This is a genomic window from Ancylobacter sp. TW_SC_1 (assembly GCF_056836805.1).
The window spans coordinates 3265007-3373648 of record NZ_CM166365.1; the positions used below are offsets into that span (position 1 = coordinate 3265007).

General features: G+C 66.0%; 124 protein-coding genes and 2 tRNA genes (2 of these 126 only partly in view). 51 read left to right on the forward strand and 75 right to left on the reverse strand.

What is annotated here, in order from left to right; genetic code table 11:
• Together AC1PZ7_RS15250 and AC1PZ7_RS15255 are read left to right on the forward strand one after the other, a co-directional pair.
• Positions 1 to 1449, forward strand: partial view of an ABC transporter ATP-binding protein gene (locus AC1PZ7_RS15250; RefSeq protein WP_482356064.1) — the 3' portion only. 285 nt of this gene lie to the left of the window's left edge; only the last 1449 of its 1734 coding nucleotides appear in the window; its start codon lies beyond the left edge, outside the window; its stop codon occupies positions 1447 to 1449.
• Positions 1450 to 1634: 185 nt separating this feature from the next.
• Positions 1635 to 1892: a hypothetical protein gene (locus AC1PZ7_RS15255; protein WP_482356065.1), complete on the forward strand. Its 258-nt coding sequence runs from the start codon at positions 1635 to 1637 to the stop codon at positions 1890 to 1892.
• 290 nt (positions 1893 to 2182) lie between these two features.
• Here AC1PZ7_RS15255 and AC1PZ7_RS15260 read toward each other — a convergent pair whose 3' ends face one another.
• Positions 2183 to 3001 carry a metallophosphoesterase family protein gene (locus AC1PZ7_RS15260; protein ID WP_482356066.1) on the reverse strand — a complete coding sequence of 273 codons (819 nt, stop codon included), beginning with the start codon at positions 2999 to 3001 and terminating at the stop codon, positions 2183 to 2185.
• Positions 3002 to 3199: 198 nt separating this feature from the next.
• On the opposite strand from AC1PZ7_RS15260, the gene AC1PZ7_RS15265 reads away from it, so the two are divergent.
• The 3 genes from AC1PZ7_RS15265 (at position 3200) to AC1PZ7_RS15275 (ending at position 7843) form a co-directional block, all read left to right on the forward strand.
• Positions 3200 to 4795, forward strand: coding sequence for a CYTH and CHAD domain-containing protein (locus AC1PZ7_RS15265; RefSeq protein WP_482356067.1), 1596 nt, complete (start codon positions 3200 to 3202; stop codon positions 4793 to 4795).
• A gap of 109 nt (positions 4796 to 4904) precedes the next feature.
• Complete coding sequence (locus AC1PZ7_RS15270) at positions 4905 to 7262, forward strand: Orn/Lys/Arg family decarboxylase (RefSeq protein WP_482356068.1); 2358 nt, start codon at positions 4905 to 4907, stop codon at positions 7260 to 7262.
• Between the two features lie 20 nt (positions 7263 to 7282).
• A complete protein-coding gene (locus tag AC1PZ7_RS15275) occupies positions 7283 to 7843 on the forward strand; it encodes a GNAT family N-acetyltransferase (protein WP_482356069.1) in 561 nt (186 codons plus the stop codon).
• A gap of 155 nt (positions 7844 to 7998) precedes the next feature.
• On the opposite strand, the gene AC1PZ7_RS15280 is transcribed toward AC1PZ7_RS15275, so the two are convergent.
• Positions 7999 to 9168: an MFS transporter gene (locus tag AC1PZ7_RS15280; RefSeq protein ID WP_482356070.1), complete on the reverse strand. Its 1170-nt coding sequence runs from the start codon at positions 9166 to 9168 to the stop codon at positions 7999 to 8001.
• On the reverse strand, positions 9165 to 9503 hold the full coding sequence (locus AC1PZ7_RS15285; protein WP_482356071.1) for an antibiotic biosynthesis monooxygenase: 339 nt from the start codon (positions 9501 to 9503) through the stop codon (positions 9165 to 9167). Before AC1PZ7_RS15285 ends, AC1PZ7_RS15280 begins: the two co-directional genes overlap by 4 nt.
• Before the next feature lie 107 nt (positions 9504 to 9610).
• Here AC1PZ7_RS15285 and AC1PZ7_RS15290 point away from each other — a divergent pair, with 107 nt between their 5' ends.
• Positions 9611 to 10498: a LysR family transcriptional regulator gene (locus tag AC1PZ7_RS15290; protein ID WP_482359653.1), complete on the forward strand. Its 888-nt coding sequence runs from the start codon at positions 9611 to 9613 to the stop codon at positions 10496 to 10498.
• 684 nt (positions 10499 to 11182) lie between these two features.
• Here AC1PZ7_RS15290 and AC1PZ7_RS15295 read toward each other — a convergent pair.
• From AC1PZ7_RS15295 to AC1PZ7_RS15305, 3 genes are all read right to left on the reverse strand, one after another.
• A protein-coding gene (locus AC1PZ7_RS15295) for an IS3 family transposase (protein ID WP_482359592.1) occupies positions 11183 to 12546 on the reverse strand; the annotation gives its coding sequence in 2 pieces (ribosomal slippage) (positions 11183 to 12196 and positions 12199 to 12546; 1362 coding nt in all).
• A 52-nt stretch (positions 12547 to 12598) separates the two neighbouring features.
• Entirely contained in the window at positions 12599 to 12856 is a 258-nt protein-coding gene (locus tag AC1PZ7_RS15300) for a P-loop nucleotide/nucleoside kinase family protein (protein WP_482356072.1), read from the reverse strand.
• 313 nt (positions 12857 to 13169) lie between these two features.
• Positions 13170 to 14408, reverse strand: a complete 1239-nt coding sequence (locus AC1PZ7_RS15305; RefSeq protein ID WP_482356073.1) for an MFS transporter — start codon at positions 14406 to 14408, stop codon at positions 13170 to 13172.
• A 69-nt stretch (positions 14409 to 14477) separates the two neighbouring features.
• Between AC1PZ7_RS15305 and AC1PZ7_RS15310 the strand changes: the two genes are divergently transcribed.
• The 5 genes from AC1PZ7_RS15310 to AC1PZ7_RS15330 all read left to right on the forward strand — a co-directional run bounded on the left by AC1PZ7_RS15310 (position 14478) and on the right by AC1PZ7_RS15330 (position 19281).
• The gene (locus tag AC1PZ7_RS15310) at positions 14478 to 14903 is read left to right on the forward strand and encodes a helix-turn-helix domain-containing protein (RefSeq protein ID WP_482356074.1); all 426 of its coding nucleotides are present in this window, start codon (positions 14478 to 14480) and stop codon (positions 14901 to 14903) included.
• Between the two features lie 319 nt (positions 14904 to 15222).
• The gene (locus AC1PZ7_RS15315) at positions 15223 to 16407 is read left to right on the forward strand and encodes a tyrosine-type recombinase/integrase (protein WP_482356075.1); all 1185 of its coding nucleotides are present in this window, start codon (positions 15223 to 15225) and stop codon (positions 16405 to 16407) included.
• Positions 16408 to 16478: 71 nt separating this feature from the next.
• On the forward strand, positions 16479 to 16697 hold the full coding sequence (locus AC1PZ7_RS15320) for a helix-turn-helix transcriptional regulator (RefSeq protein ID WP_482356076.1): 219 nt from the start codon (positions 16479 to 16481) through the stop codon (positions 16695 to 16697).
• A gap of 198 nt (positions 16698 to 16895) precedes the next feature.
• Positions 16896 to 17153, forward strand: coding sequence for a hypothetical protein (locus AC1PZ7_RS15325; RefSeq protein WP_482356077.1), 258 nt, complete (start codon positions 16896 to 16898; stop codon positions 17151 to 17153).
• Positions 17134 to 19281 carry an AAA family ATPase gene (locus AC1PZ7_RS15330; protein ID WP_482356078.1) on the forward strand — a complete coding sequence of 716 codons (2148 nt, stop codon included), beginning with the start codon at positions 17134 to 17136 and terminating at the stop codon, positions 19279 to 19281. Before AC1PZ7_RS15325 ends, AC1PZ7_RS15330 begins: the two co-directional genes overlap by 20 nt.
• A 213-nt stretch (positions 19282 to 19494) precedes the next feature.
• On the opposite strand, the gene AC1PZ7_RS15335 is transcribed toward AC1PZ7_RS15330, so the two are convergent.
• Positions 19495 to 20037 (reverse strand): hypothetical protein, encoded by a 543-nt coding sequence (locus tag AC1PZ7_RS15335; RefSeq protein WP_482356079.1) that lies wholly within the window; start codon positions 20035 to 20037, stop codon positions 19495 to 19497.
• A gap of 442 nt (positions 20038 to 20479) precedes the next feature.
• On the opposite strand from AC1PZ7_RS15335, the gene AC1PZ7_RS15340 reads away from it, so the two are divergent.
• The 10 genes from AC1PZ7_RS15340 to AC1PZ7_RS15385 all read left to right on the forward strand — a co-directional run bounded on the left by AC1PZ7_RS15340 (position 20480) and on the right by AC1PZ7_RS15385 (position 27580).
• Positions 20480 to 21379, forward strand: coding sequence for a hypothetical protein (locus tag AC1PZ7_RS15340; protein ID WP_482356080.1), 900 nt, complete (start codon positions 20480 to 20482; stop codon positions 21377 to 21379).
• 125 nt (positions 21380 to 21504) lie between these two features.
• Complete coding sequence (locus AC1PZ7_RS15345) at positions 21505 to 21981, forward strand: hypothetical protein (RefSeq protein ID WP_482356081.1); 477 nt, start codon at positions 21505 to 21507, stop codon at positions 21979 to 21981.
• A gap of 25 nt (positions 21982 to 22006) precedes the next feature.
• Positions 22007 to 22420 (forward strand): hypothetical protein, encoded by a 414-nt coding sequence (locus AC1PZ7_RS15350; protein WP_482356082.1) that lies wholly within the window; start codon positions 22007 to 22009, stop codon positions 22418 to 22420.
• Positions 22413 to 23147, forward strand: a complete 735-nt coding sequence (locus AC1PZ7_RS15355) for an ATP-dependent Clp protease proteolytic subunit (RefSeq protein ID WP_482356083.1) — start codon at positions 22413 to 22415, stop codon at positions 23145 to 23147. The genes AC1PZ7_RS15350 and AC1PZ7_RS15355 overlap by 8 nt, the downstream gene beginning before the upstream one ends.
• On the forward strand, positions 23144 to 23335 hold the full coding sequence (locus tag AC1PZ7_RS15360) for a hypothetical protein (protein WP_482356084.1): 192 nt from the start codon (positions 23144 to 23146) through the stop codon (positions 23333 to 23335). The genes AC1PZ7_RS15355 and AC1PZ7_RS15360 overlap by 4 nt, the downstream gene beginning before the upstream one ends.
• A gap of 107 nt (positions 23336 to 23442) precedes the next feature.
• Positions 23443 to 23625, forward strand: coding sequence for a hypothetical protein (locus AC1PZ7_RS15365; RefSeq protein ID WP_482356085.1), 183 nt, complete (start codon positions 23443 to 23445; stop codon positions 23623 to 23625).
• A 95-nt stretch (positions 23626 to 23720) separates the two neighbouring features.
• Complete coding sequence (locus AC1PZ7_RS15370; protein WP_482356086.1) at positions 23721 to 24098, forward strand: hypothetical protein; 378 nt, start codon at positions 23721 to 23723, stop codon at positions 24096 to 24098.
• A 7-nt stretch (positions 24099 to 24105) separates the two neighbouring features.
• Positions 24106 to 24324, forward strand: a complete 219-nt coding sequence (locus AC1PZ7_RS15375; protein ID WP_482356087.1) for a hypothetical protein — start codon at positions 24106 to 24108, stop codon at positions 24322 to 24324.
• Positions 24314 to 26419 carry a tape measure protein gene (locus tag AC1PZ7_RS15380; RefSeq protein WP_482356088.1) on the forward strand — a complete coding sequence of 702 codons (2106 nt, stop codon included), beginning with the start codon at positions 24314 to 24316 and terminating at the stop codon, positions 26417 to 26419. The genes AC1PZ7_RS15375 and AC1PZ7_RS15380 overlap by 11 nt, the downstream gene beginning before the upstream one ends.
• A gap of 72 nt (positions 26420 to 26491) precedes the next feature.
• The gene (locus tag AC1PZ7_RS15385; RefSeq protein ID WP_482356089.1) at positions 26492 to 27580 is read left to right on the forward strand and encodes a DUF2793 domain-containing protein; all 1089 of its coding nucleotides are present in this window, start codon (positions 26492 to 26494) and stop codon (positions 27578 to 27580) included.
• A 53-nt stretch (positions 27581 to 27633) separates the two neighbouring features.
• Here the strand turns inward: AC1PZ7_RS15385 and AC1PZ7_RS15390 are convergent, their stop codons facing one another.
• Complete coding sequence (locus AC1PZ7_RS15390; RefSeq protein ID WP_482356090.1) at positions 27634 to 28161, reverse strand: Spy/CpxP family protein refolding chaperone; 528 nt, start codon at positions 28159 to 28161, stop codon at positions 27634 to 27636.
• Between the two features lie 713 nt (positions 28162 to 28874).
• Between AC1PZ7_RS15390 and AC1PZ7_RS15395 the strand changes: the two genes are divergently transcribed.
• Entirely contained in the window at positions 28875 to 30158 is a 1284-nt protein-coding gene (locus tag AC1PZ7_RS15395; protein ID WP_482356091.1) for a hypothetical protein, read from the forward strand.
• Positions 30159 to 30341: 183 nt separating this feature from the next.
• On the opposite strand, the gene AC1PZ7_RS15400 is transcribed toward AC1PZ7_RS15395, so the two are convergent.
• Positions 30342 to 30506 (reverse strand): hypothetical protein, encoded by a 165-nt coding sequence (locus tag AC1PZ7_RS15400; RefSeq protein WP_482356092.1) that lies wholly within the window; start codon positions 30504 to 30506, stop codon positions 30342 to 30344.
• Between the two features lie 643 nt (positions 30507 to 31149).
• Between AC1PZ7_RS15400 and AC1PZ7_RS15405 the strand changes: the two genes are divergently transcribed.
• Positions 31150 to 31722 (forward strand): hypothetical protein, encoded by a 573-nt coding sequence (locus tag AC1PZ7_RS15405; RefSeq protein WP_482356093.1) that lies wholly within the window; start codon positions 31150 to 31152, stop codon positions 31720 to 31722.
• 176 nt (positions 31723 to 31898) lie between these two features.
• Here AC1PZ7_RS15405 and AC1PZ7_RS15410 read toward each other — a convergent pair.
• Together AC1PZ7_RS15410 and AC1PZ7_RS15415 are read right to left on the reverse strand one after the other, a co-directional pair.
• Positions 31899 to 31990 (reverse strand) — tRNA-Ser (locus AC1PZ7_RS15410).
• 112 nt (positions 31991 to 32102) lie between these two features.
• Complete coding sequence (locus AC1PZ7_RS15415; protein WP_482356094.1) at positions 32103 to 32816, reverse strand: glutathione S-transferase family protein; 714 nt, start codon at positions 32814 to 32816, stop codon at positions 32103 to 32105.
• A 167-nt stretch (positions 32817 to 32983) separates the two neighbouring features.
• Here AC1PZ7_RS15415 and AC1PZ7_RS15420 point away from each other — a divergent pair, with 167 nt between their 5' ends.
• Positions 32984 to 33628, forward strand: a complete 645-nt coding sequence (locus AC1PZ7_RS15420) for a hypothetical protein (RefSeq protein WP_482356095.1) — start codon at positions 32984 to 32986, stop codon at positions 33626 to 33628.
• Between the two features lie 10 nt (positions 33629 to 33638).
• On the opposite strand, the gene AC1PZ7_RS15425 is transcribed toward AC1PZ7_RS15420, so the two are convergent.
• Both AC1PZ7_RS15425 and gatB read right to left on the reverse strand, forming a co-directional pair.
• A complete protein-coding gene (locus AC1PZ7_RS15425) occupies positions 33639 to 34133 on the reverse strand; it encodes a GNAT family N-acetyltransferase (RefSeq protein ID WP_482356096.1) in 495 nt (164 codons plus the stop codon).
• Positions 34130 to 35605 (reverse strand): Asp-tRNA(Asn)/Glu-tRNA(Gln) amidotransferase subunit GatB, encoded by a 1476-nt coding sequence (gene gatB, locus AC1PZ7_RS15430; protein ID WP_482356097.1) that lies wholly within the window; start codon positions 35603 to 35605, stop codon positions 34130 to 34132. The genes AC1PZ7_RS15425 and gatB overlap by 4 nt, the downstream gene beginning before the upstream one ends.
• Positions 35606 to 35748: 143 nt before the next feature.
• Between gatB and AC1PZ7_RS15435 the strand changes: the two genes are divergently transcribed.
• Positions 35749 to 36063, forward strand: coding sequence for a DUF6455 family protein (locus AC1PZ7_RS15435; protein ID WP_482356098.1), 315 nt, complete (start codon positions 35749 to 35751; stop codon positions 36061 to 36063).
• Positions 36064 to 36069: 6 nt separating this feature from the next.
• Here AC1PZ7_RS15435 and AC1PZ7_RS15440 read toward each other — a convergent pair whose 3' ends face one another.
• From AC1PZ7_RS15440 to AC1PZ7_RS15460, 5 genes are all read right to left on the reverse strand, one after another.
• Positions 36070 to 36363 carry a chorismate mutase gene (locus AC1PZ7_RS15440; RefSeq protein ID WP_482356099.1) on the reverse strand — a complete coding sequence of 98 codons (294 nt, stop codon included), beginning with the start codon at positions 36361 to 36363 and terminating at the stop codon, positions 36070 to 36072.
• Between the two features lie 4 nt (positions 36364 to 36367).
• The gene (gene gatA, locus AC1PZ7_RS15445; protein WP_482356100.1) at positions 36368 to 37849 is read right to left on the reverse strand and encodes an Asp-tRNA(Asn)/Glu-tRNA(Gln) amidotransferase subunit GatA; all 1482 of its coding nucleotides are present in this window, start codon (positions 37847 to 37849) and stop codon (positions 36368 to 36370) included.
• Positions 37850 to 37854: 5 nt separating this feature from the next.
• Positions 37855 to 38142, reverse strand: a complete 288-nt coding sequence (gatC, locus tag AC1PZ7_RS15450) for an Asp-tRNA(Asn)/Glu-tRNA(Gln) amidotransferase subunit GatC (RefSeq protein ID WP_482356101.1) — start codon at positions 38140 to 38142, stop codon at positions 37855 to 37857.
• 111 nt (positions 38143 to 38253) lie between these two features.
• The gene (locus tag AC1PZ7_RS15455) at positions 38254 to 38553 is read right to left on the reverse strand and encodes a hypothetical protein (protein WP_482356102.1); all 300 of its coding nucleotides are present in this window, start codon (positions 38551 to 38553) and stop codon (positions 38254 to 38256) included.
• 25 nt (positions 38554 to 38578) lie between these two features.
• Positions 38579 to 38923: a hypothetical protein gene (locus AC1PZ7_RS15460; protein WP_482356103.1), complete on the reverse strand. Its 345-nt coding sequence runs from the start codon at positions 38921 to 38923 to the stop codon at positions 38579 to 38581.
• A gap of 105 nt (positions 38924 to 39028) precedes the next feature.
• On the opposite strand from AC1PZ7_RS15460, the gene AC1PZ7_RS15465 reads away from it, so the two are divergent.
• A complete protein-coding gene (locus AC1PZ7_RS15465; RefSeq protein ID WP_482356104.1) occupies positions 39029 to 39946 on the forward strand; it encodes a hypothetical protein in 918 nt (305 codons plus the stop codon).
• A gap of 6 nt (positions 39947 to 39952) precedes the next feature.
• Here AC1PZ7_RS15465 and AC1PZ7_RS15470 read toward each other — a convergent pair whose 3' ends face one another.
• The gene (locus AC1PZ7_RS15470) at positions 39953 to 40657 is read right to left on the reverse strand and encodes a metal-dependent hydrolase (RefSeq protein ID WP_482356105.1); all 705 of its coding nucleotides are present in this window, start codon (positions 40655 to 40657) and stop codon (positions 39953 to 39955) included.
• Between the two features lie 122 nt (positions 40658 to 40779).
• Here AC1PZ7_RS15470 and ruvX point away from each other — a divergent pair, with 122 nt between their 5' ends.
• The 6 genes from ruvX to dprA all read left to right on the forward strand — a co-directional run bounded on the left by ruvX (position 40780) and on the right by dprA (position 46328).
• A complete protein-coding gene (gene ruvX / locus AC1PZ7_RS15475) occupies positions 40780 to 41262 on the forward strand; it encodes a Holliday junction resolvase RuvX (protein WP_482356106.1) in 483 nt (160 codons plus the stop codon).
• Positions 41263 to 41280: 18 nt separating this feature from the next.
• Entirely contained in the window at positions 41281 to 42213 is a 933-nt protein-coding gene (locus AC1PZ7_RS15480; protein ID WP_482356107.1) for an AEC family transporter, read from the forward strand.
• Positions 42214 to 42283: 70 nt separating this feature from the next.
• On the forward strand, positions 42284 to 43249 hold the full coding sequence (locus AC1PZ7_RS15485; RefSeq protein WP_482356108.1) for an aspartate carbamoyltransferase catalytic subunit: 966 nt from the start codon (positions 42284 to 42286) through the stop codon (positions 43247 to 43249).
• Complete coding sequence (locus AC1PZ7_RS15490; protein WP_482356109.1) at positions 43242 to 44540, forward strand: dihydroorotase; 1299 nt, start codon at positions 43242 to 43244, stop codon at positions 44538 to 44540. Before AC1PZ7_RS15485 ends, AC1PZ7_RS15490 begins: the two co-directional genes overlap by 8 nt.
• Before the next feature lie 63 nt (positions 44541 to 44603).
• On the forward strand, positions 44604 to 45209 hold the full coding sequence (gene plsY, locus AC1PZ7_RS15495) for a glycerol-3-phosphate 1-O-acyltransferase PlsY (RefSeq protein WP_482356110.1): 606 nt from the start codon (positions 44604 to 44606) through the stop codon (positions 45207 to 45209).
• Positions 45210 to 45212: 3 nt separating this feature from the next.
• On the forward strand, positions 45213 to 46328 hold the full coding sequence (gene dprA / locus AC1PZ7_RS15500; RefSeq protein ID WP_482356111.1) for a DNA-processing protein DprA: 1116 nt from the start codon (positions 45213 to 45215) through the stop codon (positions 46326 to 46328).
• Here the strand turns inward: dprA and AC1PZ7_RS15505 are convergent.
• Positions 46325 to 46513 (reverse strand): hypothetical protein, encoded by a 189-nt coding sequence (locus AC1PZ7_RS15505; RefSeq protein ID WP_482356112.1) that lies wholly within the window; start codon positions 46511 to 46513, stop codon positions 46325 to 46327. The genes dprA and AC1PZ7_RS15505 overlap by 4 nt on opposite strands.
• Before the next feature lie 291 nt (positions 46514 to 46804).
• Between AC1PZ7_RS15505 and topA the strand changes: the two genes are divergently transcribed.
• Entirely contained in the window at positions 46805 to 49492 is a 2688-nt protein-coding gene (topA, locus tag AC1PZ7_RS15510; RefSeq protein WP_482356113.1) for a type I DNA topoisomerase, read from the forward strand.
• Positions 49493 to 49518: 26 nt separating this feature from the next.
• Here the strand turns inward: topA and AC1PZ7_RS15515 are convergent, their stop codons facing one another.
• Positions 49519 to 50997, reverse strand: coding sequence for an MDR family MFS transporter (locus AC1PZ7_RS15515; RefSeq protein WP_482356114.1), 1479 nt, complete (start codon positions 50995 to 50997; stop codon positions 49519 to 49521).
• A 224-nt stretch (positions 50998 to 51221) separates the two neighbouring features.
• Between AC1PZ7_RS15515 and rnr the strand changes: the two genes are divergently transcribed.
• The 5 genes from rnr (at position 51222) to rpmG (ending at position 56334) form a co-directional block, all read left to right on the forward strand.
• Positions 51222 to 53507 (forward strand): ribonuclease R, encoded by a 2286-nt coding sequence (rnr, locus tag AC1PZ7_RS15520; protein ID WP_482359654.1) that lies wholly within the window; start codon positions 51222 to 51224, stop codon positions 53505 to 53507.
• Complete coding sequence (locus AC1PZ7_RS15525) at positions 53504 to 53983, forward strand: DUF983 domain-containing protein (protein WP_482359655.1); 480 nt, start codon at positions 53504 to 53506, stop codon at positions 53981 to 53983. The genes rnr and AC1PZ7_RS15525 overlap by 4 nt, the downstream gene beginning before the upstream one ends.
• A 4-nt stretch (positions 53984 to 53987) precedes the next feature.
• Complete coding sequence (locus AC1PZ7_RS15530; protein WP_482356115.1) at positions 53988 to 54731, forward strand: NUDIX hydrolase; 744 nt, start codon at positions 53988 to 53990, stop codon at positions 54729 to 54731.
• A gap of 145 nt (positions 54732 to 54876) precedes the next feature.
• Positions 54877 to 56034, forward strand: coding sequence for an MFS transporter (locus AC1PZ7_RS15535; protein ID WP_482356116.1), 1158 nt, complete (start codon positions 54877 to 54879; stop codon positions 56032 to 56034).
• A gap of 132 nt (positions 56035 to 56166) precedes the next feature.
• Positions 56167 to 56334: a 50S ribosomal protein L33 gene (gene rpmG, locus AC1PZ7_RS15540; RefSeq protein ID WP_013166321.1), complete on the forward strand. Its 168-nt coding sequence runs from the start codon at positions 56167 to 56169 to the stop codon at positions 56332 to 56334.
• Between the two features lie 328 nt (positions 56335 to 56662).
• Here the strand turns inward: rpmG and AC1PZ7_RS15545 are convergent, their stop codons facing one another.
• Positions 56663 to 57034 carry a response regulator gene (locus tag AC1PZ7_RS15545; protein WP_482356117.1) on the reverse strand — a complete coding sequence of 124 codons (372 nt, stop codon included), beginning with the start codon at positions 57032 to 57034 and terminating at the stop codon, positions 56663 to 56665.
• A 109-nt stretch (positions 57035 to 57143) separates the two neighbouring features.
• Between AC1PZ7_RS15545 and AC1PZ7_RS15550 the strand changes: the two genes are divergently transcribed.
• Both AC1PZ7_RS15550 and AC1PZ7_RS15555 read left to right on the forward strand, forming a co-directional pair.
• Positions 57144 to 57452: a DUF3572 domain-containing protein gene (locus AC1PZ7_RS15550; RefSeq protein ID WP_482356118.1), complete on the forward strand. Its 309-nt coding sequence runs from the start codon at positions 57144 to 57146 to the stop codon at positions 57450 to 57452.
• 44 nt (positions 57453 to 57496) lie between these two features.
• The gene (locus AC1PZ7_RS15555; protein WP_482356119.1) at positions 57497 to 58864 is read left to right on the forward strand and encodes a DNA polymerase IV; all 1368 of its coding nucleotides are present in this window, start codon (positions 57497 to 57499) and stop codon (positions 58862 to 58864) included.
• Here AC1PZ7_RS15555 and AC1PZ7_RS15560 read toward each other — a convergent pair.
• Positions 58821 to 59639, reverse strand: coding sequence for a cell envelope integrity EipB family protein (locus AC1PZ7_RS15560; RefSeq protein WP_482356120.1), 819 nt, complete (start codon positions 59637 to 59639; stop codon positions 58821 to 58823). The two genes, AC1PZ7_RS15555 and AC1PZ7_RS15560, sit on opposite strands and share 44 nt — an antisense overlap.
• 150 nt (positions 59640 to 59789) lie before the next feature.
• On the opposite strand from AC1PZ7_RS15560, the gene AC1PZ7_RS15565 reads away from it, so the two are divergent.
• From AC1PZ7_RS15565 to AC1PZ7_RS15580, 4 genes are all read left to right on the forward strand, one after another.
• Complete coding sequence (locus AC1PZ7_RS15565; RefSeq protein WP_482356121.1) at positions 59790 to 60251, forward strand: RidA family protein; 462 nt, start codon at positions 59790 to 59792, stop codon at positions 60249 to 60251.
• A 7-nt stretch (positions 60252 to 60258) separates the two neighbouring features.
• A complete protein-coding gene (locus AC1PZ7_RS15570; RefSeq protein ID WP_482356122.1) occupies positions 60259 to 61017 on the forward strand; it encodes a glycerophosphodiester phosphodiesterase family protein in 759 nt (252 codons plus the stop codon).
• Positions 61018 to 61171: 154 nt separating this feature from the next.
• Positions 61172 to 62467: a GNAT family N-acetyltransferase gene (locus AC1PZ7_RS15575; protein WP_482356123.1), complete on the forward strand. Its 1296-nt coding sequence runs from the start codon at positions 61172 to 61174 to the stop codon at positions 62465 to 62467.
• Positions 62468 to 62517: 50 nt separating this feature from the next.
• Positions 62518 to 62940: an HIT domain-containing protein gene (locus AC1PZ7_RS15580; RefSeq protein WP_482356124.1), complete on the forward strand. Its 423-nt coding sequence runs from the start codon at positions 62518 to 62520 to the stop codon at positions 62938 to 62940.
• A 5-nt stretch (positions 62941 to 62945) separates the two neighbouring features.
• On the opposite strand, the gene AC1PZ7_RS15585 is transcribed toward AC1PZ7_RS15580, so the two are convergent.
• The 5 genes from AC1PZ7_RS15585 to AC1PZ7_RS15605 form a co-directional block, all read right to left on the reverse strand.
• Positions 62946 to 63296 (reverse strand): AzlD domain-containing protein, encoded by a 351-nt coding sequence (locus AC1PZ7_RS15585; protein ID WP_482356125.1) that lies wholly within the window; start codon positions 63294 to 63296, stop codon positions 62946 to 62948.
• Positions 63293 to 64039, reverse strand: coding sequence for an AzlC family ABC transporter permease (locus tag AC1PZ7_RS15590; RefSeq protein WP_482356126.1), 747 nt, complete (start codon positions 64037 to 64039; stop codon positions 63293 to 63295). The genes AC1PZ7_RS15585 and AC1PZ7_RS15590 overlap by 4 nt, the downstream gene beginning before the upstream one ends.
• A 198-nt stretch (positions 64040 to 64237) precedes the next feature.
• Positions 64238 to 66676 (reverse strand): ATP-dependent Clp protease ATP-binding subunit ClpA, encoded by a 2439-nt coding sequence (gene clpA / locus AC1PZ7_RS15595; protein WP_482356127.1) that lies wholly within the window; start codon positions 66674 to 66676, stop codon positions 64238 to 64240.
• A gap of 31 nt (positions 66677 to 66707) precedes the next feature.
• Entirely contained in the window at positions 66708 to 67079 is a 372-nt protein-coding gene (clpS, locus tag AC1PZ7_RS15600) for an ATP-dependent Clp protease adapter ClpS (RefSeq protein WP_482356128.1), read from the reverse strand.
• A gap of 337 nt (positions 67080 to 67416) precedes the next feature.
• Positions 67417 to 67755, reverse strand: a complete 339-nt coding sequence (locus AC1PZ7_RS15605; RefSeq protein ID WP_482356129.1) for a phasin family protein — start codon at positions 67753 to 67755, stop codon at positions 67417 to 67419.
• A gap of 378 nt (positions 67756 to 68133) precedes the next feature.
• On the opposite strand from AC1PZ7_RS15605, the gene AC1PZ7_RS15610 reads away from it, so the two are divergent.
• Positions 68134 to 69822, forward strand: coding sequence for a serine hydrolase (locus AC1PZ7_RS15610; protein WP_482356130.1), 1689 nt, complete (start codon positions 68134 to 68136; stop codon positions 69820 to 69822).
• A 10-nt stretch (positions 69823 to 69832) separates the two neighbouring features.
• On the opposite strand, the gene AC1PZ7_RS15615 is transcribed toward AC1PZ7_RS15610, so the two are convergent.
• Together AC1PZ7_RS15615 and AC1PZ7_RS15620 are read right to left on the reverse strand one after the other, a co-directional pair.
• Positions 69833 to 70531 (reverse strand): DnaJ domain-containing protein, encoded by a 699-nt coding sequence (locus tag AC1PZ7_RS15615; RefSeq protein ID WP_482356131.1) that lies wholly within the window; start codon positions 70529 to 70531, stop codon positions 69833 to 69835.
• Positions 70528 to 71259, reverse strand: a complete 732-nt coding sequence (locus AC1PZ7_RS15620; protein WP_482356132.1) for a vWA domain-containing protein — start codon at positions 71257 to 71259, stop codon at positions 70528 to 70530. Before AC1PZ7_RS15620 ends, AC1PZ7_RS15615 begins: the two co-directional genes overlap by 4 nt.
• Before the next feature lie 130 nt (positions 71260 to 71389).
• On the opposite strand from AC1PZ7_RS15620, the gene panC reads away from it, so the two are divergent.
• Entirely contained in the window at positions 71390 to 72250 is an 861-nt protein-coding gene (gene panC, locus AC1PZ7_RS15625; RefSeq protein ID WP_482356133.1) for a pantoate--beta-alanine ligase, read from the forward strand.
• A gap of 18 nt (positions 72251 to 72268) precedes the next feature.
• Here the strand turns inward: panC and AC1PZ7_RS15630 are convergent, their stop codons facing one another.
• The 3 genes from AC1PZ7_RS15630 to AC1PZ7_RS15640 all read right to left on the reverse strand — a co-directional run bounded on the left by AC1PZ7_RS15630 (position 72269) and on the right by AC1PZ7_RS15640 (position 73647).
• Complete coding sequence (locus AC1PZ7_RS15630; protein ID WP_482356134.1) at positions 72269 to 72439, reverse strand: hypothetical protein; 171 nt, start codon at positions 72437 to 72439, stop codon at positions 72269 to 72271.
• Between the two features lie 69 nt (positions 72440 to 72508).
• Positions 72509 to 72943, reverse strand: coding sequence for a DUF1489 family protein (locus AC1PZ7_RS15635; protein ID WP_482356135.1), 435 nt, complete (start codon positions 72941 to 72943; stop codon positions 72509 to 72511).
• Positions 72944 to 72972: 29 nt separating this feature from the next.
• Entirely contained in the window at positions 72973 to 73647 is a 675-nt protein-coding gene (locus AC1PZ7_RS15640) for a glutathione S-transferase family protein (RefSeq protein ID WP_482356136.1), read from the reverse strand.
• A gap of 601 nt (positions 73648 to 74248) precedes the next feature.
• Here AC1PZ7_RS15640 and AC1PZ7_RS15645 point away from each other — a divergent pair.
• Positions 74249 to 74932 (forward strand): DUF599 domain-containing protein, encoded by a 684-nt coding sequence (locus tag AC1PZ7_RS15645; protein ID WP_482356137.1) that lies wholly within the window; start codon positions 74249 to 74251, stop codon positions 74930 to 74932.
• Entirely contained in the window at positions 74922 to 75200 is a 279-nt protein-coding gene (locus tag AC1PZ7_RS15650; RefSeq protein ID WP_482356138.1) for a DUF3253 domain-containing protein, read from the forward strand. The genes AC1PZ7_RS15645 and AC1PZ7_RS15650 overlap by 11 nt, the downstream gene beginning before the upstream one ends.
• Positions 75201 to 75246: 46 nt before the next feature.
• Here the strand turns inward: AC1PZ7_RS15650 and AC1PZ7_RS15655 are convergent, their stop codons facing one another.
• The 3 genes from AC1PZ7_RS15655 to mgtE form a co-directional block, all read right to left on the reverse strand.
• Positions 75247 to 76047: a YdcF family protein gene (locus AC1PZ7_RS15655; protein ID WP_482356139.1), complete on the reverse strand. Its 801-nt coding sequence runs from the start codon at positions 76045 to 76047 to the stop codon at positions 75247 to 75249.
• A 13-nt stretch (positions 76048 to 76060) separates the two neighbouring features.
• A complete protein-coding gene (locus tag AC1PZ7_RS15660) occupies positions 76061 to 78310 on the reverse strand; it encodes a putative bifunctional diguanylate cyclase/phosphodiesterase (protein WP_482356140.1) in 2250 nt (749 codons plus the stop codon).
• A gap of 162 nt (positions 78311 to 78472) precedes the next feature.
• Positions 78473 to 79867 carry a magnesium transporter gene (mgtE, locus tag AC1PZ7_RS15665; RefSeq protein ID WP_482356141.1) on the reverse strand — a complete coding sequence of 465 codons (1395 nt, stop codon included), beginning with the start codon at positions 79865 to 79867 and terminating at the stop codon, positions 78473 to 78475.
• 172 nt (positions 79868 to 80039) lie between these two features.
• Here mgtE and AC1PZ7_RS15670 point away from each other — a divergent pair, with 172 nt between their 5' ends.
• On the forward strand, positions 80040 to 80333 hold the full coding sequence (locus AC1PZ7_RS15670) for an acylphosphatase (protein WP_482356142.1): 294 nt from the start codon (positions 80040 to 80042) through the stop codon (positions 80331 to 80333).
• On the opposite strand, the gene lipB is transcribed toward AC1PZ7_RS15670, so the two are convergent.
• Positions 80330 to 81079, reverse strand: coding sequence for a lipoyl(octanoyl) transferase LipB (lipB, locus tag AC1PZ7_RS15675; RefSeq protein WP_482356143.1), 750 nt, complete (start codon positions 81077 to 81079; stop codon positions 80330 to 80332). The two genes, AC1PZ7_RS15670 and lipB, sit on opposite strands and share 4 nt — an antisense overlap.
• 184 nt (positions 81080 to 81263) lie before the next feature.
• Here lipB and AC1PZ7_RS15680 point away from each other — a divergent pair.
• Positions 81264 to 81348 (forward strand) — tRNA-Leu (locus tag AC1PZ7_RS15680).
• A gap of 179 nt (positions 81349 to 81527) precedes the next feature.
• Here the strand turns inward: AC1PZ7_RS15680 and AC1PZ7_RS15685 are convergent.
• From AC1PZ7_RS15685 to AC1PZ7_RS15865, 37 genes are all read right to left on the reverse strand, one after another.
• The gene (locus AC1PZ7_RS15685) at positions 81528 to 82310 is read right to left on the reverse strand and encodes a polysaccharide deacetylase family protein (protein ID WP_482356144.1); all 783 of its coding nucleotides are present in this window, start codon (positions 82308 to 82310) and stop codon (positions 81528 to 81530) included.
• Between the two features lie 126 nt (positions 82311 to 82436).
• Complete coding sequence (locus AC1PZ7_RS15690; RefSeq protein ID WP_482356145.1) at positions 82437 to 83534, reverse strand: RluA family pseudouridine synthase; 1098 nt, start codon at positions 83532 to 83534, stop codon at positions 82437 to 82439.
• Between the two features lie 158 nt (positions 83535 to 83692).
• Positions 83693 to 84076 carry a fluoride efflux transporter CrcB gene (gene crcB / locus AC1PZ7_RS15695; RefSeq protein WP_482356146.1) on the reverse strand — a complete coding sequence of 128 codons (384 nt, stop codon included), beginning with the start codon at positions 84074 to 84076 and terminating at the stop codon, positions 83693 to 83695.
• Between the two features lie 47 nt (positions 84077 to 84123).
• Positions 84124 to 85440 carry a replication-associated recombination protein A gene (locus AC1PZ7_RS15700; protein ID WP_482356147.1) on the reverse strand — a complete coding sequence of 439 codons (1317 nt, stop codon included), beginning with the start codon at positions 85438 to 85440 and terminating at the stop codon, positions 84124 to 84126.
• 7 nt (positions 85441 to 85447) lie between these two features.
• Positions 85448 to 86875, reverse strand: a complete 1428-nt coding sequence (locus AC1PZ7_RS15705) for a DegQ family serine endoprotease (RefSeq protein WP_482356148.1) — start codon at positions 86873 to 86875, stop codon at positions 85448 to 85450.
• Positions 86876 to 87013: 138 nt separating this feature from the next.
• Complete coding sequence (gene rplQ, locus AC1PZ7_RS15710; RefSeq protein ID WP_482356149.1) at positions 87014 to 87442, reverse strand: 50S ribosomal protein L17; 429 nt, start codon at positions 87440 to 87442, stop codon at positions 87014 to 87016.
• A 73-nt stretch (positions 87443 to 87515) separates the two neighbouring features.
• The gene (locus AC1PZ7_RS15715) at positions 87516 to 88580 is read right to left on the reverse strand and encodes a DNA-directed RNA polymerase subunit alpha (RefSeq protein ID WP_482359656.1); all 1065 of its coding nucleotides are present in this window, start codon (positions 88578 to 88580) and stop codon (positions 87516 to 87518) included.
• 82 nt (positions 88581 to 88662) lie between these two features.
• Positions 88663 to 89052 carry a 30S ribosomal protein S11 gene (gene rpsK / locus AC1PZ7_RS15720; protein WP_018390623.1) on the reverse strand — a complete coding sequence of 130 codons (390 nt, stop codon included), beginning with the start codon at positions 89050 to 89052 and terminating at the stop codon, positions 88663 to 88665.
• Positions 89053 to 89168: 116 nt separating this feature from the next.
• Positions 89169 to 89537 (reverse strand): 30S ribosomal protein S13, encoded by a 369-nt coding sequence (gene rpsM, locus AC1PZ7_RS15725; protein ID WP_482356150.1) that lies wholly within the window; start codon positions 89535 to 89537, stop codon positions 89169 to 89171.
• A gap of 191 nt (positions 89538 to 89728) precedes the next feature.
• On the reverse strand, positions 89729 to 90313 hold the full coding sequence (locus AC1PZ7_RS15730) for an adenylate kinase (protein ID WP_482356151.1): 585 nt from the start codon (positions 90311 to 90313) through the stop codon (positions 89729 to 89731).
• Positions 90310 to 91641, reverse strand: coding sequence for a preprotein translocase subunit SecY (gene secY / locus AC1PZ7_RS15735; protein ID WP_482356152.1), 1332 nt, complete (start codon positions 91639 to 91641; stop codon positions 90310 to 90312). Before secY ends, AC1PZ7_RS15730 begins: the two co-directional genes overlap by 4 nt.
• A 55-nt stretch (positions 91642 to 91696) precedes the next feature.
• Positions 91697 to 92188 carry a 50S ribosomal protein L15 gene (gene rplO, locus AC1PZ7_RS15740; RefSeq protein WP_482356153.1) on the reverse strand — a complete coding sequence of 164 codons (492 nt, stop codon included), beginning with the start codon at positions 92186 to 92188 and terminating at the stop codon, positions 91697 to 91699.
• Positions 92189 to 92209: 21 nt separating this feature from the next.
• Positions 92210 to 92401: a 50S ribosomal protein L30 gene (gene rpmD / locus AC1PZ7_RS15745; protein WP_482356154.1), complete on the reverse strand. Its 192-nt coding sequence runs from the start codon at positions 92399 to 92401 to the stop codon at positions 92210 to 92212.
• 28 nt (positions 92402 to 92429) lie between these two features.
• Complete coding sequence (gene rpsE / locus AC1PZ7_RS15750; protein ID WP_152301896.1) at positions 92430 to 92981, reverse strand: 30S ribosomal protein S5; 552 nt, start codon at positions 92979 to 92981, stop codon at positions 92430 to 92432.
• Positions 92982 to 93024: 43 nt separating this feature from the next.
• Positions 93025 to 93387 (reverse strand): 50S ribosomal protein L18, encoded by a 363-nt coding sequence (gene rplR, locus AC1PZ7_RS15755; protein ID WP_482356155.1) that lies wholly within the window; start codon positions 93385 to 93387, stop codon positions 93025 to 93027.
• A gap of 12 nt (positions 93388 to 93399) precedes the next feature.
• A complete protein-coding gene (rplF, locus tag AC1PZ7_RS15760) occupies positions 93400 to 93933 on the reverse strand; it encodes a 50S ribosomal protein L6 (RefSeq protein ID WP_482356156.1) in 534 nt (177 codons plus the stop codon).
• A 20-nt stretch (positions 93934 to 93953) separates the two neighbouring features.
• Entirely contained in the window at positions 93954 to 94352 is a 399-nt protein-coding gene (rpsH, locus tag AC1PZ7_RS15765) for a 30S ribosomal protein S8 (RefSeq protein ID WP_482356157.1), read from the reverse strand.
• Positions 94353 to 94365: 13 nt separating this feature from the next.
• Positions 94366 to 94671 carry a 30S ribosomal protein S14 gene (gene rpsN / locus AC1PZ7_RS15770; protein ID WP_482356158.1) on the reverse strand — a complete coding sequence of 102 codons (306 nt, stop codon included), beginning with the start codon at positions 94669 to 94671 and terminating at the stop codon, positions 94366 to 94368.
• Positions 94672 to 94730: 59 nt separating this feature from the next.
• Complete coding sequence (rplE, locus tag AC1PZ7_RS15775) at positions 94731 to 95288, reverse strand: 50S ribosomal protein L5 (RefSeq protein WP_482356159.1); 558 nt, start codon at positions 95286 to 95288, stop codon at positions 94731 to 94733.
• Positions 95281 to 95598: a 50S ribosomal protein L24 gene (rplX, locus tag AC1PZ7_RS15780; protein ID WP_482356160.1), complete on the reverse strand. Its 318-nt coding sequence runs from the start codon at positions 95596 to 95598 to the stop codon at positions 95281 to 95283. Before rplX ends, rplE begins: the two co-directional genes overlap by 8 nt.
• Positions 95598 to 95966, reverse strand: a complete 369-nt coding sequence (gene rplN / locus AC1PZ7_RS15785; protein ID WP_018390610.1) for a 50S ribosomal protein L14 — start codon at positions 95964 to 95966, stop codon at positions 95598 to 95600. Before rplN ends, rplX begins: the two co-directional genes overlap by 1 nt.
• Before the next feature lie 75 nt (positions 95967 to 96041).
• On the reverse strand, positions 96042 to 96290 hold the full coding sequence (rpsQ, locus tag AC1PZ7_RS15790; RefSeq protein ID WP_482356161.1) for a 30S ribosomal protein S17: 249 nt from the start codon (positions 96288 to 96290) through the stop codon (positions 96042 to 96044).
• A 10-nt stretch (positions 96291 to 96300) separates the two neighbouring features.
• Positions 96301 to 96510, reverse strand: coding sequence for a 50S ribosomal protein L29 (gene rpmC, locus AC1PZ7_RS15795; RefSeq protein ID WP_482356162.1), 210 nt, complete (start codon positions 96508 to 96510; stop codon positions 96301 to 96303).
• Positions 96511 to 96521: 11 nt separating this feature from the next.
• Positions 96522 to 96935 (reverse strand): 50S ribosomal protein L16, encoded by a 414-nt coding sequence (gene rplP / locus AC1PZ7_RS15800; RefSeq protein WP_482356163.1) that lies wholly within the window; start codon positions 96933 to 96935, stop codon positions 96522 to 96524.
• Between the two features lie 30 nt (positions 96936 to 96965).
• The gene (gene rpsC / locus AC1PZ7_RS15805; protein WP_482356164.1) at positions 96966 to 97673 is read right to left on the reverse strand and encodes a 30S ribosomal protein S3; all 708 of its coding nucleotides are present in this window, start codon (positions 97671 to 97673) and stop codon (positions 96966 to 96968) included.
• On the reverse strand, positions 97673 to 98053 hold the full coding sequence (gene rplV / locus AC1PZ7_RS15810; protein WP_018390605.1) for a 50S ribosomal protein L22: 381 nt from the start codon (positions 98051 to 98053) through the stop codon (positions 97673 to 97675). The genes rpsC and rplV overlap by 1 nt, the downstream gene beginning before the upstream one ends.
• Before the next feature lie 10 nt (positions 98054 to 98063).
• Entirely contained in the window at positions 98064 to 98342 is a 279-nt protein-coding gene (gene rpsS / locus AC1PZ7_RS15815) for a 30S ribosomal protein S19 (protein WP_247202491.1), read from the reverse strand.
• Between the two features lie 17 nt (positions 98343 to 98359).
• On the reverse strand, positions 98360 to 99193 hold the full coding sequence (gene rplB / locus AC1PZ7_RS15820; protein ID WP_482356165.1) for a 50S ribosomal protein L2: 834 nt from the start codon (positions 99191 to 99193) through the stop codon (positions 98360 to 98362).
• A 23-nt stretch (positions 99194 to 99216) separates the two neighbouring features.
• A complete protein-coding gene (locus tag AC1PZ7_RS15825) occupies positions 99217 to 99513 on the reverse strand; it encodes a 50S ribosomal protein L23 (protein ID WP_482356166.1) in 297 nt (98 codons plus the stop codon).
• Entirely contained in the window at positions 99510 to 100130 is a 621-nt protein-coding gene (gene rplD / locus AC1PZ7_RS15830; protein ID WP_482356167.1) for a 50S ribosomal protein L4, read from the reverse strand. The genes AC1PZ7_RS15825 and rplD overlap by 4 nt, the downstream gene beginning before the upstream one ends.
• Positions 100130 to 100882: a 50S ribosomal protein L3 gene (gene rplC / locus AC1PZ7_RS15835; protein ID WP_482356168.1), complete on the reverse strand. Its 753-nt coding sequence runs from the start codon at positions 100880 to 100882 to the stop codon at positions 100130 to 100132. The genes rplD and rplC overlap by 1 nt, the downstream gene beginning before the upstream one ends.
• Before the next feature lie 22 nt (positions 100883 to 100904).
• Positions 100905 to 101213, reverse strand: a complete 309-nt coding sequence (gene rpsJ / locus AC1PZ7_RS15840) for a 30S ribosomal protein S10 (RefSeq protein WP_013166261.1) — start codon at positions 101211 to 101213, stop codon at positions 100905 to 100907.
• 97 nt (positions 101214 to 101310) lie between these two features.
• Positions 101311 to 102501, reverse strand: coding sequence for an elongation factor Tu (gene tuf / locus AC1PZ7_RS15845; RefSeq protein ID WP_482356169.1), 1191 nt, complete (start codon positions 102499 to 102501; stop codon positions 101311 to 101313).
• A gap of 64 nt (positions 102502 to 102565) precedes the next feature.
• Positions 102566 to 104641, reverse strand: coding sequence for an elongation factor G (fusA, locus tag AC1PZ7_RS15850; RefSeq protein ID WP_482356170.1), 2076 nt, complete (start codon positions 104639 to 104641; stop codon positions 102566 to 102568).
• A 27-nt stretch (positions 104642 to 104668) separates the two neighbouring features.
• Positions 104669 to 105139 (reverse strand): 30S ribosomal protein S7, encoded by a 471-nt coding sequence (rpsG, locus tag AC1PZ7_RS15855; RefSeq protein ID WP_482356171.1) that lies wholly within the window; start codon positions 105137 to 105139, stop codon positions 104669 to 104671.
• Positions 105140 to 105149: 10 nt separating this feature from the next.
• On the reverse strand, positions 105150 to 105521 hold the full coding sequence (gene rpsL, locus AC1PZ7_RS15860; protein WP_018390597.1) for a 30S ribosomal protein S12: 372 nt from the start codon (positions 105519 to 105521) through the stop codon (positions 105150 to 105152).
• Between the two features lie 463 nt (positions 105522 to 105984).
• Positions 105985 to 106494 carry a MarR family winged helix-turn-helix transcriptional regulator gene (locus AC1PZ7_RS15865; RefSeq protein ID WP_482356172.1) on the reverse strand — a complete coding sequence of 170 codons (510 nt, stop codon included), beginning with the start codon at positions 106492 to 106494 and terminating at the stop codon, positions 105985 to 105987.
• Between the two features lie 201 nt (positions 106495 to 106695).
• Between AC1PZ7_RS15865 and AC1PZ7_RS15870 the strand changes: the two genes are divergently transcribed.
• Complete coding sequence (locus tag AC1PZ7_RS15870; RefSeq protein ID WP_482356173.1) at positions 106696 to 107118, forward strand: organic hydroperoxide resistance protein; 423 nt, start codon at positions 106696 to 106698, stop codon at positions 107116 to 107118.
• Between the two features lie 95 nt (positions 107119 to 107213).
• Here AC1PZ7_RS15870 and rpoC read toward each other — a convergent pair whose 3' ends face one another.
• A protein-coding gene (gene rpoC, locus AC1PZ7_RS15875) for a DNA-directed RNA polymerase subunit beta' (RefSeq protein WP_482356174.1) crosses the window boundary here: on the reverse strand, positions 107214 to 108642 show its end. The gene runs 2762 nt beyond the window's last position; 1429 of the gene's 4191 nt are visible here — the last part of the coding sequence; its start codon lies off the right edge, out of view; its stop codon occupies positions 107214 to 107216.

Below are 108642 nucleotides of genomic sequence, written 5' to 3' on the forward strand. Positions count from 1 at the left end.
CACCTGCAGAAGCTCTCCTTCCGCTTCTACGACAGCTACAAGACCGGCCATCTCGTCGCCCGCGTCACCAAGGATCTGGAGGAGATCGGCGAGATCGCCCATCACGGGCCGGAAGATGTGTTCATCGCGGTGATGACCTTCGTCGGCGCCTTCGTGCTGATGATGTGGGTGCACCCGCCGCTGGCACTGCTCACCGCGCTGATCGTGCCGCTGACCGCCCTCGTGGTTACCCGCTATGGCGGCGGCATGACGCGCAACTGGCAGGCCCAGTTCGGCCGCATCGGCGCCTTCAACGTCCGGCTGGAGGAGAATATCGGCGGCATTCGCGTCGTGCAGGCCTTCGGCAACGAGGCGCATGAGCGCGAGCTGTTCGCCGGCGACAACCGGCTCTATCGCGCCACCAAGCTCGACGCCTACCGCATCATGGCGGCGAGCCAGGCGCTCAACTACCTCGCCATGCGCCTGGTCCAGCTCTCCGTCATGCTGGCGGGAAGCTGGTTCGTCGTGCAGGGCACGCTGTCGATCGGCGGCTTCGTCGGCTTCCTGCTGCTGGTGTCGGTGTTCTACCGCCCGCTCGACAAGATCGCCGCGGTGATCGAGACCTATCCCAAGGGTATTGCCGGCTTCCGCCGCTATCAGGAACTGCTGGACACCGCGCCCGACATCGCCGACCGCCCCGGCGCGCGCGCCGTCGCGCATCTGCGCGGCGACATACGCTTCGAGGGCGTGCGCTTCGGCTATGCGCCGGACCGGCCGATCCTCGCCGACATCGACCTTGCCATCCGCGCCGGCGAGACCGTCGCCTTCGTCGGCCCCTCGGGCGCCGGCAAGACCACGCTGCTGTCGCTGCTGCCGCGCTTCTACGAGGCCGATGCCGGCCGCATCACGATCGACGGCATAGACATACGCGACATGACGCTCGCCTCGCTGCGCCGGCAAATCGGCATCGTGCAGCAGGACGTGTTCCTGTTCGGCGGCACCATCCGCGAGAACATCGCCTATGGCCGGCTCGATGCCTCGGAGGACGAAATCCGCGCCGCCGCCCGCCGCGCCCGGCTCGATGCGCTGATCGCCGAACTGCCCGACGGGCTCGACACCCTCGTCGGCGAGCGCGGCGTCAAGCTCTCCGGCGGCCAGAAGCAGCGCCTCGCCATCTCGCGCATCTTCCTCAAGGACCCGCCCATCCTCGTCCTCGACGAGGCGACCTCGGCGCTCGACACCCATACCGAGCGTGAGATCCAGCGCTCGCTCGACGAACTGGCGCGCGGGCGCACCACGCTGGTCATCGCCCACCGCCTCGCCACCATCCGCGACGCCGACCGCATCGTCGTGGTCACCGCCGACGGCATCGCCGAAGAAGGCACGCACGAGGCTCTCCTCGCCCGCCGCGGCCTCTACCACCGCCTCCACAACGCCCAGTTCCGGCACGACGCAGACACCGTAGAGTAGTGCTGAGCGCGCAATGCGCCGCTCCACGCGCCGAAGGCAACCGCCGGACCGAAGCGGCGGCGGGCGGAGCGGAACGGAGGGCCACATCGGCCGGAACAAACGCCCCCCCGCCGACGTTTTGCCCAATGCCGTTCCGGCCCGCCGTGCCACAGGCCGGCTCCCCGGACGAGCGGGAGGAAACCAATATGCAAACGGTTCGTGAGCTGCTCCTCGAAGTCGACATGGAGCTCGAGGATTATACCGGCGTGATCTCGCGGGCGCGCGATCCCGCGCTGACGCCGGAGGATCGCCTGACGCTGGTCGAGGCGAGCGAGGTGGTCTGGAAGCGGCTCGAGGCGGCGCACAAGCAATTGGAGCGATGCACCTGCGTCGCCGCCAACGACGCCGTCGGGACGCGCACCGAGCCTGCCCTGTCCGCGCCGTCCATGCGCGTGAACGGCTGACGCCGCCCGACGACCGGCACGGCCCCCGCAAGGCGCCGCTTCTCCATCCGCATAGCGAGCCGCGTGCCCCGAGGCGCGCGCAGAGCGGCCATCACCGAACGGCGCGGGTCGAACGTCACATCATGTGATGAAATCAGGCGCTTATGGCGGGCGCGAGCCACCAAGAAGAGAACTATGTGTTCGCTGTAGCGCTATGATGCATGCTGACCGCGTCTAAGCTCGCATAATTGTTCTTCGTTACCTCCGACATCTTCGCCTCATGCCCGACGCCAGATGGCCGGTTGCCGCTACTACGGCTTGCTCGACAGAAAAGCCTTATGGTCGCCGTCGATGACGAGCGCGGTGAGGCGACCCGTCCGATAGGCGCCGGTATCGATGCCGATGCGGTTGATCCGCTCCTCAGGCTTCGCGCTGATGGTGTGTCCGTGGACCACCACTTTTTCCAGGGGCATCAGAGAGTCCAGGAAGGGGGCGCGCATCCACAGGAGATCATCGGGGTCCTGGCGCTCCAGGGACGTTCCCGGCCGGACGCCGGCGTGGCAGAAGAAGTAGTCGCCAAACGAAACCGCGTGCTGCAGCCCTTTCAGGAACTGAACGTGCGAGGAAGGTACCGTCTCCACCAGCTTCCGATGCACCTGTTCGAGATCGGCCTCTGTCTTCAGCTTCGAGCGATTGAGCTTCACGCCATAGGAGCGCGACGTGGCGTTGCCGCCGCCATTGACGAAAACGCCATCGATGCTGGGTTGATCGAGAAAGGCGAGGAATTCCACGTCGTGGTTACCCGCGAGCATGATGTAGCGGGGATCATCTGCCTGAAGCGTGATCAGACGGTCGATAACGCCCTTGGAGTCCGAGCCTCGATCCACATAGTCGCCAAGAAAAATGATCCGCCAGTCACCCGGCTTTGACCGTGCGTTATCCTCCTCGATCTTCTGAAGAAGCTTGTCGAGAAGAGACCGGCACCCGTGGATGTCGCCAATGGCGTAAATCCGGATTCCCTCAGGGCCGCGAGCCTCAGAAAGGGTGACGGGTGGTGTTTTCCAAAGTCCAAAAATTCTCTGCCGACTCCAAACCGGAGCGTCAGAATGATCCAACGTGCCGTGGAACACAATATCCCGGCAGTGGACCGGAGCGGCGATTCGCCCAGAGATCCGCGAGCCGAGCGGGCATCGTCCCGAGGACCCGGGTCGGCGAATGCTACTTTTATGTGACAGTGCGAGCCGCTATCGGTGGCCCTTCAAGCTGACGGGAGGTGGCCTCTTCGTGGCGGCAAAACCGGCTTATGCCCGGACGAGCGGAGAGACGACATGTCGGAGCAAACGCCAGAGGTTCAGCCGCAGTGCCACGTGGAAGCGCCGGAGTCGGCCGGTGCCGGACGCGAGGTCGAGCTCAAGCTGTTCACGGATCCGGCCACCCTCCAGCACCTCCTCACCGCCGCCGTGATTACCCGCAACACCGCATCAAAGGGCGTCGTCCGGCGCCTGGAGGCGACCTATTACGACACGCCCGACGCGGTCCTCGCCCGGCAGGGCGCGTCGTTGCGCGTCCGGCGCAGCGGCAAGCAGTTTGTCCAGACGCTGAAGCTGGCGTCAGAGGGGAGCCCACTCCAGCGGCGCGAGATGGAAGCGCGGGTCCCGGACAGCGCCCTTCAGCTCGATGCGCTGCCCCTGGCCGATCTGGGCGCGCCCTTCGCAACGCTGCCGGGCATGGAACTCGCGCCGGTGTTCACCACCAAGATCCGCCGCCATATAAAGGTCGTGGAGTTTGGCGGCGCCGTCATCGAGGTCGCGTTCGACGAGGGAACGCTGAGCGCCGGCGAAAAGGCGGAAGCCGTCTGCGAGATCGAGCTGGAACTGAAAGCAGGCGGGGCGGGTGCGCTCCACGAGCTGGCCCTGTCCCTGCTTGAGCAGGGGCCGGTTCGCGTCGGGTTCCAGAGCAAGGCCGAGCGCGGCTATGCGCTCGCCTTTGGCACCTCGCCCACGGCCGAAAAGGCGTTTGCGACAGGCATCGGGCCGGCTGATACCACGGACGATGTGATCGCCAAGGTTTTGAATGCCTGCCAGTGCCATGTGATGGCGAATCTGATGGCGGCGCATCATGGCCAGGACCCGGAGGGCGTTCATCAGCTGCGGGTCGCACTGCGGCGTCTGCGCACCGCTATATCCCTGTTCAAGAAAGAAGTCCCCGCCTCGGCGCTCGAGGCCCTCGGCCTTGATGCGAAGCGGTTGGCGGGCGCCCTCGGGCCCGCCCGAAATTGGGACGTGTTCGCCACGACGACCATCGCCGAGATCGAGCGCGCCAATCTGCCCGGCGTCGACTTCACCGAGCTCAAATCCGCCTCCGTCTCGCCTCGGGCTCTCAGCTATCAGGCCGTGCGCGTCGATCTGATCGATCTTGAATGCACCCGCTTCCTGCTGTCGCTCGGCCGGGTGATCGAGCGCCGAAGCTGGCGGAACGATATCGGTGTCGACGCTCTCGCCGTGCTCACCCAGCCGGCGCGCGAATTCGCCGGGCGCGGGCTGACGCGCCTGCACCGCAAGGCGCTGAAACAGGGCCACAATTTCCGCAAGCTGCGGCCGGCGGCCCGTCATGAGCTGCGCCTGACACTGAAGAAGCTGCGTTATGGGGCGGAGTTCCTGCTGCCGCTTTACGACCGCGACGGCGCCGCCAGGAAATACCTGAAGCGGATGTCGCGGCTCCAGGACATTCTCGGCATCGACAACGATATCACCACCACGCAGTCGCTGCTGCGCGAGGTGGAGGAGAGCACGTCGCTCCCGCAGGTCCATAAGGCCATCGGCGCGATCACCGGCTGGCAGGGACGCGACCGCATCGAGACCGCCGAGGCGCTGCGGCGCAGCTGGCGGAAATTCATCGACGCCGAGCCATTCTGGCTCGGCTAGCCAGGCTGCGTGCTTCGCTCTCCCTCTAGGCTCGTCACCGCATTGTCGTGCGCTCGTCATGAGGCACGTCGAAACGTCGCGTCGAAGCCGAACAGGAGCGGATGCCCGGATGGACTATTTCAAACGCTTCAATTTCCTTTTCGCGACCCCCGCCTTCGATGCGGACGATCTGGAAGGCGCCCGCTATCACCAGATCGTCGCGGAGATAGAGAGTTCCGGCTTCGAGGTGGTGCGCGCGCGCACCATCGAGGACGCCGAGATCGCGGTTCAGACCGACGCCGCCATCGGCTGCATGATGGTGGACTGGGGCAAGAAGGGCATGGAGGGCAAGACCGCCTCCCTCATCAACCTGATGCGCCGGCGCGGCCTCGACTTCCCCATCATCCTGCTGATCCGCCGGAAGCGGTTCGAAGACGTGCCGGTGGAGGTGCTGGACTTCATCGACGGCTATGTCTTCCTCTCCGAGGAAACCCCCGCCTTCATCGCCAAGAACCTCATCAGCCGGCTCAAGCAATATGCCGAAACCCTGAAGACGCCGTTCTTCGGCGCGCTGGTGGATTATGCCGAAGAGGGCAACCAGCTCTGGACCTGTCCCGGGCACAATGGCGGCGTGTTCTACTCGCGCAGCCCGATCGGCCGGGTGTTCATGGAGCATCTGGGCGAGGCGGTGTTCCGCGACGACCTTGACAACTCCGTGCTCGATCTCGGCGACCTTCTGACCCATGAGGGCCCGGCCCTTGCGGCGCAAAAGGAAGCGGCCAGGATTTTCGGCGCCGAGAAGACCTATTTCGTGCTCAACGGAACGTCGACCTCCAACAAGGTCGCGCTCTCTGCCCTCGTTACCGATGGCGATTTGGTACTGTTCGACCGCAACAACCACAAGGCCGCCCATCATGGCGCCCTTATGATCTCCGGCGGCATTCCGGTCTATGTGCCGACCGTGCGCAATGCCTGGGGGCTGATCGGCCCGATGGATTTCGCGGCGCTGGACGAAGAAGCGCTGCGCGAGCGCATCCGCACCCATCCGTTGGTGACGGATCCCCTCGCATGGCAGAAGCCGCGCCCGTTCCGCGTCGCCGTGGTCGAGCAATGCACCTATGACGGCACGATCCATAATGCCGAGATGATCCTCAAGAAGATCGGTCATCTGTGCGACTACATCATGTTCGACGAGGCCTGGGCAGGTTTCATGAAGTTCCATCCGCTCTATGCCGGGCGCTTCGCCATGGGGCTGAAGGATCTGGGACCGGACGCGCCGGGCATCATCGCCACCCAGTCGACCCACAAGCAGCTCGCGAGCTTCTCGCAGGCGTCGCAGATCCACATGAAGGATCGGCATATCAAAGGGCAGAAGCGGCGAGTGGAGCACCGGCGCTTCAATGAGAGCTTCATGCAGCACGCCTCGACCTCGCCCTTCTATCCGCTGTTCGCCTCGCTGGATGTGGGCGCGCAGATGATGAAGGGACGTTCCGGGGAAGTGCTATGGGACGATACGATCCGCCTCGGCATTGAGCTGCGCAAGAAGATCCGCGCGGTGCGCCGGGAGTTCGAGGAGAAGGAACAGCGCCCCGAGCGCCGCTGGTTCTTCGAGCCCTTCGTGCCGGACCGAGTGGCGATTCCCGATGCATCAAGCCCCGGCGCGGTCCATGACGTGCCGTGGGAGAGCGTCTCCACCGACCAACTCGCCACCAACCCGGCCTTCTGGCATCTCACGCCGGGCGCGGCGTGGCATGGCTATGCCGACATGACGGCGGGTTTCGCCATGACCGATCCCAACAAGCTGACGCTGCTGACGCCCGGCTTCGATCGCTCCACGGGCGCCTATGTCGAGCACGGAATCCCGGCCCCTGTGGTCGCGCAGTATCTGCGCGAGAATCGGATCGTCGCGGAGAAGAACGACCTCAATTCGCTGCTGTTCCTGCTGACGCCGGGTGTTGAATCGAGCAAGGCCGGGACGCTGATCAGCGGTCTGGTCGCCTTCAAGAAGCTGCACGACGACAACGCTTTGCTGGAAGACGCCATCCCCGAGTTCTACAAGCGCCGACCCGCGCGCTATGCCGGAGTGCGCCTGCGCGACCTGTGCGGCGAGATGCACCGCTTTTTCCGCAATGCCAATGTCAGCGCACTGCAGGCAATGCAGTTCTCGGCCGAGCACTTGCCCGATATCGCCCTGTCTCCCCACGATGCGGCGCGCTGCCTCGTGCGCAACGATGTGGATTACCTGCCCATCGACGCCATTGCCGGGCGTATCGCCACCACGCCGTTCGTGGTCTACCCGCCGGGCATTGCAACGATCGTCCCCGGCGAAAGGCTCACGGAGCGCGCGCAGCCGATGATCGATTATCTCAGGATGTTTGAAGCCTGCTTCGACGCATTTCCGGGCTTTGACGTCGAGATCCAGGGCGTCTATCGCGAAGCCGATGCTGCCGGTCGCATCCGGCTGTATACGTATGTGGTTGCGGAATAATCAGGAATCCGAGTTCGTTCATGGAGCAGGAGAAGGCGGTCATTGTCCGCCCGACGCGGGATTCCGACGTTGATGCCATGCTGGCGATCTACCGCCATCACATCCGCCGGGGCGTCGAGGAGGGGGTGGACGACAACGACACGCCGCAGCCCGACGATCTGCGGGAGCGACGCAAGAACCTGAAAAACCGCCGGTTTCCCCATATCGTCGCGGTCCGGGGCGGTGAGGTGGTGGGATATGCCTATGTCGTGCTGTTCCGCAAGCGCCCGGCCTACCGCTACACCGTCAAACATTCCATCTACGTCCACCCCCAGCACATCGGCCACGGCATCGGCAGCCGGCTCATGCGCAGCCTGATCGATGCCTGCGCGGCGGCCGGCTTCCGTCAGATGATCGGTTATATCGATGGCGACAACACCGCGTCGCTCGCCATCCATGAGCGGTTCGGCTTTGTCAGGGTGGGATTCCTCCCGTCGGTCGCCTACCGTTACGGCCGCTGGGCCGACAGCGTGATGGTGCAGCGCTCTCTGGGGCCCGGTGCGACCGCTCCGCCCACGCCCCTGCCCCTCTCCACCTATTGAGGAACAGACAGTTCTCCATCGTGGCGAGCCGCCGCCCCAGCCCCCTCGATGCGGGTTCGGCCATCATCAACTCAGGGCCGATGTTCTGGCCATACACCAACGGGATCGGCCAGCGGGAGGGGCGGGCTCGGCGAACCAAATCGCATCGCGCTTTGTCACATCATGCGGCCTGCGCCAGCGGGGCGCCCCATGCGCAGCGCTGATCCGGCGGCCCCGACAAGCAGGGCGATACCAGCCCAGGACAGCCCGCCTGCTCCTGCGGTTTCGAGAATGACACCGCCCACGACGGCTCCGCCGAAAATGGCGATGTTCCATGCCGTCACGATCATCGCCTGGGCGACATCGGCCGCCGGGCCTGCGGCACGCGCCGACGCGGTCTGAAAGAGCGTCGCCGCCCCGCCAAATCCGAGCCCCCAGATCAGCACGGCGCCATAGACCGCAAGCGGCGCGCCGTCTGACACCGCCAGTATGAACGCCGCAGCAAGGAACAGGCCGATGCCGGCAAAGGTCAATGGTCGCAGCCATTTATCGATCAACACGCCCGTCAGGCCGATACTGACAAGAGCCGAACACCCAAAAACCAACAGGATACTGTCGACCTGGTCGGCCATTCGGTGACCGGTCAGCAGTGGCGCGATGTAGGTGTAGAGGAGGTTGTGGGCCAGCACGAAGCAGAGCGTCACCGCCAGCACCGGCCGCACGCCCGGCACCGCGAAGATCTGGGTCAATGACGGGCGTTCCGTTTCAGCCTCCCCGGCGAAGTCAGGCACCTTGGCGACGATCCAGCCGACCAGCAGCAGCGCAATGACGCTGAGCAAGCCGAAGGTCAGCCGCCAACCGGCGAGTACGCCCAGAAACGTGCCGGCCGGGATGCCGATGGAAAGTGCCAACGGCGTCCCCGCCATCGCGATGGCCATGGCCCGGCCAGAGAGACCGGGCGGCGCCATGCGAACCGCATAACCGGCCAGAAGCGCCCATAGCAGGCCGGCCGATACGCCGCCGACGAAACGCGCCGCCATCGCGACGATGAAACTCGTCGTCAGAGCCGTCACCAGATTGGCGATGGCAAAGCCGGTGATGGCGCCAAGCAGGAGCGATCGCCTGCGCCAGCTTCGCGTCGCCGCCGTCAGCGGGATCGCCGCGAGCAGCGACCCCAGCGCATAGATGCTGATCCATTGTCCGGCCAAGGCCTCGCTCACATCAAGTGATGCCCCGATCTGAGGAAGCAGGCCGGCGGGCAAGGCTTCCGTCAGGATCGTGACGAAGCCGGCAACCGCCAGTGCGCAGAGCCCCGCCACCGGCAGCCGATCGACTTGCGCCGTCACGCCGAGGCCTTCGGCAGCACCAAGTCGCCAACGGTATAGGTGTGAAACTCGCTCGAGGAGACGGTGTCGAGCTTGTGGAATTTCTCGAGGAAGACCGGATCGGAAAAGAAGATCTCGACATCGCCGGGATCGGAGATCGCCTCGATATTCACGACCGTCAGCCCATCGGTGCTCTTGGCGAGGTTGCTCCACAAAAAGCCCGGCTTCCGCTCGGCGACATAATGGACGACATCCTGGATCAGCCGGAAAGCCTCGTCCTGCTTGCCGGGGTGAACGTGAATCACGTTGACGATGAAGGTCGTTGGGGCGGGCTGGATGGTGAAGGCGGGGGGCATGCGTGTCTCCCTGGATTGCGGAGACCCGGAGATAGCGACCCGCTTTGATCGGAAAAATGAGCCTCTATGCCGATGACTACGGAATAAAATTCCGCTATTTGCCAAGAATGGACAAACTCGCGGCACTTGATGCCTTCGTGCAATCGGCTGAAACCGGCAGCTTCGTCGCCGCCGGGCGCAAGCTTGGCCTTTCCGCCTCGGCCGTTGGCAAGGCGGTGGTTCGGCTCGAACAACGGCTGGACGCCCGCCTGTTCCATCGCAACACGCGCAATATGACGCTTACCGAAGAAGGGCGGCTGTTCCTCGAACGCTGCCGCCGCATCTTCGAGGAGATCGAGGCGGCCGAAGCCGAGCTTGCTCGGTCCAACCGAACGCCGAGAGGCCGGCTGCGGGTCAGCCTGCCGCTGGTCGGCATGTTGCTGACACCGGTGATGGCGGACTTCATGCGCGCCTGGCCCGAGGTGCAACTCGACCTGGATTTCAGCGATCGGCTGGTGGACGTGGTGGAGGAAGGGTTCGATGCGGTCATTCGCACCGGGCAGCCATCGGACAGCTGGCTGATGAGCCGCAATGTCGGGCGGTTCCATCTGAAAATCGTCGCCTCGCCCGACTATCTGGCGCGATGCGGAGTGCCACTGACCCCCGAGGATCTGAGCCGGCACCAGTGTCTTCACCAACGGTCGCCGAGCACGGGCAAGCTGCGACCCTGGCCGTTTGCTCGCGGGGATCGGCAGGGACAGATCGTCCTGCCCGAGCGGATGAGCGCGACGGCGGTCGATCCTCTGATCGCGTTGGCGATCGAGGGAATGGGCATTGCCTGCCTGCCTCCCTTTGCGATCCGTGGCGAGATCGCTGACGGCCGTCTCGTGTCCATCCTGGACGAGTGGGTCACCGAGACCGATCAGTTCAATGTCCTCTGGCCGGCCAGCCGCCAGATCACGCCCAAACTGAGGGCGTTCGTCGATTTCATGGCCGAGCATCTGCAGCCGCAATAGAGAACAGGTGTCGCGCCATTTCGGCCCGTTTCCGCTGTCATGGGCGGGCGCAGCCGCGGCGGCTTGACGCGCGGTGCTGAAATCAGCGGCGTTTGCGTAGCTCTGGCGCAGAGTATCGCGCCATGACGTGGAATCGTCGGGTCTGGCGGGCCGTACCCGACGATAATGAGCACCACATCTACGCTAGTGCTCTCCAACACCGTACGGTATAGATTCCGGACCTAATTGACTCAATATATCAATGTTCTTTGGCGTTATTCGAACGGGCAGGCTTGGTGATTTGCGGCCCGTCCGCTCATGGCGAGCGAGGACAATTCTCGGACATTGCCTCAAGCTGCTTTTCAATCGTGGAAACGGCATCATGAGCGCTGAGAAGAGCGGTATCCACTATGAGGCGAGGCTCGGTCCACGGGACGTAATCGTGTGATGCCACCGACGACCACGTGGGAAGCGTGAAGCCATCTATGTCTGGCACACGCCCCTCCACCCGACGCCTATGTTCGTTTTCGTCGCTGCAGATCACCTCGACCTCAAGGAGACGTGCCCCGTCAACGGCTCGCACGACATCGCGCCAGCCTTGCCGACTTTCGGGGACGGGATTGACGCTGTCTGTCCGTCGTCAGAACATTTGGCGCAACTCGCGGGGTAAATTAGCGGAGTGCGGGCCTCGTCTGGGGGTTGATGTTAGGCGGCGAGCTTGCGGTGCTGCAAGCGCCGATGTTCGATGGTCTGTCGCTTGATCCTTTCACGCTGTTGGATGACCGCCGGAGCCCTTCCGAAGTAGGTGTCGGCGGGCGTCACATTGTTCAGGCTCTCGTGGTAACGCTGGTGATTGTAGTGTTCGACGAAGGCCTCGATCTGGGCCTCGAGATCGCCGGGCAGGAAGTAGTTTTCCAATAGGATGCGGTTCTTCAGGGTCTGATGCCAGCGTTCGATCTTGCCCTGGGTCTGGGGATGCATCGGGGCGCCGCGCACATGGCTCATTTTCCGGGCCTCAATGTATTCCGCAAGTTCGCCGGCGATGTAGCTGGGACCATTATCGCTGAGCAGCCTGGGCTTGTGCAGCACCGTGGCGCTGTCGCAGCCGGAAGCCGCCAGAGCCAGGTCCAGCGTGTCGGTCACGTCCTCGGCCCGCATGTTGGTGCACAGCTTCCAGGCGATGATGTAGCGCGAGAAGTCATCGAGGACGGTCGACAGGTACATCCAGCCCCACCCAATGATCTTGAAGTAGGTAAAATCAGTCTGCCACATCTCGTTCGGCCGGGTGGTCTTGGTGTGGAACTGATCGGCGGCCTTGATCACGACATAGGCCGGGCTGGTGATCAGATCCTGGGCCTTCAACAGGCGGTAAACCGCGGATTCTGACACGAAGTAGCGTTTCTCGTCGGTGAAGCGCACCGCCAGTTCGCGGGGGCTGAGGTCGGTCGCCTCCAGCGCCATCTCCACGATCTGATCCTGGATGTCGCGGCCGATCCGGTTCCACACCCGGCTCGGCGCCGATGGCCGATCCTCCAGCGCCTCCGGCCCGCCCTCAAGATAACGGTCATACCAGCGGTAGAACGTCCGACGGGCGACGCCCAACTGGTCGAGCGTGCGTTTGGCGGGCAGGTGCGACTGTTCCACGATCCGGATGATCTCGAGCTTTTCGGATGCGGGATACCTCATTCGTCGTCGCCCCCATCCGCAATCATGCTTTTTTTGAGCAACCGGTTTTCCAGCGTCAGGTCCGCCACGCATTCCTTCAAAGCACGGGTTTCGCGGCGCAGATCCTGGACCTCACCGGTGGTCGCCGCGCGGGCAGTATCGCCGGCCAGGCGGCGCTTCCCCGCTTCCATGAACTCCTTCGACCAAGTGTAGTACAGGCTCTGGGCGATGCCTTCCTTGCGGCACAGCTCCGCAATGCTGTCCTCGCCGCGCAGCCCATCGAGCACGATGCGGATTTTGTCCTCGGCCGAGAAATGGCGACGCGTCTGCCGCCGAATATCCTTCACAACACGCTCAGCAGGGGCCTTTGTCGGCGATTTTTTCAAGGAGGGTTGGGCCTTCATCTTCGTTCCTTCGTCACTACGACGAAGCCCCAACCCTCCTTAAATCACAACCTCAAATCTGTGCCATTGGTGCTGACGGCGGACAGACGCTGTCGGCGACAACTACGCTGCCGAGCTTGAGGTTCGAGGACGCTATGGCAAAGGCCACGACGTAGCCGGCGGGGCCGATCTCTTGGTCAAATCCAAAATGTTGCTTGAGCGCGTGCTCGATCTCGTCAACACGAACATAGGCAGCCGATCGTTTGGCGGCCAACGCCTTCCCGATCGTTGTCTTGCCGGTGCCGGGTAATCCGCTGAGGGCGATGAGCATAGGACCTCCGATTTCCTCGCTACGATCGCTAACGGGAATCCTCAGCGAGGTCGAGAACGTCCAACTTGGGTCGATTGCCGCCCCGCACTGGCAGGCCGGCGTCGCATTCGATACCCACGCTGGACGCCATCCGGCAACCGACGGCAATCGAGTAGCGATCTCGCAGAATTTCGCGCCGTGGCGTGCAATTGGCGGGCAGCGCCCGACGAAGATGAGCACTACGAGATCGTCATAACTCTTTGATTCCGAATAACATTATCGAACGTATGCGGGAAACGGCGGGTTTCGATGACAATTCTGCAGGCAATGGCGGTCAAAGCGGGCGTTTGGCGGGAGTGCGATAGCCAAAGCCAGCCCAGATTGCGACGAGCATCATTCCGCCAGCCAGCAGGAAGGTCAGTTGCATCCCTGTGGCGATAGCCGAGACGGTTGCAGTGGTGAACTCATCGGTCCCGACACCGAAGGCGAAGACGGTGCCCATGAGCGATGCGCCTGCGATCAGGCCGAGATTGCGCGACAGGTTGAGCAGTCCCGAAACCGTACCCTGGCGATCCCTGGGGATGTCTGACAATGCGGCCGTGTTGTTGGCAGCCTGGAAGAGTTGGTAGCCGGGCGTCAGGACGATGATGGATAGCACATAGCCGACGGCCCCCAACATATTCGGCACGAGCGCGAGAAGGAAGGCTCCTGCCGTCAGCAGGATAAGCCCGATGGCGAGCATGCGCCTAGTTCCCAAGGAATCGACGAGCCGACCGGAAGGAGCGCCGCTGAAGATGGAAATTACAGGACCGATCGCCATGATGAAGCCGACATGGCTTGCCTCGAGGCCGAGACCAAGGCTGAGATAGAAGGGCCCAACCACCAGCGTCGTCATCATGACGGCGGCGACCAATATGTTGACGAGAAGATTGGGCGCCAGGCTCCGATTCATCACCGACCAGAGGCTTACAGACGGCGCCATTCCCTTTCCCGGCTCGCTCGGCAGTGTTGTGACAGCGAGGATCAGTGCAAGAACCGTCAGTGGGGTTTGCACCCAGAAGATTCCGCGCCACCCTATCAGCGGGATCAGCAGGCCGCCGAGTGACGGACCGAGCGCAGTTCCCAGCGCCGATATTGTGCCGAGCAGACCCATGGCCCGCCCGATGCGCGCCTCATTCGCCGTCTGACGCATCAGCGCCATGGCGAGTGTCATGAGAAAAGCAGCGCCGATGCCCTGTAGCGTTCGCGCGCCGATCAGAAACCACAGGTTCGGTGCAACCGCGCACAGCAGCGACGCAGTGGCGAACGCGCACAGACCCGCGATGAGTGTTGGTTTCAACCCGTAATCATCGCCGAGCCTGCCGGCGACGACGACCGAGATCGTGAGAGCCGCAAGATAGGCGACGACGACCGCCTGCACCTGCGCGAACGGTGCTGAGAATGCCTCGGCCAGCGTTGGCAGCGCGATATTCGCAATGCTGGTGCCGAGCGAGGCCAGCAGCATCGCCAAGGCCAGTGTGATCGTGATTCCCGCTTGTGCCTTCGTCGATGCCCTCGATTCCGCCTGCTCCATCGTCTTACCCTCTTGCCTGAACTTTGGTTCGAGAGCAGGCTGCCACTTCAAGACGACTTGAGGTCAAACATGAAATTTCTGGATATTGGAGAGGTCGCGACACAAAGCGGGTTCAAACCCTCAGCGCTGCGCCATTACGAGGAGGTCGGGTTGATTTCCTCGGTTTCCCGGCATGGTTTGCGCAGGCAGTTCCCGCCCGAGGTGCTTTTGCAGCTCAAGTTGGTTTCCATGGGCAAACTGGCGGGGTTTTCGTTGGAAGAGATCGCCAGCATGTTTGGCCAAAACGGAATGCCGGACCTGCCACGTGACGTGCTCCATCAGAAAGCCGACGAGATCGACCGGCAAATCCGCGAGTTGACTGCATTGCGCGACACGCTCCGCCACGTCGCCAATTGCCCCGCGCCGTCGCATATGGAATGCCCGACGTTTCGGCGCCTGGTGGATGCGGCGGGTAACCGCGGCGGGAGGCGCAAGAACGCGGCAAAGCTAAAATGAGGGCCCGTGCCGGTCGCAGGGCTCATCCGGTCTCGGGGGCTCCGCATCGAGCAGCCGACATCGTAGCCCTTGAGCTACTTTAGAAATCGGGGGCCCGGGGGGCAGTGATAGCATTCGGCGGCATGCCGTTCGTAATACGGGCCATTTTAGCCAAGGTGGCGGAGACGGAGTCCTACACTCCGCCGTTTTTACTGACATTTATGCCCGTTAGTCACTGAAAACGCTGAAAAAAGCATTATCGTCAAAATCGTCGTTATGATAAGCGTCGAAGAAATTCGGTGCCCGCCGATGCTCCGCCACACCTCTGGGACGCTTTGATATGGCCCGCCACAAGCTCGCAGAAGCCAAGATCAAGACCCTTATCCAGCCCGGCATCTACGGCGACGGCGACGGCCTCTGGCTGCGCGTCCACAAAGGCGGCAGCCGCAATTGGGTGTTCATCTGGCGCCGAGGATCGGAGCGCCGGGAAATTGGCCTTGGAGGTCATGGCGCTGGCACTGCGCCCGTCGGTCTGAAACTTGCCCGCGAGAAGGCCGGCGCCATCCGCGAAGCGTTAGCCCGCGGCGAAGACCCTCGCCCTCGCCAGCCGAAGAGGGAACTCACGTTCGCTGAAGCCATGGAGGCGGTGCTGGAACTGAAGGCGCTCGAGTCCAAGAACGCGAAACATCGCCAGCAGTGGGCGATGACCCTCCGAGAGTACGCGAAGCCGCTGCATGACCTGCCGGTGGGCAAGATCAGCGTTGACGATGTGGTCTCATGCCTGACCCTTCATTGGACCGAGCGTCCCGAGACAGCCGACCGCCTTCGCAGTCGGATCGGGATAGTTCTCGACTATGCGAAGGCACGCGGCCTGCGCACCGGCGACAATCCCGCAGCCTGGAAGGGCAACCTCGACAAACTACTGCCGCGGCAGAAGAAGCTCGCCCGCGGACATCATGCGGCTCTCGATTATCACGACGTGCCTGCTGTCCTTGCCGAGTTGCGCAAGAGCGGCAGCACGTCGGCACGGGCGATCGAGTTTATGGTCCTCACGGCCGGGCGCTCCGGTGAGGTCCGTAGCGCGGCATGGGATGAGATCGATATTGATAAAGCCCTGTGGGTGATCCCCGCCAGCCGGATGAAGGCAGGCGTCGAGCACCGAGTGCCCCTCCCCGCCCGCACCGTCGAAATCCTGCGAGAGCGTGCCGCCGTCCGGTCCAGCGACCTCGTGTTCGAAGGCGAGCGCGAAGGCCGGCCGATCAGCGACACCGCCATGGTCAAGGTGCTGGCCAAGGCCGCACCGGAGAAGACGGTGACCCTCCACGGCTTCCGTAGCAGCTTCAGAGATTGGGCGGGAGACACGACGACGTTCCCGCGCGAAGTGTGCGAGGCGGCTCTGGCGCACACCATTCAAGGCGTTGAAGCGGCATACAGACGGAAGGACGCGATCGATAAGCGCCGGGCGCTGATGGCGGATTGGGCAGCGTACTGCGGCGGGTCGAAAATAAATCCTGACGCACGGTAGCGCCACGGCACTTACAAAGCCAATTGTCAATGCTGTCGCCAATGACAGCGTGGCCAACTAGGAGACGCTGCATGCCCGCCTCGAACGACAACATCCCGCCCATCATCAGCATCAAGACCGCCGCCATGATGACCAGCCTGTCACGCCCGGCCATCAACGCGTTGCGCGCAGCAGAGCAGTTCCCGCGCGCCGTGCAACTCGGCGAGCGCCGCATTGGCTTCGTCCGCGCTGAAGTCACGGCGTGGATTGACCAGCGCATTGCCGCCCGTGATCTGAAGAGGGCGGCTTAGTCCATATCTGATAAAGATTATCAGATGGAGCGCCCTCGTCTCGTCGAGCGTATCCGTGCCGAGATATCACCTATGCAAAGCATAAGTGAGCCGCGAACCTACACCAACAAGCACGCCCCCCCCACCCCGGCCACCACATAGGCCGGCGCTAGCAACCAGCCCGCATAGGGCATCCGCAACCTCCTGATGGAGGCGCTCATGCGCATCCTTTCCATCCGCCCGACGTCGTCGGGTGGCACGGGTCTGCTCGCCGTTTTCGACGTCGAGCTCACCCCGGACGTGCGCGTGCTCGACGTTGTGCTGCACAGGAATCGCGCTGGGCAGCGGCGCGTCTGGCCGCCGAAAAACGGCGACCGGCGAGTAATTTCTTTCTCGCCCGAACTATCCGACTCCATCGCCGCCGCCGCCGAAGCTGAACTGAAGAGGGCCGATGCCAATGCTCGCCACGCAGCCTGAGCTAAAGTCGAGCGCGATCAGTGACCACGTCGAAATGCTGCACCGCCTTGCGCAGGGCGTCGACGGGGTTCTTGTCGTGTCGGTATTCAACGCGAGCCTGTCGCACGACAAGGGCACCATAACCCACCACCGCGTCGGCGATGTGGCGGGCATGGTAGCGGCAATAGAGGCCCACCAGGGCACCGTCGGCGCTAATGTCTATGTCGGATTGCAGGTAATGCGCAGCGGCCTCAAGCGTGGCCTTCGCGGCACAGAGGCCGACATTGTCGCCGTCCTCGGACTTGTCGCAGACATGGATGGCGATACCGGCAAGGCCAGTGGCGACTACCCAATCCCCCCGAATCTGGCGATCGAAACATCGCCAGGAAATCTGCAACCGTTTTGGTTGTTCGATCGACCTGCGAAGCCTGATATTGCGAAGGCTATCGGGCGCGGGCTGAAGACGGCTACAGGCTCCGATCACGGAACGGCCGATATCACTCATGTCTGGCGAGTGCCGGGCACGCTGAACTGGCCGACCGCGACCAAGTTGGCGCGGGGCCGCAACCCCGAGCCCGTGCCTGTGACCGTAGCGGAGCCGTGGGACGGCACCCTGACCGACCCGGCGGCTCTGGCGATTGCAGTCGGGGGGCATGACACCCGCGGCGATGCGGCTCCCATAACACTGGGCGACCTGCCGGAAGTGGATGGGGTTGAGGTGTCGAGCGAGGCCGCGCGGCTGCTTGCGGCTTGTGACGTGGGAGATAGATCGGCCCATGCCGCGCGGGTCGTGGAGAAGTTGGCCTTTGACGGCCATCCTGCGGACGTTGCCGCAGCGCTATTCCTATCTGCGTCCGGAGACTGGATCCACCGCTATGCAACTGAGGAGCGCGCGAGGACGGACTTTTCGAGGATGTGGGGCAGGTTTGGACAGCCGCATGTCGACGCCCCTGCGCTGTCGAGGGCGTTTCTTGGCAAGGCGGCCAACGACAACACCTCCCAGCCTACGAAGACGCCGCTTCTGATCGCCTCAGGTGACTTCGTGCGGGGCTTCGTCCCGCCGGACTATTTGATCGACGGCATCATGCAGTCCGGCTTTTTGTACTCCCTCACGGGCCAGACCGGCGCCGGCAAGACGGCGGTTGCACTGCTGCTCGCCGCGAACACGGCACAGGGCTCCCCGTTCGCCGGACGCGAGGTGAAACAGGGGCGGGTGTTCTATTTCGCCGGTGAGAATCCGGACGACGTCACGATGCGCTGGATCGGTCTTTGCCACACACTTGGCCTCGACGCCGAATGCCTCGATGTGCACTTCATCAAGGGCGTCTTCAGCATCGATGCCTTCCTTGGCCATATCCGCGACGAGGCCGACCGTCTTGGCGGCGTCGGGCTGATCGTGGTCGACACGACGGCAGCGTATTTTCTCGGCACAGACGAAAACAGCAACGTCGAAATGGGCGCTTATGCCCGGCTGCTGCGCGAACTCGCCCAATTGCCTTGGCGCCCCGCCGTCCTCGCCGCATCGCATCCTGTGAAGAACGCCGCTGCGGACAATCTGCTGCCTCGAGGCGGCGGAGCCTTTCTCAATGAACTGGACGGCAACCTGACGCTGTCGAAGCGCGGCGAGAGCAGCGCCCTTCACTGGCAGGGCAAGCATCGCGGACCCGACTTCGCGCCGCTGCTATTCGATATGCGACAAGTTACGGCGCCCGGACTGGTGGACAGCCGCGGCCGGGATATCCCCACCGTTCTCGCGGTGCCGGTAGGCGAGGAGGAAGTCGCTCAGCGCGCCGCGTCAACGAACCAAGATGACGGGCGTATGTTGCTCGCCATCCGCGCGGACGGGAACCGCAGCTTGCGCGATTTGGCCGAATTTCTTGGCTGGATGAAAGACGATGAACCCGACAGGCGGCGGGCACAGGCGAGCACCGACCGGCTGAAGAGGGTGCAGGCCGTCACATACGAACTCGGGACATGGCGCCTGACCAGCAAGGGCGACAAGGCGGCGGCAGAAGCTGCACAACGCCATCACCAGCGCGAAACCGAGGCCGGGCAGCTGATCGGATTCGTGCAGCACAATCGCGGAAAGCGCGGTCGCAGCCGCACCAGCTCGCGTACACCTGCCGCGGAGTCGGTACAGAAAGGCTAAAATATATTATTTTACAATGTCTTATATCTGTACCGGGCTTTGAACGAACCAAATAAATGCCCATTTCAACGCGGCGGAAGGGGGGACCTTGTCCCTCCCCCGCCGTGAGGGTGAAAATCAAACTGTACTGTACGGCTCTTTTTCTAGGGGGGCACGTTTTCGGTACAGCAACCATTATCACTTACGAATCAATGGTTTGTGCCTGTACCGCCTTTACGGGCGCCGTTCCTTCGACCACTTAGCCGCATCGGCCTCCATCTTGTTGGCCCAGGTATTGACGCTCTTCAGGACATGCTTGGGCTTCCAGCCGCGATACCGGATAGCGAATTCGGCTTGTCGGCAGAAGGCCTTTGTACACCTGAGAGGCTTGCCATGGTCGTCGCGGAAGTCGATTCCGAGCCGGAGAAGAATAGCAACCCTATCCTCATCGTACTTGGCCTTAGATAGTTCAAACTTCCGTTCATGGTCTTGGCGACCTTGCTCGAACGAGGCATGCAAGTCAGCTGGGCAGTCCTCTCGGAGCTCTGCACCTTCGTAGTACAGTGTGTCCTCGTAAGTAACGCCGAACGTGTTGATGGAAAGCGGGTCACTCACCTCATGCCACGGCCACCGAGGATCGCGAGCAAGAATGCGGTCTTCGAACTCTCGAAATCCTGGCAGATCCAGCAGTCGCACTGAAGTGGGTTGCGCAGGCCCGCCGCCTCCGCCGAAAGCACTGGCCCAGGCCATGGTATTTCTGGCACGCGCATTGGTCATTCACGTCCTCCGTGATCCGATGAGCTACCTTCCCCACAGAAGTCACTACCATGTCGGCGGGTCGGAACAAACAAGAAACATCGTGAATAGACTAATGTCCACAAGTCCTTGGCGACTACCTCCCCCGCGCCCGCACAACCGGGGCGGCTTATGCCCTTCCGGCCTCGCCCCATCCAACGTTCACAACGGTTCTGTGCGGGAACCAGAATTGAATATTCGCGGGCTCACGCGTGACAGGAGGGCGCCGTTCCCCACGTGGAACGGTGGCGAGGAAGTGGAAGACCCCGTCACGGCCGGGGGGGGCTATTTGTTGCCCGGCCACCGCACCGCGCAAGCGCGCGAGGGCAGCAAATAAATCCCAGACCCAGTAGCGCCGAGCCACTTACAAAGCCAATTCCATTGCGAGCCCGCGAAGACGGGCGCCTTCACCCTGGAGATCTTCATGCATTTCGACGGGCGGACGTGCCGCAGCACCGTGCTTCATCGCGCGATCATCGATCATTGGCGCCTTCGCGCGCCAGCGAATGATTCTGAAATCCTCCCCCGAGATCGGCCCGGCAAGGGCCGTCACCCCGACCTCGCCGACGTCGTTCCGGCGCTCCGGACGTGGCGGGACCTCGGCTCGCCAGCGGAACCCTTAACGACGAACTGGCTTGCGTCTGCCGCCAATGACAATGCCGCGGACGAGCCCTTCGATTGCTATGAGCACGAGTGGCGGGAAGCCCCGCCTCCGCCTTCGATCGACAGCGAGATCGAGACCCGCCCGCGGCCCGACGAGATCATGCGCGCCATTGGCGACGTCGAGATCGCCCATAGCGAATATGGCGGCCCAGCGGTGCCTGTCGGCGGCGACATGGAGATGCATCCACATCCGGAGCCCAACACGCCGAAGGGCGTTCCGGTGGCCCCGCTGGCGCGCTTGGGTGTGCTGCGGTTCGGCAGTGGCGAGACCGTCGAGCGTGTGCTCGTCCGTCGCGAGGATGGCGCAATCAAGAAGGGCGAGCGGCGCGTCCCCCGCGGTGCGCTGACACATTGCGGTTCGTTCCCAGTGCGGGATCGGCATACGGCTTGGCATGGATCGGTTGACGGCAAGATAGACCCGCATTCCGCGTCACCGTCCGTCAGCATCGAGGACCGGATTGACGCGGAGCGGCTGGCAGGCCGGATACGGCAGCGATTAAGCGCTGATGATGTCGCGGTGCTCGACGCCGCGCTGGAGGCGAAGAATTTCGCTGACATCGGCAAGTTGGCCGGGCTCACCGGTAAGCACGCCCAGCGCAAGGGGAAGGCGATGCTGCGCGGTGCGGCAGAGCGTCTGCAGGAATTGCTGCAGGCGGCTTAGTCCCTTTCTGCCGTCTCGCCCGGAATAATAATGGAAGGTGCTTGTCAAACCTTCCATCTCCATGGACTTGGCCCCGGCTTCGGCCGGGGTTTTCTTTTGCTTTAAACTTCTCGACGGATAAAAAGATGGCAACGAAATCGCAGGTCGTGGCGATGATGTCACGTGCGCTGCGCGTGCCGTTCTATCGCCTACTTGTTGCAACTGATCGCCTTCGGCTGGCCGGCCAGCTGCCCAGCGCGCAGGGTGCGGTCGTCGATCTTGAGCCGAACCAGATCACCCTCATCATCATTGCTGCATTGCTCGGCGAGGCGGCGTCGGACCCGCGCAATGTCGTCACGTTCGCCGAGTTGCGCGACGCGGTCGGCACGTTCCGCGAGGCCCTGGCCGGGCTGCTGACCAATCCGGACACCCTCGTGCGGCTCCACATCGACGGCGCCGGCAGCGCGATGATCGTCACCGACGAAGGTGCGCATCATTTCGGCCAGCCTGACGCCGACGCCGTGTCGCGGGTCGCTGTGGTCGACGGCGCCGTGTGGCGCCAGCTCTCCACCGACATCATGAACGCCCCCCGGTTAAAAGCCGGCCGGCCCCCAAAGGACTAAAATGGAACTTAGAATTTCCGCCGCCATGACCGCGGCTAAGATCGACATCACTCGAGCCCGCGTCGCACGCGATGAAGCCCGCGACATCGAGCTCCGCGTCGTTGCCTCATATCAGGCCGGCCATGTTGCCATCGACTCGGTGCACGCCGCCGAGGCCGACGTAGCGACTGCAGAAGCTCGCCTTGACGATGCCCGCTGGCGATACGCCGAGGCCCGTGAAAAGTATGAGCCACGATTCCTGTCCGCTCTCGCGCCGGCCGCCGATGCCCTGCGGGGCGACCTTACGGCCATCGCGGCAGGGCTCGACGACATCAGCAAGCCGGCTCGTGAGGCGGATGGTTTCGCCGTCGCGCACGGGCTGCCAATGCCTCGCATCGTGGCCAGCGCGAAGCGCGTTGCGGCGCTGGCAGCCGAACTGCGGACGCTCGCCCGTGGCTAGCAGCACCCCGAAATTGGACCGCGCGAAACGACTCCTTCGCGCTGCCGCCAAGCCTGCAGCCAAGGCCAAGCCCTCCGCTTCGAACGTCGCATTTATCGCCGTCCGAATTGAGGGCGACGTAGACGACGCGATGGCGGACCGCGTCGAGCGGCAGCTCGCCGCCAGTCCGAAAGCCTCGACGGTCTTCGTGCATGTGAACTCGCGTGGCGGTCTGGTCCATGCTGGTCGCCGGATCTATGACGCCATCAGCAAGCACGCCGCGCGCCGGAAGATTGCCCATGGCCGCGGTACGGTCGCCTCGGCTGCTGCGTTGATCTACGCCGCGGGCGATGTCCGACGGCTGGAACCGGGAACCAATGTCCTTTTGCACGCCGCCGAAGCTGGAACGCCAGTAGAATCGCAGCGGCTGACCGCAAGGCGCTGCGCATCGATCGCCAAGTCGCTTGCGAGCGTTGACGCTGAGATCGCCGAGATTTTGGCCGAGCGGTGCGATGCGCCTCTCGCCGTCATCAAGGCAGAGATGCGAACCGAAAAAATGATGCCGTTGCCGAAGGCGCTGTCGATCGGGTTCGCGCATGAAGTGGTTGGGGAGACGTCGCCCCTATCGGCCGCATGGCCAGCCCAGGCGCGGGCTGTAATGTCCAGAGTGAAGCGGTTCACGGTCGGTGCGGATGCACACCGCTTCTCCGAAGGGTACCTCCGCGCGTGCCGGGTGGCCGGACGATGATAGAGATCGAGAAGCGCATAGCCGCGCTTGAGCGCGCCGTGGTCGAAATGCAGCAGCGCGCCAAGCAAGATGATAGGGCTGCCCTCCGCGCTCGCGAACAGATGCACGCCATCGCAACAGACGCCGCCGTCGATGAGTCGTGCCGCCTGGCTGGCCTCGATCCGGTCGGTCGGTTGCCCGCCGCATGACCTCCCGGCCCTATAGATCGTGGCTTCACTTGTACAAAACGGCACGGTGGCGCCGCCTGCGTGAGGTCAAGCTCAGTGCTGAGCCCCTTTGCGAGCGATGCCTGCTCATGGACCGCGTCGAGATCGCGACTGTCGTTCACCATCGCAAGGCCCACAAAGGCGACGAGGCGCTGTTCTGGGATCCGAACAATCTGGAGTCGCTGTGCAAGCCGCATCACGATCGCGAGGGCCAGCGCGAAGACTTGGGCCAGACGCTCGTGACGTATGGGCCAGATGGCTGGCCCCTGTGAGCGGGGCCCCCGAAATTCCCCCTCGCCCTTCCGCCTGCGGGAACGGCGCTCACCCTTCGCGCATAGCCCTGCAATTCCAAGCATGGGGGTAACCATTGGCTCGGCCTCGCAAAAGCCTTGAAGCCGCTAGGATTTCAGGCGCGCTTGCAGTCAATCCTGGCCGCTACCGAAACCGGACCGAGCCAACAGTCACCGAGCCGATCGGCGACCCGCCGCATTGGCTGAAACCCGGTGCCGCCGAAGCATGGCGGGAATTGGTGCCGACCTTGCCGTGGCTCAACGCGAGCCACCGCGGGATACTCGCCATCACTGCCGTGCTGGCCGCACAACTCGCCTCCGGCACGGCTGGCATCCCCGCGCTTCATCTCCTCCGCCAATGCCTCAATTCGCTCGGCGCGAACCCAGTTTCGGCAAGCAAGATCACCATACCCACCGAGCCGACTGATGAGCCGGGCGCTGAGTTCTTTCGATAGGAAACCAATGGAAACGACCGACGCCGCGCACGCCGCGGCACAAGACGCAGTGGCCGCATTCGCGTTCGCGGCAGAAGCGGCAGGCCATGACCTGGCCGCGCTGGGCGAGGCGATGCTGCATGGTGGAATGATCGTGCTTCGCGCCGCGGTCGGCGCCGAGCAGGCCGTCGCCACCGCGCTGATTGTCGCCAATGCCGCCGTGGAGCGAGAACTCCATGGCAGCTGACCTAGAGAAGCTGGTCGTTCAGCTATCGGCCGACGTGAAGCAGTATGAGCGCGCGATGCAGCGCGCCGTCGGCATCACGAACCGGCAGGCGCGCGTGGTTGAAAGTCGCCTTTCGAAGATGGGCAAGTCGACCGCTACGCAGTTCGCGTTGCTCGGTCGCACCGCTGCGGCGGGACTTGCCGGCGCCCTCGGCGCGCGCGAGATCGCACAAGCTGCCTCGCAGTACACTAATATGACGAATGTGTTGCGCGTCAGCGGCCTCGAAGGCAAGGCTCTGACTGACACGTTCCAGCAGCTTTTCGAGATCGCACAGCGCAACGGGACGGCGATCGACCCGCTGGTGACGTTGTATAGCCGCTTGTCGCAGTCGCAGAAGGAGCTCGGCGCGTCGAGCGAGGATCTGCTGAAGTTTACGGACGGCATCAGCGTCGCGCTGCGTGTCGGTGGCACGACCGCGGAACAGGCATCCGGCGCGCTGCTTCAGCTCTCGCAGAGTCTTGGCGGCGCCGTAGTACGCGCCGAAGAATTTAACTCGATCAATGAGGGTGCCCGGCCGATCTTGCAGGCCGTGGCCAATGGCCTTGAAGAGGCCGGCGGCAGCGTGTCGAAGCTGCGTAGCCTGGTAATCGACGGAAAGCTGTCTAGCGAGGCATTTTTCCGGGCCTTTCTCGCGGGCATGGGCGGGCTGCAGGCTCAGGCCGCGAAGGCGGCGGGCACTACCGACCAGGCGATCACCCGGCTAGGCAACAGTTTTGTCGCCCTCGTCGGCCACCTAGACCAGACGACTGGCGCGTCGGCGAACGCAGCGAGCAGCATTAACTCTGTAGCAGCGTCTATCGAAGGCCTGCCACGATTCATCGACAGCGCGCTCGCCGGGCTCGGAAAGCTGCGCTCGTATCTCGCCGACTTCGGCAACCTGCCGATATGGCGCCGGCTCGGCGAGGCCATGGGAGTGGATTACTCCCCGGAGGAGTTGGCGAAGCTGACAGGCTACGACCCGAACGCGGGCGGCAAACAGGCCGGCTCTAGCCGCAGGGGCGGCGCCACCATGGCCCGCACCGGAATAGAGACGGTGTCGATCAACGACGCACCCGTTGTCGGAACCGGCGACAAGGCCGCGCGGGTTCGGCTCGACTCCTACGAGCGCCTTACGCAGGCCATCGCGGAGCGCACCGGCGCCCTCGGGGCGGAAACCGCTGCCCAGGCCGGCCTCAACCCGCTGGTGAATGATTACGGGTTCGCGGTTGAGAAAGCGCGCGCCGAGTACGACCTGCTGCAGGCCGCGCACGAGGCTGGACTGACCATCACGCCGGAGCTGGAGGCGCAGATTTCCGGCCTAGCCTCGTCCTATGCGGATGCGTCGGTGAGTGCCGCTCGCCTGGCTGAAGCGCAAGGCCGCATCGCCGACGCGGCAGCCGACATGAACGACCTTGGCCGTGACGTGCTCGGCGGGTTCATCAGCGATATGCGCGAGGGCGTGTCGGCTGCGCAATCGCTCGAAAACGCACTCGGCAAGGTCGCCGATAAGCTGCTCGATGTCGCACTCAATTCTGTCTTCTCGCCAGCTGGCAGTGGTGCCGGGGGGCTCGCCGGTGTCGTTTCTCAAGCCCTTGGCATGTCCACCGGTGGCGCGGTATCCGGCAGTGGCGGCATAGGCCACGCAGCCACCGGTGGTCGCATTCGCGGTCCTGGCACCGGCACTAGCGACAGCGTGCCGATGATGCTGTCAGACGGCGAGTACGTCGTGCGCGCCAAGCAGGCACAGCGCTACGGATCGCTGCTCGAGGCCATCAACAACGGCACGGTCGGCAAGATGGCGGCGGGCGGCTTTGTCGCTCCAACGCTGCCGCGCATTTCGTCCGCCCGTAGTGGTGCGGCTGGTGGCGTGGCTGTGAGTGGCCCGGCTACGCCGATGAATGTCGTGATCAACAACAATGCCGGCGCGAGTGTATCGACGCAGCAGACGCCCAGCGGCGGCCTGCAGATCGACATTGACCGCATGGTCGAGGGCGCGATGATCAAGCAGTTCCAGAACCGTGGGCGTGGCGCTCAGGCCCTTGAGCGTTCGTACGGCGTAAGGCGGAAAACGGCCTAGCGGCCCCGCCCTAAACCTCCTTCCAAAATTCTCAATCCAACCAGAGCGCGCTTGCCGCGCCACGGGGAGCCTATGGCTGAATTTTACACTACCGGCACCGTTTCGGTGACGTCCGGCGGCACGGCCGTGACCGGCGTCGGAACGTTCTGGTCACCCTACATCCTCGCGGCGGACACGCTGGAACTTGCCGGTCAGCGCGTCACCATTGCCTCGGTGGGCGGCAATACCGCGCTGACCTTGTCGGCGCCGTGGACAGGCGCGGATCAAAGCGGCGCGTCCTACACTATCCGCTTCGACGCGCCGTCTCGCTTCACCTCTGCCTATCTGGCGACGCAGGTCCGGGCCTTGCGCGACAAGGCCGCCATCATCGAAGCGGCGCGCCCGAACTACGGGGTGCAATCGCTGGGAAGCGACACCCCTCCCGGCTCGCCCGTGACCGGCGACACGTACGTCGTCGGCACGACGCCGACCGGGGCGTGGACGGGGCAGGCGAACAACCTGGCGCAATGGACGGGGTCGGAATGGCTGTTCACCGCGCCGGAGGCTGGCGCGTCGGTCGTAAGCGACGCCACTGGTGTCCTCTCGATCTGGAACGGCACGACCTGGCTGCCTTATGTGGCGCCGTCCGCTTTCATGCACACGCTGCTCGACGACACCGACGCCGCTGCGGCCAGGGCAACGCTCGGCGGGACGGCATTCCGCGCCCTTGGCACGCTCACGGCGGCGGCCGGCTCATTCGCGCGCTACAGCGGAACCGGCGCGTCTGACGCTGCAATGCAGGCCATGGTCGGCCCTGTCTCGCAGGCGGCGGGCGTGCCGACGGGCGCGATCGTCGAGCGCGGCAGCAACGGCAATGGCGACTGGGTCAAATATGCCGATGGCACGCAAATGTGCTGGCGGACCACCGCCGCGACGTTGCTGGCGACTACCAGCGCTGCCAGCGGGCTCTATAGAACTGACCTATATCCGGTGTCTTTTCCGGCTGCTTTTGCCGCCGTGCCTGTCGGGTTCATGAACGTTGGCGCGGGCAACGGCTGGATGGGCAGCATCGGCGGCATGTCTACGACGGCGTGGTCGTACCAGCTTCTGTCACTGGTCGATCATCCCACCCCGGTCGCGACAACCGGCATGTATTTTTTCGCGGTGGGTAGATGGTTCTGATCCGTAGGGCGGCGGCGCGCGACGCCCGCCTCCGCCGTCTCCCGCTCAGACCGTCAGAAGCCGCCGCAGTCTCCGCCGATCAGTTGGTCGGCGAGGCCCTTCTGTTCGTCGGTCAGCACTGCATAGAGCCCTTCCGTTGCCGGCCGCATCGCCTTCAGGGATTCCAGCATGGCTTCCATGCCCGAAATCCGCGCATCCATGCGCTCGATCGCGGTACCCTTCCGCATCGTTTCGGCCATGCTCTCATGCAGACCCTGCATGAGCTTGATCCGGCCGGAAACAGCAGACGCATATGCGTCCCATGCCGGCATCTGCGCGGTGGTGATGTTCAGCTCGCCCTTCAGATAGGCGAGACGACCCTCGGCCATGGCGCCCATCTTCGGTTGGCGGCCCATCATCATGCCGCCAAACCAGCCACCCGAGCCGCCCTGGCCCATGCGACCGTGCCCCATCATGCCGAAGGTCGGACACCCGCCGCCCATCATTCCCATCATCCCTTGCTGGGGTTGGGCAAGGGACGGTGAAACGAATGCTGCTCCAAGCGCAATCACGGCGGCGGTATAAATCGAGAGCTTTGACATGTTACGTCCTCTCACGCCTCACTCGCAGGTGCTCCAAGCACGCAGGAGTTCGAAGCCAGATTGAACGCTTTGCAGAGTCAGGTCGCTGATCTGCGTCAAGGGTTGGAAGCACCGCGGCTCGGCGTCCTAGCCGTTCCGCTCTTCGTTTATCATCGCCTCAATGGCCGCGAGCGTGACCTCCATGTCGGCAATCTTGCGCAGGGCATTGTCCGGCGGAGGGGCGCCGCATTGGCGGTGACTACAAATCCACCAGCTACGCTGTTTGCCTCTGCCGCGGAGTTGGCATAATACCAGCACGTGTTGCGGGGGCAGTCAGTGAAGCGGACGAAGAAGCGAGAGCCGGGGAAGGGCTTTAAGGCCAAATACTTGGCTTCCGCGATATCGCAAGAAAGGTTAAACGCGACAGCGAACTTGGCCTCATATCAGCACAGCAACTACCACTGTCGCATTAACGGCGTGTACTCCTCACGGGTTAAGCCCGCCAGTCGGTGCCCTGACGGCTGGACCGTTAAGCATGCAAGCGACGTCGTCCGCGCCGCAATTCGTGAGGGGCACGTTTCCAAGAGGTGGGTCGACGAGGAGCGGTTCCCGCTCCACATATGGTACAATGCCAATGGCGTGTGGTATGAGGGAAAGACCGATGAGCGCTCTCAACCGGGAGTTTATCATGGATACCCGGTCGAGGAGTTAGAATTGCCGATCGGATTGATGCCATGACGGTTTTTCAGATTGATCATGAATGGCTATCTGGCAAGCGTGGGGCGGATGAAGCCACCCTTGCGCGACTTGCAATCACGGTCGCCGACCTATTGATCACCAAGTTTGATAGCGTTCACGGCGAACGTGGTGATGCAGTTGAAATTCCTATTTATCACCTCGCCGAATGGCTGGCAGGCAATTGGTGGAGCCTGCTTTGGGAGCCGAGGAAGAGCGAGGAAGAAGCGGATTCTCGGCCGTATTCATCTCGTCACAGCCTTCTGGCGGCCCAGCATGGATTTGCGCTTCCGGCGCTCCAGTTTGTTCCCGCAGGAAACGCATTCTATCTTGAGGCGAGGGCGCGGCGATCGGAGTTGGCGGACGTTTCATTTTCGACGTCCGTGAGGGCCTGCGTTCCGAGGGGTACAGTTGAGCAGCAGCTCCAAGCCTTTGTGGAGGCGGTGGTGGGCCGACTTGCCGAGCGCGGCCTAGAAACTGACCTTCAAGAAGAATGGGCGCTGATATCTGCTACCTGCCCCGAAGAGTATCTGTATAGCAGGTGCGTTGGTTCGCTAGGGTTGTCCCCGTACGACGAGCACCCCGAGATAGATAACATCTTAGATGACGCGGCTAATTTTTTGGACAGCGACATCATATTCGATCTGTGCCAGACGTCGTCGCCGCTCAGTCTGAGCGAGGCCTTGAAGAAGGCAAAGCTCGCTCGTGCCATCATGGATAAAGTCGATCCATCTGATCTTTCTGCCTTGGATTTTGATCCGCCTACGGATGATCTATCTCGACAAGCTTGGCAGATGGGATTAAACGCAGCCCGTCTGGTCCGTGACCGACTTGGCCTAGATGATCTAGATCCCGCTAGCAGCCAAGAGTTTCTGGCGAAGTTGGATGTAGATACGAAACGCACCCATCTTGCCTCCAATATCGAAGTAGAGACGGCGCCAGTGCTTGGCTCTATTGCGAAGGACGATGCCTCCGCGAAAATCGCTCTTCTTCAACGCTTTGAACCTCAAAGGCGCTTCTCTGCTGCACGCGCAGTTTATCTAGGTTGGTCGGACGGCAGGAGGAAATCTCAGCATCTCCTAACCTCGGCCGTTACCCGCCAGCAACAGGCTAGCCGCGCGTTCGCCGCTGAAATTACAGCGCCTGTCGCGTTCTTGAAGAAAGAGCTTCGCTTTAACCGGCGCCCCTCGAATAGCGAAATTATGGACATCGCAGCTAAGCTTGGGGCAAGCGAAGGCGTTGTTTGGAAACAAGCAACAAACAACGGGCTCATAGCAGCCTAACGCATGCGCACATACGATCAAACCAGGCGCCAGGAGCCACACCGCAGCCCCTGGCGCCTGACGTCGTAGGCTGCTAGGCAGCGTGCCAGATTGTGTTGATTTCATTGATGGGCGGGCGGTCCCATGTGCTCACCACGCCGGCAGAAGCGTCGATAACAGCAAGGCGAGTATCGCAGAAAAGTGTCACTTCTTCTTCGGTGCGGGCTTCGCCGGCTTCCCGTCGGCGTGAGCCAGCACCGCCCCGGCAAGCCTCTTCATATCCTTGCCAGCCTTCGGATCCTGGAGCTTCTTCGCAGCCAGTTTTTCAATGCTATCGGCGTGATCCTTGCCGCCCTTGACGTTCGCCATGGCTACCCCCTACGCATTCAATATGCCGAAGATACCACGAGATCGACTGATGCCGAGCGATCTCTACAGGCACCTTCTTGTATTCTCGCCGTCCCCCCTGTTGCCTTGGTGAACCGGTCTGGCAGGTCTGAGCCTTCGCCATTATGGCGAACCCTCGTGTGCTGGTTCGCCCCATTAATCGTCTCCGGATGAAGCAACACGTACAGTTCCTTCCGGCGAGCGGTGGCGTAGGTGCGATACGAGGGCGACCGTGTGGTGTCCGGCCGCCCTCGCGGTGATCAGGCCGCTTCCCTCACCATTACGCCTACCCATTCGCCGTCTGATACGAAACGAACGCCGGCTTCCTCGTAGGCACGGCGGATGTCATCCACGGTGCGATCACGCAGCTCGTCGCCGCTCTCCAATCGAAAAATTGTGCTGGTGGAAACCTTCGCTTTGGCGGCGACGTCTCTGACGCCGATGCCTAGGGCCGCTCGGGCTAGTCGACTTTGAATTGGGTGCATGTGTGGCGTGTCCGCATGGTGTGTGGTGGCGCGGTGATCTTATAACGAGTCTATGACTCGTTATAATATTGACGACTCGTTTTAGACTCGCTATCGATCCCTTGTATCGAATTTGTGCCGTTCATCCAAGGGGAACGCCCATGAACATCCGCACCGCCACCGACATAAATGCGGCCGTCCGTGCCGCGGAAGACCTGCACGACCTTCGCACTGGCCAGACCGGCACAGCGCCTGCACGGCGCGCCATCAATCCCGACCGGCCGGCGGACCAACCGCCCGTGGAATTCGAGGCCCCGGAAGACGACAGACACATCGGCAGCCGCATGGCCGCGTTCCGGGCAATGGTGGCGGGCGAGGACTTCGCCGCAGCCGATGCGGCGGGTCTCGCCATTCTCGCCCTGCCGGCCGGCTCCCGGATGGATCTGGAAGCCAAGCTCGAGGTCATGTTGTACGCCTTCATCGATGAGTTGCCGTACGAGTATCAGCCCCTGTTCCGGCAGTTCGGCGCGGAACTGCGGAACGTGCGCACTGCAGCCCCTGACCTTACCGTTCCGGCGGGCCGCGTTCGGTCGGCTATCCGCCTGACCAAGCTGGCGCTGGACGACGAGTGGGGCGGCGGGCGCGTGCAGGGTGAGGCCTGGAACCTACTCGATGACGCGCTCGCCATTGCGCTTGGCGAGGCTGAGGCGCTGGAGGAGGCAGCGGAAGGGTAGTGCCTGTTTCCGGCTAGGCCTTGATGGACGCGCAACCCGGAGCGGCTCCGCCCGGCCGGCACCCCGTCGCCCTAACCGGCGGCGGGGTTTTGATTCTGTGTGGCTAATTTTCGGGTTATGATAATCGTGTGGCTAAGGCCCAAAAACACGAAAAAGATCAATGAAATCAATGATAATGGCGGAGACGGAGGGATTCGAACCCTCGAGACCCTTGTAGGGGTCTGCTCATTTAGCAAACGAGTGCCTTCAGCCTCTCGGCCACGTCTCCGACTGGCTTCGCTCCACCTCGCGGCGGCGCGGTATCAAGCCGGGGACCTGTCTAGGTTTCCGCCGCTCGCCGGTCAAGGCCGAATGCGCAGATGGTCCACCGCGCTCGATGCTCAGGAGTGCGAGCGCTGGCCGAACAGCACGCCTTGCGCCTGCCTGTCGGTGGCGAAGTCGATCTTCGTACGGTCCTCGGCGTTCACCGCCAGGCCGCGCTTGACCGCCGGACGCGCGAGCATGCGCTCGAGCCAGGCGGCGAAATGCGGGAATTCCTTTATGTCCTGCCCCTGCCGCTCCCACAGCTTCGCCCAGCCGATGCAGGCGATGTCGGCGATCGAATAGTCGCCGGCGAGGAAGGGTCGGTCGGCGAGCCGCCGGTCCATCACGCCGTAGAGGCGGTGCACCTCGTTGGTGTAGCGGTCGATGGCGTAGGCGATCTTCTCCGGCGCGTAGATGCGGAAATGATGCGCCTGCCCTGCCATCGGACCGAGGCCCGACATCTGCCAGAACAGCCACTGGTCGACCTCGACGCGGCCGCGCTCGTCGGCGGGGTAGAACAAGCCGGTCTTGCGGCCGAGATATTGCAGGATCGCGCCCGATTCGAAGATCGAGATCGGCTGGCCGTCCGGCCCCTCGGGATCGAGGATGGCCGGCATCTTGTTGTTGGGCGACAGGGCGAGGAAGTCCGGCTTGAACTGGTCGCCTCGACCGATGTTTACCGGAATCACCTCATAGGGAAGGCCGCACTCCTCCAGCATGATGGAGATCTTCCAGCCATTCGGCGTGGGCCAGTAATAAAGCTGGATCGGGCGGGTCTGAAGCTGGGCCATGGAGCGCGTGCCTTCGCATTGCCCATCGGGGCGGTTCGCCACCAGAACTAGAGCCGCTCCGGTGTGCTGGCAAGATCGACGCGGCCGGCTCGCCTCACCCGACCGAACGGGTTAGATTCCCCTGTCCGGCGCTCCGGCGCGAGAATCAACAGAACGAGACCGCGACCTTGAAACGGATCGACGCCCTTCTCCTCCTGTGCGCGGCCATGCTCCTCGCGGCCGGCACCGCTTCAGCACAGACGGGCGCGTCGCCCTCCCCGGCGAAAATCTGCGCCGACCGCTGGAACGAGATGAAGACGAAGAACCAGACCGGCGACCTGACCTATCGCGACTTCGCCCAGAAATGCCTCGCCGGGACGGATACGAAAGCCTCAGACGCCGGAGCGCCGGCCGCTCCCTCCAGCGAGACGCCTGCCAGGCGATCCACCACGCCGACAGGCCCTTCCGCCGCCGCCGCGCAGCCCTCCATCAAGCAGTGCGCCGACCAGTGGAACGAGATGAAGGCGAAGAACCAGACCGGCAAGCAGACCTATCGCGAATTCGCCCAGCAGTGCCTGGCCGGCACGGGCTTCAGCAGCGAGGACAAGGCGCCGGCCGCGGGGAAGCCGCCGGGCAAGGACGCGACGCAGAAGCCGCGCACCTCCGTGCCCTCGATCCCGCCGCGGCCGGCGCCGGTGCCCGCGAAGGACAATGCGGAGAGCGACCGGGACGCGCTGAACCGCTGCAATACCGAATGGCAGGACTACAAGGCCCGGCACAATCTCACCGGCGCCAAGGCGTGGCACGTCTTCATGGCGCGCTGCCTGCCGTGAGGTCGCGGGGCTAGACGGCCAGATCGATCTTGAAGCCGTCGAGCCGCTTCTCGAAACCGGCGCGCTCGTAGAAACGGTGCGCGTCGAGGCGCTGCTTGTTGGAGGCGAGCTGCAGCGATCCGGCGCCCCGGCGCCGCGCCTCGGCGATGGCGAAGGCCATCATGGCGCTGCCGACGCCCCTGCCGCGCGCCTCCGGGTGAACCTGCACCGCCTCGGCGATGGCCAGCAGCGCGCCGTGGCGGGTCATCGCCCGCATCGTGAGGAGCTGGAAGGTGCCGAGCACGCGGCCCTCGACACGGGCGACATAGAGCGTCGTGCGCGGGTCGGCGGCGATGTCGTCGAAGGCGCGCTCATAGTCGGGAAAATCGGCGGGATCGGCGCTGTCGCGAATGCCGAACTTGGTTTCGAGCGCGAGGATGCCGACGATGGCCGGCAGGTCCTCCTGCCGCGCCTCCTCGACAATCACCGCGCCCGCTTGCGGCGCGACGGCCGGCCGGTCGCTCATATGCCGAGCTTGCCCTTCAGCAGGTCGTTCACCGCCTGCGGGTTGGCCTTGCCGCCGGTCTGCTTCATCACCTGGCCGACGAACCAGCCGAGCATGGTCGGCTTGGCCTTCACCTGCTCCACCTTGTCCGGGTTGGCGGCGATGATGGCGTCGACCGCCGCCTCGATGGCGCCGGTGTCCGTCACCTGGCGCAGGCCGCGCGTCTCGACGATCGCGCGCGGATCGCCACCCTCGGTGAAGACGATCTCGAACAGGTCCTTGGCGATCTTGCCGGAGATGGTGCCGTCGGCGATCAGGTCGACGATGGCACCGATCTGGCCGGCGGAGACCGGCGAGGAGGCGATGTCCTTGCCTTCCTTGTTCAGCCGGCCGAACAGCTCGTTGATGATGAAGTTCGCCGCCGCCTTGGCGTCGCGCCCCTTCGCGCATTCCTCGTAATAGGCGGCCGTCTCCTTCTCGGCGACGAGCACGTCGGCGTCATAGGCGGAGAGGCCATAGGCGGCGACGAAGCGGGCCTTCTTCTCGTCCGGCAGCTCGGGAAGATGCGCCTTCATCTCGGCGACGAAGGCGTCGTCGAATTCAAGCGGCAGCAGGTCCGGGTCGGGGAAGTAGCGGTAGTCATGCGCCTCTTCCTTCGAGCGCATGGAGCGCGTCTCGCCCCTGTTGGGATCGAACAGGCGGGTCTCCTGGTCGATCGTGCCGCCATCCTCGATGATGCCGATCTGCCGGCGCGCCTCGACCTCGATGGCCTGGCCGATGAAGCGGATGGAGTTGACGTTCTTGATCTCGCAGCGCGTGCCGAAATCGGCGCCCGGCTTGCGCACCGAGACGTTCACGTCGGCGCGCAGGCTGCCCTTCTCCATGTCGCCGTCGCAGGTGCCGAGATAGCGCAATATGGTGCGCAGCTTGGTCACATAGGCCTTGGCTTCCTCGGAGGAACGCAGGTCCGGCTTGGAGACGATCTCCATCAGCGCCACGCCCGAGCGGTTGAGGTCGACCAGCGACAGCGTCGGATGCTGGTCGTGGATCGACTTGCCGGCGTCCTGCTCCAGATGCAGGCGCTCGATACCGATCTCGATCTGCCCGTCCGGCGTGTCGACCAGCACCACGCCCTCGCCGACGATCGGGTCCTTGAACTGGCTGATCTGATAGCCCTGCGGCAGATCGGGATAGAAGTAGTTCTTGCGGTCGAAAACCGAGCGGTTGTTGATCCGCGCCTTCAGGCCGAGGCCGGTACGCACCGCCTGCTTGACGCATTCGGCGTTGATCACCGGCAGCATGCCCGGCATCGCCGCGTCGACCAGCGAAACATGGTCGTTGGGCTCGCCGCCGAATTCGGTCGAGGCGCCGGAAAACAGCTTCGAATTGGAGGTGACCTGCGCATGGATCTCCATGCCGATCACGACCTCCCAGTCGCCGGTGGCACCCTTGATGAGCTTCTTCGGGTCGGCGGGGCGGGCGTGCATGTTCATCGTGGAGCCTGCTCGTTCGGTCTGTGTTGGCCTGTTCCCTACTCCGCGCGGAAGGCTTCGACAACCGCGCGGCGCGGCTTGATTCATATCAACGCTGCGCCGGCTCCCCCTCGCCATCATCGCCGCGACAGGGAGATGGCGCGATGCGCGTGGACACTATCGACGAACGGCTGCAGCTCTTCCGCACCATGATGGAGCATGCCGGCCTCACGCCCGACAGCGCCGTGGTGACGGAAGACGGCCTACGGGCCGCCGCCCAGCGCTGCCTCGGCTGCCGGGTCGCCGAGGAGTGCCGCTCCTGGCTGCACGATGTGCCCGAGGATAATCCCCCGCCCGGCTTCTGCCGCAACGTCCAGCAGTTCGGACAGTGGGTCGAGCAGGAAATCGCGCACGATCTCGGAGCCCTCGGCGAACGCATCGAGATGGCCGCCCTCCAGGCGAAGGGCGCCCAAGGCTGAGCCCGGCTAGCCGAGCCGCTCGTTCTCGTAGGCGACCACCCATTCGATGAGCTGACGCCAGAGCTTTTCCACCAGTTCCGGCGGCAGCCCCTTGGTTTCGGCCCGCGCGCTGACCTTCTCGACCACGTCCTCGACGCGCTCCGGCAGGAAGGCGGCGAGCCCCTCCACCTTCTTCACCGCGATGACGTGCTTCACCACCTCGAAGCGGCGGGCCAGGAGCTCGACGATCTGGGCGTCGATGGCGTCGATCTCCGCCCGGAAGGGCGCGAGGGAGCGCTCATTCGCGGGCAGTTCGGGCATCGCCTCACTCCCACCAGCGGTCGGTGACCTCGAAGCGGCCTGCGGCCTCCTCGATCACCTGGGCCAGCGAGAACAGTCCCTCCTCGCCGAAGGGGCGACCGATCAGCTGCAGGCCGAGCGGCAGCCCTTCCGAGGACAGCCCCGCCGGCACGGCGATACCCGGCAGGCCCGCCATGTTCAGCGTCACGGTGAACACGTCCTGCAGGTACATCTCGACCGGATCGCCGCTCGACTTCTCGCCGATGCCGAAGGCGGGCGACGGCGTGGCCGGGGCCAGCACCGCGTCGATGCCCTCCGCGAAGACGTTCTCGAAGTCACGCTTGATCAGCGTGCGCACCTTCTGCGCCTTCAGGTAATAGGCGTCGTAATAACCCGCCGAGAGCACATAGGTGCCGATCATGATGCGCCGGCGCACCTCGTCGCCGAAGCCGGCGGCGCGGGTCTTCTCGTACATCTCCACGATGTCGCGACCCGGTACGCGCTCGCCGTAGCGCACGCCATCATAGCGGGCGAGGTTCGACGAAGCCTCCGCCAGCGCCACGATGTAGTAGGCCGGAAGCGCATATTTCGTGTGCGGCAGGCTGATCTCGACGATCTCCGCCCCCGCGTCGCGCAGCATCTGCGCGCCCTTCTCCCAGAGCGCCGCGATCTCCGGCGACATCCCGTCGACGCGGTATTCGCGGGGGATGCCGATACGCTTGCCCTTCACCGAGGCGCCGACGGCCTGCTGATAGTCGGGCACCGGCAGGTCGACACTGGTGGAATCCTTCGGGTCGTGGCCGGCCATCGCGCGCAGCAGCAGCGCCGCGTCGTTCACCGAACGGGCGATCGGCCCCGCCTGGTCGAGCGAGGAGGCATAGGCGATGATGCCCCAGCGCGAGCAGCGGCCATAGGTAGGCTTGATGCCGACCGTGCCGGTGAAGGCCGCCGGCTGGCGGATCGAGCCGCCCGTGTCGGTACCCGCCGCACCCGCGCAGATATGCGCCGCCACCGCCGCCGCCGAACCGCCGGACGAGCCGCCCGGCACCAGGGGCTGGGCCGAACCATTGCGCCGCCAGGGGTTCACCGCCGCACCGAAGGCGCTCGATTCGGTGGACGAGCCCATGGCGAACTCGTCCTGATTCAGCTTGCCGAGCAGGACCGCGCCGGCGCGCCAGAGCTTCGACGTGACGGTCGACTCATAGGGCGGCACGAAGTTCTTGATGATGTTTGAGCAGGCCGTGGTGCGCACGCCCTCGGTGGCAAACATGTCCTTGATGCCGAGCGGAATGCCTTCAAGGTTGCCAGCCTCGCCCTTTGCAAGACGCTCGTCGCTGGCCCGCGCCATCTCCAGCGCCTTCTCCGGCGTGGACAGCACATAGACATTGAGGTCGCCGGCCGCCTCGATTGCGTCGAGATAGGCCTGCGTCAGCTCGGTGGCGGTGAAATGGCCCTGCGACAGCCCTTCGTGGGCGGCGGTGATGGTGAGGTTGGTGAGTTCGCTCATGTCGCTCACTCCACCACCTTGGGGACGGCAAAGAAACCGTCCTCGGTCGCCGGCGCATTGGCGAGCACGCGGGAGGCATAACCGCCGTCGCTCACCACGTCGTCGCGCAGGGGCAGCTTCATCGGGATGACGCTGGTCATCGGCTCGATGCCGTTGGTATCCACCTCGCCGAGCTGCTCCACAAAGGCGAGGATGGCGTTGAGCTCGCCCTGGAGATGGACCACTTCGTCCTCGGTCACGGCGATGCGCGAGAGATGCGCGACTCGCCGGACCGTCGCCTGATCGACCGACATCCGAAATCCCACTCAACTGAAACCGATGCGCGCCCTATAGCAGGCGGGCACCGCGCCCCGCAACGCGCGGCGCCCTGCATCGGTGGTTTCGGATGCCGGTCTCCAGGGTTCTCAGGAGCGCGCCTGCTCCAGGCACTGGCCAGCCGCCTGCGCGTTGGAGCGCGCATTGCCGCGGTCGATCTGGCCGGACATGGCCAGCGACTTGGTGGTTTCGGTAACGATGGTGCGCAGGTCGCCGCTGTCGCCGGCGGCCATGACTGCCGAATAGATCGCCTTGCCGTCCGCGCTAAGGGAAGCGGCGCAGGCGCTGCCCGCCGCCTGATCGGCATGGGCGGGAACGAAGCTCATGGCGGCAGCCACGCAGGCGGCCGCGAGCGCGCCGCCGAACGGGGCAACGTGACGATGGATCATGTTAGTCTCCATGGTGATGATTGATTCAGCGCAGTCCCGGCCGGTTGACCGGCCCACCGGCGTTCACACCCGGACCGGGCCGGGCGACAGCCCGCGCCGCCGGCGCGGCGCCGACGCCGCCGACACCTCCGACGCAGCCGACCGGATAACCCGGCCGCGTGCAGTACACCGCCGCCCGCGCGGCGGGAGCGGCATAGGGAGTGGGACGGACGACGCAGCCCACCGGCACGCCGGGGCCCGTGCAGTAGATGACCGCCGCGTCGGCCCGTTCGGCTGCGAAGGCACCGAGCCCCGCGAGCAGAAGCGCACCAACCGCCGCCGGCATGAAGCGGCCGGCGCGGGAGCGAAGATGAGAACGGGTGCCCGTCATGTTCTTTCCCTGTATTGACTTCCCCAAAGGGAAACGTTGCCCATGATGATCCTTCTGCCGGGGCTGGCAATGTCGATTATTGATCGCAACCACGAGGCGTGAGGCGTGCCCCCGTTTGCAAGAAGCGCCGCGCCGGCAACGTCGGCCACCCTGGAGACGAGCCGGTTCGAGGCGCTGATGCCCGGCGAGGCGCAGGCACGTGCGCGCCTGCGCGCGCGTCCCGATTTTCCCTGGATTGCCCGGCAGGCGGCGATCAAGCTCGGCACCGCCTATCGCGGCAACGTGCTGCTGACTCGAATCCTGAATGACCGGGGGCGAATCATCCTCGCCCTGCTGATGCTCGACATGCATTTCGAATCGGCCGCCGCACCAGGCCTCACGGCGGGACGGCTGAAGGCCGAGGCCGCCGCGCTGAACCTGTGCAGCACGGGACGCGTCACGGCGATACTCGCCGCCTTCCGCCTGCTCGGGCTGGTGGCTCCGGTGCCCGACACCGACCGCCGCCGGCGGCGTCTGGTCGTGACGGAACGGCTGCTCGCGGTGCACAAGAGCCGCTGGGAGATCATACTGAGCACGGTGAAGCTGGTCCTGCCGGAAGGCGAGCTGGGCCTGCGGCATCTCGACGACGAGGCGTTCCTCGCCGCCTATATCCATGCGCTGCTCGAACCGCTGCGCGGCGGCTGGCGCCCGGTCTTCGACATTCCCGAGCTGGGGCTCTTCGCCGACCGCGACGGCGGGCTGATGATCGCCTTCGCCCTGTTCGGGATAGGGCCGTCCGGCCTGCCGCTGTCGGTCTCCCAGCTCGCCCGTACCTACCGGGTCTCACGCTCCCATGTCGTCGATATCGTGCAGAAGGCGGCCGAAGCGGGGCTGGTGCGGCGGATCGAGGCCCGCGAGCAGGGCGGTCCCGGCATTCTGCCCGAACCGCCACTGATGGACGCGATGGAAGCTTTCATCGCCACCGCGCTGGTGCGGCAGGCGAGCGCCGTGCGCCAGGCTCTCGCGGCCATCGGCGACGGCTGAGGAGCCTCAGGCCCGGCCGAGCTCGACCGGCACGCCCTTCTCGGGAACGACCACCGTCGCCTCTTCGCCGACCAGCGCGACGAAGCGGTCGGCATTCGGCTCGAGCAGGCCGAAGGATGCGTAGTGCGCGGGAATGACGGTGAGGCCGCCGAGATAGCGCGACACGGCGAGCGCCGCCACTTCCGGCCCCATGGTGAAACGATCGCCGATCGGCACGATCACGATGTCCGGCTTGTGGATCTCCGCGATCAGCGCCATGTCCGAGAAGATGTCGGTGTCGCCCATGTGCCAGACCGTCGGCTCGCCCGGCGCCTTCACCACGAGGCCGTTCGGATTGCCGAGATAGACCGAGCCGCCGTCGGTGATCATGCCCGAGGAATGGTCGGCCCGGACCATGCTCACGGAGAAACCGTCGAGATGGATGGTGCCGCCGGTATTCATCGGCTCGATCCTGGCCACGCCCAGCGTGCCGAGCCAGTCGGCGAGATCGGCGTTGGCCACCACCGTCGCCCCGTTGGCCTCGGCAATCGCCACGGTGTCGCCGACATGGTCGCCATGGCCATGGGTGAGCAGTACATGGCCGGCGCCGTCCGTCACGGCGGCGGCATCGCCGTCAAAGGCGGGATTCCCGTTCAGGAAGGGGTCAATCAGCAGCGACCTGTCCGCGAAGTCGAGCCGAAATGCCGCGTGGCCGAACCAGGTGATCTTCATCGCCGTTCCTCATTCAGTGCAGGGGAGCGCCGGGGAACATAGGGCGCCCGGCCAGCGACACAAGCGCGCCGAACCGGCGGCCATGGCGTCGGCCCGGCGGTCATGCTAGGCGAGCGTGCATCATGGCCGCCGCGATCCTCACCGTCACCGACGCCGCCCCGCTCCTGCCGTCCCGCGGCGGGCTGATCGGGCTCGACCTCGGCACCAAGACCATCGGCGTGGCGAGTTCCGACCCCGACCGCCGGATCGCCGCCGGCGTGGAGACCATCGCCCGCAAGCAGTTCACGCCGGATGCCGGGCGCATCCTCGCCCTTGCCGGCGCGCGCGGCGCAGTCGGCTTCGTGCTGGGCCTGCCGGTGAACATGGACGCCAGCGAAGGGCCACGCGCCCAGGCCACGCGGGCCTTCGCCCGCAATCTCGCCCGGCTGACCGAACTGCCGATCATCCTGTGGGACGAGCGCCTCTCCACCGCCGCCGTCGAGCGCGAGATGATCGCCACCGACATGAGCCGGGCGCGGCGCGCCGAGGTGGTGGACCAGCAGGCCGCCGCCTTCATCCTGCAGGGCGCGCTCGACCGGCTGCGCTTCATCGCCGAGCGCGGCTGAGATGGAGCGCGGCTGACCATGGCGGCGGTGCTCGGCTCCCTGGTGCCGGTCTTCCTCATCATTGCCCTCGGCGCTGTGCTCAAGCGCGGCCTGCTGCCGGAGGCCTCGCACTGGATCGCCTTGGAGCGGCTGACCTATTTCGTGCTGTTTCCCGCTCTGCTGGTGGTCAGCATCGCGCGTGCCGAGCTCGGCGAGGTCGCGGTGGTCGAGGTGTCGTCCGCCCTCCTCGGCTCGATCGCCATTGTCGGCATCCTGCTGAGCCTCGCCCGCCGGCCGATCTGCCGTCTCTTCAGCCTTCCCGGCCCCAGCTACACCTCGGTCTTCCAGGGTGCGCTGCGCTGGAACACCTATATCGCCCTCGCCGTCTCCGGCTCGCTGGCCGGGCCGCGCGGGCTCGCCGTGGCGGCGGTCGGGCTGGCGGTGATGATTCCCGTGCTCAATACGCTCAGCGTGATCGTGCTGGCGCGGCACGGCGAGAACGGCGCGGCGGACAACCGCCTGCTGCTGCTCCAGCTCGTGCGCAACCCGTTCATCTGGTCCTGCGCCGCCGGCGCCGCGATCAATGCCGTCGACCTGCCGATACCGCCGGTGCTCATGACCTTCGGCGACGTGCTCGGCCGCGCCTCGCTGGCACTCGGCCTATTGGTGGTCGGTGCCGGGCTTCGGCTCGGCGACCTGCGCCGGCCGCGCGCGGCGACCTGGTTCACCTGCCTCGTCAAGCTGGCGCTCCTGCCGGCCTTCGCGGTCGGCCTCGGCCTGCTGCTCGGGCTGCGCGAGGTCGATTTGCTGATCGTCGCCGTCGGCGCTTCCGTGCCCTCCGCGCCGAACGGTTACGTGCTGGCCCGGCAGATGGGCGGCGACGCGCCGCTGCTGGCCGAGATCCTCACCGTGCAGACCATCCTTGCCGCGCTGACCATGCCGCTCATCATCGCCGCCGTCGCCCATCTGTGAGCGAATGTCGGGACAGCGCGCTTAAGTGCTTGCGGTGAGCCCTCGCTGCGTCTATCCAGCCGACTTCGATATGACATCGAACCCGACTGCCAGCTTCACCCTCCAGCGTCGGCACCTGCTTGGCATCGAGGGCCTGTCGCCCGACGAGATCGTCGGCCTGCTCGACCTCGCCGAAGAGTTCGTCGTTCTCAACCGGCAGGTCGAGAAGAAACGGGCGACGCTGCGCGGCCGCACCCAGATCAACCTGTTCTTCGAGGCCTCGACGCGGACCCAGTCCTCGTTCGAGATCGCCGGCAAGCGGCTCGGCGCCGACGTGATGAACATGTCGGTCAGCACCTCCTCGGTGAAGAAGGGCGAGACGCTCATCGACACCGCGGCGACGCTCAACGCGATGCATCCGGACGTGCTGATCGTGCGCCACAGCGCCTCGGGCGCCGCCGAACTGCTCGCCCGCAAGGTCGACTGCTCGGTGGTCAATGCCGGCGACGGCGCGCATGAGCACCCCACGCAGGCGCTGCTGGACGCACTCACCATCCGCCGCAACAAGGGTCGCATCCAGGGGCTGACCGTCGCCATCTGCGGCGACATCACCCATTCGCGCGTCGCCCGCTCCAACATCCTGCTGCTGCAGGCGCTCGGCGCGCAGGTGCGCGTCATCGCCCCGCCGACGCTGCTGCCGAAGGGCATAGAACGCTTCGGCGTCAAGGTGTTCGGCGACATGCGGCGCGGGCTGGAGGACGTCGACATCGTCATGATGCTGCGCCTGCAGCGCGAGCGCATGAACGGCTCCTACGTCCCCTCGGTGAAGGAATATTTCCATTTCTGGGGCCTCGACGAGGCCAAGCTGCGCTACGCCAAGCCGGATGCGCTGGTGATGCACCCGGGCCCGATGAATCGCGGCGTCGAGATCGACTCGGCGGTCGCCGACGGCGCCCAGTCGCTCATCCGCGAGCAGGTCGAGATGGGTGTCGCCGTCCGCATGGCCGTGCTGGACGCGCTGTCGCGGACCCTGCCGGGGAACCTGTCCAATGCATGAGCCCCGCCCAACCCTGCTCGCCAAGGCGCGCATCATCGACCCCTCGCGCGACCTCGACACGCAGGGCGACATCCTCGTCGCCGACGGCGTGATCAAGGACATCGCGCCTGACCTCACCCATGCCGGCCTGCCGCCGGACACCGAGATCGTCGACTGCCGCGGTCTCATCGCCGTGCCCGGCCTCGTCGACATGCGCGCCTTCATCGGCGAGCCGGGCGCCGAGCACCGCGAGACGCTGGCCTCGGCGAGCCAGGCGGCGGCGGCGGGCGGCGTCACCACCATCATCTGCCAGCCCGACACCGACCCGGTGATCGACGATCCGGCCATCGTCGACTTCATCCTGCGCCGCGCCCGCGACACCGCCATCGTCCATGTCCATCCCATGGCCGCCCTGACCAAGGGGATGGAGGGACGGGAGATGACCGAGATCGGCCTGCTGGGCGCGGCCGGCGCGGTCGCCTTCACCGACGGCACGCGCTCGATCGATTCGGCGCAGGTGCTGCGCCGCGCGCTGACCTATGGCCGCGATTTCGGCGCGCTGATCGTCCACCACACGCAAGATGCCAGCCTCGCCGGCGAGGGCGTGATGAACGAGGGCGAGCTCGCCTCGCGGCTCGGCCTCGCCGGCCTGTCCAAGGCGGCCGAGACCATCATCTTCGAGCGCGACGTGCGCCTCGCCTCGATCACCGGCGGACGCTACCACGCGGCCTCGCTCACCTGCGCGGAATCGCTCGAGGTGCTGCGCCGCGCCAAGGATGCCGGCATCAATGTCACCGCCTCCGCCTCCATCAACCACCTCACGCTCAACGAGCGCGACGTGGTCGGCTACCGCACCTTCTTCAAGCTGACCCCACCGCTGCGGGCCGAGGAGGACCGGGTGGCGCTGGTCGAGGCCGTGGCGGAGGGGCTGATCGACGTCATCGTCTCCGATCACAATCCGCAGGACGTCGACGTGAAGCGCCTGCCCTTCTCGGAGGCCGCGTTCGGCGCGGTCGGGCTGGAGACCATGCTCGCGGCCGGATTGCGGCTGGTGAAGGACGGCCATCTCGACCTCATGACGCTGATCCGCGCCATGTCGACCCGCCCGGCCGAGCTGCTCGGCCTTTCCGGCGGCACGCTGCGCCCCGGCCGGAAGGCCGACATCGCCCTCATCGCGCCCGACGACGCCTGGCTGCTCGATCCCTCGACGCTCAAGTCGCGCTGCCGCAACACGCCCTTCGACGAGGCCCGCTTCGAGGGCCGCGTCGTGCGCACGCTGGTTGCCGGCCGCACGGTATATGAGTACGTGTGACGGAACCGGCGGCATTGCCGTCGCCACCTGTGCATTCCGCAGAAAGCCTATAAGGTCGCAGGCATGAGCTGGTCCCTGCCCCCTCTGTCGAGCTATGTCGCGTTGCTGCTTGGCTACGCGCTCGGCTCGATTCCGTTCGGCCTGATCCTGACCCGCCTCGCCGGGACGCAGGACATACGCAGCATCGGCTCCGGCAATATCGGCGCCACCAATGTGCTGCGCACCGGCCGCAAGGGCCTGGCCGCCGCGACGCTGCTGGGCGACGCGCTGAAGGGCACCGTCGCCGTGCTGCTCGCCGGCTGGCTGATCGGCGAGAACGGCGTCTTGCCCGCCGCGCTCGGCGCCTTTCTCGGCCACCTTTTCCCGGTCTGGCTCGGCTTCAAGGGCGGCAAGGGCGTGGCGACCTTCCTCGGCGTGACGCTCGCCCTCGTCTGGCAGGCGGCGCTGGTGTTCGCCGCCGCCTGGCTCACCGTCGCCTTCGTCACGCGCTATTCCTCGCTCGCCGCGCTGGTGGCGAGCCTGCTCACCGCGCTCGCCGCCTTCCTGCTCGCCCCGCCGCAGACCGGGCTATTGCTGGCTATCCTCACCGCCCTTTTGTGGATCATGCACCGCGCCAACATCCGCCGGCTCCTCGCCGGCACGGAAGGCCGGATCGGCAAGAAGGGGTAGGGCTTGAGCGGACGCGGCGTTCATCTCGATCCGGGACAGCGCCGCGACTGGCTCCGCCTGATCCGCTCGGAGAATGTCGGCCCGCGCGCCTTCCGTAGCCTGATCAACCGTTTCGGCGGCGCGGCGGCGGCACTTGAGGCGCTGCCCGACCTCGCGCGGCGCGGCGGCGGGCTGCTGGCGCCGCGCATTCCCTCGATCGCGCAGGCCGAGGCGGAGATCGAGGCGCTGGCGCGGCTCGGCGGACGCTTCGTCGCGCTGGGCGAGCCGGAATACCCCGCCCTGCTCCGGCAGATCGACGATGCCCCGCCCCTGCTGGCGGTGCGCGGACGGGCCGAGGTGCTGGCCCTGCCGACGGTCGCCATCGTCGGCTCGCGCAATGCATCCGGCGCTGGACGGACGATGACGGTGCGCATCGCCCGCGGGCTCGGCGCGGCCGGCTGGGCGGTCGCCTCCGGCCTCGCCCGCGGCATCGATGCCGCAGCCCACGAGGCGAGCCTGCAGACCGGAACCATCGCCGTCATCGCCGGCGGGCACGACCGGCCCTACCCGCGCGAGAACGAGACGCTGATGCAGCGCATCGCGCAGGACGGCGCGGTCCTCTCGGAAATGCCGATGGGCTGGGAGCCGCGGGCGCGCGACTTCCCGCGCCGCAACCGGCTGGTGTCCGGCCTGTCGCTCGGCGTCGTGGTGGTGGAAGCGGCGGAGCGTTCCGGCTCGCTGATCACGGCGCGCATGGCCGCCGAGCAGGGACGCGAAGTGCTCGCCGTCCCCGGTTCGCCGCTCGATCCCCGCGCCGGCGGCACCAACGGTCTGATCAAGCAGGGCGCGGCGCTCGTGACCGGAGCGGAGGACGTGCTGGAGATCCTCGCCGCCATGCGGGACCGGCCACCGCCGCTCATCATGGAGGAAGAGACGGGCGACGCGATGGACATGCCCGAGCCGAGCGACGACATGCGCGCAAGGGTGCTCACCCTGCTCGGCCCGACGCCGCTGCCGGTCGACGATCTGGTGGTGATGGCGGGCGCATCGGTCAGCGAGGTCCAGATCCTGCTGCTGGAGCTGGAACTGGCAGGACGGCTGGAGCGCCATTCCAACGGGGCGGTCTCGCTGGCCAGCTAGGAACCTTCGCCGATGTTTCTCTCCGCGACGGAGATTGCCCGCGCCTCGTCACGCGCCATTTCCAGCAGGTAGCGCAGAACATCCATGTCGCTCCCGGCCGCCATCGTCGCCAGCTCATGAGCCATGGTGGCGATATAGTCCGCGGCTTCGCGCGGACGGACGGGATCGCGATCGGTCTCGGTCACAGGATGCTACCCGTTGCTGTTGGCTTGAGACAAAAAGGTAACACAGGAGCCTGACACAGCGCGACCTTGACGTGTATTTATGAACGATGCGCGACCATAGCGTGTATTTCGAATATGAACGGCATCCGCACGCGCTGCGAGCCTCCCGCGCAAGCCCCGCAACGACATGCAAACGGCCCTCCCGCCGCCCCTGCGACGGCACGCGTCCTGCTTGCCATTTGACAGGCCGGGACGGCTACCCCATTTTCCCGGCCTCTTCGGGCTGGAATAACAAACGGACGCGTCGGGCTCATGCAGGTCGTCATCGTCGAATCGCCTGCGAAGGCCAAGACGATCAACAAATATCTCGGACCGGGCTACGAGGTCTTCGCCTCGTACGGACACGTGCGCGACCTCCCTGCCAAGGACGGTTCGGTTGATCCCGAGCACGATTTCCACATGCTCTGGGACATCGATCCCAAGGCGCAGAAGCGCCTGTCCGACATCGCCAAGGCGGTGAAGGCGGCCGATGGCCTGATTCTCGCCACCGATCCGGATCGCGAGGGCGAGGCGATTTCCTGGCACGTGCTTGAGGTGCTGAAGGAAAAGCGCGCGCTCAAGGACCAGCCGGTCTCGCGCGTGGTGTTCAACGCCATCACCAAGCAGTCGGTGCTGGATGCGATGAAGCATCCGCGCATCATCGACGCGGCGCTGGTCGACGCCTATCTCGCCCGCCGGGCGCTCGACTACCTCGTCGGCTTCACCCTCTCGCCGGTGCTGTGGCGCAAGCTGCCGGGCGCCCGCTCGGCCGGCCGCGTGCAGTCGGTGGCGCTGCGCCTCGTCTGCGACCGCGAACGCGAGATCGAGACCTTCGTCCGGCGCGAGTACTGGTCGATCGCCGCCCAGCTGGCGACGCCGCGCGACGACAGCTTCGAGGCCCGTCTGGTCGGGGCCGACGGCAACAAGATCACCCGCCTCGACGTCGGCACGGCCGAGGAAGCGGCGGCCTTCCGCACGGCGCTGGAAAGTGCCGCCTACAAGGTGCGCTCGGTCGAGGCCAAGCCCGGCCGCCGGCACCCCTACCCGCCCTTCACCACCTCGACGCTGCAGCAGGAAGCCAGCCGCAAGCTCGGCTTCGCGCCCGCCATCACCATGCGCATCGCGCAGCGCCTCTATGAAGGCATCGACGTCGGCGGCGAGACGGTCGGCCTCATCACCTATATGCGTACCGACGGCGTCGACATGGCGCCCGAGGCGGTTGCGAGCGCCCGCTCGGTGATCGGCCAGGACTATGGCGACCGCTATGTCCCCTCGGCGCCGCGCAAATACACCGCCAAGGCGAAGAACGCCCAGGAAGCGCATGAGGCGATCCGCCCGACCGACCTGACGCGCCGCCCGAAGGACGTCCTGCGCCAGCTCGAACCCGACCAGGCCAAGCTCTATGAGCTGATCTGGCTGCGCACCGTCGCCAGCCAGATGGAATCGGCCGAACTGGAACGCACCACGGTCGACATCGACGCGACCGCTGCCGGCCGCGCGCTGGAGCTACGCGCCACCGGCACCGTCATCAAGTTCGACGGCTTCCTCACCCTCTATCGCGAGGGCAGCGACGACGGCGACGAGGACGAGGAGAACCGCCGCCTGCCGGCCATGTCGGCCGGCGAAAGCCTCGCCAACAAGGGCATCAAGGCCGACCAGCACTTCACCGAGCCGCCGCCGCGCTATTCGGAAGCCTCGCTTGTCAAGCGCATGGAAGAACTCGGCATCGGCCGTCCCTCGACCTACGCCTCGGTGCTCGCCGTGCTGCGCGAGCGCGAATATGTGCGGCTGGAAAAGCGCCGCCTTCTGCCGGAGGACAAGGGCCGGCTCGTCACCGCTTTCCTCGAGAGCTTCTTCGACCGCTATGTCGAATATGACTTCACCGCCGACCTTGAGGAGAAGCTCGACCTCATCTCGAGCGGCGAGCTGAAGTGGAAGGATGTGCTGCGGGACTTCTGGCGTGACTTCACCGCCGCCGTTGGCGAGACCAAGGACCTGCGCGTTTCCGAGGTCATCTCCGCCCTCGACGAGATGCTGACCGCCCACGTCTTCCCTCCGAAAGAGGACGGGTCGGATCCGCGCATCTGCCCCACCTGCGGAACCGGCCGGCTGTCGCTGAAGGTCGGCAAGTTCGGTGCCTTCATCGGCTGCTCGAACTATCCCGAGTGCAAGTTCACCCGCCCGCTGGCGGCGCAGAGCGGTGATTCCGACAATCCGGCGGAAGCCAACGGCACGCGCGTTCTCGGCACCGATCCCGCGACCGGGCTCGAGGTCACCGTGCGCGACGGCCGCTTCGGCACCTATCTGCAGCTCGGCGAGGGCAAGGACGGCGAAAAGCCCAAGCGCTCCAGCCTGCCCAAGGGCCTGTCGCCCGCCGATGTCGATCTGGAGACGGCGCTCGCGCTGCTCTCGCTGCCGCGCGAGATCGGCCGGCATCCGGACGGCGGCGACCCCATCCTCGCCGGCATCGGCCGCTTCGGCCCCTATGTCCAGCACGGCAAGGTCTACGCCAATCTCGATGCCGGCGACGACGTACTGTCGATCGGCCTCAACCGCGCCGTGGCACTGATCGCCGACAAGCAGAACAAGGGTCCCGGCCGCGGCCGCGCGGCGGTGGGCGGGCGCGAGCTCGGCGAGCATCCCACGGCCGGCGGGCCGGTGACGGTGCGGCCGGGCCGTTTCGGCGCCTATGTGAACCATGGCAAGGTCAACGCCACCCTGCCCAAGGACATGGCGCCGGAGACGGTGACACTGGAGCAGGCGGTGGAGCTGATCACCGCCAAGGCCGGCTCGGCCCCGGTCAAGCCCGCCCGCCGCGCCCCGGCGAAGGCTGCCGCCAAGCCGGCTGCCAAGAAGACGGCCAAGGCATCTACGAAGACGGCCTCGACCAAGACCGCCGCGAAGACGGCCGCGACGAAAACCGCGGCACCGAAGAAGGCAGCGGCGAAGAAGAGCGGCTGAGCCGGCGCTGCCGGCTCGTCCGCCCCCTACTCCGGTAGCGGAGCGGACGGGTGGGCGGAGCGCAGGGGGCGCTCCTCCATGGCGATCATGGCGATGAGCGACACGGCGAGCGCCGCCGCCGCCGCGACGAACACCCAGCGGAAGGCGTCGGCGAGCGGGCCCACCTGCGCGCGGCCTTCCAGCAGCCGCTCGAGCAGCGCGCTGCCCTCGATGCCGGACAGCCCGATCACGATCGCGCCGAAGCCCGCCGTCAGCACCGCCGCACCCAGCGAGCGGAACAGGTTCACCACCCCGGTCGCCGTGCCCATCTGCGGCAGCGGCACGGCGTTCTGAACCGCCACGGTGGAGATCGGCAGCACGGTGCCGAGCCCGATGCCGGTCACGCCCATCGCCATGGCGACCGCGATGACCGGCAGCCCGAACGGCCAGATCGCCGGTACGGCAAGCGCCGCGATGCTGACGATCAGTCCGATGATCGGCAGTCGCTTGTAATGCGCCACATGCCCCATCACCCGGCCGGCGCCGGTCGCGCCGACCACCACGCCCGCCATGAGCGGGATGAGCGCGACGCCCGACTGCGAGGCGGTCAGCCCCATCACGCCCTCGAGATAGAGCGGCATCTGGATCGACAGGCCGACCAGCGTGCCCATCGCGAAGGCGGCCGCCGGCACGCCGGTGCGCACCACCTGATTGGAAAGCACCGCGATCGGCATCAGCGGCTCGGTGGCGGTCGCCACGCGCAGCGCGAAGGCGACCCACAGCACGGCAGAGAACCCGAGCAGGCCGAGGATCGGCGCGGAGAACCAGCGGAAATGCGTGCCGCCCCAGCTCAGCGCCATCAGCAGGGCGACGGTCGCCGCGCACATCAGCACGGCGCCGAGGATGTCGAGCCGGTGCGGATGGTGATGCGCCGGCAGGCGCCGCAGCGCATGGTAGCTCATCGCCGCCGCCACGAGGCCGAGCGGCACGTTGATCCAGAAGATCAGCGACCAGTGCAGATGCTCGGCAAAGAAGCCGCCGAGGAGCGGGCCGGCGATGCTGGAGGTGATGAACACGATGGCGAAGTAGCCTTGGTAGCGCCCACGCTCGCGCGGCGCGATCAGGATGCCGATGATGGTCTGCGCCAGCGCGATCAGCCCGCCGCCGCCGAGCCCCTGCACCGCCCGCCCCAGAATCATCCACACCATGCCCTGCGCCAGCGCGCACAGCACCGAGCCGACGAGAAACAGGCCGATGGACCACAACAGCACCGGGCGCGGCCCGTGAATATCGGCCAGCTTGCCGACCAGCGGCGTGATCGCCGTGCCGGTGAGCAGATAGGCGGTGACGACCCAGGACAGGTTCTCAAGATCGCCGAAGCTTGCCCCGATGGTCGGCAGAGCCGTCGCGATGATGGTCTGGTCGAGCGCGCTCAGGAACATCGCGACCATCACGCCGGTTATGATGACGCGTATTTCGGCATGTGAAAGCGGGACGGGGGCCGCCTCCGGTGAACGGGCATCCATGGGGCTGGTTCCTGCGTCGGCGTCGCGATCCGCCGTGAGAGGCGCGCAAATTCGGCGCATCGGCCTTCAATTGCAAGAGATCGCCAACGTCTTACATAGCGGAAGGACGACAGTCCGGTCGACGCGGCGGTCCGATCCCGATAGCGTCGCAACGGCCATGTCATGAGCGGGGAATCGTGCGTAAACCAACGAAACCGAAGAGTCGGAAGCCGGCCCGCCCTGTCCTGCCGAAGGGACTGACCAAGGGCCTGCCCACTCGCGACGAATTGATGGCGTTTGTCGCCGCGCATGGCGGGGACGTCGGCAAGCGCGAGATCTCGCGCGCCTTCGGCCTCGACGGCGGCGACCGTATCGCGCTGAAGGCGATGCTCCACGCGCTTGCCGAGGAGGGCCTCATCGGCCGCAAGCGCCGCAAGCTGCACCTGCCGGGCGCCCTGCCCGCCGTCGTCATGGCCGAAGTGATCGAACGCGACGAGGACGGCGAACTGATCGCCACCCCGATCGACTGGGACGAGGAGGAACATGGCGAGGCACCGCACATCCTCGTGCTGCTGGCCCGCCGCGGCCGGATGGCCGGGCCGGCGCCTGCCATCGGTGACCGGGTGCTGCTGAAGACCGAGGAGATTCCCGAGGCCGACGGCCATATCCGCCACAATGGCCGGGTGCTCAAGCTGATCGAGAAGGCGCGCGCCCTCACCCTCGGCATCTTCCGCCGCGACGCGCAGGGCGGCGGCCGGCTCATTCCCATCGACAAGCGCAATATGGGCCGCGAACTCGCCATACCGCCGGACTTCGCCGGGGACGCGCAGGAAGGCGACCTGGTCTCCGTCGAGATCGTCCGCCATCACGCCTATGGACTGCCCACCGCCAAGGTGAAGGAGCGGCTCGGCTCGGTCTCGACCGAGAAGGCGATCAGCCTCATCGCCATCCACGCCCACGGCATTCCCAGCGTGTTCCGCCGCGAGGCGATCGCCGAGGCCGAGGCCGCCAGGGCGGCGACGCTCGCCGGCCGCGAGGACTGGCGCGACCTGCCGCTCGTCACCATCGATCCGCCCGACGCCAAGGACCATGACGACGCGGTGCATGCGACGCCGGACCTCGACCCGGACAATGAGGGCGGCTTCATCCTCACCGTCGCCATCGCGGACGTCGCCGCCTATGTGCGCCCCGGCACCGCGCTCGACCGCGAGGCGCTGGCGCGCGGCAACTCGGTCTATTTCCCCGACCGGGTGGTGCCGATGCTGCCCGAGCGCATCTCCAACGACCTGTGCTCGCTGCGCCCGCTGGAGGACCGCCCGGCCATCGCCGTGCGCATGGTGGTCGGCGCCAATGGCCGCAAGAAGCGCCACGGCTTCCACCGCATCATGATGCGTTCGGCCGCCAAGCTCGCCTATGCGCAGGCGCAGGCGGCCATCGACGGCCGGCCGGACGAGACGACCCGCCCCCTGCTGGACGACGTGCTGCGCCCGCTCTGGGCGGCCTATGCGGTGGTGAAGAAGGCGCGCGACATCCGCGCGCCGCTCGAACTCGACCTGCCCGAGCGCAAGATCCTGCTCAAGCCTGACGGCACGGTCGACAAGGTAATCGTCCCCGAGCGCCTCGACGCCCACAAGCTGATCGAGGAGTTCATGATCCTCGCCAATGTCGCGGCCGCCGAGACGCTGGAGGACAAGCACGTCCCGCTCGTCTACCGGGTGCACGACCAGCCCTCGCTGGAAAAGATGTCGGGCCTGCGCGAATTCCTGCAGACGATCGACATCAAGCTGCCGAAGAGCGAGACGGTCCGCCCCGCGCAGTTCAACGACATCCTCGCGAAGGTGGACGGTTCGGAACTCGCGCCGCTGGTCAACCAGGTGATCCTGCGCAGCCAGGCGCAGGCCGAGTACGCCAACGAGAATTACGGCCATTTCGGCCTGCATCTGCGCCGTTATGCGCACTTCACCTCGCCGATTCGCCGCTATGCCGACCTGATCGTGCATCGCGGGCTCGTGCGCGGGCTCGGGCTCGGCCGCGACGGCCTGCCGGAGACGATGACGCCCGAGCAGCTCGCCGAGATCGCGGCGCGGATCTCCGCCAGCGAGCGCCGCGCCATGGCGGCCGAGCGCGAGACCATCGACCGGCTGATCGCCCACCACATGGCCGAGCAGCTGGGCGTCGTGTTCAAGGCGCGCATCTCCGGCGTCACCAAGGCCGGCCTGTTCGTCGCGCTGGACGACACCGGCGCGGACGGCTTCATCCCCGCCGTAACCCTCGGCCAGGACTATTATCGCTTTGACGAGGCCCGCCACGCGCTGATCGGCGACCGCACCGGCGAGATGCACCGGCTCGGCGACCGCGTCGAAGTGAAGCTCGTGGAAGCCGCGCCGGTGGCTGGCGCGCTGCGATTCGAGCTTATATCAGAGGGACAGTACGTCGCTGGCGACAAGCGTCGCCCGGGTGGCGGTCGCGGTCGCTACCGCCGGCCCGACGAGCGCTCCCGTGGTCCCGGGCGCGCCGGCAAGCGCAGATAGCGCCGAGGAGGCGCGGGAAGATGCAGCTTCAGCCCCATCGGCCGATCGGCCCCGCCATGCTGAACGGGATGCGCATGCGCTGTCCCGCCTGCGGCAAGGGTGCGTTGTTCTGTGCCTATTTGAAGGTGAACGAACACTGCCCGAACTGCGGCGAGGAGCTCTGGCACCACCGCGCCGACGATGCGCCGCCCTACATGGTGATCACCATCGTCGGCCATATCGTGGTGCCCCTCCTCCTCGCCGTCGAGATGGCGCTGCATCCGGCGCTGTGGATCCACCTGTCGATCTGGCTGCCGATGACGCTCATCCTGTCACTGGTGCTGCTGCCGCCGGTGAAGGGCGCGCTCATCGCCTATCAGTGGGCAATCCGCATGCACGGCTTCGACCCGAAGGACGAGGAGCACGATCCCGTGCCGCCGAGCCGCCGCGTGGACACGGCGCTGGCCGGCGGCCCTGCCGGGCTGAAATCCTCCTGAGACCATGACCCCGACCGACGTTTCCGAGCGCTTCACGCGCGAGCGGCGCGACGACGCCGCGCATCCGGTCATCCGCCCCGCCGACGCGGCGGCGCTGGTGCTCGTCGACCGCTCGAAGCGCGCGCCCCGCCTGCTGCTCGGCCGCCGCAATCCGGCGCTGCGCTTCATGCCGGGCAGGTTCGTCTTCCCCGGCGGACGCGTCGATGCCGGCGACCGTCATGTGCCGGTCTACGGCCTGCTCGACACCGAGAGCGAGCGCCGCCTGCTGGCGCGCGTCGCCCGGCCCAGCGCCGCCCGCGCCCGCGCCCTGGCCCTGGCGGCCATTCGCGAGACCTGCGAGGAGACCGGCTATCTCGTCGGCACGCGCGAGGCCGGCGTGCCGGAGGGGCTCCCCGCCGCCTGGGGCGCCTTCACCGATGCCGGGGTGTTTCCCAATCTGGAGGCGCTGACCTTCGTCGCCCGCGCCGTCACCCCGCCGCGCCTCGCCCGGCGCTTCGACACCCGCTTCTTCATGGCGGACGTCACCGACGTCGCTCATCGTGCCGACGGCGTGGTCGGCCCGGACGCCGAACTCGTCGAGGCCGGCTGGTTCACGCTGGCCGAGGCGAAGAAGGCCGACGTGCCCGACATCACCCTCGCCATCATCGACGAGGTCGAGGCCCGGCTGGCCGGCGGCAACCGCCCCTGGCAGCCCGTGCCGTTCTACTACACGCGGCGCGGACGGGTGTATCGCGAGGCGCTGGGCTGAACGGGCGCCGGGCGTCGGTACCCGGCGTCGGGGCGAATCCACAAAATCCCGGCATGCTCCCATTGCCAAAAGTCATTCGACTTTTGGCCTCCATGAGCTAGAGCCAGCGATCCGGGACGCCGTGTCCCGACGCTAGGTGCCCGTCATGCATGCCCCCGCCCAGCCTCGCGGCGTGAACATTGCCTCCATCGCCGCCGCGATCGGCGCCATCTCGGTGGTCGGGCTGGGCCTTGCCCTCTCCATCCCGCTGCTCGCCTTCGAGCTGCACGACCGGGGCATTTCCAGCACCTGGATCGGCATCAACACCGCGGTCGGCGGCATCGCCACCATCACGCTGGCGCCCTTCCTGCCGGATCTGGTGCGCCGCGTCGGCGCCGGGCCGCTGCTGCTGGGCGCCCTTGTCAGCGCCGCGCTGAGCCTCGTCGCCTTCAAGATCACCGCGTCCTTCGCGCTGTGGTTCCCGCTGCGCTTCATCTTCGGCGCGGCGCTGTGCGTGCTGTTCGTGGTCAGCGAGTTCTGGATCAACGCGGCCGCGCCGAACAACCGGCGCGGGCTCGTCATCGGCATCTACGGCACGGTGTTGTCGATGGGTTTCGCCGGCGGACCGGCGATACTGAGCCTCGTCGGCACGCATGGCTGGGCGCCCTATCTGTGCGGCGCCGCCTTCTTCGCCCTCGCCGCCATTCCGGTGATGATCGGCGCCTCCAGCGCGCCGGCGATCGAGAAGGAAAGCTCGCGCGGCGTCTGGAGCCTGATGCGCATCGCGCCGGCGGCGACGCTCGCCGCCTTCATCTTCGGCGCGGTCGAGACCGGGCTGATCAACTTCCTGCCGCTCTACGGCCTGCGGCGCGGGCTGGACGAGGGCGAGGCGGCGCTGCTGCTCACCATCGCCGAGCTCGGCAATGTCGGCCTGCAGCTTCCCCTCGGCCTGCTGAGCGACCGCGTGGACCGGCGGCGCCTGCTGCTCGGCTGCGGCATTGTCGGCGTGGCGGGCGCCTTCCTGATTCCGCACCTGCCGATCGCCGGCTGGTCGATGTGGATCACGGTGTTCGTCACCACGGGAATCGTCGCCGGCCTCTACACGGTCGGCCTCGCCCTGCTCGGCGCGCGATTCGACGGGGCGGCGCTCGCCACCGCCAATGCCGCCTTCGTCATGCTCTACTCGATCGGCCTGACGGTCGGCCCGACGGCGGTCGGCAGCGGCATGCAACTGTTCGATCCCAACGGCTTTGCCTGGGTCATCGGCGCCTTCCTGCTGGTCTATGTGATGGTGGTGGCCGGACAGATCTGGCGCGACCGCTGATCCGCGTTCCTTGACATTCGCGCGCCGATCGCGGATACGGACGCGCAACGAGCGGCAGGAATGCTGCGCGAACCCGATTTCTTCGGCGTGGCGCCACCACGTTCGAAAGCCACGCTCCCAGGAGACCCGGTCATGGCCAAGGCAACGACCATCAAGATCAAGCTCGTGTCGAGCGCCGACACCGGCTTCTTTTATGTGACCAAGAAGAACTCGCGTACCATGACCGACAAGCTGGTCGTCAAGAAGTACGACCCCGTCGCGAAGAAGCATGTCGAGTTCCGCGAAGGCAAGATCAAGTGATCTGACCGACGCAGGGCTTCGCCCCGGAATGCAAGAAGGCGCCGCGAGGCGCCTTTTTCGTTTTGGTCTCGGTGTTTCGGGGTCGGTCTCAGTCTCGCAGGCCGGAGAACGCGCCCCTTCAGCCGGAGAGTCGGGCTGGAATCGGCGGGCAATGGGCGGAGAGGCCATCCGCTGCCATTGCCCGCCGACCAGACCCTACGGACCCAGGAGATGCGGCGGACCCGAGCACTCCGCAGGGAAAGCGGAAACCGGTGCAAGGCTACCCCAACGCTGCGGGAAATCAACGGGGTTGTCGGGAGACTGGCGCCCGATTCGCCGGAGACGCGTTTCAGTCCAGCGGGACGAACTGGCGCACGGTCTCGAGAAATTTGCCGACCGAGATCGGCTTGGAGAGATAGGCTTCGCAGCCGCCCTCGCGGATGCGCTCCTCGTCACCCTTCATCGCGAAGGCGGTGACGGCAATGACCGGAATCGCCTTCAGCTCCGGGTCCGCCTTGAGCGCGCGCGTCACATCGAGGCCCGACACTTCGGGAAGCTGGATGTCCATGAGGATAAGGTCGGGCCGATGACGGCGCGCCAGTTCCATCGCCTCGATGCCATTGCGCGTGCCGACCGTGATATAGCCGTGGGCTTCCAGCAGATCGTTGAAGAGCTTCATGTTGAGCTCGTTATCCTCAACGATCAGAACGGTCTTGGACATCGGTCGATGGATCCCTGGATCGGCGGCGGCGGTCCTGCGGGCCGGAATCGCTCACGCATCCGCCTGTCGATCGGTTAGCTTTACCCATGCATTCCTTACGGAACCGGAAATGAGAAGCCGCAACTCCCGCTCCCACTCCCTGTCCACCCAGCAGGCCGCCCGCGAGGTCAGCCTCGGCGCGCTGGGCTATCTTGCCGGCGATCCCGAGCGGATCGGCCCGTTCCTGGCCGAGAGCGGCCTCTCGCCGGCGGATCTGCGCGGGATCGTGGGGTCCGCCGCTTTCCATGTGGCGTTGCTCGACTATCTGATCAACCGCCAGGACCTGCTCGTCGCCTATGCCGGGGAAGCGGGCATCGACCCCGGCCACGTGGTGGCCGCGCGCGAGATCCTGTTCCACGCAGACATGGGCGAGGACTGAGGAATGGGCGAGGACTGAGGAACCGGAAACCGGGGAGCGCGGCCATGGCACGGCTGCCGGCCTTCTGCCGCGACTGCCTGGGCGACGCCGGCGAGGAGCGCCGCTGCACGCGTTGCGGCAGCCCGCGCATCGCCCGCCACGCCGAGCTCGACACCCTCCACATCGCCCATATCGACTGTGACGCCTTCTACGCCTCGGTGGAGAAGCGCGACGACCCGACGCTGCGCGACCGGCCGGTGATCATCGGCGGCGGCAAGCGCGGCGTGGTCTCGACCGCCTGCTATCTCGCCCGCGTCAAGGGCGTGCGTTCGGCCATGCCGATGTTCAAGGCCCTCGCGCTCTGCCCCGAGGCGGTGGTGATCAAGCCCAACATGGCGAAATACGTCGCGGTAGGCCGGCAGATCCGCGAGCGCTTCCTCAACCTGACGCCGCTGGTCGAGCCGCTCTCGATCGACGAGGCCTTCCTCGACCTCGCCGGCACGCAGCGCCTGCACGGCGAGAGCCCGGCGCGCGCCCTCGCCCGCCTCGCCCGGTCCGTCGAAACGCAGATCGGCGTCACCCTGTCGGTCGGTCTCGCGCCGAACAAGTTCCTCGCCAAGATCGCCTCCGACCTCGACAAGCCGCGCGGCTTCGCGGTGATCGGCCGGGCGGAGGCGGTCGGCTTCCTCGCGCCGCGCGGCGTCGGCACGATCTGGGGCGTCGGCAAGGCGACGCAGGAGCGCCTCGCGCGCGAGGGCTACCGGCTGATCGCCGACCTGCAGGCAGCCGACGAGACGACGCTCGCCCGGCGCTTCGGCAATGAGGGGCTGCGGCTGGCGCGGCTGGCGCGCGGCATCGACGAGCGCCCGGTCAATCCCGAGCGGGAGACCAAGAGCGTCTCGACGGAGACCACCTTCGACACCGACATCGGCGATTTCCGCACCCTGGAACAGGAACTCTACCGCCTGACGCGCAAGCTCTCCGACCGGCTGAAGGCCGCCGACCTCGCCGGCCGCACGGTGACGCTGAAGCTGAAGACGGCGGATTTCCGCCTCATCACCCGCGCCCGGTCGCTGGAAGACCCGACCCGCCTCGCCCATCGCATCTTCGACCATGCGCGCGAGCTCCTGGCGCGCGAGACCGACGGGCGGCAGTTCCGGCTGATCGGCGTCGGCGTCTCGGAACTGGCCGACCCGACGCTCGCCGACCCGGCGGACCTTGTCGACGCGCAGGCGACCCGGCGCGGGCTGGCGGAACTGGCTACCGACGCGCTGCGCGCCCGCTTCGGCAAGGAGATCATCGATCGCGGCATCGCCCTCGACGCGCCGCGCCGCAAGGAGCCGGAGCAGCCCCATCGCAACCGGCCGGACGACGAGGCCCCGCAGGCGTCTACTTCGCGCACTCTTCCTTCGGCAGCGCCTCGTAGGAAATGAGGGTGCCGCGCAGCGCGAACTCTCCATAGTCGAGCTTGAGGTTCCGGCTCACGCCATTGTCGAACATATCGAAGCTGATCGTGTAGTCCGGCGTCTGCTTGTCGGCGTTGCGCTCGTAATAGCTGATCGTGACCGGATAGCGCGTGCGCCCGGCAAGGTCGCTGGCCGTCGCGGCGTCCTCCAGCCCCTTGGGATCGCTCACCCCGCGGCCGATGACGGAGAGCGTGTCGTAGACCTTCTTCGCGTCCGGCGAGCCATCGAACACCGAGGCGTCGAGGATGGCCTCGCCCTTCTCGGCGCTGGCGATGAGGCGCAGCACATGCTGGGTCGGCAGGAGGATGTTCTTGCCGAGCTGCACCGTGTCCGGCTCCGGCTTGGTCGCCTTCACCACCAGCTTGCCATCCTTGCGCTCGGCGACGCCGTCGGCCTCTTCGGAGGTCTCGCCATTGAGCGCGTTGGTGACGCGGAAGCGATAGGCGTTGCCCTCGCCATCTTCCCAGGTGGCGGTGGAGACCGCGCTCTTGACCTGCCCGCCCTCGGTCGCGAGGGCGGTGTTCTGGCGCAGTTGCACGGAATAGCCCGCGCAAGGATTGCCGCGCAGTTCGTAGACGATGCGGCCATCGGCACCGTTGACGCGGTTCGCCGGCGTGCTGGCGTCCAGCGAGATCGCATAGGTCGCCCGATGCGGGGTGAGCTGGATGGCCGCCGCCGGAAGCGCGGAGCCCCCCAGCAGCGCGACGGTGGCGGCGAAACGGACGGAACGGGTGAACGGCATCGGCAGACGGCTCCCTCGGAGGCACAACACGCGGCTTGCGAACGGCGGACCGATCCGCCAAACATCACCCGTCGAAGATGGCAATTGCGGGTCGGCGCCCGGCCGACGCACGCAAAATATGCACGCTCATCAGGATAGCAGGAGATCCCCATGACCGGAACGGTTGAGGCCAAGCTCGCGGCCCTCGGCATCACCATCCCCGCCGCCAGCGCGCCGGCGGCGAATTATGTGCCGTTCGTCATCAGCGGCAACCTCCTGTGGATTTCCGGCCAGATCTCCATGGCCAACGGCACCTTCATCACCGGAAAGATCGCGGCCGAGGCCGACATCGAGGCCGGCCGCGGCGCCGCCCGCCAGTGCGGCATCAACCTCATCGCGCAGATCAAGGCGGCGCTGGGCGAGCTCGACCGGGTGAAGCGGGTGGTCAAGCTGGTCGGCTTCGTCAATTCGGCGCCGGATTTCACCGACCAGCCCAAGGTGGTGAACGGCGCCTCGGACCTGTTCGTGGAAGTGTTCGGCGATGCCGGCCGCCATGCGCGCTCGGCGGTGGGCGTCGCCGCCCTGCCCTTCGACGTCAGCGTCGAGATCGAGGCGGTCATCGAATTCGTCTGACGCGGCGATGAACACCCCACCCAACGCTCCCGGCTGGTTGACCGCGCGGCCGATCGCCCACCGCGCGCTGCACGATGCGGCGCGCGGCGTGGTCGAGAACACGCCCACGGCGGTCGATGCCGCGCTGGCGCGGAACTTCGCCATCGAGGTGGACATCCAGCTTTCCGCCGATGGCCAGGTGATGGTGTTCCACGACGACACGCTGGAGCGGCTGACCAATGGGGAAGGCCCGGCGAAGGCGCTCACCGCCGCCCGGCTCAAGGCGCTGGAACTGCGCGGCACCGCCGACCGCATGATGACGCTGGCCGAGTTGCTCGCCCGCGTCGCCGGGCGGGTGGCGCTGATCATCGAACTGAAGAGCCATTTCGACGGCGACACCGCCGTCGCCGCGCGCGCGGTGGAGATACTGGCGGGCTATGGCGGGCCGGCGGCGCTGATGTCGTTCGACCCGGACCTCGTCGCGGCGGTGCGCCGGCTCGCCCCGGCGATTCCGCGCGGCATCACCATGGAACACCGCTACGACGATCCCGAATGGGACATCCTCACACCCGCGACCAAATATGCCTGGGGCAACCTGCTGCATTTCCCGCGCACCCGGCCGGACTTCATCGCGCACTATGTGAAGGAACTGCCCGCGACCGCCGTGTCGCTGGCGCGGCGCGCCACCGGTCTGCCGGTGCTGAGCTGGACCGTGCGGACGCCGGAGGACCGCGCCGTCGCCGCCCGCCACGCCGACCAGATCATCTTCGAGGGTTTCCTGCCCTGAGCGCCGGCCCGATACCTCGCCCGAGGTCTCGCCCCAACGCTCACCCGACGTCCCCGCGGCACCCGATGTCTCGATTGCGTGAACGCCCTTTCGCCGACGCCGCGTCCGGCGCACATTAGGCGCCGTTCGCGCACGCCCCCCGAGCCGCTCCTGCATGTCCGACGAAACGTTCAGCCTCCGCGTCGAAAGCGACATCACCGCGCTTCCGGCCACCGCGTGGGACGCCTGCGCCAGCCCGCAGAGTTGCGGAGATACATTAGGTATCTCCTCTAACGCATTGACAGATGAAGTTGATGCGGCGCGCGATGATGTTGAAACGTCACCTCAAGTCGGCATCCTGCAGCCTGAGGCTCGCCCCTATAATCCCTTCGTCAGCCACGCCTTTCTCTCCGCTCTTGAGGAATCGGGTTCGGCCTGCGCGGCGACCGGCTGGCTGCCGCAGCACCTCGTTCTGGAAGACCCCGACGGCGCGGTGATCGGCGTGTGCCCCGCCTATCTGAAGTCGCACTCGCAGGGCGAATACGTCTTCGACCATGGCTGGGCGGAGGCGTTCGAGCGCGCCGGCGGTCGCTACTACCCCAAGCTGCAGCTCTCGGTTCCCTTCACCCCGGCGACCGGCCCGCGCCTGCTGGTCGGCGCGGGTCCGCACGCGGCCACCGCCCGCGCGGCGCTGGCCGGCGGTCTCGTCGCGCTCGCCGGCATGCGGAAAGTCTCGTCCGTCCACGCGACCTTCCTCACCGACACGGATGCCGACGCGCTTGAGCAGGAGGGCTTCCTGCCGCGCACCGACCAGCAGTTCCACTGGCGCAACCGCGGCTATGGGGATTTCGAGGCTTTCCTCGGCGATCTCGCCTCGCGCAAGCGCAAGCAGATCAAACGCGAGCGGCGCGAGGCGCTGGAGAACGGCATCTCCATCCACTGGCTCACCGGCCGGGACCTGACCGAGGAGGTCTGGGATGCGTTCTTCGCCTTCTACATGGAGACCGGCTCGCGCAAATGGGGGCGGCCCTATCTCACCCGCTCGTTCTACGCGCTCATCGGCGAGCGCATGGCGGATCGCGTCCTGCTGGTGATGGCCAAGCGCGCCGGGCGCTGGATCGCCGGCGCCATCAACTTCATCGGCTCGGATGCGCTCTATGGTCGGCACTGGGGCGCGATCGAGCACCATCCCTTCCTGCATTTCGAGATCTGCTACCATCAGGCCATCGACTTCGCGATCGCCCATGGCCTTTCGACGGTGGAGGCAGGAGCGCAGGGCGAGCACAAGCTGGCGCGCGGCTACATGCCGGTCACCACGCGCTCGGCGCACTACATCGCCGATCCGCAGTTCCGTGCGGCGGTGGCGCACTATCTGGAGCGGGAGCGCCGCCACGTCGCGCAGGCCGGCGAGGAGATGAGCGTGCTCGGCCCGTTCCGCCAGATGGCCGGCGACATGACCGACGAGCCTTGACCGGCGCCGCGCGGCTTGCGATCAGGTCGGGCCCACAGGGGAGGATTTCCATGGCCTACGATCCCGGCAACATCTTCGCGAAAATCCTGCGGGGCGAGATTCCCGCCTTCAAGATCTATGAGGACGACCGCGTGCTCGCCTTCCTCGACATCATGCCGCGCGCGGCGGGCCATGCGCTGGTGATTCCGAAGGCGCCGGCCCGCAATCTGCTCGATGTCGGGACCGAAGATCTTGCCGCTGTCGCCGCCGTTGCCCAGCGCGTCGCGCAGGCGCAGATGGAGGTTTTCGAGGCGGAGGGCATCACCCTGACGCAGCACAATGAGAAGGCCGGCGGACAGGAGGTGTTCCACCTGCATGTCCATGTCATTCCGCGCCATGCCGGCGTCGAGCTGCGCCCGCCGCTCTCCTACAAGGAGACGCCCGAGGTGCTGGCCGATCAGGCCGCCCGGTTGGCCGCCGCGCTGAAGGGCTGACGCCTTCAGCCGAGGCCGAGCCACCACGCGCCGACGACCAGCACCGCCTCGGCGGTGAGCACCCCGGCCAGGACCGAGCGGCGCACGACGAGGAAGCCGGCGATGCCGCTCGCCACCGCCCCTGCCCGCAGCCATAGCGGCACGGCGACCAGCGCCCCGCTCGGCACCAGCAGCAGCCGCGCGACGACGGCCGCGAGCAGCGCCGTCGCCACCGCCGTGACCCATTGCATCCAGACGCTGTTCTCGTCGATGCGTCGGCCGAACAGCACCCCGAGCACGCGCCAGACCTCGTTCGGCAGGAAGCCGATGAAGATCACGATCAGCATCGCGCCGAATTCGGTGCTGTGCAGGCTCATGTCCGCCGTCCGGCAAGATAACGCGAGAGGAAGAAGGCCAGCGTGCCGCCGCCGACCCCCGCCCAGAACAGGTCGAGCCCCCCGGGCGAGTTCGCCGCCAGCGGCGCGATGACCGTGCCGAAGCCGATCGCCATCCAGTCCACCGCCTTGCGCGCATTGCGCACCAGCAGGATGGTGAAGGAGATCGGCGTGAGCAGCAGCAGCGCGATGGCCAGCGGGCCCGGCAGCGCGTGGGTGAGATAGAAGCCGAGCGCCGTACCGGTCATGCTCAGCAAGGTCAGGCCGAAGCCGAGGCCGGCGGCGAAGCCGGGCCGACCTTCCGGCGCCACCTTGGGCAGGAGCCGGAAGCCCTCGACCCACATGGTCACGGCGACGAAATGGGCGCAGAGGATCTCGCTCGCCAGCCGCGGCTTCGGCCCGCGCATCAGCGGCATGAGCGACACCACCATCGGCAGCAGCCGCACGCCGGACAGGCACACGGCGACGGCGAGCGCCGGCAGCGATGCCCCCGCCGCCAGGCCGCCCACCAGGATCACCTGCGCCGGCAGGGCCCATACGAGCAGGGTCGACAGCATGCCCGCCATGATGGGGAAGCCGAGATCGTGCAGCAGCCCGCCGAAGCCGACAAAGGTCGCCACCAGCACCAGTCCCGGCGTCGAGATGGCCGCGCGCATGCCGCAGGCGAACCAGCGCAGCGGATGGACGAGGGCTGAAGCGGACGTCTCTTTTACGGCATTCATCATGCGGGCTCGCGGCCGCCGTTCATCCGTCCGATGCGCGATTCCGTCAAGCGGAACCCCGCGGGGACAGCGCATGGCTGCCATGCCGGCGCACGGATTTCTGCGGTTGCGCGCGTTACGCCGGAGGGGAGCCGCTGAAAAGAAAAACCCGCCCGCGAGATCCTCGCGGGCGGGTTCCGATGTTGCGGCGATGGCGCGGCGTCACGCCTTGACGAGCGGCACCTTCGGCACCCGCGAGCCGGTGGGCTTGGAGCGCCCGCTGGCTGCCGTCGCCTTCTTCGCCTTCGGCGCCGCCGGCTTGCGGCGCGGCGCGCGCTTGGCCTTCGGCGGCTCGATCTTCTCCGGCTTGGGCGTGATCGGCCCTTCCGGGAACTCGAAGCCGAGCGAGGTCTCGCCATCCTCGTCTGTCTTGAGGACGACGCGGACATGCCCGCCATTGCGCAGCTTGCCGAACAGCACCTCGTCGGCCAGCGCCTTCTTGATGTGCTCCTGGATCACCCGGCCCATGGGCCGCGCGCCCATCTGCTGGTCATAGCCACGCTCGACCAGCCAGGCGGTCGCCTCGTCGGACAGCTCGATGGTGACGTTGCGGTCGGCGAGCTGGGCCTCGAGCTGCAGGACGAACTTCTCCACCACCAGCGCGATGATCTCGTTGGTGAGGTGGGCGAAGGTGATGATCGCGTCGAGGCGGTTGCGGAACTCCGGCGCGAACAGCCGGTTGATCGCCTCCACATCGTCGCCCTCCCGCTTCGAGCGGGTGAAGCCGAAGGCCGACTTCGACAGATCGGCGGCGCCCGCATTGGTCGTCATGATCAGAATGACGTTGCGGAAATCCACCTGCTTGCCGTTGTGGTCGGTCAGCTTCCCGTGGTCCATCACCTGCAGCAGGATGTTGAACAGGTCGGGATGCGCCTTCTCGATCTCGTCGAGCAGCAGCACGCAGTGCGGGTGCTGGTCGATTCCGTCGGTCAGCAGGCCGCCCTGGTCGAAGCCGACATAGCCGGGAGGCGCGCCGATGAGCCGCGAGATGGTGTGCCGCTCCATGTACTCGGACATGTCGAAGCGCAGCAGCTCGACGCCGAGGCTGGAGGCGAGCTGCTTGGCCACCTCGGTCTTGCCGACGCCGGTGGGACCCGAGAACAGGTAGGAGCCGATCGGCTTCTCCGGTTCGCGCAACCCCGCCCTGGCGAGCTTGATCGCCGAGGCCAGCGCCTCGATCGCCTTGTCCTGCCCGTAGACGACGCGCTTCAGCGTGGTCTCCAGCCCCGCGAGGATCTCCGTGTCCGACTTGGAGACGCTCTTGGGCGGGATGCGGGCGATGGTGGCGATGGTCGCCTCGATCTCCTTCACGCCGATGGTCTTCTTACGCCGGCCCTCGGGCAGCAGCATCTGCGCGGCACCCGACTCGTCGATGATGTCGATCGCCTTGTCGGGCAGCTTGCGGTCGTGGATGTACCGCGCGGAAAGCTCCACCGCCGCCTTGATGGCGTCGTTGGTGTAGCGCAGCCGGTGATAGTCCTCGAAATAGGGCTTCAGGCCCTTGAGGATTTCAATGGCGTCCGGAACGGTCGGCTCCGGCACGTCGATCTTCTGGAAGCGGCGCACCAACGCCCGGTCCTTCTCGAAGTACTGCCGGTACTCCTTGTAGGTCGTCGAGCCGATGCAGCGCAGCGTGCCCGAAGCGAGGGCAGGCTTGAGCAGATTGGAGGCATCCATCGCGCCGCCGGAGGTCGCGCCGGCACCGATCACCGTGTGGATCTCGTCGATGAACATGATGGCGTCGGGATAGGCCTCGATCTCCTTCACCACCTGCTTGAGGCGCTCCTCGAAGTCGCCGCGATAGCGGGTACCGGCGAGCAGCGAACCCATGTCGAGCGAGAAGACGGTGGCCTTGCGCAGCACGTCCGGCACCTCGCCATTGACGATCCGGCGTGCAAGTCCCTCGGCGATGGCGGTCTTGCCCACGCCGGGATCGCCCACGAAGAGCGGGTTGTTCTTCGAACGGCGGCAGAGCACCTGGATGGTGCGCTGAATCTCGCTGTCGCGGCCGATCAGCGGGTCGATCTTGCCCTCGCGCGCCTTCTTGTTCAGGTTGACGCAATAGGCATCGAGCGCATCGGCCTTCTTCTTCGAATCCTCCCCGGTCTTCGTCTCCGTCTCCTCTTCAGCTCCGCGCACGGGGCGGCTTTCCGACATGCCGGCGCGCTTGGCGATGCCATGGCTGATGTAGTTGACCGCGTCGTAGCGGGTCATGTCCTGCTCTTGCAGGAAATAGGCCGCATGGCTCTCGCGTTCGGCGAAGATGGCGACCAGCACGTTGGCGCCGGTCACTTCCTCGCGGCCGGAGGACTGCACATGGATGACGGCGCGCTGGATGACGCGCTGGAAACCGGCGGTCGGCTTGGAATCCTCGCCCGCATCCTGGACCAGATTGTCGAGTTCGGTGTCGATGTACTCGACCAGATTGCGCCGCAGCTTTTCGAGGTCGACGTTGCAGGCGCGCATCACCGCCGCCGAGTCCTGGTCGTCGACCAGGGACAGCAGCAGGTGCTCAAGGGTCGCGTATTCGTGGTGGCGTTCGTTGGCGAGCGCGAGGGCCCGGTGAAGCGACTGCTCGAGGCTTCGGGAGAAGGTGGGCATCGGGACCTCTTCGTTTAGCCGTCGCGGAGCGTCACTTCTTCTCCATGACGCACTGCAAAGGATGCTGGTGCTTTCGCGCGAAGTCCATCACCTGCGTGACTTTCGTCTCGGCCACTTCATAGGTGAAGATACCGCACTCCCCCACGCCATGCTGATGCACATGCAACATGATCTGGGTGGCTTCCTCCCGGTTTTTGGCGAAGAAGTGCTCCAGAACGTGTACGACGAACTCCATTGGCGTGTAGTCGTCGTTGATCAGGAGCACCCGGTAGAGGCTGGGCCGCTTCGCCTGCGGCTTCGTACGCGTGATCACCGCCGTGCCAGGCGCGTTCTCTCCACGCCGTCGACGCTCGTCGTCGGCCATCATCATGTCACGCGACTGGGACTTTGCGTGTTCGGACATTCAGGCTTTCCCCAAACCGGCGAACCGGTTCTCGTCAGCTATAATATGTACGCCCCCTCGGTGGCGCCAGTGGTGCAAGGCGAACCCACTGTCGCAATCCGGTGACAATTTTACGAGCGTAAACGGCCGGCTGCGTCACCGCGCCCCCGGCGGGCCAGTCGCTGCAAGGCATCGCGCGCTTTCCGCCCGGCAGGCACATAGCGCCGGCAAGCCCGGAAAGCGGCCCGTCGAAACGACAAAGGCCCGGCTTGCAGCCGGGCCTTGCGAAAACACTGGTTGGCGCCGGACCGTTCCGGTCAGCGGGCCGCCGCCTGCCGGCAGGCCGCCCGCACGTGGCTCACTTGGCGCCGGGAACCTTGCCGATGATGCCTTCATACGGCTTGTAGGATTCCTTGGCGAGGTCGGCATAGAGCTCGCCCATCTTCGTCGCCTGGGCAACGAAGCTCTCATAGGCACCCTTGAAATAGTCCGACTGGATCTCGACCGCCTTGTCCAGCGTCTTGGCGCCGAACAGCTTCTCGGCGGCGGCGGTGCCTTCCTCGAACGACTTCTTCGAGTAGTCGGCCACTTCGACGGCGATCGCCTGGACACCCTTCGACACGGTGCCGAAGCTCTTCACGGCGAGGTCGAGATTGTCCTTGCCGACCTTCTGGATATCTTCGAAATTCTGCATCACGAGCCAACTCCTGTGGTTTCGCCACGCGCGTCGCGCTCAAGCCGCACGCGCCCGCCCGGGAATTCTCCCTGTTGTGGTTGTAATGCGCCGCACCATTCCCCGTCAAGCAATTTTGTGCAGTGCAATATAGCGACCTCTTCCCCGCCATTGCCGGCCCATCTTCTCGCCACATCCGCAGGGTTGATGGAAATTCTTTACGACTCTGTAACCGCACCCTTTTTAAGGTTTGGGAAGTGATCGTTCGGCAGGGTTCGTTAACCGATCAGGGTCTTCGCACAGGCAGCAAGACTGCCGCGATGCCCCTGCCTGCCGTGGGTGTGTTGAGTTCCGGCGTCAGCCGGGAGTGAGTAGCGGGACGGGAAAATGCGGGTTCCGGGAATGGTCGGCACCACTCTGATGCGTGCCGCCGTGGCGATCTTGGCGGTTTCCATCATGGGGGCGGGCGCGGCGGAAGCGGCGTCGAAAAAGAAGAAGACGTCGCGCAACAAGGCAGCGGTCACGCGCAGCGTCGCCAACGGCGGCTCCTGGCAGCGCGGCTACTCCCACATCGTCATCGATGCCAATACCGGCCGCATCCTCGACGCGCAGAACCCCGACAGCCTGCGCCATCCCGCCTCCGTCACCAAGGTGATGACGCTCTACCTGCTGTTCGAGCAGCTCCAGAACGGCAAGTTCCGCCTGAATTCGCCGCTGCGCGTGTCCGCCTATGCGGCCTCGCAGCAGCCCTCCAAGCTCGGCGTGAAACCCGGCTCGACCATCTCCGTCGAGGACGCCATCCAGGCGCTCATCACCCGCTCCGCCAACGATGTGGCGGTGGTGGTGGCCGAGAACATTTCCGGCGACGCCAGCAGCTTCGCCCAGCTCATGACACGCCGCGCGCGCCAGCTCGGCATGTCGCGCACCGTCTTCAAGAACCCCAACGGCCTGCCCAACCCGCAGCAGGTCACCACGGCCCGCGACCTCGCCACCCTCGGCCGCGCCATCCAGGAGCGGTTCCCGAAGTACTACGCCTATTTCGAGACCCGCAGCTTCATGTATCGCGGCGTCGCCATCCGCAATCACAACCGCCTGCTCGGGCGGGTCGACGGTGTCGACGGCATCAAGACCGGCTACACCAACGCCTCGGGCTTCAACCTTCTCACCAGCGTGAAGACGAATGGCCGCTACGTGATCGCCGTCGTGCTCGGCGGCACCAGCGCGGCTTCCCGCGACAACCGCATGGTGGCGCTGATCAACGAGAACCTGCCGCGCGCCCAGGCCGGCCGCCAGATGGTCGCCCGCATGGATTCCGCGCCGCAGGGTGGCGGCGACGATGACGGCGCTCCGCTCGCCCTCGCTTCGGCACCGCTGCCCGCCACCGCGCCCATGCCACTGGCGGCGCCGGAGCCTCAGGAAGTGGCGGCTGCCACGCCCCCCACCATCCCGGTGCCCAGCGCCAATCCGCGGCTCGCCATGGCTTCGGCCGTCGCCGACATGGACAGCGTGACCGCCTCCATTCCGACCCCCGCTCCGGCTCCGAGCCGTCCGGTCCAGGCGTCGGCCGACAACCCGGCTGCCGGTTCGTCGGCCCCGATCGTGCCGGTGGCGGTCAAGACCGTCGCCGTCGCCCGGCCGACCGCCCCGACCGCCAGCTTCAGCAATCAGCCCGGCATTCTCGGCACCCTGTCGTTCACCAACGGCCAGGCTTCCGGCGCCACCCAGGCCCAGGCGGAAGCCCCGGCCCAGCGCGCCATCAAGCAGGTTCAGCTCGCCAGCGCCGGCCCGACCCAGATTCCCCGTCAGGAAGCCGAAAGCGCGGAGAAGACCGCCGCGCCCCGCTCCGGCGGCTGGGCGATCCAGATCGGCGCCTTCGGCAGCGAGGCCGATGCCCGCGCCCAGATCGCCAAGGCGCAGCAGAAGGCCCCCGGCGCGCTCTCCAAGGCGGACGCCTATACCGAGGCGGCGCAGAAGGGCTCGACCAAGATCGTGCGCGCCCGCTTCGCCGGCTTCGATGCCGAAGCCGCCGCACGCAAGGCCTGCCAGACCCTGAAGCGCAGCGATTTCGGCTGCATGGTCTTCCGCAACTGACGGGGAGAGATCAATGCCCGTCGAGCAGGATATCCTTGGCTTCGTTCACCCGGGCGGCGAGATAGTTCGACCCGCCCTGGTCGGGATGGAGTTTCTTCATAAGGGATCGGTGAGCTTTGCGGATCTCGTCCGTCCCCGCCCCCGGCTGAAGGCCCAGGATCTGGTAGGCCTCCTCTTCCGTCAGCGCGCCGCGGCGCGGCGGTTCAGCGCGCCGCCCGCCCGCGTGGCCGTCCGTGTGTTCACGCCATCCGGGCGACCGGCGGTCAAGATAAGCTTCGAGTAGCTGCCGGCTCTCCACATCGACGTCGAGCGCAAGGCGGGCGAGCGTCGGCATATCGAGCGCATCGAGCGCGGAACCGGCGAGTGGCCCGGTCGTGACCGAGCCCGTCAGCCGGCCGCTGTCGTGATCCAGCACCATGTCGAGCGCCGCGGTGCGCACCTTCGAGGTGCGGCCCGGGCTGACCTTGCCCTTCGACCATGGCAAGGCCTTGCTTATGTCCCAGCCGATCAGCGACAGGCCGAAGATGCCGAGCGGCAGCGCGGTCTCGATATGGCCGCGCATGCCCAGGAAGCCGGCGACCAGCAGCAGCGCGCCGCCGCCGACGCGGCGGCCGAGCTGCGCCAGCACGGCCGGGTTGGACCGTCCGAATGCCTTCAGGCCGTAATAGAGGAAGGCGACGATCGCCGCTCCGATGACGAGGTTGATCATCGCGTATCCTGCATCGCAGAAATCAGCTGGCGGGCGCCCGGCGAACTGCCGGCCAGCGCGGCCAGCGCCTTCGCGCCGCCGGCGGCATAGCTCGCGGCGGCGCGCAGAAGCGCCCTGAGCTCGGCGGAGGCGCCGGCATCGAAGTGGCAATAGGCGCCCTTGGTCAGGCGGGCGATCTCGCGGAAGGACCGCTCGACCGTGCCGTCCGTGCCTTCCTGGAACATGAAGGCCGGCACGCCGCGAAGCGCCAGCGGGCCGGCTTCGGCGCAGAGCGCGTCGAGAGATTCCTCCATCGCGTCGCCGACGAAGACGAGCGCGCCGACCGGCCGCCGGGCGGCCTGCGAGGCGGCGTGCCGCAGCACCCGGCCGATCTGCGTGCGGCCGCCCTGGACGGCGATGCGCGCCATCATGGCGCCGAGCTTGGCGCCGTCCGACACCCAGGGCGAGGCGCGGCATTCGTCGATGCCGCGATAGTAGACGAGCTGCACGTCGAGCCCGCCGATCCGGCCGGCTTCCTCGAACATCTCGGTCTGCAGGCTGCAGGCCATGTCCCAGGTCGGCTGCCGGCTCATCGTCGCGTCGAGCGCGAAGATCAGGCTGCCGCGCTGTTCGGCCGACAGCGGCGCGCGCTGCTCCACCTGCGCGAGAAAGGCCGCGACGTCGGCGGAGGGCGCGGCCGGCGGCGTCGAGGTGGTCTGCGTGGAGGGTGTTCGCTTGTCGGAGGCCATCAGCATTCCAAGACAGGATTCGGCGCGATAGTAGCGGGGGATGACGGCGGGCGAACAGGGGCACTCGCCAATGGTTGACCACCCTCCCCGCTCTGCTAGCTTCCGCGCCCCGACCAAGAGGGACTCCGCCATGACCGCCCAGCGTACCATCCGTACCGTCCACACCGTCGCCGGCCTACGCGAGCAGGTCGGGAAATGGCGCGTGGCGGGCGAGCGCGTGGCGCTGGTGCCGACGATGGGCGCGCTGCATGCCGGGCATGTCGCCCTGATGGAAGCGGCGCGTCCGCACGCCGAGCGCATCGTCGTCTCGATCTTCGTCAACCCGACCCAGTTCGCGCCGACCGAGGATCTCAGCCGCTACCCGCGCACGCTGGAGGCCGATCTCGACAAGGCGCAGGCGGCCGGCGCGGCGCTCGCCTTCGTTCCGGACGCGGCCGAGATGTATCCGGAAGGATTCGCCACCACGATCTCCCTCGCCGGCCCGGCGCTCGGACTGGAGAGCGATTTCCGTCCGACCCATTTCGCCGGCGTCGCCACCGTCGTCGCCAAGCTGCTGATACAGGCGGCGCCGGACGTCGCGATGTTCGGCGAAAAGGACTACCAGCAGCTCCAGGTCGTCACGCGCCTGGCGCGCGACCTCGACCTGCCGGTACGCATCGTCGGCGTGCCGACCGTGCGGGAGGAGGACGGCCTCGCCCTGTCCTCGCGCAATGTCTATCTCGGCAGGGAGGAACGCGCCGCCGCTCCGGCGGTTCACCGCGCGCTACGCCGTGCCGCCGAGCGTATCGCGCGCGATGACGACATGACCGCCGCCGTGGACGAGGCGCGCCGGAGCATCGTCGCCACCGGTTTCCAGATCGACTACCTCGAGGCGCGCCACGCGGCGACGCTGGCACCGCTCGCCGCGCGGGCGGACGGCCCCGTCCGCCTTCTCTTCGCCGGCCGGATCGGCGCGACGCGGCTGATCGACAACCTCGCCGTGCCGGACTGATCCGTTCTCGCTCAGACGTCAGGTGAAGCTGACATAGCTCACCGCCATGCCGAGGATGACGAGCGCCAGCCCGATGCCGAGGACATAGCGCATCGGGCGCACCTCGACGGCCTGACGCTCCTCGGTATCCGCCTTGACCACGACCTCGCCATTGGCGACGACGCGGTGATCGTCCGAATCCTGGGTCATCGGCGCCTCCTTTCCTTGCTGTGTGCAAGGTCACAACGCGGGAAGACGCGGTTCGGGTCCGTCGGGAGATCAGAGCAGGCCGAGCGCGCGCAGCTCGCGGCGCAACTGATCGGGCAGTGCCGGCGCGTCGCCGACAGCGGAAAGGTCGAGCGGCGCGTCCTTGTCGGCGAGATAGCGCCAGCCCTGGAACGGACGGCTCGGACGCGGCGCGACACGGTGCACCACCGGATCGAGCAGCAGGTGGCAGCGCCGGATGCCGTCCGGATCGACGAAGGGGCGGATGCCGGTCAGCGCCTGCCGACAGGCGACCTCGCCCTTGACCACCCAGTAGAGCGAGCCGCCGGCGAGCAGCTCATCGGTGCGCGTGGGCACCATGCGGGTGGTGTGCACCTGCTCCACGGTCTGGCCGCGCGCGGCCTTGTCGGCCAGCGTCTGCGCGATCCACTCCTCAAGATCCTCGATGGACTCGGCGCCGACGCAGAGCTTGATCAGGTGAAGCGGCATGGAAAAGTCCGTGAGAGAACGTCGCTTCTCTATACGCGCTTGACCGTCGGCCAGTCGACCTCATCCTCGGCCAGCGCGTCCTCTTCCCTCAACGCTGCGTCCTTCCAGGCGACGAACGCCGGATGGGCATGGATCGCCTCGACATAGGCGGCCGAGAGGTCGTCGACCTCGATCGCATAGGTACGGATGCGCGCCGCCACCGGGGCGTACATGGCGTCGGCACCGGAGAAGGCGCCGAAGAGGAAATCGCCCCCCTCGCCGAAAAGCCGGCGGGCTTCGGCCCAGCGGCGCGTGATGCGCCGGACATCCTTCAGCGCCTCCTCGGGAAAAGCCCTCGGCTCGACCGGCCGCCAGAGGTTCATCGGCGCCACGCTGCGCAGCGCGCCGAAGCCGTTGTGCATTTCGGTCGCCAGCGAACGCGCATGGGCGCGCCTGACCGGCTCGGTCGGCCACATGGCCCTGTCCGGGAAACGCTCGGCGAGATGCTCCAGAATGGCGATCGATTCCCACACCACCGCGTCGCCGTCGATCAGCACCGGCACCCGGCCGGCGGGAGAATGCTCCCGGACCCGTTCCTTGAAGTCCGGCGCGCCCAACGGCACCAGAATCTCCTCGAACGGGATGCCAAGCGCGGTCATGGCGAGCCATGGCCGAAGCGACCAGGAAGAGTAGTTCTTGTTGCCGATGATGAGCTTGAGCGCCACGCCGTGTCTCCCTGCGAATGGGTCGACCGCAGGGTGGTTCATAAGCCCGCGCCGCGCAAACGCATGGCTCTGATGGCGATGATCAATCGTCGTGATCTGCACCGGAAAGACGGACGGCCCGGCCTTGCGGCCGGGCCGTTATCGGAACTGCGGAGGCCAGACCTGAGCGAAACGCCGCCGAAGCGGTCCGTTGCTCAGCCTGCGACGACCTGAGCCGCCTGGAAACCACCGAAGAGGTAGACAAGGGCAACACCAGCCAGGAAGGCTGCGACGGCCCAGCGGGCGACTCCCCAACAGGAGCGCTCGGGTATGGAATTCATGATAATCCTCGGAACATCACGGTCGTTCTGCCGCACACACCATCGACTCGACGGCAGGCAGCGAACTGAAACATTACTTAATGAAACGTTACTCATTTCGCAATCGCGGAATCGCCACAATCCACTTCGCGCACCGCAGTGCAGCCCCGCACGGCCCGCATGATGCAGCCTTTTCCACAAGCTCGCTCGGCCTATTGAATGCCGCCGGCCGGGCGCTCACCATGGCGTGCGGCGGCACCGCCATCCACTAACGCCCGCCGTCGACCCGTTTGAGTAAACCCATGCTTGGCTTCACTTACACCGACGCACTCGGCATCGCTGCCTTCACCTCGGCATGGGTCGCCTACCATGTGGTGATGGAAGGTAGCTGGGCCGAATCGCGCACGTTGAACCGACGCATGGACGACTTCCGGCTGCAGTGGATGCACCGCATGCTGGCGCGCGAGAACCGCATCGTCGACGCCCAGATCGTCGCTGCACTGCAGAACGGAACGGCCTTTTTCGCGTCGACCTCGCTGCTGGCCATCGGCGCCTCGCTCGCCATCCTCCAGTCGACCGACGCCGTGATGGCGATCTTCCTCGACCTGCCATTCGTGGCGCCGAACCGGACGAGCTGGGAACTGAAGACGCTGGGACTGGCGCTGATCTTCGCCAACGCCTTCTTCAAGTTCGCCTGGGCCTACCGGCTGTTCAACTACACCACCATCCTGCTCGGCTCGACGCCGCCGCCCTCGGAAGCTGCGACGCCGGAGGCGCAGGCGCATGTCGTCAAGCTCGCCCGCATGGCGACCATCGCCGGACGCCATTTCAACCGTGGCCAGCGGGCTTTCTTCTTCGCCATCGCCTATCTCGGCTGGTACATCAATGGCTGGGCGCTGATGCTGGCGACGCTGGCCATCTTCCTCGTCATGATCAACCGGCAGCTCGGCCGGGATTCGCACTGGGTACTCGACAATGCAGGATAGGCAGACCACGCGCCCCTCCGAGGAGGCGGTGGAGACGGCGATCCTCGCCGTCGCCGGGCGGCCGGACGCGGCCAGGACGGTTTCGCCCGAAGAGGTCGCCCGCAGCGTCGCGGCTGACCCGGACTGGCAGAGCCTGATGCCGCAGGTCCGCCGCTGTGCGGTCCGGCTCGCGCAGGCGGGCCGCCTCGTCATCTACCGCAAGGGCAAGCCGGTCGACCCCACCGATTTCCGCGGCGTCTACCGTCTCGGCCTGCCGCCGGAAGGCTAGAGTCCTTTCCGATCGGGTGGAAACATCGGATCGACCGGCAAATGCTCTACTCGGCCCGCGGTCCGGGAAACGGGCTGTCGATGCGTCCGGTCAGATAATAGGCGGCCAGCCCGATCCATTCACGCACCGCCATGTCGAAATAGCCCAGCCCTTCGGAAACCGAGTTGAAGAGCTGGAACGGTGCGGCTTCGCCCGTGGTCCGGAAGTCCACCGGATAGGCCGTGACGGGAAACCCCACCGCCCGGAAACAGCCGATGGCGCGCGGCATATGGAACGCGGACGTGACGAGCAGCCACCGCTCGCCAGGGCGCGGCTGGACAAGCTCCTTGGCAAGGCGGGCATTCTCCGCGGTGTTGCGCGACATCCGCTCGAAGGCGACGCGCGACTCGTCCACACCGATCTGCGGGAGAGCCATGCGGACGACGTCCGCTTCCTGCATCGCCTGATCGCCAAGGCTGCTGCTGCCGCCGGCGAAGACGATGCGCGCGGCGGGATAGCGGCGGGACAGCTCGCCCATCGCCAGAAGGCGCTCGGCGGCCTCCTGGAAGGACGCGACCCCGCGCACGGCGGTGATACCCGGGAGCTCGGCGCCGCCGAGCACGATGATGCCGTCGACCGGGCGGCCATCGTCGACATAGACCGGAAAGCGGTCCTCCAGCGGCACAGTCAGCAGGCGGCCGAACGGCCCGAGCCCAACCAGCAACAGGCCGACGACGCCGGCCACCGTCAGCACGGTGCCAAGGCGCCGGCACCAGCGCCGGAGCAGAAGTCCCGCCACCGCCAGCAGGGTGAGGAAGGTCGACGGAACGGCGACCATCCAGAGGATCTTGGAGAGATAGAAGAACATGTCGGGCGCCCTGCTAGATCACGATGCGCGAGCGCGGCGGCGAGGCTGGTGCGGGCTGCACCCGCTCCAGATAGCGTTCGATGCTGGAAACCGGCACCGGACCCGCCAGCAGGAACCCCTGGACGTGGTGGCAACCGACCGATTGCAGGTAGCGAAGCTGCTCCCGCGTCTCCACGCCTTCCGCCGTCACCGTGATCGCCAGCGCGCGGGCCAGTCGGACGACGCAGTCGATGATGGCCGCGGCGTCGTCGCTCTGGCCGATGTTCTGCGTGAAGCTGCGGTCGATCTTGATCGTGTCGACGCGGAAGCGGCGGATATAGCCGAGCGAGGAATAGCCACTGCCGAAATCATCGAGCGCGATGCGAATGCCCATCCGGCGTAGCGCCGCCAGCGAGGCGAACGCCTCCGGCTGGTTGCCGAACAGGAGATTTTCGGTGATCTCAACTTCCAGATGCTCCGCCGGAAAGCCGGTCTCCTCAAGGATGCGCTTCACCTGCAGGTCGAGGTCACGGGTACGGAAATCGACGGGTGAGAGGTTCACCGCGAGCTTCACCTGGCCCCAGTCGCGTGCCTGCGCGCAGGCCTGCCGAAGCACCCACATGTCGAGCTCGGTGACGAGCCCGGTCTGCTCGGCGATCGTGATGAACTCGCCCGGGGAGATGATGCCCCGGCTCGGATGTACCCAGCGCACCAGCGCCTCGAAGCCGATGACGACCTCGCCGTCGACCGCGAACTGCGGCTGGTAGTAGACGGTCAGCTCACCCTGCGCGAGGGCGCGCTGCAGCTCGACCTCGAGGTCGCGCCGGCGCATGACCTCGTGCTCCATGCGCGGCGCGAACATCTGGACAGTGCCCCGTCCCTCGGCCTTCGCGCGGTAGACCGCGATGTCGGCGAGACGGATCAGCTCGATGGCGTCGACGCCGTTGTCGGGCGCCACGGTGCAGCCGATCGATCCGTTGATCAGCAGGGTCTGGCCCGCCACGGTGGCGGGCTGGCGCACGGTGTTGAGAATGATCGCCCCCGCCACCTCGATGTCCTTGTCGCTCTCGATCGGCACGAGAATGACGAACTCGTCGCCGCCGAAGCGCGAGGCGAGCACACCCGGAAGCGCCAGCTGGGCCAGGCGATGGCCGATCTTGGTGAGCAGGAGGTCGCCGACGTGATGGCCGAGCGTGTCATTGATGTCCTTGAAGCCATCGAGATCGAGGAAGTAGATGGCGAGGCGACTGGACTCGTTCACCTTGCTCAGCCGCTCGCTAAGCGTGCGCATCAACAACGTCCGGTTGGCGAGGCCGCAGAGCGGGTCGGTGTAGGCGAGCCGCGACGCCAGCGCCTCGCTCTCCGCCAGTTCCCGGGTCGCCCGGCGCGCATACCAAAGCACGATCGCCGCCACCAGCAGCAGGATGAGCGCCGTCGCCATGAGTGCCGGCAGCAGCGCCGACAGCAGCGTCTTGCCTGGATTTTCCGGGATCCAGCTGAGCCAGGCCGGAGCCACCTGCGGATCGTGGAACGGAACACGTATGCCATGCCGGTCCGGCGGAGGCGGCTCGTTCGTGACCTCCGGCGACGCAACGTGCAGTTCGCCGACGAGATCGCTGAGGAAGCTCCGGTCCATGAAGAGCACGGTCACGGCGACCGGCGGCACGCCCGATGGCGAGACCACGCGACCATAATCGGGCGTGATGCTGATTGCGCCGACGAGCGCCGGCCGACCCTCGACCCTGAGATAGCCGGCGCGGAACACCGGTGGATTGGCCCGCCGGTGCGACTCGGACGAGGACTGGCTCGCCTTGAGCGCCTGGACCTGATCACGGAAGGCCTCGCGCACACCCTGCACCAGCGGCAGGATCGAATGATCATCGAATGGCGCCGCGTCGGCCTCCACCGCATTGCCGTCGACGGACGCATAGGCCAGGCCGGCTTCGAGAACGATGTAGGAGCGGTCGTGACGCTGCGTGTCGTAGAGCCAGCGTCCGAAATTCTCGTGCACCCACTCCTCGTCGAGGAAATAGGCGGTGCGCAGCACGGATTCGTCCCAATGCGCGAAGCTCGACAGGTCGCGCTCGAGGAAGGCCGCCCTCCGCTGCAGCGCGTCGAGTACCAGCCGGCTCCAGCGGTCGCGCGACGCCGCGTCGATCCGCTCCGCGGCCACGAGGGAAAAGGCACCCATCACCGCGACCGCCGCCAGAATGACCAGCGCGACCGCAAGGATCATTCCGTCGCCCGCGCGCAGGCGTCGATGCGTGACCCGCAGCGCCGGCATCGCTCCGGTCTCTTGCGCACCCCCGCTCAACTGGAGGGCTAGACGATCACCGTTTGGCGCCTCCATCCGGTCCTCCGATTGCTCCCCGCTCATCGAAACCTTGTTCTTATTGCTTCTCGAAGCGAGACTTTACGCTACGCATGCCAACAGAGTTCGTGGACTTTAGAACCACAGTGAAGCAATTCCCAAGAAGGCGAAAAAGCCCACGACATCAGTGACTGTGGTTACGAAAGGGCCCGACGAGACGGCGGGGTCCACCTTGAGCCGATCAAGGGTGAGAGGGATCATTATACCGCCTAACGCCGCGGCCACCAGATTGATAATCATCGCCAGCGCGATCACGAATCCAAGGTCGGCCAGCCCAAAGCGGGCGAAGACCACCACCGCCATGATGACGGCGAAGACCACGCCGTTGAACAGGCCGACCAGCAATTCGCGGGCGATGACGCGTTTGGCATTGCTCGGGCGCAGTTCGCGCGTCGCCAGGGCGCGCACGGCGACCGTCATGGTCTGCGTGCTGGCATTGCCGCCCTGACTGGCCACGATCGGCATCAGCACCGCCAGCGCGACCATGCGCTGCAGCTCGTTCTCGAACAGCGCGATGACGAAGGAGGCGATGTTGGCGGCGATCAGGTTGAGCAGCAGCCAGGAGAAACGGCTCTTGGCGATGTACCAGAAACTGTCCGACAGCTCCTCGTCGCCGGCCACGCCGCCGAGCGCCTTGAGGTCCTCGTCGGCCTCTTCCTGAATGACGTCGACGATGTCGTCGATGGTCAGCACGCCGACCAGCCGGCGGCCCTCGTCCACGACCGGTGCCGAGATCAGGTTGTAGCGCTCGAAGACGCGGGCCACGTCCTCCTGGTCGTCGGTGGCGTTGACCACATGGCGGTCGGGCGTGACCACCTCGCCGAGCTTGGTGCCGCGCCTGGTGCGAAGCAGCCGGTCGAGCGGCACGGAGCCGCTGAGGCGGTAGCTCGGATCGACGACGAAAACCTCGAAGAAGGTGTCCGGCAGCCCCTCCGTCTCGCCGATATAATCCAGCGTCTGCCCGACGGTCCAGAACGGCGGCAGCGCGATGAACTCGGTCTGCATGCGCCGGCCGGCGCTCTCCTCGGGATAGTCAAGGCTGCGCTGCAGCGCTGCCCGTTCCGGGATCGACAGATTGGAGAGGATCGCCTGCTTGTCGGCGTCGTCGAGGTCCTCGAGGATGTAGACGGCATCATCGGACTCGAGGTCACGCACGCCTTCGACGACGGTCTGCGTCGGCAGTTCCTCCAGGATCTGCAGGCGAACGGTCTCGTCGAGTTCGGTAAGCGCGGTAAAGTCGAAATCGCTGCCGAGCAGTTCGATGAGCTGCGGCCGGTCCGCCGCCGGCAGCGCCTCCAGCAGCCGCGCCAGGTCGGTCTCGTGCAGGTCGGCGACGATCGCGCACAACGCGTCGACGTCGCGCGCCTCGATGGCGCCGATCACCGCCTCGACGAAACCGGGGGTTTCGCTCGGCTCGAGTTCATGTTCGGGGCCGCGCGGCGGGGCGGCGAGATCGGTCTCTTCGCGCATGCCTACTCCGGCGCGGGGTTTGAACGAAGGGTTCCGGGATGGCCTGGTTGCGAGGCGTCGAAGCTGTTCTTAAACGAGCTGTCGTTAATGAAGCGTCGGCGTGACAATCAATTCACGGGAACACTCCCTCGCCGGCGCGGGGAAATGCGTTCCCTGCAGCGGGGAATTTGGCATGACCAGTGTGGCAGCCACGCGTCTTGTCGTGCGCGGACGCGTCCAGGGCGTCGGCTATCGCGCCTGGCTCGCGCGCGAAGCCGAACGCCGCCGTCTGTACGGATGGGTACGCAACCGCCGTGACGGCAGTGTGGAGGCGCTGGTGTTCGCGCCCGCCCCGACGCTGGGCGATTTCATCGAGGCCTGCCACAGCGGGCCTCCAGCGGCATCGGTCCTGGAAGTACTGTTCAGCGAGGAAACCGCTCCGGAGGCCGAGATCTTCGCCGACTTCGCCATATGGCCGACCGTCTAAGGCGCGCCATCCTCGTCCACGACCGGACCGAAGACCGTCGCGAAAGCGCGGCGCAGGGCGAGATCGGCATCCTCCATCGTCACCGGCAGCCCGAGTTCCACGAGACTGGTGACACCGTGCTCGCGCACGCCGCACGGCACGATGCCGGCGAAATGCGACAGGTCCGGCTCGACGTTGAGCGAGATGCCATGCATCGTCACCCAGCGGCGCACGCGGATGCCGATGGCAGCGATCTTGTCCTCGCCCTCGCCGGCCTTGGTCGGATGGCGCACCCAGACGCCGACGCGATCCTCCCGCCGCTCGCCGCGCACGTTGAAGGCGGCCAGCGTGCGGATAAGCCACTCCTCCAGCGCGGCGACGTAGCGGCGCAGATCAGGCTCCCGGCGCTTGAGGTCGAGCATCACATAGGCCACGCGCTGGCCCGGCCCGTGATACGTGAACTGCCCGCCCCTGCCGGTCTGGAAGATCGGGAACCGGTCGGGATCGACCAGATCCTCCGGCCGCGCGCTGGTGCCGGCGGTGTAGAGCGGCGGATGCTCCAGCAGCCAGACCAGCTCGTCGGCGCGGCCGGCGGCTATGTCCTCGGCCCGCCGGTCCATCTCCGCCAGTGCGTCGGGATAGGCGACCGGATGAGCCGACACGCGCCAGCGCACCGGCGGGTTCCCCGGCTTCGGCAGCAGCACCGGAGACAGCGCGTCGCGGATGACGGCGGCAGGGTTGGCGGCGGGGTGCGGCACAGCGTTCATGGTCGATACATAATCACTGCCGGGCATTCTGTCGCCTGCCGGGCCATGTGCGGCAGGCGCATCTGTCCACAGGCAGGGGCGCGCCGGCGCCCCCCTTGATGCAGCCCTTGTGGAGCCCCATTCGATCTGTTAGACGATGCCCCGCCGCGCCGGGCGCTGACGAAGCAGCACGGATGCAGGCAATGCGGTCGTGGCGGAATTGGTAGACGCGCTGCCTTGAGGTGGCAGTGGGTAACACCGTGGAGGTTCGAGTCCTCTCGACCGCACCAAATTGATCCGGATCGGAACGCACGGCGACCCCTCGGGTCGCCGTTGTCGTTTCTGGCGGCCTGAACCCCTCGGGTCGCCGTTGTCGTTTCTGGCGGCCTGAACCCCTCGGGCCGCCGTTGTCGTTTCTGGCGGCCTGAACCCCTCGGGCCGCCATTGTCGTCGTTCCAGGCGGGCGCCCCTATGGCGCCACGGCGGGCTGTGCCGGGGGCGGCACGACGTGCACCACCCGGTAGCCCTTTTCCTTCAGCGTGGCGAGGAAGGCGGGAAGCATTTTCAGCGTCTGGCCGCGCGTGTCGTGGAACAGGATGATTCCCCGCCCCGCATGGTCGAGACGGGTCATCACCAGCTTGAGCTGCTCGTCCGGCGTCATCGGGTTCCAGTCCGACGCCCACAGATCGGCGCCGAACACGCCGATGCCCCGCTGCTTCATGTAATCCAGCAGTTCCGGCGAGGCGCCAAATCCGGGAAAGCGGAAGAAGGGCACGCGCGGCGTGCTCGACACGACGCCGTAGGCCGCCTTGTCGTCCGCCTTCAGCCCCTTCTCGATGTCCGCCACGGCCTTGTCATAGGGAAGATCCGCCAGCGTCATCGGATGGGTCATGCTGTGATGGCCGACCGTATGCCCCTCGGCGATCGCACGACGCACGAGATCCGGATGTGCGGCGGCGTTGCGGCCGATGACGAAGAAGGTGGCGCGCACGCATTCGCGCGCCAGCACCTTCAGCACGCCCGGCGTCGTGGCCGGCAGCGGTCCGTCGTCGAAGGTGAGCACGACCTCCCGGTCGGCGAGGTCGAGCGTCTGCGGGAAGTGCTTGGTGCCCACCTGCAGGCCGACCGGGTCGACCTGCAGCACACGGGACGTGCCCAGCCTGCCGGCGCAGTCCGCCGCCGCCAGCGCCGGGACGGCGGCGCCCGCCCAGAGCGCCAGGACGACGGCAAGGCGGCGCACGAAGAACGGCATGGACGGCTTCCCGGATCGACTATCTGGCGCCAGTGCGTAGCCGATCGGCCGGGCACGCGCCATCCGGCAGGGGCGCATCCACGGCGCGCCTGACCTTCATCGGCCGCATGGCTGATGTCCGTCCGTTCAGCTCTCTGGCGCGTCGACGATGGGGTCGTACTGCGAGGCGTCGAAGCCCAGCACGTTCCAGCTCTGCTGCATGTGTGGCGGCAGCGGCGCGGAAACGTCGATCAGCCTGTCGCCGCGCGGATGGGGAATGACCAGCCGCCGGGCGAGCAGGTGCAGGCGGTTCTGCAGCCCGCCGGGCAGCGGCCAGTTCTCGATGTCGAAATATTTCGGATCGCCGACGATGGGATGGCCGATATGCGCCGCATGGGCGCGCAGCTGGTGTGTGCGGCCCGTCACCGGCTTCATCGACAGCCAGGCGAGCTTCTGCGCCGCATTGTCCACCACGGCGTAATAGGAGATGGCGTGGCTCGCCTCGTCGTCGCCGTGCCGGGCGACGCGCATCCGCTCGGCCGCTTCGTCCTTGGCGAGATAGGTCGAGATGCGCCCCTGCGCCGGGCGCGGCACGCCGGGTACCAGCGCCCAGTAGACCTTGCGGGCCGAGCGCGAGCGGAAGGTCTTGGCCAGTGTCGAGGCGGACAGGCGCGTCTTGGCCACCAGCAGGATGCCGGAGGTGTCCTTGTCGATGCGGTGCACGAGGCGTGGCTTCTGCCCGTCATCGCCGCGCAGCGCCTCCAGCATGCCGTCGACATGGCGGAAGGTGCCCGAGCCGCCCTGCACGGCAAGGCCATAGGGCTTGTTGAGCACCAGCACGTCGCGGTCCTCGTAGAGCGTCATGTCCTTGAGCGCGCGGGCGTCCTTGTCGTCGCTGCTGGAACGCCTCACCGCCGGCGCGGCGATGTCTTCCTCGCCGTCGCCGGACGGGGCCGGACGTGGCGCCCGTGGCGGCGGAGCCTCGCCGCGGGCCTTGGCCTCCTCGGCCTCAAGGTGCTCGGCGGCGGAGAGCTGCGGCTTCTCCTCCAGCGGCGGGATGCGGATGCTCTGGCCGGCGGAAAGGCGGGTATTGGTCTTCACCCGGCCACCCTCCACCCGCACCTGCCCGCTGCGCAGCAGCTTCTGCAGATGGCCGAAGGAAAGGTCGGGGAAATGCGTCTTGAACCAGCGGTCAAGCCGCATGCCCTCTTCGTCCGGGTCGACGCGGCGTGTCTCAACGGCCATGGATCGGTTACTCCTCGCCCCAGCACCTAGAGCCCTTTCCGCTCGGATGGAACATCCGAACGGAAAGAAAGTGCCCTGGAGTCAAAGCTGGAGCATTTCCTCGTCGATCGGACGATTTCGTCCGATCTGCAATGCTCTAGCCGAGACCGGGCGCCACGTCACGCGAGAGCGCGAATAAGCGCCAGCCCACCGAACACGCCTACCAGCGACAGCGCGACGGAACCGCCGACATAGAGCGCCGCCAGTCCCATCTCGCCGCGCTCCACGAGCAGCGCCGCATCGAGCGAGAAGGCGGAGAAGGTGGTGAAGCCGCCGAGCACGCCGGTGATGATGAAGGCCCGCGCATGCACCGTCCACGCCGCGCCGGACATGAAGGTCAGCCATCCCGCGATCAGGCCGATGGCGAAGGAACCGGCGACGTTGATGGTCATCGTGCCGACCGGAAAGCCCGCGCCGAACATGCGCAAGGCGGCCATGCTGGTCGCATAGCGCAGCACACCGCCGATGCCGGCGCCGATGAAGACCATCAGGATCGTGTTCATGTCGCCCCTTCCACCTACCGCCCTCGCCCGTCTACCGCCGAATCCGCCTATCGCCCCTGCCGCTCGGCGCGCAGCCGTGCCCAGTATTCGAGCCGCTTCTTCACCTCGCGCTCGAAGCCACGCTCGTTCGGCGTGTAGAGGTTCGCGCGGGGATCGCCGGCGAGTTCCTCGGGAAAGAACTCCTGCCCGGCATAGGCGTCCGGATAATCGTGATCGTAACGGTAGCCGGCGTGGTAGCCGAGATCCTTCATCAGCTTGGTCGGCGCGTTGAGGATGTGCTTGGGCGGCGGCAGGGAGCCGGTCTTCTGCGCCAGGGCGAGCGCCGCGTTGAAGGCGGAATAGGCGGCATTCGACTTCGGCGCGGTCGCGACATAGGCGATCGCCTGCGCCAGGAACAGCCGCCCCTCAGGCCAGCCGACGCGGTCAAACGCCGTCCAGGCGGCCACCACCATCGGCATCGCCTGCGGATCGGCCATGCCGACATCCTCGGACGCCGCGCAGCACAGCCGGCGAAAAACCGTGCCGGGGTCCTCGCCGCCGGTGACCATGCGCGCGGCCCAGTACATCGCGCCGTTCACGTCCGAGCCGCGCAGGCTCTTATGGAAGCAGCTCAGCAGGTTGTAGTGCTCGTCCTGGCCCTTGTCATAGATCGGCGCCCGCTTCTGCATCGTGGCGGAAAGCCCCGCGATGTCGAGATCGGGGCCCTCCGGCAGCGACAGCAATTCCTCGGCGAGGCCGAGCAGATAGCGCCCGTCGCCATCGGCCATGCCCACGAGCGCGACCCGCGCCTCCGCGTCGAGCGGAAGACGGCGCCCTTCCAGCGTCTCGGCACGCTGGAGCAGCCGCTCGATGGCCTCAGCGTCGAGCGACTTGAAGACCAGCACCCGCGCGCGCGACAGCAGCGCGGCGTTGAGCTCGAAGGACGGGTTCTCCGTCGTCGCGCCGATCAGCGTGATGGTGCCGTCCTCCATGACCGGGAGGAAACCGTCCTGCTGCGCGCGGTTGAAGCGGTGGATCTCGTCGACGAAGAGCAGCGTGCCCTGCCCGATCGCCCGACGTCCGCGCGCCGCCTCGAACACCTTCTTGAGATCGGCGACGCCGGTGAAAATGGCCGATATCTGCTCGAAATGCAGGTCCGTCTCGCGGGCCAGCAGCCGCGCCACGGTCGTCTTGCCGGTGCCGGGAGGCCCCCAGAAGATCAGCGAGCCGAGCGAACGGTTGGCGATCATGCGCGTCAGCATGCCGTCCGGCCCGGTCAGGTGCTCCTGTCCGACGACCTCGGCGAGCTTCTGCGGACGCAGGCGGTCGGCCAATGGGCGGGGTGCGGCGCCTTCGAGCCCGGCGGTGGCGAAAAGATCGGACAAGGCCGCCTCAGCCCGGAAGCAGGGCGGAAATGACCCGCCCGCCGCGCTGGAGCGTGATCCGCCAAGCCCGCGCCGGCACGCGCGTGATCCGCTGCAGATCGGCCGTGGTGGCGATGGGCACGCCGTTGATCTCGCGAATGACGTCGCCCTCCCGGAAGCTGGTGCGCGCGGCCGGAGAGCCCTCGGCGACCGCCGTGATCACCACGCCCTTGTCAGTATCAAGCGTGCGCATTTCCTCGGTCACGGCCGGCGAGAGGTTGACCACGGTCGCGCCGGAAAGCGGCGAGCGCCCATCCAGCGTAGTCTCGTCGCGCGGCACCGTCTCGGGCGCCGGCGCCAGCACGACCTTCAAGGTCGCCGGCTTTCCCTGGCGGACGATGCCCAGTTCGACAGAGCCGCCCAGCGGGCGGGTCGCGAACCGGTAGCCGAACGCATCGGGATCATCCACTTCCTGTCCCGCGACCGCCACGATGAGATCGCCGGCGCGCAGGCCGGCCTTCGCCGCCGGGCTGTCCGGCACCACATTCTGCACCAGCGCCCCGGTCGGACGCGCCACGTCGAGCCCTTCGGCGATATCTGCCGTCACCTGCTGCAGATCGGCCCCCAACCAGGGACGGCGCACCACCTTGCTGCCGGACAGCGCCGACTGGAGGACGACGCGCACCATGTCGGCGGGAATCGCGAAGCCGATGCCCTGCGAGCCGCCCGAGCGCGAGAAGATCGCCGTGTTGATGCCGACCACGCGGCCCGCCCCATCCACCAGCGCGCCGCCGGAATTGCCCGGATTGATCGCCGCGTCGGTCTGGATGAAGAAGCCGTAATCGGTGATGCCGCGCTGCGTGCGCGCAAGCGCAGAGACGATACCCTGCGTCACCGTCTGACCGACGCCGAAGGGATTGCCGATGGCCAGAACGATGTCGCCGACCTGCAGGTCGTCCGACGAGCCGAGCACGGCGGAGGGGAAAGCGCCCTTCCCGCCCTGGAGGCGCAGGATGGCGATGTCGGTGCGCGGGTCGCGCAGCACGATGTCCGCATCGAATTCGCGCTTGTCCGCCAGCGAGATGCGAATCTGGTCGGCGCCGTCGATGACGTGGTTGTTGGTGACGACGATGCCGGAGGGATCCACCAGCACGCCCGAGCCGAGGGAGCGCTGGATGCGCTCGCTTGGCGTGTCCAGGCCCGGCACGTCGGGACCGCCCCGGTCACCGAAGAAGCGCCGGAAGAACGGATCGTCCAGCAGCGGATTGTTCCGCGGGGCGTTCTTCAACGCATAGACGTTGACGATGGCCGGCGCGGTGCGCGCGACGATGGGCGCGAAGCTCAGCCCGATCTCGGCGCGCGATGTCGGTACGCGCGGCCCGGCGGCCGCCGGCGTTTGCGCGGCGACCGGAGCGGCGATGAGGAGCGTGGCGGCGATGAGGGCGAAGCGTTTCATACCGCCAGATATAATCCCCGGCCTGCGGCGGAGAAAGGGCAAGGCGCGGTTCGTTTGCACCCTTCTGCTAGGGCGCGACCGCACAAAAGAAAAGGGGCGGTCGAACCGCCCCTTTGTCCCTCATCGCTCAGCGACGTTTCACGCCGCGGCGGCTTCCTCGGCCTTCGCCGCCTCGAGGCGGGCGAGATCGGAAGCGCCCTTGGCGGCCTCGTCGCGATCGACCAGCTCGATCACCGCGATGGCGGCCGAATCACCGTGGCGGAAACCCGCCTTGATGATGCGGATGTAGCCGCCATTGCGCTCCTTGTAGCGCGGGCCGATCACGTCGAACAGCTTGCGCACGACGGCAACGTCGCGCACCTGGGCGATCGCCTGGCGGCGGGCGTGCAGGCCGCCGCGCTTGCCGAGGGTGATCAGCTTCTCCACCACCGGGCGAAGATCCTTCGCCTTCGGCAGGGTGGTGATGATCTGCTCGTGGGTGATGAGCGCCTGCGCCATATTGGCGAACATGGCCTTGCGGTGCTCAGCGGTCCGGTTGAACCGGCGATAAGCTTTGCCGTGGTTCATGGCGAGTTTCCTGTCGTGCGACGGCTTTCGAGCCGGGAGTTGCGATTAACGGCTCGAACGCCGCCTAGAATGCTCAATAGTGATCTTCGAACCGCTTGGCGAGGTCCTCGATGTTCTCCGGCGGCCAGCCCGGCACTTCCATACCGAGATGCAGGCCCATGCTGGCGAGAACTTCCTTGATCTCGTTCAGCGACTTGCGGCCGAAGTTCGGGGTACGGAGCATCTCCGCCTCGGTCTTCTGGATCAGGTCGCCGATATAGACGATGTTGTCGTTCTTCAGGCAGTTCGCCGAACGAACCGACAGCTCCAGCTCGTCCACCTTCTTGAGCAGCGCCGGGTTGAAGGGAAGCTCCTGCATGACAGGGCTTTCCGTCTCGCGCTTGGGCTCTTCGAAGTTGACGAAGATCTCGAGCTGGTCCTGCAGGATGCGCGCAGAGAAGGCGAGCGCATCCTCCGGGCTGATCGAGCCGTTGGTCTCGATGGTCATGGTCAGCTTGTCATAGTCGAGAATCTGGCCCTCGCGGGTGTTCTCTACCTTGTAGGAGACCTTCTTGACCGGCGAGTAGAGGCTGTCGACCGGGATGAGACCGATCGGCGCGTCCTCGGGGCGGTTGCGGTCGGCCGCAACGTAGCCCTTGCCGGTGTCGACGGTGAATTCCATGCGAATCTCGGCGCCGTCGTCGAGGGTGCACAGCACCAGCTCGGGGTTCAGCACCTGCACGTCACCGACCGTCTGGATGTCGCCGGCGGTCACCGTGCCCGGACCCTGCTTCTTCACCACCATGCGCTTGGGGCCATCGCCGGCCATCTTGATAGCGATGTCCTTGATGTTGAGCACGATGTCCGTGACGTCCTCGCGCACGCCCGGGATCGAGGAGAACTCGTGCAGCACGCCGTCGATATGCACCGACGTCACCGCCGCGCCCTGGAGAGAGGACAGCAGAATGCGACGCAGCGCATTGCCGAGCGTCTGGCCGAAGCCGCGCTCCAGCGGCTCGGCGACAACGGTCGCAAGACGCTTCGGATCGCTGCCGACCGCGACCTCAAGCTTTTCGGGCTTGATCAGCTCTTGCCAGTTCTTCTGAATCACGACGTCACCCTTGGTTTCGACGGTGCCCCGGACACCCTGGCCCGGCAGCTCCGTCCCCGGCCCCGACCGGTGGGGGAATGCCAAACGCAGCGGCCCCTGCGGCGCCCGAGCGCCGCTCGATGGATAAGCGTCAGACGCGCCGACGCTTGCGCGGGCGGCAGCCATTGTGCGGGATCGGCGTAACGTCGCGGATCGACGTCACGGTGAAGCCCGCCGCCTGGAAGGCGCGCAGCGCCGATTCACGGCCCGAACCCGGGCCCGACACTTCGACTTCGATGGTGCGCATGCCGTGATCGGCGGCCTTGCGGGCGCAATCCTCGGCGGCGACCTGCGCGGCGTACGGGGTCGACTTGCGCGAACCCTTGAAGCCCATGGCACCGGCCGAGGACCAGGCAATCGTATTGCCCTGCGCGTCGGTGATGGTGATCATGGTGTTGTTGAACGACGCGTTCACATGGGCAACGCCGGAGGCGATGTTCTTGCGTTCGCGGCGCTTGATGCGGGCAGCTTCTTTAGCCATAGACCTTTGATCCTTCAGGCGCGCCCGTCATACCAGGCGCTCGGGACGATATTCGCGGCGAATGCGCCGGACGCACGCGGCGCCGACGCGTAAAAGCGGGCCGAAGCCCGCTCAACTCACTTCTTCTTGCCGGCGATCGGCTTGGCCGGACCCTTGCGGGTGCGGGCATTGGTGTGGGTGCGCTGACCGCGCACCGGCAGACCACGACGATGACGCAGGCCGCGATAGCAGCCGAGATCCATCAGACGCTTGATGTTCATCGAGACTTCGCGACGCAGGTCGCCTTCGACCATATAGTCACGATCGATCGTCTCGCGGATCTGCAGCACTTCCTGGTCGGTCAGCTGATTGACCCGACGCTCGAGCGGGATACCGACCTTCTCGACGATATCGGCGGCGTTCTTCGCGCCGATGCCGTGAATGTACTGAAGCGCAATGATCACGCGCTTGTTGGTCGGAATGTTAACGCCTGCAATACGAGCCACGTCGTGCTCTCCATCTGCTCCGGCCAAACCGGAATTAAGACACCCCGCGTCCGGTGGAGGCCGGCCCCTGCGGAGATACGAACGAGGCCATGCGACATCAGCAAATGATGTCGATCAGCGGCACCCGCATAAGTGAAGCGCGGCACATAGAGCGATTCCGCCCCAATGTCAAGCCGCGCCGTCGCAAAGCCTCAGACCGTCTCGAGAACGTCCGAGATCGCCTTCGTCACTTCGTCGATCGGCCGCATGCCATCGATCGAGGCCAGCATGCCGCGCTGCGCGTAATAGGGCGCCACGACGGCGGTATCCCGGTTGAACGCCTCAAGACGGGTCTTGAAGACCTCCGGATCGTCATCCTTGCGCACCGGCTCGCCGCGGGCTGCGGTTTCCTGGGCGCGCTGGACGATGCGGTGGACCAACTTGTCCTGGTCGACCTTCAGCTCGATCACAGCATCAAGCTTGACGCCTTTTTCCGCCAGGATGCGGTCAAGTGCTTCAGCCTGCGCGACGGTGCGCGGAAAGCCATCAAGGATGAAACCCTTGACGCAATCCGGCTCGTCGATGCGATCGGAAATGATGCCGATCACGATTTCGTCGGAAACGAGCTGACCGGCGTCCATAACCGCCTTGGCCTTGAGGCCGATCGGCGTGCCGTTGCGAACCGCCTCGCGCAGCATGTCGCCGGTCGAGAGCTGCACGATACCGTGGCGCGCGACCAGACGCTGCGCCTGCGTGCCCTTCCCCGCCCCCGGGGGTCCGAGCAGAATCAGCCTCATCGGCGCTTCCCCTTGAGCTTGGCCTTCTTGACCAGCCCTTCATATTGATGCGCCAGCAGATGCCCCTGGACCTGAGCCACCGTATCCATGGTCACGCTCACCACGATCAGCAGCGACGTGCCGCCGAAGTAGAACGGAACCGCAGCGTAGGAGATCAGAATCTCGGGAAACAGGCACACAATCGCAAGGTAAGCCGCACCGATGACGGTGATGCGAGTCAGCACATAGTCGATGTACTCGGCCGTGCGCTCGCCCGGGCGGATACCGGGCACGAAGCCACCGTGCTTCTTCAGGTTGTCGGCGGTCTCGGTCGGGTTGAACACGATCGCTGTGTAGAAGAAGCAGAAGAACACGATCAGCAGCACATAGAGCAGCATGAACAGCGGCTGGCCGTGGCCGATCAGCGTCGTCACCGTGGTCAGCCAGCCCGGCCCCTGCCCCTGCATGAAGCTCGCGACCGTGGTCGGGATGAGCAGCAGCGAGGAGGCGAAGATCGGCGGAATGACGCCCGAAGTGTTCAGCTTCAGCGGCAGGTGCGACGACTGGCCTTCATAGACCTTATTGCCGACCTGGCGCTTGGGGTACTGGATCAGCAGGCGGCGCTGCGCCCGCTCCATGAACACGATGAACATGATGACCGCGGTGGCCATCAGGATCACCGCCAGGATGATGCCGGTGGACAGCGCGCCTTGACGACCCAGCTCCAGCGTGTTGGCGATCGCCGACGGCAGCTCCGCCACGATGCCGGAGAAGATGATCAGCGAGATGCCGTTGCCGATGCCGCGCGAGGTGATCTGTTCGCCGAGCCACATCAGGAACATGGTGCCGCCCGTGAGAGTGATCACCGTCGAGATGCGGAAGAACCAGCCCGGATCCGCCACCACGGCGCCCGAGCCCTCAAGACCCACGGCGATGCCGTAGGACTGGAACACGGCCAGCACCACGGTGAGGTAGCGCGTGTACTGGTTAATCTGCTTGCGGCCGGCCTCGCCTTCCTTCTTCAGCGCCTCGAGCGTCGGCGAGACGGTCGTCAGCAGCTGGATGATGATGGAGGCGGAGATGTACGGCATGATGTTCAGGGCGAAGATCGCCATGCGCGAGACCGCGCCGCCCGAGAACATGTTGAAGAGGCCGATGATGCCCTGCTGCGCCGTACGGAAAACGTCGGCGAGCGCGTCGGGATTGATCCCGGGCATCGGGATATAGGTGCCCAGCCGATAGACGAGAAGCGCACCCAGCGTGAACCAGATGCGCTTCTTCAGTTCGTCGGCTTTTGCCAGAGCACCGAAATTGAGGTTTGCCGCGAGCTGTTCTGCTGCCGAGGCCATGGTGGCTCCGCTCCTCGTCTGTGCCCTGTAACTACGGTGAGACCCGACTTAAGCGTCAGGTCGCCGTTTCGCCAGTGTCCGCCTTGGATGCCGGCACCGTCACGGTGCCGCCGGCGCTCTCGATCGCCGCAATGGCCGACTTGGTCGCATGGGCGACTTCAAGCGTGACCTTGGCCTTCAGCTCACCGCTGCCGAGCACGCGCACGCCGGCCTTGGCGCGACGCAGCACACCCGCCTCGACAAGCGCGGCCTGGGTGATCGGCGCCTTGGCGTCGAGCTTGCCCGCATCGAGCGCGGTCTGGATGCGGCCGAGAGTGACCTCGTTCCAATCCAGCGCGAAGATGTTGTTGAAGCCGCGCTTGGGCAGGCGCCGATGGATCGGCATCTGGCCGCCCTCGAAGCCCTTGATCGCGACGCCGGTGCGCGAGGTCTGACCCTTCACGCCGCGACCCGCTGTCTTGCCCTTGCCGGAACCGATTCCGCGGCCGACCCGCATGCGCTTCTTGCGGGCGCCCGCGTTGTCCTTGATGTCGTTAAGGATGCTCATCGCCAGTCTCCTTCGCCGCCGTCACGCTTCGACGACGCGCACGAGGTGGCGGACCTTATAGATCATGCCACGCACGGCCGGGGTGTCTTCGAGCGTCGAGCGACGTCCGAGCTTGTTGAGGCCGAGGCCGATGAGGGTCGCCCGCTGGGCTTCGGGTCGGCGGATCGGGCTGCCGGTCTGCTCGACGGTGACCGTCTTGGTGCTGTTCGCCATGATTAGCTCCACTACCTCTCAGGGCGACTCAATCGGTCGCTTCGGCGTCGTCGACGCGACGGCGCGACTGAAGCTGCGAAACCTTCAGGCTGCGCCGGGCCGCCACCAGACGGGGGCTGTCCTGGTTCTTCAGCGCATCGAAGGTCGCGCGGACCATGTTGTACGGGTTGGACGAGCCGAACGACTTCGCCACCACGTCCTGCATGCCGAGCGTCTCGAACACCGCACGCATCGGGCCGCCGGCGATGATGCCGGTACCCGCCGGGGCGGCGCGCAGGATGACCTTGCCCGCGCCATGGTGGCCGTGCACGTCGTGGTGCAGCGTCCGACCCTCGCGCAGCGGCACGCGGATCAGCGCGCGCTTGGCGGCTTCCGTCGCCTTGCGGATCGCTTCCGGAACCTCACGGGCCTTGCCGTGGCCGAAGCCGACGCGACCCTTCTGGTCGCCGACGACGACCAGCGCGGCGAAGCCGAAGCGACGTCCGCCCTTCACAACCTTCGCGACACGGTTGATGTGGACCAGCTTGTCCACGAACGTGTTGTCGCGATCCTCGCGTTCACGCTCACGTTCACGAGCCATGATCTTATCCTCGTCGTTCTGCGGGGGGATCCCGCTCGTGATCTCAGAAGTTGAGACCGCCCTCGCGGGCGGCTTCGGCGAGCGCCTTGACGCGGCCGTGATAGATGAAGGCGCCGCGGTCGAAGACCACGTCCTTCACACCGGCTGCGACGGCGCGTTCCGCCACGAGCTTGCCGATCGCCTGGGCCGCCGCGGTGTCCGCGCCGGTCTTCAGGCTGTCCCGCAGGGTCTTCTCGAGCGACGAGGCGGACGCGATGGTCACGCCGCGAGCGTCGTCGATGATCTGCGCATAGATGTGCTTCGACGAGCGATGCACCGAGAGGCGCGGCCGCCCGTTCGCCGTCGCGCGGAGAGCACGGCGGACACGCGCCTTACGGCGCTCGGTAGCGTCCTGATACTGGGCCATGGTTCGGGTCCGTTACTTCTTCTTGCCTTCCTTGCGGAAGATGAACTCACCGGCGTACTTCACGCCCTTGCCCTTATAGGGCTCGGGACCGCGGTACTCGCGGATCTCGGCGGCGACCTGACCGACCTTCTGACGGTCGATACCGGAGATGACGATCTCCGTCGGCTTCGGCGTCGTGATCTGGATCCCTTCCGGAATCGCATAGTTCACGTCGTGGCTGAAGCCGAGCGCCAGGCTAAGGGACTTGCCCTGAACCGCGGCGCGATAACCGACGCCATTGATCTCGAGCTTCTTCTCGAAGCCCTTGGTCACACCTTCGACCAGGTTCGACACCAGCGTGCGGGAAAGACCCCACATCGCCTTGTGGCGGTTGGTCTCGCCGTTCAGCGCGAACACGATGTTCCCGCCGTCCAGCTTCACGTCGATCTCGTCGACGACCTTCACTTCCAGGGCGCCCTTGGGACCCTTGACCTTCACCAGCTGGCCGTCGACCGTGGCGGTCACGCCGGCGGGAACAGCAATCGGGGCTTTACCAATCTTGGACATGTGCTCTCTCTCCTCCCCGATCAGAAGACCGTGAAGAGGACCTCGCCACCCACGTTCTTGTCGCGGGCGTCGTGGTCCGCCATCACGCCCTGCGGCGTGGAGACGACAGCGACGCCAAGACCGTTGGCGACGCGCGGAAGGGTCTTGACCGACGAGTAGACGCGGCGGCCAGGCTTGGACACGCGGGAAATCTCGCGGATGACGGGCTCGCCGTCATAATATTTGAGTTCGATTTCGAACTCGGTGCGGCCGTTGACGGGCTCCGAAGCGGAATAGCCGCGGATGAAACCCTCAGCGGCGAGCACTTCGAGCACGCTGGCGCGCAGGCGCGAGCCGGGGGTGGTGATCTTTTCCTTACGACGCATCTGCGCATTGCGGATACGGGTAATCAGATCGCCGATCGGATCAGTCGTGGACATGGATCGACCCTCCTCACCAGCTCGACTTGACGAGGCCGGGAATCTGCCCCTGCGAACCAAGTTCGCGGAGCGCGATGCGGCTCATCTTAAGCTTGCGATAATACGCACGCGGCCGGCCGGTGACTTCACACCGGTTGCGGATACGCACCTTCGCCGAATTGCGCGGGAGCTGCGCAAGCTTGAGGACCGCGGCAAAGCGCTCCTCAATCGGCAGTTCCTTGTCGCTCACCAGGGCCTTGAGACGCGAACGCTTGCCGGAAAAGTTCTTCACGAGCTTCCGGCGGCGTTCGTTCTTCTCGACCGCGCTCTTCTTGGCCATATGACTTTGCTCCTAGTCTCCGCGTTTGGGGCTCCCGCCCCACGGCCGGAAGGGGATGCTTACTGACGGAACGGGAAGTTGAAGGCCTTCAGAAGCGCGCGCGCCTCGTCGTCCGTCTTCGCCGTCGTGCAGACGATGATGTCCATGCCCCACATCTGATCAACCTTGTCGTAGTTGATCTCGGGGAACACGATATGCTCCTTGATGCCCAGGGCAAAATTGCCGCGGCCATCGAAGCTCTTGGGGTTGAGGCCGCGGAAGTCGCGGACGCGCGGCAGGGCGATGTTCACGAGACGATCGACGAACTCGTACATCTTCGTCTTGCGCAGCGTGACCTTCGCGCCAACCGGCTGGTTCTCGCGCAGCTTGAAGTTCGAGATCGCGTTGCGGGCACGGGTGACGACCGGCCGCTGGCCGGCGATCAGCGCGAGATCCGCCGCGGCGGTCTGCACCTTCTTCGTGTCCGCAGTCGCCTCGCCAACGCCCATGTTGATGACGATCTTGTCGATCGTCGGCACTTCCATGGCGTTCTTGTAGCCGAACTGCTCGATCATCTTCTGGCGAACGATGTCCTCATAGAGGGACTTCATCCGCGGGGTATAGCTGGTCTCAGCCATCGATCTTCTCCCCCGAGCGCTTGGCGACACGCACCTTGGTGCCGTCCGCCTGCACAAGGAACCCGACACGGGTCGGCTTGCCATCCTTCGGATCGGCGATCGCGATATTCGACAGGTCGATCGAGGCCTCCTTGGAGATGATCCCGCCTTCCTGGTTCGCGCTCTGCCGCTGGTGGCGCTTCACGAGGTTCACGCCGCGCACGCGCGCCGTACCTTCCTTCGGAAGCACCTCGAACACCTCGCCGGTGCGACCCTTGTCGCGGCCAGCGAGAACGACGACCTTGTCGCCCTTCTTGATTTTCGCGGCCATCAAAGCACCTCCGGCGCCAGCGAGATGATCTTCATGTGGTTCTTCGCGCGGAGCTCACGCGGCACCGGTCCGAAGATACGCGTGCCGACCGGCTCCTTGTTGTTGTTGATCAGCACGGCCGCATTGCGGTCGAAGCGGATCACCGAGCCGTCGACGCGGCGGATGTCCTTGGCCGTGCGAACCACGACCGCCTTCATCACGTCGCCCTTCTTCACGCGGCCGCGCGGAATAGCTTCCTTCACCGACACCACGATGATGTCACCGACATGGGCATACTTGCGCTTCGAACCGCCAAGCACCTTGATGCACATGACGCGACGCGCACCGGAATTGTCCGCCACGTCGAGATTGGTCTGCATCTGGATCATGACGCACCTATTTCTCGCAAAAACTGCGCGCAGCCGTTAGCCAGCCGCACGCCCCTCAATCCCGTTCCCGGGGGCTCAGACTACTGCCCGCTTCTCGCCCTGGACCACGATCCAGTTCTTGAGCTTGGACAAGGGGCGGTGCTCCTCGATCCAGACGGTGTCGCCTTCCTTCCACACATTGCCCTCATCATGGGCATGGTACTTCTTGGAACGGCGGACGGTCTTCTTCAGCAGCGGATGGGTGAAACGGCGCTCGACACGGACCACGACGGTCTTGTCCTGCTTGTCACTCACCACGACGCCCTGCAGCATACGCTTCGGCATCGCCCTCTCCTCACTTAGCCTTGGCCGCAGACGCGGCCTTCTGCGCCTGGATCGTCTTGACCCGCGCGACGTCGCGGCGGATCTGACGCACCCGCGCCGTGTTCTCGAGCTGACCGGTCGCCTTCTGGAAGCGCAGGTTGAACTGCTCCTTCTTGAGGCTCAGCAGCTGGTCCTGGAGCTCGTCCGCGGTCTTCGTCCGAATGTCGGAAGCCTTCGTCATCTGTCTCTCCGTCACTCAGCGATGCGCTCGACGAAGCGCGTCTTGATCGGCAGCTTCGCCGCCGCCAGCCGAAGGGCTTCACGCGCGATATCCTGGCTCACGCCATCGATCTCGAACATGATGCGGCCGGGCTTGACCTTGGCGGCCCAGAAGTCAGGCGCGCCCTTGCCCTTACCCATGCGGACTTCGGTCGGCTTCGACGAAACCGGCACGTCCGGGAACACCCGGATCCACACGCGGCCCGCACGCTTCATGTGACGGGTCAACGCGCGACGCGCGGCTTCGATCTGACGCGCAGTAACGCGCTCCGGCTCCAGGGCCTTCAGCCCGAACTGGCCGAAATTGAGGTCAGTTCCGCCTTTCGCAACGCCGTGAATACGGCCTTTGAACTGCTTGCGGAACTTCGTGCGCTTTGGTTGCAGCATGTCGCGCCTCTTATTCCTTCGTCATTCCGTTCACGCCGCGTCGCGACGCGACGAGCGACCACCCGAGGGCTCACCCTCCGCAAGGCGCTTGTCCTGCGCCATGGGATCGTGCTCCAGGATCTCGCCCTTGAAGATCCAAACCTTGACACCGCAGGTGCCGTAGGTCGTGAAGGCGGTGGCCGTACCGTAATCTACGTCCGCGCGCAAGGTGTGAAGCGGCACGCGCCCTTCACGATACCATTCGAGGCGCGCGATTTCCGCGCCGCCGAGGCGGCCGGAGCAGTTGATACGAATGCCTTCCGCACCCAGGCGCATCGCGGACTGGACCGCGCGCTTCATGGCGCGACGGAACGCCACACGGCGCTCGAGCTGCTGGGCGATCGATTCGGCGACAAGGCGCGCGTCGATTTCGGGCTTCCGAATCTCGACGATGTTGATGAAGACCTCCGAGTTGGTCATCTCGGCGACCTTCTTGCGCAGCTTGTCGATGTCCGCGCCCTTCTTGCCGATGACCACGCCCGGACGAGCCGAGTGAATGGTCACGCGGCACTTCTTGTGCGGACGCTCGATCACGATCTTGCTGACCGCAGCCTGCTTCAGCAGCTTCTGCAGCGCTTCACGGATCTTGATGTCCTCGTGAAGCAGCTGGCCGTATTCGCCCTTGCCGGCGAACCAGCGCGAATCCCAGGTACGGTTGATGCCGAGCCGGAGCCCGACCGGGTTGACCTTCTGACCCATCAGGCCTTCTCCTCGACTTCACGCACCACGATCGTGATATGCGAGAACGGCTTCTCGATGCGGCTCGCCCGGCCACGGGCCCGGGCGGCGAAGCGCTTCATGACCAGGCCCTTGCCGACATGGGCCTCGGCGACGATGAGATCGTCGACATCGAGTTCATGATTGTTCTCGGCATTGGCAATGGCCGATTCCAGGCACTTCTTCACGTCGCCGGCAATCCGCTTGCGCGAGAACTGCAGGTCGGCGAGCGCCGTCGCGACCTTCTTCCCGCGGATCAGACCCGCGACGAGGTTGAGCTTCTGGGGGCTCACGCGGAGATTGCGTGCAACCGCCTTGGCTTCCGTATCCGCGAGCGTGCGCGGACGAGCTGCCTTACCCATGACCCTGCCTCTACTTCCGCTTGGCTTTCTTGTCCGCCGCGTGCCCGTAATAGGTACGGGTCGGGGCGAACTCGCCGAACTTGTGGCCGACCATGTCCTCGGAAACCGAAACCGGGACATGCTTGTTGCCGTTATAGACGCCGAACGTGATCCCCACGAACTGCGGGAGGATCGTGGAGCGGCGGCTCCAGATCTTGATGACGTCGTGACGACCCGAGCTGCGCGCGGCTTCCGCCTTCTTGAGGAGGTAGCCGTCGACGAACGGACCTTTCCAGACCGATCGAGACATTGTTCAGATTCCCTCGCTCACTTCTTGCGGGCGTGACGGCTGGACACGATGAACTTACCGGTCGACTTGTTCTTCCGGGTCTTCTTGCCCTTGGTGGGGAAGCCCCACGGGGTGACCGGATGACGGCCGCCCGACGTGCGGCCTTCGCCGCCGCCGTGCGGGTGGTCAACCGGGTTCATCGTAACGCCGCGGTTATGCGGGCGACGGCCCAGCCAGCGCTTGCGCCCAGCCTTGCCGAGGTTGGTGTTCATGTGGTCGGGGTTCGACACCGCGCCCACCGTGCCCACGCACTCGCCGTGAATCAGACGCTGCTCACCCGAATTGAGGCGGATGATCACGTAGCCCTGGTCACGACCGACGATCTGCGCGTACGAGCCGGCGGAACGGGCGATCTGGCCGCCCTTGCCGATCTTCAGCTCGATATTGTGCACGATCGTGCCGACCGGCAGATTGCCGAGCGGAGCGGAGTTGCCCGGCTTCACGTCGACATTCTTCGACGCGATGACCTGGTCACCGACCGAGATGCGCTGCGGCGCGAGGATGTAGCTGAGCTCGCCATCCTCATACTTGATGAGCGCAATGAAGGCCGTGCGGTTCGGATCGTACTCGATACGCTCGACCGTCGCCGGCATGTCGCGCTTCGTACGCTTGAAATCGACGAGGCGATAGGCCTGCTTGTGGCCGCCGCCGCGGAAGCGCACGGTCACGCGACCCGTATTGTTGCGGCCGCCCGCCTCCGACTTGCCTTCCGTCAGCGTCTTGACCGGCTTGCCCTTGTACAGGCCCGAGCGGTCGACGATGACAAGCTGGCGAAGGCTCGGCGTTACCGGCTTGAAGGTTTTGAGCGCCATGTCTCTGGTCCCTTAATTCCGGCTCACAGACCCGACGTGATGTCGATGGAGTGTCCCTCGGCGAGGGTCACAACCGCCTTCTTCACGTCGTTCTGCACGCCCTTGCGGCCCTTGAAGAACTTCGTCTTCCCCTTGCGGACCAGCGTGTTGACGCTCTCGACCTTCACGTCGAAAAGCTTCTCGACCGCCTCCTTGATCTGCGGCTTGGTAGCCGTCAGAGCAACCTTGAAGACGACCTTGTTGTGCTCGGACGCCGCCGTGGCCTTCTCGGTGATGACCGGGGACACGATCACGTCGTAGTGGCGCGGTTCCAGACTCATTTGAAGCGCGCCTCCAGAGCGTCGACAGCCGCCTTCGTCAGGACCAGGGTCTGACGGCGCAGGATGTCATAGACGTTGATGCCCTGAACGGGCAGCACGTCGAGATGGATGACATTGCGCGAGGCGAGGCCGAAATTGGCATCCACCTCGGCGCCCGAAATCACCAGGGCGTTCGACAGGCCGAGGCCCGCCAGACGCTCCTTGAGCAGCTTCGTCTTCGGCTCGGACAGCACGGCGTCGTCGAGAACGACGATCTGCTGATCCTTGGCCTTGGACGAAAGCGCGTGCTTCAGGGCAAGCGCGCGCACCTTCTTCGGCAGCTCGATCGCATGGCTGCGCGAGACCGGGCCGAACGCCTTGGCGCCGCCGCGGAACTGCGGAGCGGAAGCCGCACCGTGGCGAGCGCCGCCGGTGCCCTTCTGCTTGTACATCTTCCGCTTGGTCCGGTTGACCTCCGAGCGGGTCAGCGTCTGGTGCGTGCCGGCCTGGCGACGCGAGAGCTGCCACACCACGGCGCGGTGCAGGATGTCCTGGCGCGGCTCGAGACCGAAGATCTCGTCCGACAGGGTCACGGAGCCGGCTTCAGCCCCTTCGAGAGTTTTGACGGCGAGTTCCATCACACGTTCTCCTCGGCCGCAGCCTCGGTCGCGGGCGCCGCGTCAACCGCCGGCGCTTCGCTGGCCGCGTCGGCACCCGGCAGGCGGAACTTGCCCGGCTTCGGCGCTTCGGACGGCAGCTTCTTCTTCACCGCGTCGGCGACCAGGATCCAGCCGCCCTTGTTGCCGGGAACCGCACCCTCGACCGCGATCAGACCGCGCTCGACATCCGTCAGCACGACCTTGAGGTTCTGGGTGGTCACCGTCTCGGCGCCCATGTGACCCGGCATCTTCTTGTTCTTGAAGGTCTTGCCGGGGTCCTGACGACCACCGGTCGAACCGATCGAACGATGCGAGACCGACACGCCGTGCGTGGCGCGCAGGCCGCCGAAGTTATGGCGCTTCATACCACCGGCGAAACCCTTGCCGATGGAGGTGCCCGTCACGTCGACGAACTGACCGACCACGAAATGGTCGACGGTCAGCTCGGCGCCGACCGGGATCAGCCCCGCCTCTTCGACGCGGAACTCTGCCATCCGGCGCTTCGGCTCGACCTTCGCAACCGCGAAGTGGCCGCGCATGGCGCGGGTGGTGTTCTGAGGCTTCGCCTTACCGACGCCGAGCTGCACGGCGGTATAGCCGTTCTTCTCGACGGTACGGTGGGCAACCACCTGGCAATTATCGACTTTCAGCACAGTGACCGGAACATGTTCCCCTGCATCGTTAAAGATGCGGGTCATGCCGACCTTCTGGGCGATGACGCCTGACCGCATGGCCGTGTCCCCTCGCCTTCTCTCAGAGCTTGATCTCGACGTCGACACCCGCGGCGAGGTCGAGCTTCATCAGCGCGTCCACGGTCTGGGGGGTCGGGTCGACTATGTCCAGCAGACGCTTATGCGTCCGCATCTCGAACTGCTCGCGGGACTTCTTGTCCACGTGAGGCGAACGATTGACCGTGAATTTCTCAATCCGCGTCGGCAGCGGGATGGGTCCGCGAACCTGGGCGCCCGTACGCTTCGCCGTCGACACGATTTCGCGCGTCGAGGCATCCAGGATGCGATGATCGAACGCCTTGAGGCGGATTCGAATGTTCTGGCCGTTCATTGACTTCAGGCTCCCAGAGGGCTCGTCAGTCGGGCTCTTTAACGAGCTCCACGAAAAAGGGGCGCAGGCGTTCCCGCGCCCCTCGGGATTGTCGATATCACTCGATGATTGCGGCGACGACGCCGGCGCCGACGGTGCGGCCGCCTTCGCGGATGGCGAAGCGCAGCTTGTCTTCCATCGCGATCGGAACGATCAGCGCCACGTCAACCGTGATGTTGTCGCCCGGCATCACCATCTCCGTGCCTTCCGGCAGCGTCACGATGCCCGTCACGTCCGTCGTGCGGAAATAGAACTGCGGACGGTAGTTGGTGAAGAACGGCGTGTGACGGCCGCCCTCTTCCTTCGTCAGGATGTACGCCTCGGCCTTGAACTTGGTGTGCGGCTTCACCGAACCCGGCTTGCACACGACCTGGCCGCGCTCCACGTCCTCGCGCTTCGTGCCGCGCACCAGGATGCCGACATTGTCGCCGGCCTGGCCCTGGTCGAGCAGCTTGCGGAACATCTCGACGCCGGTGACCGTCGTCTTCACCGTCGGGCGGATGCCGACGATCTCGACTTCCTCGCCGACCTTGATGATGCCGCGCTCCACGCGACCGGTCACCACCGTGCCGCGACCCGAGATCGAGAACACGTCCTCGATCGGCATCAGGAACGGCAGGTCGACCGGGCGCTCCGGCTGCGGGATGTAGGCGTCGACCGCCTCCATCAGCTTCAGCACCGCGTCGCGGCCCAGCTTCGGATCGCCGTTCTCAAGCGCCACCAGCGCCGAGCCGCGGATGATCGGAATGTCGTCGCCGGGGAAATCATACTTCGACAGAAGCTCGCGAACCTCGAGCTCGACCAGCTCAAGAAGCTCCTCGTCGTCGACCTGGTCGCACTTGTTCAGGAACACCACCAGAGCGGGAACGCCGACCTGGCGCGCCAGAAGGATGTGCTCGCGGGTCTGCGGCATCGGGCCGTCGGCCGCCGACACGACCAGGATCGCGCCGTCCATCTGCGCCGCGCCGGTGATCATGTTCTTCACATAGTCGGCGTGACCGGGGCAGTCCACATGCGCGTAGTGACGGTTCGCCGTCTCGTACTCCACATGCGCCGTCGAGATCGTGATCCCGCGCGCCTTCTCTTCCGGAGCCTTGTCGATCTGGTCGTACGCCGTGAACGTCGCGCCGCCCGATTCCGCAAGAACCTTCGTGATCGCCGCCGTCAACGACGTCTTGCCATGGTCAACATGGCCAATCGTCCCAATGTTGCAGTGAGGCTTCGAACGGTTGAACTTCTCTTTGGCCACGGGGCTCTCCGTCGTCAGTATTCGATGTTGATGCGAATTCGCGAAAGTGGTCAGGCCGTCCGCATCACGCGTACTTGGCCTGAACCTCCTGCGCGACGTTCGACGGCACCTGCTCGTAGTGGTCGAACTGCATGGTGAAAGTCGCACGGCCCTGCGAGAAGGACCGGAGCGTGTTGACGTAGCCGAACATGTTGGCGAGCGGCACCATCGCGTTCACGACGTTCGCGTTGCCACGCATGTCCTGGCCCTGGATCTGGCCGCGGCGGGAGTTGAGATCGCCGATGACCGAACCGGTGTAATCTTCCGGGGTGACGACCTCGACCTTCATGATCGGCTCGAGCAGCACCGGGCCGCCCTTCTGCAGGGCTTCACGGAAGGCCGCACGCGAGGCGATTTCGAAGGCGAGCGCCGACGAGTCGACTTCGTGGTAGGCACCGTCGACGAGCGACACCTTGACGTCGACCACCGGGAAGCCGGCGAGCACGCCGGAACCCAGCACGCTCTCGAGGCCCTTGTTGACGCCGGGGATGTATTCCTTCGGCACCGCGCCGCCGATGATCTGGCTCTCGAAGGCGAAGCCCTTGCCGACCTCGTTCGGCTCCACGACGAACTTCACCCGGGCGAACTGACCGGTACCACCGGTCTGCTTCTTGTGGGTGTAGTCCACCTCGGTCTTCTTCGTGATGGTCTCACGATAGGCGACCTGCGGAGCGCCGATGTTGGCGTCGACCTTGTAGGTGCGCTTCAGGATGTCGACCTTGATGTCGAGATGCAGTTCGCCCATGCCCTTGAGGATGGTCTGGCCGCTTTCGAAATCGGTCGACACGCGGAAGGACGGATCTTCCGCCGCCAGCTTGGCGAGGGCGAGACCCAGCTTCTCCTGGTCGGCCTTGGACTTCGGCTCGATCGCGATCTCGATGACCGGCTCGGGGAATTCCATCTTCTCAAGGATGACAGGCTTGGCGGGGTCGCACAGCGTGTCGCCGGTGCGCACTTCCTTCAGGCCGGCCAGGGCGACGATGTCGCCGGCATAGGCTTCCTTGATGTCTTCGCGGTTGTTCGCATGCATGAGAAGCATGCGGCCGACGCGCTCCTTCTTGTCGCGGGTCGAGTTCAGGAGACCCATGCCGGTCTCCAGCTTGCCCGAATAGATGCGGCAGAAGGTGATGGTGCCGACGAAGGGGTCGTCCATGATCTTGAACGCGAGCACCGACAGCGGGTCGGAATCGCTCGGGTTACGGACCGTCTCTTCCTCGGTGTCAAAGTCGATGCCCTTGATCGCACCGCGATCGATCGGGCTCGGCAGGAAATCGCACACCGCGTCGAGCAAAGGCTGCACGCCCTTGTTCTTGAAGGCCGAACCGCAGAACACGGGGTTGAACACGCGGCCGATGACGGCCTTGCGGATCAGGCCCTTCAGGGTCTGCTCGTCCGGCTCGACGCCGTCGAGATAGGCCGAGAGAACGTCGTCGTCGAGCTCGACGGCCGCTTCGAGCAGCTTGCCGCGATATTCGACGGCCTGGTCGAGCAGCTCGGCCGGAATCTCTTCGTCGTGATACTTCGCGCCGAGCTCTTCATTGTCCCACACGACCGCCTTCATGCGGACGAGGTCAATGATGCCCTTGAAGTTGTTCTCGGAGCCGATGGGCAGCTGGCAGCAGACCGGCTTGCCGTCCACGCGGTCGATGATCATCTCGACGCAGCGGAAGAAGTCGGCACCGGTCTTGTCCATCTTGTTGACGAACACGATGCGCGGCACGTTGTACTTGTCGGCCTGGCGCCACACGGTCTCGGTCTGGGGCTCGACGCCCTGGTTGCCATCGAGAACGCACACCGCACCGTCGAGCACGCGCAGCGAACGTTCGACTTCAATGGTGAAGTCGACGTGGCCGGGGGTGTCGATGATGTTCAGGCGCTTGCCGTGCCAGAAAGCGGTCGTCGCGGCGGACGTGATGGTGATGCCGCGCTCCTGCTCCTGGGTCATCCAGTCCATGGTGGCGGCGCCATCATGGACTTCGCCGATCTTGTGGCTCTTGCCGGTGTAATAGAGGATCCGCTCAGTGGTCGTGGTTTTCCCGGCATCGATGTGGGCCATGATGCCGAAATTACGGTAGTCTTCGATGGCATTAATGCGCGACATATCAGATCCTCGTCCCGGCTCTCGTCATCACCAGCGATAGTGAGAGAAGGCGCGGTTCGCCTCGGCCATGCGGTGCGTGTCTTCACGTTTCTTCACGGCGGTGCCGCGGTTGTTCGAGGCGTCCAGCAGTTCGCCCGACAGACGCTCGACCATGGTCTTCTCGTTGCGGGCACGGGCCGCAATGATCAGCCAACGAATGGCCAGCGCCTGACGGCGCTCCGGACGCACCTCGACCGGCACCTGGTAGGTGGCGCCGCCGACGCGGCGGGAACGCACCTCGATCGCCGGACTCACATTGTCGAGCGCCTGGGTGAACACACCCAGCGGCTCCGACTTGGCGCGGCTCTCGACCATGTCGAGCGCGCCATAGACGATCTGCTCGGCGACCGACTTCTTGCCGTCATACATGACGGCGTTCATGAAGCGGCTCAGCACCTCGCTCCCGAACTTGGGATCCGGGGTGACTTCGCGGCGCTCTGCACGATGACGACGGGACATCGCTCAATCCTCACTTCGGCCGCTTGGCGCCGTACTTCGAACGGCGCTGCTTACGATTCTTGACGCCCTGCGTATCGAGCACGCCGCGCAGGATGTGATAGCGCACGCCGGGAAGATCCTTGACGCGGCCGCCACGGATCATCACCACGGAGTGTTCCTGCAGGTTGTGCCCCTCGCCGGGGATGTAACCGATGACTTCATAGCCATTGGTCAAACGAACCTTGGCGACCTTACGAAGCGCCGAGTTCGGCTTCTTCGGGGTCGTCGTATAGACGCGGGTGCAAACACCGCGCTTCTGCGGGCTGGCCTGCAGCGCCGGAACCTTGTTCCGGGCTTTCTGGGCTTCCCGCGGCTTGCGGATCAGCTGGTTGATCGTCGGCACGTGTCTCGCCTTCGTCTCGCTGCGCTAAGGACAGGAATGCCCCGCGCTAACCCAATTTCCGCGGCCACAACCGCACTCTTCTCTCTCGACGGATCGGAACATTCTGCGTGACCTCCGGCCCATCGGCGCGGCTTCCCGGCTTATCTGCGAACGAAAGAAGCGCCGCCGGCCAAAGCCTGGCCGAGAGCGCTCAACGTTCAGAGGATCACGCAGACGGTTGGTTAAACCGCCGGATTGCGCGATCATGCGCCGGATTGGTCGTGCATGCGTCCCGGCAGCGTCTTGGAATTCTGTGTCCAGACAGGGTGTCCGAACGCGGTAACTCCAACCGCCTGCCGTGAAAGTAGGCGCCTTCTACGCGTCGAGTCGGCTTTCGTCAACCCCGAACTGCAACTTTGCGCGCTCACGCCCGCGTGCGAACCTTTGCAGACGTTAGATTTCACGCAATCGGGCCGACGCGCAATTAACTATCGCGCTCCCGCTCCGTCCGGTCCGTGGATCGCCCAGCGGGAGAATCAGCCGGGACCCCTGCCCTAGCGGCACCGAACGCCTCGCGAATCCCCACCATCTCGTCGCGCAGGCGGACAAGCTCGGTCAGCGAGCGATTCGATGCGTTCAGTATCGCCTCGGGAATCGCCCTCGCCTTCTCCTGCAGCGCCTGACCCTCCGGCGTGAGGCTGACGATGAGCTGGCGCTCGTTACGCGGGTTGCGCTGGCGACGGACCAGCCCCAGCGTCTCCAGCCGCTTCAGGAGCGGCGTGAGCGTGCTCGAGTCCAGGAGCATGCGCTCGGCCAGCCCGCCGACCGTCTGCTCCCCCTGCTCCCACAGGAGCAGCATGACGAGATATTGCGGATAGGTCAGGCCCAGCGGTTCCAGCAGCGGCCGATAAGTGCGCATCACCTCGTGCGTCGCCGAATAGAGCGCGAAGCAGAACTGGCTCTCCAGCCGCCGGGCATCACCCAATTCCGTCATGATCCTCTCCGTGCGGTCGCCGGCATGGCTGCCCGGCACCACGGCGGCGCGAGCCGCCTTCATTTCGCAACATAATAGTTCGTGCGATAATTTTTAGTTGGACAATCGTCGCGGCTTTCGCTATCGCATTTTATATCGCGCACGATCATTTATCGCGATAGGTCGGCGCGATCGATTTCTGCAAGGACAGGAGTGCCAAGGATGAAGATTCTCTACACGACACAGGCCACGGCCACGGGTGGCCGCACCGGTTCCGCCGCCACGGCCGACGGCGCCCTCAAGGTCGATCTCGTCACCCCGAAGGAGCTCGGCGGTCCCGGCGGCGCCGGCAACAACCCCGAGCAACTCTTCGCCGCCGGCTATTCCGCCTGCTTCCTCGGTGCGGTGAAGTTCGTCGCCGGCCAGCAGAAGATAAAGGTGCCGGACAATGCCACCGTGACGGCGAATGTCGGCATCGGACCCCGCGACGACGGCCAGGGCTTCGGCCTCGACGTGGCGCTGACGATCGATCTCCCGGGCATCGAGCGCTCGGTCGCGGAAGACCTCGTCGCCCGCGCGCATATCGTATGCCCCTATTCCCACGCGACGCGCGGCAGCCTGGACGTGAGGCTCGGCCTCGCCTGATCCGACAGCCATCCGCCGACCAAAGCAAAAGGGCCGCCCCGAGAGGAGCGGCCCTTCTTCATTTCAGACGCCTCGCGGGCGCCCTGCCGTGCCGATCACTCGGCCGCGGCCGGGCCCTCGATCTGCGGAGCATTCGCGGCAACGCCGTCCTGCTCGTTCTGCGCGGCGATGAGATCGTCGCGCGTCGTGGCCGTGACGCGGAGCTTCGACATCTGCGCGCCGGTACCCGCCGGGATGAGGCGGCCGACGATGACGTTCTCCTTGAGGCCGGCGAGGTCGTCGGACTTGCCGTTGACCGCCGCCTCGGTGAGCACCCGGGTGGTCTCCTGGAACGAGGCCGCCGAGATGAAGGAGCGCGTCTGCAGGCTCGCCTTGGTGATGCCGAGCAGAACCGGATGGCCGCTCGCGGGCTTGCGGCCCTCGGCGATCAACTGTTCGTTGAGCTCGTTCAGATCGGAGACGTCGATCTGCTCGTTGGTGAGCAGGTCGCTGTCGCCGGCATCGTCGATCTCGACCTTCTGCAGCATCTGGCGAACGATCACCTCGATGTGCTTGTCGTTGATCAGCACGCCCTGCAGCCGGTAGACCTCCTGGATCTCGTTGACGAGATAGGCGGCGAGTTCCTCGACGCCCTTGATCGCCAGGATGTCGTGCGGCGCCGGGTTGCCGTCGACGATGAAGTCGCCCTTCTCCACCAGGTCGCCATCCTGCAGATGGATGTGCTTGCCCTTCGGGATCAGGTACTCGGCGGTATCGTCCGTCGAGTCCTGCGGCTCGATGCTCACGCGGCGCTTGTTCTTGTAGTCCTTGCCGAAGCGGATCGTGCCGGAGATTTCGGCGATGATCGCCGCATCCTTCGGACGACGCGCCTCGAACAGTTCCGCCACGCGCGGCAGACCGCCCGTAATGTCGCGGGTCTTGGCGGACTCCATCGGCACGCGGGCGAGAACGTCGCCCGCCTTGATGGACGCGCCGGGATCGCACGACAGGATCGCGTCGACCGGCAGCGTGTAGCGGGCATCGCCGCCACGCGGCAGCTTCAGCACCTTGCCGTCCGCGCCCTTGATCACGATCGAGGGACGCAGTTCCGAGCCGCGGCCCGTGCGCCAGTCGATGACGACGCGCTTGGCGATGCCGGTCGACTCGTCGACCGTCTCCGTCATGGACGCGCCTTCGACCAGATCCTCGAAGCCCACGATACCCTCGACCTCGGTGAGGATCGGGCGGGTATAGGGGTCCCACTCGGCGATGCGCTGGCCGCGCTTGATGGCGTCGCCGTCATCCACCTTCAGCTTGGCGCCGAACTGGATGCGGTGAGCCGCCTTCTCCGAGCCGTCGTGATCGATGATCAGGACGGAAAGGTTGCGGCTCATGGCGATCAGCTCGCCTTCCGAGTTCCGCACCACGTTGCGGTTGCGGATCTTCACCGTGCCCTCGAACGAGGCCTCGATGAAGGACTGCTCGGAGAGCTGCGCCGCGCCGCCGATGTGGAAGGTGCGCATGGTGAGCTGGGTGCCCGGCTCG

Coding starts and splice junctions, on each gene's coding strand:
- AC1PZ7_RS15555 (WP_482356119.1), top strand. CDS start 57,497: ATGGCACGGCTGCCGGCCTTCTGCCGCGACTGCCTGGGCGACGCCGGC.
- AC1PZ7_RS15670 (WP_482356142.1), top strand. CDS start 80,040: ATGACCAGTGTGGCAGCCACGCGTCTTGTCGTGCGCGGACGCGTCCAG.
- AC1PZ7_RS15530 (WP_482356115.1), top strand. CDS start 53,988: ATGACCCCGACCGACGTTTCCGAGCGCTTCACGCGCGAGCGGCGCGAC.
- AC1PZ7_RS15870 (WP_482356173.1), top strand. CDS start 106,696: ATGAAGATTCTCTACACGACACAGGCCACGGCCACGGGTGGCCGCACC.
- AC1PZ7_RS15480 (WP_482356107.1), top strand. CDS start 41,281: ATGGCGGCGGTGCTCGGCTCCCTGGTGCCGGTCTTCCTCATCATTGCC.
- rpsQ (WP_482356161.1), bottom strand. CDS start 96,290: ATGCCGAAGCGTATGCTGCAGGGCGTCGTGGTGAGTGACAAGCAGGAC.
- AC1PZ7_RS15335 (WP_482356079.1), bottom strand. CDS start 20,037: ATGACCAATGCGCGTGCCAGAAATACCATGGCCTGGGCCAGTGCTTTC.
- AC1PZ7_RS15655 (WP_482356139.1), bottom strand. CDS start 76,047: ATGTTCTTCTATCTCTCCAAGATCCTCTGGATGGTCGCCGTTCCGTCG.
- AC1PZ7_RS15550 (WP_482356118.1), top strand. CDS start 57,144: ATGAGAAGCCGCAACTCCCGCTCCCACTCCCTGTCCACCCAGCAGGCC.
- rplC (WP_482356168.1), bottom strand. CDS start 100,882: ATGCGGTCAGGCGTCATCGCCCAGAAGGTCGGCATGACCCGCATCTTT.
- AC1PZ7_RS15275 (WP_482356069.1), top strand. CDS start 7,283: ATGGAGCAGGAGAAGGCGGTCATTGTCCGCCCGACGCGGGATTCCGAC.
- ruvX (WP_482356106.1), top strand. CDS start 40,780: ATGGCCGCCGCGATCCTCACCGTCACCGACGCCGCCCCGCTCCTGCCG.
- AC1PZ7_RS15350 (WP_482356082.1), top strand. CDS start 22,007: ATGACCGCGGCTAAGATCGACATCACTCGAGCCCGCGTCGCACGCGAT.
- AC1PZ7_RS15320 (WP_482356076.1), top strand. CDS start 16,479: ATGCCCGCCTCGAACGACAACATCCCGCCCATCATCAGCATCAAGACC.
- rplF (WP_482356156.1), bottom strand. CDS start 93,933: ATGTCCAAGATTGGTAAAGCCCCGATTGCTGTTCCCGCCGGCGTGACC.
- AC1PZ7_RS15305 (WP_482356073.1), bottom strand. CDS start 14,408: ATGGAGCAGGCGGAATCGAGGGCATCGACGAAGGCACAAGCGGGAATC.
- AC1PZ7_RS15325 (WP_482356077.1), top strand. CDS start 16,896: ATGCGCATCCTTTCCATCCGCCCGACGTCGTCGGGTGGCACGGGTCTG.
- rplD (WP_482356167.1), bottom strand. CDS start 100,130: ATGGAACTCGCCGTCAAAACTCTCGAAGGGGCTGAAGCCGGCTCCGTG.
- AC1PZ7_RS15440 (WP_482356099.1), bottom strand. CDS start 36,363: ATGCCCGAACTGCCCGCGAATGAGCGCTCCCTCGCGCCCTTCCGGGCG.
- AC1PZ7_RS15560 (WP_482356120.1), bottom strand. CDS start 59,639: ATGCCGTTCACCCGTTCCGTCCGTTTCGCCGCCACCGTCGCGCTGCTG.
- AC1PZ7_RS15405 (WP_482356093.1), top strand. CDS start 31,150: ATGAACATCCGCACCGCCACCGACATAAATGCGGCCGTCCGTGCCGCG.
- AC1PZ7_RS15460 (WP_482356103.1), bottom strand. CDS start 38,923: ATGACGGGCACCCGTTCTCATCTTCGCTCCCGCGCCGGCCGCTTCATG.
- rplX (WP_482356160.1), bottom strand. CDS start 95,598: ATGGCCGCGAAAATCAAGAAGGGCGACAAGGTCGTCGTTCTCGCTGGC.
- AC1PZ7_RS15470 (WP_482356105.1), bottom strand. CDS start 40,657: ATGAAGATCACCTGGTTCGGCCACGCGGCATTTCGGCTCGACTTCGCG.
- AC1PZ7_RS15265 (WP_482356067.1), top strand. CDS start 3,200: ATGTCGGAGCAAACGCCAGAGGTTCAGCCGCAGTGCCACGTGGAAGCG.
- AC1PZ7_RS15825 (WP_482356166.1), bottom strand. CDS start 99,513: ATGAGTCTGGAACCGCGCCACTACGACGTGATCGTGTCCCCGGTCATC.
- plsY (WP_482356110.1), top strand. CDS start 44,604: ATGAGCTGGTCCCTGCCCCCTCTGTCGAGCTATGTCGCGTTGCTGCTT.
- clpA (WP_482356127.1), bottom strand. CDS start 66,676: ATGCCCACCTTCTCCCGAAGCCTCGAGCAGTCGCTTCACCGGGCCCTC.
- gatA (WP_482356100.1), bottom strand. CDS start 37,849: ATGAGCGAACTCACCAACCTCACCATCACCGCCGCCCACGAAGGGCTG.
- AC1PZ7_RS15635 (WP_482356135.1), bottom strand. CDS start 72,943: ATGCCGCTTCACCTGATCAAGCTCTGCGTCGGCGCCGAGTCCATCGAG.
- mgtE (WP_482356141.1), bottom strand. CDS start 79,867: ATGCGCGAAGAGACCGATCTCGCCGCCCCGCCGCGCGGCCCCGAACAT.
- AC1PZ7_RS15585 (WP_482356125.1), bottom strand. CDS start 63,296: ATGAGCCTGCACAGCACCGAATTCGGCGCGATGCTGATCGTGATCTTC.
- AC1PZ7_RS15730 (WP_482356151.1), bottom strand. CDS start 90,313: ATGAGGCTGATTCTGCTCGGACCCCCGGGGGCGGGGAAGGGCACGCAG.
- rpsG (WP_482356171.1), bottom strand. CDS start 105,139: ATGTCCCGTCGTCATCGTGCAGAGCGCCGCGAAGTCACCCCGGATCCC.
- AC1PZ7_RS15570 (WP_482356122.1), top strand. CDS start 60,259: ATGAACACCCCACCCAACGCTCCCGGCTGGTTGACCGCGCGGCCGATC.
- AC1PZ7_RS15375 (WP_482356087.1), top strand. CDS start 24,106: ATGGAAACGACCGACGCCGCGCACGCCGCGGCACAAGACGCAGTGGCC.
- AC1PZ7_RS15365 (WP_482356085.1), top strand. CDS start 23,443: ATGGACCGCGTCGAGATCGCGACTGTCGTTCACCATCGCAAGGCCCAC.
- AC1PZ7_RS15535 (WP_482356116.1), top strand. CDS start 54,877: ATGCATGCCCCCGCCCAGCCTCGCGGCGTGAACATTGCCTCCATCGCC.
- rpmC (WP_482356162.1), bottom strand. CDS start 96,510: ATGACGAAGGCTTCCGACATTCGGACGAAGACCGCGGACGAGCTCCAG.
- rplV (WP_018390605.1), bottom strand. CDS start 98,053: ATGGGTAAGGCAGCTCGTCCGCGCACGCTCGCGGATACGGAAGCCAAG.
- rpsS (WP_247202491.1), bottom strand. CDS start 98,342: ATGTCTCGATCGGTCTGGAAAGGTCCGTTCGTCGACGGCTACCTCCTC.
- AC1PZ7_RS15345 (WP_482356081.1), top strand. CDS start 21,505: ATGGCAACGAAATCGCAGGTCGTGGCGATGATGTCACGTGCGCTGCGC.
- AC1PZ7_RS15580 (WP_482356124.1), top strand. CDS start 62,518: ATGGCCTACGATCCCGGCAACATCTTCGCGAAAATCCTGCGGGGCGAG.
- rplN (WP_018390610.1), bottom strand. CDS start 95,966: ATGATCCAGATGCAGACCAATCTCGACGTGGCGGACAATTCCGGTGCG.
- clpS (WP_482356128.1), bottom strand. CDS start 67,079: ATGTCCGAACACGCAAAGTCCCAGTCGCGTGACATGATGATGGCCGAC.
- rplB (WP_482356165.1), bottom strand. CDS start 99,193: ATGGCGCTCAAAACCTTCAAGCCGGTAACGCCGAGCCTTCGCCAGCTT.
- AC1PZ7_RS15290 (WP_482359653.1), top strand. CDS start 9,611: ATGGACAAACTCGCGGCACTTGATGCCTTCGTGCAATCGGCTGAAACC.
- AC1PZ7_RS15455 (WP_482356102.1), bottom strand. CDS start 38,553: ATGATCCATCGTCACGTTGCCCCGTTCGGCGGCGCGCTCGCGGCCGCC.
- AC1PZ7_RS15645 (WP_482356137.1), top strand. CDS start 74,249: ATGCTTGGCTTCACTTACACCGACGCACTCGGCATCGCTGCCTTCACC.
- rpsC (WP_482356164.1), bottom strand. CDS start 97,673: ATGGGTCAGAAGGTCAACCCGGTCGGGCTCCGGCTCGGCATCAACCGT.
- secY (WP_482356152.1), bottom strand. CDS start 91,641: ATGGCCTCGGCAGCAGAACAGCTCGCGGCAAACCTCAATTTCGGTGCT.
- AC1PZ7_RS15270 (WP_482356068.1), top strand. CDS start 4,905: ATGGACTATTTCAAACGCTTCAATTTCCTTTTCGCGACCCCCGCCTTC.
- AC1PZ7_RS15390 (WP_482356090.1), bottom strand. CDS start 28,161: ATGTCAAAGCTCTCGATTTATACCGCCGCCGTGATTGCGCTTGGAGCA.
- AC1PZ7_RS15485 (WP_482356108.1), top strand. CDS start 42,284: ATGACATCGAACCCGACTGCCAGCTTCACCCTCCAGCGTCGGCACCTG.
- AC1PZ7_RS15340 (WP_482356080.1), top strand. CDS start 20,480: ATGCATTTCGACGGGCGGACGTGCCGCAGCACCGTGCTTCATCGCGCG.
- AC1PZ7_RS15435 (WP_482356098.1), top strand. CDS start 35,749: ATGCGCGTGGACACTATCGACGAACGGCTGCAGCTCTTCCGCACCATG.
- rplP (WP_482356163.1), bottom strand. CDS start 96,935: ATGCTGCAACCAAAGCGCACGAAGTTCCGCAAGCAGTTCAAAGGCCGT.
- rpsJ (WP_013166261.1), bottom strand. CDS start 101,213: ATGAACGGCCAGAACATTCGAATCCGCCTCAAGGCGTTCGATCATCGC.
- AC1PZ7_RS15415 (WP_482356094.1), bottom strand. CDS start 32,816: ATGGCCCAGCTTCAGACCCGCCCGATCCAGCTTTATTACTGGCCCACG.
- AC1PZ7_RS15300 (WP_482356072.1), bottom strand. CDS start 12,856: ATGCTCATCGCCCTCAGCGGATTACCCGGCACCGGCAAGACAACGATC.
- rpsN (WP_482356158.1), bottom strand. CDS start 94,671: ATGGCCAAGAAGAGCGCGGTCGAGAAGAACGAACGCCGCCGGAAGCTC.
- rpsK (WP_018390623.1), bottom strand. CDS start 89,052: ATGGCTAAAGAAGCTGCCCGCATCAAGCGCCGCGAACGCAAGAACATC.
- rpsH (WP_482356157.1), bottom strand. CDS start 94,352: ATGTCCACGACTGATCCGATCGGCGATCTGATTACCCGTATCCGCAAT.
- AC1PZ7_RS15310 (WP_482356074.1), top strand. CDS start 14,478: ATGAAATTTCTGGATATTGGAGAGGTCGCGACACAAAGCGGGTTCAAA.
- AC1PZ7_RS15385 (WP_482356089.1), top strand. CDS start 26,492: ATGGCTGAATTTTACACTACCGGCACCGTTTCGGTGACGTCCGGCGGC.
- rpsE (WP_152301896.1), bottom strand. CDS start 92,981: ATGGCTCGTGAACGTGAGCGTGAACGCGAGGATCGCGACAACACGTTC.
- AC1PZ7_RS15395 (WP_482356091.1), top strand. CDS start 28,875: ATGACGGTTTTTCAGATTGATCATGAATGGCTATCTGGCAAGCGTGGG.
- AC1PZ7_RS15380 (WP_482356088.1), top strand. CDS start 24,314: ATGGCAGCTGACCTAGAGAAGCTGGTCGTTCAGCTATCGGCCGACGTG.
- AC1PZ7_RS15360 (WP_482356084.1), top strand. CDS start 23,144: ATGATAGAGATCGAGAAGCGCATAGCCGCGCTTGAGCGCGCCGTGGTC.
- AC1PZ7_RS15255 (WP_482356065.1), top strand. CDS start 1,635: ATGCAAACGGTTCGTGAGCTGCTCCTCGAAGTCGACATGGAGCTCGAG.
- rplQ (WP_482356149.1), bottom strand. CDS start 87,442: ATGAACCACGGCAAAGCTTATCGCCGGTTCAACCGGACCGCTGAGCAC.
- panC (WP_482356133.1), top strand. CDS start 71,390: ATGACCGCCCAGCGTACCATCCGTACCGTCCACACCGTCGCCGGCCTA.
- AC1PZ7_RS15865 (WP_482356172.1), bottom strand. CDS start 106,494: ATGACGGAATTGGGTGATGCCCGGCGGCTGGAGAGCCAGTTCTGCTTC.
- gatC (WP_482356101.1), bottom strand. CDS start 38,142: ATGTCGGTCGATCAGGCGACGGTCCGGCGAGTCGCGCATCTCTCGCGC.
- AC1PZ7_RS15400 (WP_482356092.1), bottom strand. CDS start 30,506: ATGGCGAACGTCAAGGGCGGCAAGGATCACGCCGATAGCATTGAAAAA.
- AC1PZ7_RS15660 (WP_482356140.1), bottom strand. CDS start 78,310: ATGCCGGCGCTGCGGGTCACGCATCGACGCCTGCGCGCGGGCGACGGA.
- AC1PZ7_RS15685 (WP_482356144.1), bottom strand. CDS start 82,310: ATGCCGTTCTTCGTGCGCCGCCTTGCCGTCGTCCTGGCGCTCTGGGCG.
- AC1PZ7_RS15490 (WP_482356109.1), top strand. CDS start 43,242: ATGCATGAGCCCCGCCCAACCCTGCTCGCCAAGGCGCGCATCATCGAC.
- rpmG (WP_013166321.1), top strand. CDS start 56,167: ATGGCCAAGGCAACGACCATCAAGATCAAGCTCGTGTCGAGCGCCGAC.
- AC1PZ7_RS15705 (WP_482356148.1), bottom strand. CDS start 86,875: ATGAAACGCTTCGCCCTCATCGCCGCCACGCTCCTCATCGCCGCTCCG.
- AC1PZ7_RS15690 (WP_482356145.1), bottom strand. CDS start 83,534: ATGGCCGTTGAGACACGCCGCGTCGACCCGGACGAAGAGGGCATGCGG.
- AC1PZ7_RS15650 (WP_482356138.1), top strand. CDS start 74,922: ATGCAGGATAGGCAGACCACGCGCCCCTCCGAGGAGGCGGTGGAGACG.
- topA (WP_482356113.1), top strand. CDS start 46,805: ATGCAGGTCGTCATCGTCGAATCGCCTGCGAAGGCCAAGACGATCAAC.
- AC1PZ7_RS15315 (WP_482356075.1), top strand. CDS start 15,223: ATGGCCCGCCACAAGCTCGCAGAAGCCAAGATCAAGACCCTTATCCAG.
- AC1PZ7_RS15615 (WP_482356131.1), bottom strand. CDS start 70,531: ATGATCAACCTCGTCATCGGAGCGGCGATCGTCGCCTTCCTCTATTAC.
- rplE (WP_482356159.1), bottom strand. CDS start 95,288: ATGGCTGAGACCAGCTATACCCCGCGGATGAAGTCCCTCTATGAGGAC.
- AC1PZ7_RS15425 (WP_482356096.1), bottom strand. CDS start 34,133: ATGAGCGACCGGCCGGCCGTCGCGCCGCAAGCGGGCGCGGTGATTGTC.
- fusA (WP_482356170.1), bottom strand. CDS start 104,641: ATGTCGCGCATTAATGCCATCGAAGACTACCGTAATTTCGGCATCATG.
- gatB (WP_482356097.1), bottom strand. CDS start 35,605: ATGAACATGCACGCCCGCCCCGCCGACCCGAAGAAGCTCATCAAGGGT.
- AC1PZ7_RS15515 (WP_482356114.1), bottom strand. CDS start 50,997: ATGGATGCCCGTTCACCGGAGGCGGCCCCCGTCCCGCTTTCACATGCC.
- lipB (WP_482356143.1), bottom strand. CDS start 81,079: ATGAACGCTGTGCCGCACCCCGCCGCCAACCCTGCCGCCGTCATCCGC.
- rpmD (WP_482356154.1), bottom strand. CDS start 92,401: ATGGCGAACAGCACCAAGACGGTCACCGTCGAGCAGACCGGCAGCCCG.
- AC1PZ7_RS15575 (WP_482356123.1), top strand. CDS start 61,172: ATGTCCGACGAAACGTTCAGCCTCCGCGTCGAAAGCGACATCACCGCG.
- AC1PZ7_RS15330 (WP_482356078.1), top strand. CDS start 17,134: ATGCTCGCCACGCAGCCTGAGCTAAAGTCGAGCGCGATCAGTGACCAC.
- AC1PZ7_RS15590 (WP_482356126.1), bottom strand. CDS start 64,039: ATGATGAATGCCGTAAAAGAGACGTCCGCTTCAGCCCTCGTCCATCCG.
- AC1PZ7_RS15285 (WP_482356071.1), bottom strand. CDS start 9,503: ATGCCCCCCGCCTTCACCATCCAGCCCGCCCCAACGACCTTCATCGTC.
- AC1PZ7_RS15565 (WP_482356121.1), top strand. CDS start 59,790: ATGACCGGAACGGTTGAGGCCAAGCTCGCGGCCCTCGGCATCACCATC.
- crcB (WP_482356146.1), bottom strand. CDS start 84,076: ATGAACACGATCCTGATGGTCTTCATCGGCGCCGGCATCGGCGGTGTG.
- rplO (WP_482356153.1), bottom strand. CDS start 92,188: ATGAGCATCCTTAACGACATCAAGGACAACGCGGGCGCCCGCAAGAAG.
- AC1PZ7_RS15620 (WP_482356132.1), bottom strand. CDS start 71,259: ATGGCCTCCGACAAGCGAACACCCTCCACGCAGACCACCTCGACGCCG.
- rplR (WP_482356155.1), bottom strand. CDS start 93,387: ATGGCCCAGTATCAGGACGCTACCGAGCGCCGTAAGGCGCGTGTCCGC.
- AC1PZ7_RS15610 (WP_482356130.1), top strand. CDS start 68,134: ATGGTCGGCACCACTCTGATGCGTGCCGCCGTGGCGATCTTGGCGGTT.
- AC1PZ7_RS15545 (WP_482356117.1), bottom strand. CDS start 57,034: ATGTCCAAGACCGTTCTGATCGTTGAGGATAACGAGCTCAACATGAAG.
- AC1PZ7_RS15630 (WP_482356134.1), bottom strand. CDS start 72,439: ATGACCCAGGATTCGGACGATCACCGCGTCGTCGCCAATGGCGAGGTC.